106 protein-coding genes, 2 pseudogenes and 1 riboswitch (1 of these 109 cut by a window edge) are annotated in these 114,124 nt (G+C 60.7%); of the genes and pseudogenes, 62 read left to right on the top strand and 46 right to left on the bottom strand.

Going from position 1 to position 114,124, the window contains the following annotated elements:
* The 6 genes from RHSP_RS03455 to RHSP_RS03430 form a co-directional block, all read left to right on the top strand.
* Positions 1-2,258, top strand: the 3' portion of a protein-coding gene (locus RHSP_RS03455; protein WP_004109046.1) for a beta-mannosidase. Its footprint begins 205 nt before the window's first position; only the last 2,258 of its 2,463 coding nucleotides appear in the window; its start codon lies beyond the left edge, outside the window; the stop codon is at positions 2,256-2,258.
* A gap of 78 nt (positions 2,259-2,336) precedes the next feature.
* Positions 2,337-3,098: a sugar phosphate isomerase/epimerase family protein gene (locus RHSP_RS03450; protein ID WP_004109042.1), complete on the top strand. Its 762-nt coding sequence runs from the start codon at positions 2,337-2,339 to the stop codon at positions 3,096-3,098.
* Between the two features lie 11 nt (positions 3,099-3,109).
* On the top strand, positions 3,110-4,243 hold the full coding sequence (locus RHSP_RS03445; RefSeq protein ID WP_004109040.1) for a Gfo/Idh/MocA family protein: 1,134 nt from the start codon (positions 3,110-3,112) through the stop codon (positions 4,241-4,243).
* Between the two features lie 169 nt (positions 4,244-4,412).
* Entirely contained in the window at positions 4,413-5,444 is a 1,032-nt protein-coding gene (gene mgrA / locus RHSP_RS03440) for an L-glyceraldehyde 3-phosphate reductase (protein WP_004109038.1), read from the top strand.
* A gap of 81 nt (positions 5,445-5,525) precedes the next feature.
* A complete protein-coding gene (locus tag RHSP_RS03435) occupies positions 5,526-7,136 on the top strand; it encodes a glycoside hydrolase family 43 protein (RefSeq protein ID WP_037149396.1) in 1,611 nt (536 codons plus the stop codon).
* A gap of 143 nt (positions 7,137-7,279) precedes the next feature.
* Positions 7,280-7,606 (top strand): RcnB family protein, encoded by a 327-nt coding sequence (locus RHSP_RS03430; RefSeq protein WP_004109034.1) that lies wholly within the window; start codon positions 7,280-7,282, stop codon positions 7,604-7,606.
* Positions 7,607-7,703: 97 nt separating this feature from the next.
* On the opposite strand, the gene tnpA (RHSP_RS03425) is transcribed toward RHSP_RS03430, so the two are convergent.
* A complete protein-coding gene (gene tnpA / locus RHSP_RS03425) occupies positions 7,704-8,138 on the bottom strand; it encodes an IS200/IS605 family transposase (RefSeq protein WP_004109033.1) in 435 nt (144 codons plus the stop codon).
* A gap of 229 nt (positions 8,139-8,367) precedes the next feature.
* The gene (locus RHSP_RS03420) at positions 8,368-15,357 is read right to left on the bottom strand and encodes an apolipoprotein A-IV repeat region-like domain-containing protein (protein WP_037149392.1); all 6,990 of its coding nucleotides are present in this window, start codon (positions 15,355-15,357) and stop codon (positions 8,368-8,370) included.
* A 494-nt stretch (positions 15,358-15,851) separates the two neighbouring features.
* On the opposite strand from RHSP_RS03420, the gene RHSP_RS03415 reads away from it, so the two are divergent.
* Positions 15,852-16,214 (top strand): Hpt domain-containing protein, encoded by a 363-nt coding sequence (locus tag RHSP_RS03415; protein WP_004109030.1) that lies wholly within the window; start codon positions 15,852-15,854, stop codon positions 16,212-16,214.
* Between the two features lie 144 nt (positions 16,215-16,358).
* The gene (locus RHSP_RS03410) at positions 16,359-16,679 is read left to right on the top strand and encodes a 2Fe-2S iron-sulfur cluster-binding protein (protein ID WP_004109029.1); all 321 of its coding nucleotides are present in this window, start codon (positions 16,359-16,361) and stop codon (positions 16,677-16,679) included.
* Positions 16,680-17,122: 443 nt separating this feature from the next.
* Here the strand turns inward: RHSP_RS03410 and RHSP_RS03405 are convergent, their stop codons facing one another.
* Positions 17,123-17,746: a DUF922 domain-containing Zn-dependent protease gene (locus tag RHSP_RS03405; protein WP_037149389.1), complete on the bottom strand. Its 624-nt coding sequence runs from the start codon at positions 17,744-17,746 to the stop codon at positions 17,123-17,125.
* Between the two features lie 92 nt (positions 17,747-17,838).
* On the opposite strand from RHSP_RS03405, the gene folP reads away from it, so the two are divergent.
* The 3 genes from folP to folK all read left to right on the top strand — a co-directional run bounded on the left by folP (position 17,839) and on the right by folK (position 19,652).
* Entirely contained in the window at positions 17,839-18,708 is an 870-nt protein-coding gene (folP, locus tag RHSP_RS03400; RefSeq protein WP_051074035.1) for a dihydropteroate synthase, read from the top strand.
* Positions 18,709-18,769: 61 nt separating this feature from the next.
* Complete coding sequence (gene folB, locus RHSP_RS03395; protein WP_004109018.1) at positions 18,770-19,141, top strand: dihydroneopterin aldolase; 372 nt, start codon at positions 18,770-18,772, stop codon at positions 19,139-19,141.
* The gene (gene folK, locus RHSP_RS03390) at positions 19,134-19,652 is read left to right on the top strand and encodes a 2-amino-4-hydroxy-6-hydroxymethyldihydropteridine diphosphokinase (protein ID WP_004109015.1); all 519 of its coding nucleotides are present in this window, start codon (positions 19,134-19,136) and stop codon (positions 19,650-19,652) included. The genes folB and folK overlap by 8 nt, the downstream gene beginning before the upstream one ends.
* Positions 19,653-19,713: 61 nt before the next feature.
* Here folK and RHSP_RS03385 read toward each other — a convergent pair whose 3' ends face one another.
* The 4 genes from RHSP_RS03385 to RHSP_RS03370 form a co-directional block, all read right to left on the bottom strand.
* Positions 19,714-20,265 (bottom strand): hypothetical protein, encoded by a 552-nt coding sequence (locus RHSP_RS03385; RefSeq protein WP_004109012.1) that lies wholly within the window; start codon positions 20,263-20,265, stop codon positions 19,714-19,716.
* A 104-nt stretch (positions 20,266-20,369) separates the two neighbouring features.
* Positions 20,370-21,455 carry a YcjF family protein gene (locus tag RHSP_RS03380; protein ID WP_004109009.1) on the bottom strand — a complete coding sequence of 362 codons (1,086 nt, stop codon included), beginning with the start codon at positions 21,453-21,455 and terminating at the stop codon, positions 20,370-20,372.
* On the bottom strand, positions 21,452-22,927 hold the full coding sequence (locus RHSP_RS03375; protein WP_004109006.1) for a YcjX family GTP-binding protein: 1,476 nt from the start codon (positions 22,925-22,927) through the stop codon (positions 21,452-21,454). The genes RHSP_RS03380 and RHSP_RS03375 overlap by 4 nt, the downstream gene beginning before the upstream one ends.
* Before the next feature lie 111 nt (positions 22,928-23,038).
* Positions 23,039-23,530 (bottom strand): SixA phosphatase family protein, encoded by a 492-nt coding sequence (locus RHSP_RS03370; RefSeq protein WP_004109004.1) that lies wholly within the window; start codon positions 23,528-23,530, stop codon positions 23,039-23,041.
* A 280-nt stretch (positions 23,531-23,810) separates the two neighbouring features.
* Between RHSP_RS03370 and dksA the strand changes: the two genes are divergently transcribed.
* A complete protein-coding gene (gene dksA, locus RHSP_RS03365; RefSeq protein WP_004109001.1) occupies positions 23,811-24,230 on the top strand; it encodes an RNA polymerase-binding protein DksA in 420 nt (139 codons plus the stop codon).
* A gap of 183 nt (positions 24,231-24,413) precedes the next feature.
* The gene (gene tnpA, locus RHSP_RS03360) at positions 24,414-24,848 is read left to right on the top strand and encodes an IS200/IS605 family transposase (RefSeq protein WP_004109033.1); all 435 of its coding nucleotides are present in this window, start codon (positions 24,414-24,416) and stop codon (positions 24,846-24,848) included.
* A 110-nt stretch (positions 24,849-24,958) separates the two neighbouring features.
* Here the strand turns inward: tnpA (RHSP_RS03360) and RHSP_RS03355 are convergent, their stop codons facing one another.
* A complete protein-coding gene (locus RHSP_RS03355) occupies positions 24,959-25,885 on the bottom strand; it encodes a flagellar biosynthetic protein FliO (protein WP_004108998.1) in 927 nt (308 codons plus the stop codon).
* A 251-nt stretch (positions 25,886-26,136) separates the two neighbouring features.
* On the opposite strand from RHSP_RS03355, the gene cckA reads away from it, so the two are divergent.
* Positions 26,137-28,794 (top strand): cell cycle histidine kinase CckA, encoded by a 2,658-nt coding sequence (cckA, locus tag RHSP_RS03350; RefSeq protein WP_420820083.1) that lies wholly within the window; start codon positions 26,137-26,139, stop codon positions 28,792-28,794.
* 251 nt (positions 28,795-29,045) lie between these two features.
* The gene (gene trpS / locus RHSP_RS03345; protein WP_004108989.1) at positions 29,046-30,065 is read left to right on the top strand and encodes a tryptophan--tRNA ligase; all 1,020 of its coding nucleotides are present in this window, start codon (positions 29,046-29,048) and stop codon (positions 30,063-30,065) included.
* Positions 30,066-30,169: 104 nt separating this feature from the next.
* On the opposite strand, the gene RHSP_RS03340 is transcribed toward trpS, so the two are convergent.
* Together RHSP_RS03340 and RHSP_RS03335 are read right to left on the bottom strand one after the other, a co-directional pair.
* Positions 30,170-31,096: a pseudouridine-5'-phosphate glycosidase gene (locus RHSP_RS03340; protein WP_004108988.1), complete on the bottom strand. Its 927-nt coding sequence runs from the start codon at positions 31,094-31,096 to the stop codon at positions 30,170-30,172.
* Between the two features lie 46 nt (positions 31,097-31,142).
* Positions 31,143-32,087: a carbohydrate kinase family protein gene (locus RHSP_RS03335; protein ID WP_004108987.1), complete on the bottom strand. Its 945-nt coding sequence runs from the start codon at positions 32,085-32,087 to the stop codon at positions 31,143-31,145.
* Positions 32,088-32,326: 239 nt separating this feature from the next.
* Here RHSP_RS03335 and recA point away from each other — a divergent pair, with 239 nt between their 5' ends.
* The 3 genes from recA (at position 32,327) to RHSP_RS03320 (ending at position 37,237) form a co-directional block, all read left to right on the top strand.
* Positions 32,327-33,415 (top strand): recombinase RecA, encoded by a 1,089-nt coding sequence (gene recA / locus RHSP_RS03330; RefSeq protein ID WP_004108986.1) that lies wholly within the window; start codon positions 32,327-32,329, stop codon positions 33,413-33,415.
* Positions 33,416-33,587: 172 nt separating this feature from the next.
* Positions 33,588-36,248, top strand: coding sequence for an alanine--tRNA ligase (gene alaS, locus RHSP_RS03325; RefSeq protein WP_004108985.1), 2,661 nt, complete (start codon positions 33,588-33,590; stop codon positions 36,246-36,248).
* A gap of 137 nt (positions 36,249-36,385) precedes the next feature.
* Positions 36,386-37,237: an AraC family transcriptional regulator gene (locus RHSP_RS03320; protein WP_004108983.1), complete on the top strand. Its 852-nt coding sequence runs from the start codon at positions 36,386-36,388 to the stop codon at positions 37,235-37,237.
* 49 nt (positions 37,238-37,286) lie between these two features.
* On the opposite strand, the gene RHSP_RS03315 is transcribed toward RHSP_RS03320, so the two are convergent.
* A complete protein-coding gene (locus tag RHSP_RS03315; protein ID WP_004108978.1) occupies positions 37,287-37,913 on the bottom strand; it encodes a glutathione S-transferase family protein in 627 nt (208 codons plus the stop codon).
* A gap of 121 nt (positions 37,914-38,034) precedes the next feature.
* Positions 38,035-39,249, bottom strand: a complete 1,215-nt coding sequence (locus tag RHSP_RS03310) for an NADP-dependent isocitrate dehydrogenase (RefSeq protein WP_004108975.1) — start codon at positions 39,247-39,249, stop codon at positions 38,035-38,037.
* Between the two features lie 222 nt (positions 39,250-39,471).
* Here RHSP_RS03310 and RHSP_RS03305 point away from each other — a divergent pair, with 222 nt between their 5' ends.
* From RHSP_RS03305 to RHSP_RS03250, 12 genes are all read left to right on the top strand, one after another.
* Positions 39,472-40,074: a hypothetical protein gene (locus RHSP_RS03305; protein ID WP_004108972.1), complete on the top strand. Its 603-nt coding sequence runs from the start codon at positions 39,472-39,474 to the stop codon at positions 40,072-40,074.
* 227 nt (positions 40,075-40,301) lie between these two features.
* Positions 40,302-41,156, top strand: a complete 855-nt coding sequence (locus tag RHSP_RS03300) for an RNA methyltransferase (protein ID WP_004108969.1) — start codon at positions 40,302-40,304, stop codon at positions 41,154-41,156.
* A complete protein-coding gene (murI, locus tag RHSP_RS03295; protein ID WP_004108961.1) occupies positions 41,137-41,937 on the top strand; it encodes a glutamate racemase in 801 nt (266 codons plus the stop codon). The genes RHSP_RS03300 and murI overlap by 20 nt, the downstream gene beginning before the upstream one ends.
* Before the next feature lie 3 nt (positions 41,938-41,940).
* Positions 41,941-42,405, top strand: coding sequence for a GNAT family N-acetyltransferase (locus tag RHSP_RS03290; protein ID WP_004108958.1), 465 nt, complete (start codon positions 41,941-41,943; stop codon positions 42,403-42,405).
* A gap of 197 nt (positions 42,406-42,602) precedes the next feature.
* On the top strand, positions 42,603-43,748 hold the full coding sequence (locus tag RHSP_RS03285; RefSeq protein ID WP_037149385.1) for an alpha-hydroxy acid oxidase: 1,146 nt from the start codon (positions 42,603-42,605) through the stop codon (positions 43,746-43,748).
* 131 nt (positions 43,749-43,879) lie between these two features.
* Positions 43,880-45,397, top strand: coding sequence for a helicase HerA domain-containing protein (locus tag RHSP_RS03280; protein ID WP_037149382.1), 1,518 nt, complete (start codon positions 43,880-43,882; stop codon positions 45,395-45,397).
* A gap of 231 nt (positions 45,398-45,628) precedes the next feature.
* Positions 45,629-46,246 (top strand): 30S ribosomal protein S4, encoded by a 618-nt coding sequence (gene rpsD, locus RHSP_RS03275; protein WP_004108946.1) that lies wholly within the window; start codon positions 45,629-45,631, stop codon positions 46,244-46,246.
* Positions 46,247-46,317: 71 nt separating this feature from the next.
* Positions 46,318-47,247: a glutaminase gene (locus RHSP_RS03270; protein WP_004108943.1), complete on the top strand. Its 930-nt coding sequence runs from the start codon at positions 46,318-46,320 to the stop codon at positions 47,245-47,247.
* Positions 47,248-47,307: 60 nt separating this feature from the next.
* Positions 47,308-48,204 (top strand): tRNA 2-thiocytidine(32) synthetase TtcA, encoded by an 897-nt coding sequence (gene ttcA / locus RHSP_RS03265; RefSeq protein WP_037149380.1) that lies wholly within the window; start codon positions 47,308-47,310, stop codon positions 48,202-48,204.
* 68 nt (positions 48,205-48,272) lie between these two features.
* Entirely contained in the window at positions 48,273-49,100 is an 828-nt protein-coding gene (locus RHSP_RS03260; protein WP_004108939.1) for an inositol monophosphatase family protein, read from the top strand.
* A 16-nt stretch (positions 49,101-49,116) separates the two neighbouring features.
* Positions 49,117-49,941: an inositol monophosphatase family protein gene (locus RHSP_RS03255; RefSeq protein ID WP_004108937.1), complete on the top strand. Its 825-nt coding sequence runs from the start codon at positions 49,117-49,119 to the stop codon at positions 49,939-49,941.
* Between the two features lie 115 nt (positions 49,942-50,056).
* Positions 50,057-50,980: an adenylate/guanylate cyclase domain-containing protein gene (locus tag RHSP_RS03250; RefSeq protein ID WP_004108935.1), complete on the top strand. Its 924-nt coding sequence runs from the start codon at positions 50,057-50,059 to the stop codon at positions 50,978-50,980.
* 18 nt (positions 50,981-50,998) lie between these two features.
* On the opposite strand, the gene RHSP_RS03245 is transcribed toward RHSP_RS03250, so the two are convergent.
* The 3 genes from RHSP_RS03245 to grxD form a co-directional block, all read right to left on the bottom strand.
* The gene (locus tag RHSP_RS03245; RefSeq protein ID WP_004108933.1) at positions 50,999-52,279 is read right to left on the bottom strand and encodes a multidrug effflux MFS transporter; all 1,281 of its coding nucleotides are present in this window, start codon (positions 52,277-52,279) and stop codon (positions 50,999-51,001) included.
* Between the two features lie 13 nt (positions 52,280-52,292).
* On the bottom strand, positions 52,293-53,525 hold the full coding sequence (locus RHSP_RS03240; RefSeq protein WP_037149376.1) for a multidrug effflux MFS transporter: 1,233 nt from the start codon (positions 53,523-53,525) through the stop codon (positions 52,293-52,295).
* Between the two features lie 139 nt (positions 53,526-53,664).
* Positions 53,665-54,000 carry a Grx4 family monothiol glutaredoxin gene (gene grxD, locus RHSP_RS03235; protein WP_004108929.1) on the bottom strand — a complete coding sequence of 112 codons (336 nt, stop codon included), beginning with the start codon at positions 53,998-54,000 and terminating at the stop codon, positions 53,665-53,667.
* Between the two features lie 380 nt (positions 54,001-54,380).
* On the opposite strand from grxD, the gene RHSP_RS03230 reads away from it, so the two are divergent.
* Both RHSP_RS03230 and RHSP_RS03225 read left to right on the top strand, forming a co-directional pair.
* Entirely contained in the window at positions 54,381-54,683 is a 303-nt protein-coding gene (locus RHSP_RS03230) for a hypothetical protein (protein WP_004108926.1), read from the top strand.
* A 224-nt stretch (positions 54,684-54,907) separates the two neighbouring features.
* A complete protein-coding gene (locus tag RHSP_RS03225) occupies positions 54,908-56,107 on the top strand; it encodes a hypothetical protein (protein WP_004108914.1) in 1,200 nt (399 codons plus the stop codon).
* Here RHSP_RS03225 and RHSP_RS03220 read toward each other — a convergent pair.
* The 3 genes from RHSP_RS03220 to RHSP_RS03210 form a co-directional block, all read right to left on the bottom strand.
* Positions 56,093-56,326, bottom strand: coding sequence for a BolA family protein (locus RHSP_RS03220; RefSeq protein ID WP_004108912.1), 234 nt, complete (start codon positions 56,324-56,326; stop codon positions 56,093-56,095). The genes RHSP_RS03225 and RHSP_RS03220 overlap by 15 nt on opposite strands.
* Before the next feature lie 15 nt (positions 56,327-56,341).
* The gene (gene purL, locus RHSP_RS03215; protein WP_004108905.1) at positions 56,342-58,573 is read right to left on the bottom strand and encodes a phosphoribosylformylglycinamidine synthase subunit PurL; all 2,232 of its coding nucleotides are present in this window, start codon (positions 58,571-58,573) and stop codon (positions 56,342-56,344) included.
* A gap of 94 nt (positions 58,574-58,667) precedes the next feature.
* On the bottom strand, positions 58,668-59,537 hold the full coding sequence (locus RHSP_RS03210; RefSeq protein WP_004108902.1) for a LysR family transcriptional regulator: 870 nt from the start codon (positions 59,535-59,537) through the stop codon (positions 58,668-58,670).
* A gap of 107 nt (positions 59,538-59,644) precedes the next feature.
* On the opposite strand from RHSP_RS03210, the gene RHSP_RS03205 reads away from it, so the two are divergent.
* The gene (locus tag RHSP_RS03205; RefSeq protein WP_004108899.1) at positions 59,645-60,634 is read left to right on the top strand and encodes a nitrilase family protein; all 990 of its coding nucleotides are present in this window, start codon (positions 59,645-59,647) and stop codon (positions 60,632-60,634) included.
* A 54-nt stretch (positions 60,635-60,688) separates the two neighbouring features.
* Here the strand turns inward: RHSP_RS03205 and RHSP_RS03200 are convergent, their stop codons facing one another.
* Complete coding sequence (locus tag RHSP_RS03200) at positions 60,689-61,303, bottom strand: acyloxyacyl hydrolase (RefSeq protein ID WP_004108897.1); 615 nt, start codon at positions 61,301-61,303, stop codon at positions 60,689-60,691.
* 118 nt (positions 61,304-61,421) lie between these two features.
* Positions 61,422-62,840 (bottom strand): aminotransferase-like domain-containing protein, encoded by a 1,419-nt coding sequence (locus RHSP_RS03195; RefSeq protein WP_004108892.1) that lies wholly within the window; start codon positions 62,838-62,840, stop codon positions 61,422-61,424.
* Positions 62,841-62,944: 104 nt separating this feature from the next.
* Here RHSP_RS03195 and RHSP_RS03190 point away from each other — a divergent pair, with 104 nt between their 5' ends.
* The gene (locus tag RHSP_RS03190) at positions 62,945-63,190 is read left to right on the top strand and encodes a DUF1127 domain-containing protein (protein ID WP_004108889.1); all 246 of its coding nucleotides are present in this window, start codon (positions 62,945-62,947) and stop codon (positions 63,188-63,190) included.
* Between the two features lie 43 nt (positions 63,191-63,233).
* On the opposite strand, the gene RHSP_RS03185 is transcribed toward RHSP_RS03190, so the two are convergent.
* The 6 genes from RHSP_RS03185 to RHSP_RS03160 all read right to left on the bottom strand — a co-directional run bounded on the left by RHSP_RS03185 (position 63,234) and on the right by RHSP_RS03160 (position 67,003).
* On the bottom strand, positions 63,234-63,767 hold the full coding sequence (locus RHSP_RS03185) for an AAA family ATPase (protein WP_004108886.1): 534 nt from the start codon (positions 63,765-63,767) through the stop codon (positions 63,234-63,236).
* A gap of 79 nt (positions 63,768-63,846) precedes the next feature.
* Positions 63,847-64,257 carry a hypothetical protein gene (locus RHSP_RS03180; RefSeq protein ID WP_037149369.1) on the bottom strand — a complete coding sequence of 137 codons (411 nt, stop codon included), beginning with the start codon at positions 64,255-64,257 and terminating at the stop codon, positions 63,847-63,849.
* 128 nt (positions 64,258-64,385) lie between these two features.
* Positions 64,386-65,057, bottom strand: a complete 672-nt coding sequence (purQ, locus tag RHSP_RS03175) for a phosphoribosylformylglycinamidine synthase subunit PurQ (RefSeq protein ID WP_004108882.1) — start codon at positions 65,055-65,057, stop codon at positions 64,386-64,388.
* A 102-nt stretch (positions 65,058-65,159) separates the two neighbouring features.
* Complete coding sequence (purS, locus tag RHSP_RS03170) at positions 65,160-65,402, bottom strand: phosphoribosylformylglycinamidine synthase subunit PurS (protein ID WP_004108879.1); 243 nt, start codon at positions 65,400-65,402, stop codon at positions 65,160-65,162.
* Positions 65,403-65,419: 17 nt separating this feature from the next.
* Positions 65,420-66,184, bottom strand: a complete 765-nt coding sequence (gene purC, locus RHSP_RS03165; protein WP_004108877.1) for a phosphoribosylaminoimidazolesuccinocarboxamide synthase — start codon at positions 66,182-66,184, stop codon at positions 65,420-65,422.
* 264 nt (positions 66,185-66,448) lie between these two features.
* Entirely contained in the window at positions 66,449-67,003 is a 555-nt protein-coding gene (locus tag RHSP_RS03160) for an RBBP9/YdeN family alpha/beta hydrolase (protein ID WP_037149365.1), read from the bottom strand.
* Between the two features lie 166 nt (positions 67,004-67,169).
* Between RHSP_RS03160 and RHSP_RS03155 the strand changes: the two genes are divergently transcribed.
* Both RHSP_RS03155 and RHSP_RS03150 read left to right on the top strand, forming a co-directional pair.
* Positions 67,170-67,970 (top strand): DUF2189 domain-containing protein, encoded by an 801-nt coding sequence (locus tag RHSP_RS03155; RefSeq protein ID WP_004108870.1) that lies wholly within the window; start codon positions 67,170-67,172, stop codon positions 67,968-67,970.
* An 87-nt stretch (positions 67,971-68,057) separates the two neighbouring features.
* On the top strand, positions 68,058-68,558 hold the full coding sequence (locus tag RHSP_RS03150) for a low affinity iron permease family protein (protein ID WP_004108867.1): 501 nt from the start codon (positions 68,058-68,060) through the stop codon (positions 68,556-68,558).
* Here RHSP_RS03150 and purB read toward each other — a convergent pair.
* From purB to RHSP_RS03130, 4 genes are all read right to left on the bottom strand, one after another.
* A complete protein-coding gene (gene purB, locus RHSP_RS03145) occupies positions 68,555-69,856 on the bottom strand; it encodes an adenylosuccinate lyase (protein ID WP_004108864.1) in 1,302 nt (433 codons plus the stop codon). The two genes, RHSP_RS03150 and purB, sit on opposite strands and share 4 nt — an antisense overlap.
* A gap of 102 nt (positions 69,857-69,958) precedes the next feature.
* On the bottom strand, positions 69,959-70,444 hold the full coding sequence (locus tag RHSP_RS03140; protein WP_037149363.1) for a hypothetical protein: 486 nt from the start codon (positions 70,442-70,444) through the stop codon (positions 69,959-69,961).
* A gap of 22 nt (positions 70,445-70,466) precedes the next feature.
* Entirely contained in the window at positions 70,467-71,153 is a 687-nt protein-coding gene (gene rpe, locus RHSP_RS03135) for a ribulose-phosphate 3-epimerase (protein ID WP_037149509.1), read from the bottom strand.
* Positions 71,154-71,234: 81 nt separating this feature from the next.
* Positions 71,235-72,317, bottom strand: coding sequence for an ABC transporter substrate-binding protein (locus RHSP_RS03130; RefSeq protein WP_037149361.1), 1,083 nt, complete (start codon positions 72,315-72,317; stop codon positions 71,235-71,237).
* A 169-nt stretch (positions 72,318-72,486) separates the two neighbouring features.
* Between RHSP_RS03130 and RHSP_RS03125 the strand changes: the two genes are divergently transcribed.
* The 7 genes from RHSP_RS03125 to RHSP_RS03095 are packed head-to-tail and all read left to right on the top strand — an operon-like array spanning position 72,487 to position 78,183.
* Positions 72,487-72,981, top strand: coding sequence for a flavin reductase (locus RHSP_RS03125; protein WP_037149506.1), 495 nt, complete (start codon positions 72,487-72,489; stop codon positions 72,979-72,981).
* A 19-nt stretch (positions 72,982-73,000) separates the two neighbouring features.
* Positions 73,001-73,933: an AAA family ATPase gene (locus tag RHSP_RS03120; RefSeq protein WP_004108845.1), complete on the top strand. Its 933-nt coding sequence runs from the start codon at positions 73,001-73,003 to the stop codon at positions 73,931-73,933.
* A gap of 3 nt (positions 73,934-73,936) precedes the next feature.
* On the top strand, positions 73,937-75,181 hold the full coding sequence (locus RHSP_RS03115) for a vWA domain-containing protein (protein ID WP_004108843.1): 1,245 nt from the start codon (positions 73,937-73,939) through the stop codon (positions 75,179-75,181).
* A gap of 10 nt (positions 75,182-75,191) precedes the next feature.
* The gene (locus tag RHSP_RS03110) at positions 75,192-75,521 is read left to right on the top strand and encodes an XdhC family protein (protein WP_004108841.1); all 330 of its coding nucleotides are present in this window, start codon (positions 75,192-75,194) and stop codon (positions 75,519-75,521) included.
* A complete protein-coding gene (locus RHSP_RS03105; RefSeq protein ID WP_004108834.1) occupies positions 75,521-76,228 on the top strand; it encodes an XdhC family protein in 708 nt (235 codons plus the stop codon). The genes RHSP_RS03110 and RHSP_RS03105 overlap by 1 nt, the downstream gene beginning before the upstream one ends.
* Positions 76,225-77,859: an NTP transferase domain-containing protein gene (locus RHSP_RS03100; RefSeq protein WP_004108833.1), complete on the top strand. Its 1,635-nt coding sequence runs from the start codon at positions 76,225-76,227 to the stop codon at positions 77,857-77,859. The genes RHSP_RS03105 and RHSP_RS03100 overlap by 4 nt, the downstream gene beginning before the upstream one ends.
* Positions 77,860-77,862: 3 nt before the next feature.
* Positions 77,863-78,183, top strand: coding sequence for a TfoX/Sxy family protein (locus RHSP_RS03095; RefSeq protein WP_004108832.1), 321 nt, complete (start codon positions 77,863-77,865; stop codon positions 78,181-78,183).
* Between the two features lie 54 nt (positions 78,184-78,237).
* Here the strand turns inward: RHSP_RS03095 and RHSP_RS03090 are convergent, their stop codons facing one another.
* From RHSP_RS03090 to RHSP_RS03070, 6 genes and pseudogenes are all read right to left on the bottom strand, one after another.
* The gene (locus RHSP_RS03090) at positions 78,238-78,660 is read right to left on the bottom strand and encodes an NUDIX domain-containing protein (RefSeq protein WP_004108831.1); all 423 of its coding nucleotides are present in this window, start codon (positions 78,658-78,660) and stop codon (positions 78,238-78,240) included.
* Between the two features lie 36 nt (positions 78,661-78,696).
* Entirely contained in the window at positions 78,697-80,211 is a 1,515-nt protein-coding gene (locus RHSP_RS03085; RefSeq protein ID WP_004108830.1) for a DEAD/DEAH box helicase, read from the bottom strand.
* A gap of 197 nt (positions 80,212-80,408) precedes the next feature.
* Complete coding sequence (locus RHSP_RS36005; protein ID WP_420820084.1) at positions 80,409-80,885, bottom strand: M23 family metallopeptidase; 477 nt, start codon at positions 80,883-80,885, stop codon at positions 80,409-80,411.
* 164 nt (positions 80,886-81,049) lie between these two features.
* Positions 81,050-81,650 (bottom strand): annotated as a pseudogene (locus tag RHSP_RS36000) (M23 family peptidase); the annotation flags it as partial.
* 189 nt (positions 81,651-81,839) lie between these two features.
* Positions 81,840-82,670 carry a ferritin-like domain-containing protein gene (locus tag RHSP_RS03075; RefSeq protein WP_004108824.1) on the bottom strand — a complete coding sequence of 277 codons (831 nt, stop codon included), beginning with the start codon at positions 82,668-82,670 and terminating at the stop codon, positions 81,840-81,842.
* 3 nt (positions 82,671-82,673) lie between these two features.
* Positions 82,674-83,156, bottom strand: coding sequence for a peroxiredoxin (locus RHSP_RS03070; protein ID WP_004108821.1), 483 nt, complete (start codon positions 83,154-83,156; stop codon positions 82,674-82,676).
* Between the two features lie 127 nt (positions 83,157-83,283).
* Between RHSP_RS03070 and RHSP_RS03065 the strand changes: the two genes are divergently transcribed.
* Positions 83,284-86,703, top strand: a complete 3,420-nt coding sequence (locus RHSP_RS03065) for a YhdP family protein (RefSeq protein WP_037149356.1) — start codon at positions 83,284-83,286, stop codon at positions 86,701-86,703.
* A 154-nt stretch (positions 86,704-86,857) separates the two neighbouring features.
* On the opposite strand, the gene tyrS is transcribed toward RHSP_RS03065, so the two are convergent.
* A complete protein-coding gene (gene tyrS / locus RHSP_RS03060) occupies positions 86,858-88,114 on the bottom strand; it encodes a tyrosine--tRNA ligase (protein ID WP_037149353.1) in 1,257 nt (418 codons plus the stop codon).
* Positions 88,115-88,410: 296 nt separating this feature from the next.
* On the opposite strand from tyrS, the gene RHSP_RS03055 reads away from it, so the two are divergent.
* Both RHSP_RS03055 and RHSP_RS03050 read left to right on the top strand, forming a co-directional pair.
* Positions 88,411-90,978, top strand: coding sequence for a caspase family protein (locus tag RHSP_RS03055; RefSeq protein WP_004108800.1), 2,568 nt, complete (start codon positions 88,411-88,413; stop codon positions 90,976-90,978).
* Between the two features lie 180 nt (positions 90,979-91,158).
* The gene (locus RHSP_RS03050) at positions 91,159-91,674 is read left to right on the top strand and encodes a GNAT family N-acetyltransferase (RefSeq protein ID WP_004108797.1); all 516 of its coding nucleotides are present in this window, start codon (positions 91,159-91,161) and stop codon (positions 91,672-91,674) included.
* 7 nt (positions 91,675-91,681) lie between these two features.
* On the opposite strand, the gene RHSP_RS03045 is transcribed toward RHSP_RS03050, so the two are convergent.
* Positions 91,682-92,359, bottom strand: coding sequence for an alpha/beta hydrolase (locus tag RHSP_RS03045; protein ID WP_004108794.1), 678 nt, complete (start codon positions 92,357-92,359; stop codon positions 91,682-91,684).
* 233 nt (positions 92,360-92,592) lie between these two features.
* Between RHSP_RS03045 and RHSP_RS03040 the strand changes: the two genes are divergently transcribed.
* The 8 genes and pseudogenes from RHSP_RS03040 to RHSP_RS03005 all read left to right on the top strand — a co-directional run.
* On the top strand, positions 92,593-93,759 hold the full coding sequence (locus RHSP_RS03040) for a cysteine desulfurase family protein (RefSeq protein ID WP_004108791.1): 1,167 nt from the start codon (positions 92,593-92,595) through the stop codon (positions 93,757-93,759).
* A 146-nt stretch (positions 93,760-93,905) separates the two neighbouring features.
* Positions 93,906-95,375, top strand: coding sequence for a Fe-S cluster assembly protein SufB (gene sufB / locus RHSP_RS03035; protein ID WP_037149349.1), 1,470 nt, complete (start codon positions 93,906-93,908; stop codon positions 95,373-95,375).
* A gap of 71 nt (positions 95,376-95,446) precedes the next feature.
* On the top strand, positions 95,447-96,202 hold the full coding sequence (sufC, locus tag RHSP_RS03030) for a Fe-S cluster assembly ATPase SufC (protein ID WP_004108789.1): 756 nt from the start codon (positions 95,447-95,449) through the stop codon (positions 96,200-96,202).
* Between the two features lie 22 nt (positions 96,203-96,224).
* The gene (gene sufD / locus RHSP_RS03025; protein WP_037149347.1) at positions 96,225-97,499 is read left to right on the top strand and encodes a Fe-S cluster assembly protein SufD; all 1,275 of its coding nucleotides are present in this window, start codon (positions 96,225-96,227) and stop codon (positions 97,497-97,499) included.
* Positions 97,500-97,514: 15 nt separating this feature from the next.
* Positions 97,515-98,756 (top strand): cysteine desulfurase, encoded by a 1,242-nt coding sequence (locus RHSP_RS03020; RefSeq protein WP_037149503.1) that lies wholly within the window; start codon positions 97,515-97,517, stop codon positions 98,754-98,756.
* 11 nt (positions 98,757-98,767) lie between these two features.
* Positions 98,768-99,148, top strand: a complete 381-nt coding sequence (locus RHSP_RS03015) for an SUF system Fe-S cluster assembly protein (protein ID WP_004108787.1) — start codon at positions 98,768-98,770, stop codon at positions 99,146-99,148.
* A 76-nt stretch (positions 99,149-99,224) separates the two neighbouring features.
* Positions 99,225-99,614, top strand: coding sequence for a Fe-S cluster assembly scaffold SufA (gene sufA / locus RHSP_RS03010; RefSeq protein WP_004108786.1), 390 nt, complete (start codon positions 99,225-99,227; stop codon positions 99,612-99,614).
* 125 nt (positions 99,615-99,739) lie between these two features.
* Positions 99,740-99,913 (top strand): annotated as a pseudogene (locus tag RHSP_RS03005) (transporter); the annotation flags it as partial.
* A 101-nt stretch (positions 99,914-100,014) separates the two neighbouring features.
* Here the strand turns inward: RHSP_RS03005 and RHSP_RS03000 are convergent.
* The 5 genes from RHSP_RS03000 to gcvT form a co-directional block, all read right to left on the bottom strand.
* Positions 100,015-100,281, bottom strand: a complete 267-nt coding sequence (locus RHSP_RS03000; protein ID WP_004108785.1) for an addiction module antidote protein — start codon at positions 100,279-100,281, stop codon at positions 100,015-100,017.
* 1 nt (position 100,282) lies between these two features.
* Complete coding sequence (locus tag RHSP_RS02995; protein ID WP_240535348.1) at positions 100,283-100,921, bottom strand: alpha/beta hydrolase; 639 nt, start codon at positions 100,919-100,921, stop codon at positions 100,283-100,285.
* Positions 100,922-101,054: 133 nt separating this feature from the next.
* Positions 101,055-103,919 (bottom strand): aminomethyl-transferring glycine dehydrogenase, encoded by a 2,865-nt coding sequence (gene gcvP / locus RHSP_RS02990; protein ID WP_004108769.1) that lies wholly within the window; start codon positions 103,917-103,919, stop codon positions 101,055-101,057.
* Positions 103,919-104,281: a glycine cleavage system protein GcvH gene (gene gcvH / locus RHSP_RS02985; RefSeq protein ID WP_004108766.1), complete on the bottom strand. Its 363-nt coding sequence runs from the start codon at positions 104,279-104,281 to the stop codon at positions 103,919-103,921. Before gcvH ends, gcvP begins: the two co-directional genes overlap by 1 nt.
* A 25-nt stretch (positions 104,282-104,306) precedes the next feature.
* Positions 104,307-105,443, bottom strand: a complete 1,137-nt coding sequence (gcvT, locus tag RHSP_RS02980; protein WP_037149343.1) for a glycine cleavage system aminomethyltransferase GcvT — start codon at positions 105,441-105,443, stop codon at positions 104,307-104,309.
* A 149-nt stretch (positions 105,444-105,592) separates the two neighbouring features.
* Positions 105,593-105,680: riboswitch (glycine riboswitch) on the bottom strand.
* 167 nt (positions 105,681-105,847) lie between these two features.
* On the opposite strand from gcvT, the gene RHSP_RS02975 reads away from it, so the two are divergent.
* The 8 genes from RHSP_RS02975 (at position 105,848) to RHSP_RS02940 (ending at position 112,192) form a co-directional block, all read left to right on the top strand.
* On the top strand, positions 105,848-106,384 hold the full coding sequence (locus RHSP_RS02975; RefSeq protein WP_004108761.1) for a copper chaperone PCu(A)C: 537 nt from the start codon (positions 105,848-105,850) through the stop codon (positions 106,382-106,384).
* A 186-nt stretch (positions 106,385-106,570) separates the two neighbouring features.
* Entirely contained in the window at positions 106,571-107,569 is a 999-nt protein-coding gene (locus RHSP_RS02970; RefSeq protein ID WP_037149341.1) for an RluA family pseudouridine synthase, read from the top strand.
* Complete coding sequence (locus tag RHSP_RS02965) at positions 107,566-108,219, top strand: HAD-IA family hydrolase (protein WP_037149338.1); 654 nt, start codon at positions 107,566-107,568, stop codon at positions 108,217-108,219. The genes RHSP_RS02970 and RHSP_RS02965 overlap by 4 nt, the downstream gene beginning before the upstream one ends.
* A gap of 9 nt (positions 108,220-108,228) precedes the next feature.
* The gene (locus RHSP_RS02960; RefSeq protein ID WP_037149336.1) at positions 108,229-109,014 is read left to right on the top strand and encodes an ATP12 family chaperone protein; all 786 of its coding nucleotides are present in this window, start codon (positions 108,229-108,231) and stop codon (positions 109,012-109,014) included.
* A gap of 69 nt (positions 109,015-109,083) precedes the next feature.
* Positions 109,084-109,554 carry a hypothetical protein gene (locus RHSP_RS02955; RefSeq protein WP_004108755.1) on the top strand — a complete coding sequence of 157 codons (471 nt, stop codon included), beginning with the start codon at positions 109,084-109,086 and terminating at the stop codon, positions 109,552-109,554.
* 63 nt (positions 109,555-109,617) lie between these two features.
* Entirely contained in the window at positions 109,618-111,150 is a 1,533-nt protein-coding gene (locus tag RHSP_RS02950) for an acyl-CoA carboxylase subunit beta (RefSeq protein ID WP_004108752.1), read from the top strand.
* Between the two features lie 124 nt (positions 111,151-111,274).
* A complete protein-coding gene (locus tag RHSP_RS02945; RefSeq protein ID WP_004108749.1) occupies positions 111,275-111,667 on the top strand; it encodes a DoxX family protein in 393 nt (130 codons plus the stop codon).
* Between the two features lie 138 nt (positions 111,668-111,805).
* Positions 111,806-112,192, top strand: a complete 387-nt coding sequence (locus tag RHSP_RS02940; protein WP_004108741.1) for a DoxX family protein — start codon at positions 111,806-111,808, stop codon at positions 112,190-112,192.
* 11 nt (positions 112,193-112,203) lie between these two features.
* Here RHSP_RS02940 and sugE read toward each other — a convergent pair whose 3' ends face one another.
* The 3 genes from sugE to RHSP_RS02925 form a co-directional block, all read right to left on the bottom strand.
* Complete coding sequence (gene sugE, locus RHSP_RS02935; RefSeq protein WP_004108738.1) at positions 112,204-112,518, bottom strand: quaternary ammonium compound efflux SMR transporter SugE; 315 nt, start codon at positions 112,516-112,518, stop codon at positions 112,204-112,206.
* Positions 112,519-112,655: 137 nt separating this feature from the next.
* A complete protein-coding gene (gene fghA, locus RHSP_RS02930; protein ID WP_004108735.1) occupies positions 112,656-113,492 on the bottom strand; it encodes an S-formylglutathione hydrolase in 837 nt (278 codons plus the stop codon).
* 122 nt (positions 113,493-113,614) lie between these two features.
* Complete coding sequence (locus tag RHSP_RS02925) at positions 113,615-114,055, bottom strand: YaiI/YqxD family protein (RefSeq protein WP_004108732.1); 441 nt, start codon at positions 114,053-114,055, stop codon at positions 113,615-113,617.
* Between the last annotated feature and the right edge of the window lie 69 nt (positions 114,056-114,124).

Genomic DNA, 114,124 nt, shown 5'->3' with positions numbered 1-114,124 from the left:
CGCGCAGCTTTGTGCTCGATGACGTCGGCGGCGACTGGTATCTCGATATAGACTATCTCGACACGGTTGCCAGCGTCTATGTCAACGATGCGCTCGTGCTGGAGGCCAACAACTGCTTCCAGCGCTATCGCCCCGATGTCTCGAAGGCGCTGAAGACAGGCGAGAATAGCATTCGCATCGTCCTGCATTCGAGCATCGCCGCCGGGGCGGCGCTGCAGGCGAAGCAGCCTTTCTATATTCCCTACAGCACCGGCAACTCACCGATCCCGAACGGCAACATGCTGCGCAAGCCGCAATGCCATTTCGGCTGGGACTGGAACATTGCGATCGCGCCGCTCGGCCTTTACGGCACCATTGCGCTGAAGAAGCTCGAGATCGCCCGCATTGAAAATGTCGTCACACAACAGATTCACAACGATGATGGTTCGGTTGACCTCAAGGTAACGGTGGAACTGTTCGCCAAGGGAACGGGGATCGCGCAGCTCTATTTCTCGCTCGACGACGAGCAGGTGCGCCTCGATGTCGGCGTCAATGCCGGCGAAACGTCGATCACCCACTTCTTCCATATCGACAAGCCCAGGCTTTGGTGGCCAGCCGGCAATGGCGAGCAGGTGCTTTATGCTTTGTCCGTGGAGACCAATTTCGAAACCGTCACCCGGCACATCGGTCTGCGCACGGTCGAGCTGATCACCGCCGAGGATGAGGCGGGTAGCCGTTTTGCTTTGAAGGTCAACGGCCGCGAGATCTTTGCCCGCGGGGCGAACTGGATTCCGGCCGATGCGCTGTTTTCCCGCTCAAACCCGGCCGCGACCGAGGATCTGCTGCAATCGGCCGTCGACGCCAATATGAATGCGATCCGCGTCTGGGGCGGCGGCTTCTACGAGCATGACTGGTTCTATGATACCTGCGACCGCCTAGGCCTCATGGTGTGGCAGGACTTCATGTTCGCCTGCAATCTCTATCCCTCGACGGGCGATTTCCTTGAGAATGTCGAGGAGGAGGTGGATTATCAGGTTCGCAGGCTGGCGACGCATCCCTCCATCGTTCTCTGGTGCGGTGACAATGAGCTTGTGGGCGCGCTTACCTGGTTCGAGGAGTCCCGCAAAGATCGGGATCGCTATCTTGTCTCCTATGATCGTTTGAACAGGACGATCGAGACGGCGATGAAGAAGGCGCTGCCGGATGCGATCTGGTGGCCGTCGAGCCCGGCTTCGGGCTATCTCAACTTCGGTGACGCCTGGCATGCCGACGGCTCCGGCGACATGCATTACTGGTCGGTCTGGCACGAGAACAAGTCCTTCGACAATTATCGTTCCGTGCGTCCGCGCTTCTGCTCGGAATTCGGCTTTCAGTCCTATACGTCGCTGCCGGTCATCAAGACCTATGCCGAGGCGAAGGATATGAACATCGCCTCTCCGGTGATGGAGCTGCATCAGAAGAATGCCGGCGGCAACGAGCGCATCGCCGGCACGATGTTCCGTTATTTCCGCTTCCCGAAGGATTTCCCGAACTTCGTCTATTTGAGCCAGGTCCAGCAGGGCCTCGCGATCAAGACGGCGGTGGAATATTGGCGCTCGCTGAAGCCGCATTGCATGGGCACCATCTACTGGCAGCTCAATGACACCTGGCCGGTGGCCTCGTGGTCGAGCCTCGATTACGGCGGCCGGTGGAAGGTGATGCATTATCTGGTGCGGCGCTTCTTCCAGCCGGTTTCGGTCGCGGCAATTCCCTCGGAAGACAGCAAGACGATCCGCTTCTCTCTGGTCAACGACACCAATGCCGATGTCACAGCCGATATTTCCGTCTCGCTGCTGAAGCTCAACGGCGAGCGGGTGCCGCTCAGCACGGCCCACACCGTCTGCACGCCGGACGCAGCTGTCACTGCATTGTCGATCGATGCGGATCAGGTTCCGGCCGGTTGCCTGCTGGCGTGGCGTTTCACCGCATCGAATGGAATGGGCGGCGATGGGCATTACGTCCACGGCACCTACAAGGCCCTCGAGCTTCAACCCGCCGGCCTGACGGTGCTGAACGAGGAGAAGGAAGAGAACGGGACGGTGGAACTCACTGTCACCGCAAAGGGACTTGCGCTGTTCGTGATGATCGAGACCGAGGTGGAAGGGCGTTATTCCGACAACGCCTTCGATCTTGCGGCCGGCGAGAGCCGCCGCATCGTCTTTACACCGGCCAAACCGCTGGCAGGCGGTGTGCCTGAATTCCGTATCTACGATCTGCAATCCAGCCAATCGGTGGATTGAACTATCGCGCCGCAGTGGCGGCGCTTTCGGGGCCACAAGCCCAAGACAGACGGCCGGAAGGCCATTGGAGGACTATCGATGACGAAACTTGGATTTCAGCTTTATAGCGCCCGCAATTTCCAGCCCTATTCGGAGATCTTCGTCAAGCTCGGCAAGGCCGGCTATGCCGAAGTGGAAGGCTTTGGCGGCATCTATGCCGATCTCGACGAGACGGGCCTCAAGACCCTGCGCGCCGAACTCGACAAGAACGGCCTGCGGATGGCAAGCGGCCATTTCAGCCCGGATTTCCTCGACGGCGAAGTGCAGAAGTCGCTGACCATTGCCAAGACACTCGGCATGGATTCGATCTATGCGCCGCATATCGCTGCCGATCAGCGTCCGACCGACGCCGCCGGCTGGCGCGCTTTCGGCAAGCGCCTGCATGAAATGAGCAAGCCCTACAAGGATGCGGGCTTCGAGTTCGGCTGGCACAACCACGACTTCGAATTCGTCAAGCAGGCCGACGGTTCGCTGCCGATCGAGCAGATCTTCGAAGCCGCTCCGGATATTTCCTGGGAAGCCGATATCGCCTGGGTCATCCGCGGCGGCGGCGACCCCTTTGGCGTGATCGAAGCACTCGGTCCGCGCATCACCGCCGTTCACGTCAAGGACATCGCGCCAGCTGGCGAGAACAAGAACGAAGATGGCTGGGCCGATGTCGGTCACGGCACGGTTCCGTGGGCAAAGCTGCTCAAGGCGCTCGCCGGCACCAAGGCCAAGCACTTCGTGGTCGAACATGACAATCCGAGCGACGTCGATCGCCTGATCGCGCGCTCCATCGCATCCTTCAAGAGCTTTTGAGGCATTTCTACATGGCTAAGGAACTTGGCGTCGGCATCATCGGATGCGGCAACATCTCAACAACCTATTTCTCGCTCGCACCGCTCTTTAAGGGCCTGAAGGTGCTGGCCTGCGCAGATATCAACATGGATGCGGCGCGTGCGCGCGCCGAGGAATACAAGGTCAAGGCCCAGACCATCGACGAACTGCTCGCCAATGACGAGCTTGACGTCATCGTCAATCTGACGATCCCGGATGCGCATTTCCCGGTCTCCAAGCGCATCCTCGAAGCCGGCAAGCACGTCTACTCCGAAAAGCCGCTCGTGCTGACGCTGGAGCAGGGCGAAGAACTGCGCCGCATCGCCAAGGAAAAGGGGCTGGCCGTCGGCTGCGCTCCGGACACCTTCCTCGGCGGCGCCCACCAGCTCGCCCGTAAATTCATCGATGACGGCGGCATCGGCCGCGTCACCTCGGGTTCTTGCCACGTGATGAGCCCGGGCATGGAAATGTGGCATCCGAACCCGGACTTCTTCTTCCTGCCCGGCGGCGGCCCGATCCTCGATCTCGGCCCCTATTACGTGGCCAACCTGATCAACCTGATCGGTCCGGTGAAGCGCGTGGGTTCAATGACCTCCATGGCATCGCCGACCCGCACCATCACCAGCCAGCCGCGCAACGGCGAGATTATCCCGGTGAAGACGCCGACGACGATCCAGGCACTGTTGGAATTCGTCAGCGGCGCTCGGATCACGCTGACGGCGAGCTGGGATGTCTGGTCGCACCGCCATGCCAATATGGAGCTTTACGGCACCGAGGGCTCGCTTTACGTGCCCGACCCGAACTTCTTCGGCGGCACCGTCGAGGCAAGCGGCCGCGACAAGGACATCAAGCCGCTGGAAAACTGGGCGCATCCTTTCGGCATCGTCAATCAGGAAAGCCCGAACGGCTCGCGCGCCAACTATCGCACGGCTGGCCTTGCCGACATGGCGGCGTCGCTGATCGACGGGCGCGATGCGCGTTGCTCGCTCGACCGTACCCTGCACGGCGTCGACGTCATGACCTCGATCCTGAAGTCCGGCGAGGAAGGCCGCTTCATCGACCTGGCGACGACCTGCACGCAGCCGGCAGCACTCGGCATCGAAGAGGCGCAGGCGCTCTTGAAGTAAGCGCAGGAAAAACTGGAGCATTTCCGCTTTTCTTCGAATTGCGAAAACGCAACATCTTCTTGTTCTTACGCAGTTCCGGGCGGAAAACCGCTATACACTTTTCCTGGAATTGCTCTAGTTTGCGCGCGGGTAAACGACCCGCGCGTTTTTATCTCGAAGGAATTTCATCATGGCCTGGCAACCGGCATCCGATCGCTATTCGAAAATGAAGTACAACAGGACCGGCCGTTCCGGTCTGAAGCTGCCGGCCGTCTCGCTTGGGCTTTGGCACAATTTCGGCGGCGACACGCCGCATGACCGCAAGATCGACATGTGCCGCACGGCCTTCGATCTCGGTATCACTCATTTCGATCTCGCCAACAATTACGGCCCGCCTCCCGGCAGCGCCGAGACCGCGTTCGGCGAGATCCTGCGCACCGAATTCGCCGGTCTGCGCGATGAGCTCATCATCTCTTCCAAGGCAGGCTACGACATGTGGCCGGGTCCTTATGGCGAATGGGGCAGCCGCAAGTATCTGATCGCGTCGTGCGACCAGAGCCTGAAGCGCATGGGCCTCGACTATGTCGATATCTTCTATTCGCACCGCTTCGATCCCGACACCCCGCTTGAGGAAACCTGCGGCGCGCTCGATCATATCGTCCGTTCGGGCAGGGCGCTTTATGTCGGCATTTCCTCCTACAACTCGCAGCGTACGCGCGAGGCGGCCGCCATCCTCAAGGATCTCGGCACGCCCTGCCTGATCCATCAGCCGAGCTATTCCATGCTCAATCGCTGGGTCGAGGATGACGGTCTGGTGGATACGCTCGAAGATCTCGGCATCGGCTCCATCGTCTTCTCGCCGCTGGCGCAGGGCATGCTGACGACGAAGTATCTGGGCGGTATTCCGGAGGATAGTCGTGCAGCCCAGAACCACTTCCTGAAGCGCGATTTTATCCGCCCGTCGATCATCGACAATATCCGCAAGCTCAACGAGATTGCCGAGAAGCGCGGCCAGACGCTGGCACAGATGGCGATTGCCTGGGTTCTGCGCGGTGGCCGCATCACCTCGGCCCTGATCGGCGCCAGCCGCTCGTCGCAGATCGTAGACTGCGTCAAGGCGCTCGATAATCTCGACTTCACGGCTGAAGAGCTGAAGCAGATCGACGTCTACGCCAAGGAGGCTGACGTCAATCTCTGGGCCAAGTCGGCCGAGCGGGACTGATTATCTGAAGCGCCCGGAACCAGTTTCCGGGCGTTTTTGCTCATGCTGGCGCTCATCGTGGTCTCTGGAGGAGGGAGCTTCATGATCCGCAATCCAATCTTGCCGGGGTTCAATCCCGATCCGTCCATCTGCCGTGTCGGCGAGGACTACTATATCGCCACCTCGACATTCGAATGGTATCCGGGCGTGCAGATCCATCATTCCCGCGATCTGGTGAACTGGACTTTGGTCAGGCGACCGCTGGAGCGAGCGTCTCAGCTCGACCTGCGCGGCGAGCCGGACAGCTGCGGCATCTGGGCGCCTTGCCTCTCCTATGCCGAGGGACTGTTTTGGCTCGTCTACACCGACGTCAAGCGTTATGACGGCAACTTCAAGGATGCGCATAATTACATCGTGACATCGCCGACCATGGAGGGCGAATGGTCCGAGCGGATTTACGTGAATTCCTCGGGTTTCGATCCCTCGCTCTTCCATGACGATGACGGACGCAAATGGTTCGTCAACATGCAATGGAACCACCGCACGGAGAGCTACGGCGGCTCGCCGAAGACGCCGGCTTTCGATGGTATCCTGCTGCAGGAATGGGATCCGGCGACGAAATCCTTGAAGGGATCGATCAGAAACATTTTCGCCGGCACCGATCTGGGGCTGGTCGAGGGGCCGCATCTCTTCAAGCGTAACGGCTGGTACTATCTGACGACGGCCGAAGGCGGCACCGGCTATGACCATGCCGTGACCATGGCCCGCTCCCGCGACATCGCCGGTCCTTACGAATTACACCCAAACAAATATCTGATCACGTCGAAGGATCATCCGGAAGCGGCGTTGCAGCGTGCCGGTCATGGCCAGTATGTCGAGACGCATGACGGCCAGTTCTATCATACGCATCTGTGCGGGCGGCCGCTGCCACCACACCGCCGCTGCACGCTTGGCCGGGAGACGGCTCTGCAGAAATGCGTCTGGAAGGAGGATGGCTGGCTCTATTTGGAAGACGGCACCAGCGTCCCAGATGTGCATGTCCCCGGTCTGAACGGTGCCCAGCGCATCGAGAAACCGCGCCGCAGTGGCTACAATTTCGATGAGCGCGAACTGCCGTTGGATTTCCAGTGGCCGCGCACGCCGCAGCCGGAATGCATCTTCAGCCTGACGGCGCGTCCCGGTCATTTGCGGCTTTTCGCCCGCGAAAGCATCGGCTCCTGGTTTGAGCAAGCGCTTGTCGCCCGCCGGCAGGAACATCACAGTTTCCGCGCCGAAACCGTCGTCGAATTCGCGCCCGATACCTATCACCAGGTTGCCGGCCTGACGCATTACTACAATCGCTTCAAGCTGCATGCCATCGCGGTGACATTGCATGAGAAGCTCGGCCGCTGCGTCACGATCATGACATGTGCCGGAGATTATCCGAATGGCCGCCTGAGCTTTCCGGTCGGGGGCGGCGTCGCAGTGCCGGAGGGGCGGATCCAGCTCGCCATGGAAGTGCGCGACAACGATCTGCAGTTCTTCTGGCAGGCGGAAGGGATGGGCGCGTGGCAAGCCATCGGACCTATGCTCGATGCCGGCGTCATCTCGGACGAAGGCGGCCGTGGCGAGCATGGATCCTTCACCGGCGCTTTCACGGGCATGTTTGCCTTCGATACGTCGGGCCAGGCAAAAATGGCGGATTTCGACTGGTTCAATTACGATGAATTGTAAGGCTGCCAATGGCTTGCGGCGATGCAGGCACAAGGCCGAACCATCGGATCGTGTTCATTACGGAATTGTAATTCAACTGTGAGATTCGTTTCAGGCCTGTGACGATAAGAACGTGTGCAGATTCTGAAATGAGGAAACAACCAATGAGAAAAATCTTCACCGTCCTTCTTGCGGCCTCCATCCTGGCGCCGCCGCTTGCTGCGGCAGCGCAGGTCAAGCCCGCGCCGGCCGGCAGGCAGGTCGTCGTCCAGAAAGACGTGGTGAAGAAGAAGGTCGTTATCCGCAAGGGCGGCTGGGTGAAGGGGCGCCGTCTGTCGCCTTCCGACCGGCATCGCGCGGCGGAGATCGACTATCGCGCTTTCCAGCTGTCCGCGCCTCCGCGCGGCTATCATTGGGTTCGCATCAAAAACAACTTCCTGCTCGTCGGCATTACCAGCGGTCTGATCTCGAAGGTGCATGAAGCCCGGTAGTTCGGGCGCAATCATCGTCAGATAAAGTCATGACCTCCACCAGAGGTGGAGGTTTGAAACGCTGCGCTTGAACCGCTAGAAGCGGTTTTGCTATAAGTTAGTAGCTAGGATTAAAGAGGTCGGCAAAGTCGGAAGCTTTGTCGGCCTTTTCTTGATTACGGATATAACGTCTGACGACCTGCTCATCGTAGCCAGTCGTCGACACGAAGTATCCACGCGCCCAAAAGTGATAGCCCTTGTAGCGCCGCTTGCGGGCATATTTGTTGGCGACGTAAAGCGCCGTCTTCCCCTTCAAAAAGCCGACAATATGCGCAACCGAGTATTTCGGCGGGATCGAGATCAACATATGCACATGGTCGGGCATCAAATGACCCTCTTCGATCTGGCAGCCTTTTTGCTGTGCCAGCCGACGTAAGAGTTCTCCCAACTCACGCCGTACGTCCCCGTAGAGTCTTTTCGTGCGGTATTTGCTGCCAAAAACAACGTGATACTTGCAGTCCCACGTCGCATGCGAGAGCGTTTGCTCATCCATAGAACCTCCTTGTTCGAAGTCTGGGCCACGCCAGCAGTTCAAGCAGGAGGTCTCTCAACTACCGTGTAGAACTCGTCCAGTCCTCCACCGTAGGTGGAGGTTTATCTTGCTCGCAAGCAAGGGCGGCCCTCGGGACCGCCCTTTTCCATGCTGTCAGATATGGAGAACGCCCTGAATCAAAATCCCCGGCATTCGGCCGGGGATTTCAGCATTTCGTCTTTTCTCAATCTCAGTTCAGGCGGCCTGCCGCATGCGCCAGCATGGTATAGACCTTGCCGGTGTCCGAGGTGAGATAGGATTGCGTGACGGTGCGGTCGCGATCGGTGCGGGCAACGTCGGCAAGCAGCTTTTCGAAATCGGCGATGTAGCGATCGACCGCAGTGCGGAATTCCGGTTCGCGATCATACTTGCGCTTGATCTCGTCGAAGGTCTGCTGACCCTTCAGCGTGTAAAGCCGGCGGGTAAAGACATCGCGCTCGCCGCGCTGGTAACGGCGCCACAGATCCACCGAAGCGTCGTGATCGATCGCGCGGGCGATATCGACCGACAGCGAATTCAGCGACTCGACGACGTGACGCGGGTTGCGCGCCACGGGGGCGGATGCCGGTTCTGGCTGAGCACGCGGTGCTGTCTGACGAGCAGGCGGCAGGTCGGCACTCTCATCCCGTGAGGCGCCGCGCAGCAGGTCGCTGATCCAGCCACCGCCGGCCACCGTTTCCTGGCGGGCCGGAGAGGGCGTTTCGGCCGGGCGCGGCGGCTGAGCCACGGAACGTTCGGCGGAGATGGAGCCGCGCAGGCCGAGGGATTCGATCGAAGGCTGTTGTGGTTGTGGTGCCGGTTGCCGGACGATCTGCTGGGGGGCCGGCTGCGGCTGCGGAGCCGGTTGCTGCGGCCTCGGAGCGGGAGCCGCTGCAGTCGGGGCAGGTGCCGCCGGCTGCGGACGCGGGGCGGGCTGTGTGTCGGCAAGAGCGCGAGCTGCCGGCTCGGAAATCTCCAGCTGCTGGGTCGAGCGGCCGACGATCTGCGAGATGTCCTGCAAGGCCTTGATCTGCTCGGCCACTGCGCGACGCATGGCGGCCGCACTTTCCTTGGCTTCTTCCGGAAGGTCGAACGCGCCGCGCTTCAGCTCGCTGCGGGTCATATCGAGTTCCTTGCGGATATCGCCGGCCGAGCGACGGATCTCGTCGGTAGCACCGGCGAAGCGGCCGATGGCTTCATCGACGGCGACGCGCAGAGTTTCGCGCAGTTGTTCGGCGGCACCGTCAGAGGTCTTGCCGGCTTCAGCAAACATCCGCTCGACGTCCGACAGCGAAGCCGTCAGGCCGCCGCGCAGGCGGTTGGTGAGATCGGTCGAGCGGCGCTCGGCATTGGCGAAGGTGTTTTCCATCGCCTGGCTTGCCTCCTCGCCCGCCTTCTGGAGCGAGCCACGCATGCTTTCGGCAGCATCCTCGGCGCGCTTTTCGGCGTCGGAGAGGACACGACCGATATCTGCGAAGGAGGACTGAACGCTCTGGCGCAGATTGCCGGTGACCTGATTGGAACGCTGTTCGGCGCGATCGAAAGCGGTTTCTACCATCGAGCCGAGGGCACGCATGGTGTTCTCGATCTCTTCCGAGCGCTGAACGAGGCCGACGGCCAGGTTCTGCAACGCCGTCTCGCGTTCTTCCAGCGTCGACACGAGGTTCGACTGGGCAGCGCCCAGAAGCTGGGAGGCCTGCGACAGCACCTTGGAGTGATCGTCGAAACGACCGACGATGCTTCCGACCTGCGACAGGGTCTGGCCGGTGATTTCCGAAAGCTTGTCGACCTTGCCTTCGAGAAGACGGCTGGAGGCCGAAACCATCTCCCCGGCCTTTGTGGCCGAGTCGGCGAAGCGTGCAGAGGTGGCGCTGAGGCGATCGTCGACGCTTGCGAATTCGGTAGCGGCATTGTTCAGCAGGCCCGCGATCGCGGAGTTGTTTTCCGCCAGCCGAGCGATGATACCGTTGACGCTTGCCAGCAGGTTGTTTTCGAGCGCGCTGACGGTGCTGACAGCATGTTCGGTGCGCGATGCTATGGCGTTGATCAGGGCAGCGTTCTCTGCGCGCAGGCGCTCGGTGCTTTCCTGGGCTGCCGCCGAGATGAGGGCGGCGGCTTCCTGACCGGTTGCCGCATAGCGGTCGACGATCGGGCGGGCCTTTTCGTCGATCAGGCGCGACAATTCGGTCGAGCGGCCGGCCAACATGGAGTTCAGCTCGCGGGTCCGCTCGTCCAGCGAGGAGCGGATGGACGCGCCGCGCGCTTCCAGCGCCTTGTCGACATCGGTCAGCGTGGCGTCGATTTCGCGGGCGCGGTCTTCCAGCGACGTGCGGATGGCCGTGCTGCGCTCGTCAAGGGCACGCTCGACCTGTGACATGGTGGAAGCGATCTGCTCGCTGCCGCCGGCGAGCGTGTTGCGGATGGCCGCACCACGGGCTTCCAGAGACTGCTCGGCTGAGGAGAGGGTCTGAGAGATCGTATTGATCTGGTTGCTGACAAGGCCTTCCGCCTCGGCGACCTTGTTGACGATCGCGTTGCCGGCCTCCGAGAAGGTCTGCGCAACGGCGGCAGCCTGGCTCGCCAGACGGTTCTGCGTTTCAGAGACACGGTTGACCAGATCGTCGGAGCGTTCGGTCATGGCGCGTGTGAAGGCATCGCTGTGGCCGCCGAGGTTGTCGGCAAACTGCTGACCGGTGCGAGCCAGAAGGTCGGCCGTGCGGGTCGCCTCGCTGTCCATGCCCTGGGCGGCATCGGCGACTGCGGTGCGCAGCGTGGTGGCGAGATTGGCGGCCTTGCCTTCGATGGTGCGGTTGACGGCATCGAGACCGAGGTTGAGGGCGCGATCCATGGTCGATAGACGTTCATCGATGCGAGCGGCAGCTTCATTGCCGCTGACGTCGATCTTGGCGGAGCCGGTTGCCAGGGTATCGGACAGACGATTTCCTGCCGCATCGACCTGAGCGGCGACACCGGCAACACCCTCATGGATACGGTTTTCGAGAGCCGCCAGGCTAGCCTCGACGCGAGAACCGGTTTCGGCAAAGCGGCTGTGCATGCCGTCGATCGATTGATTGAGGTTGGAAGAGAAGTTCTCGGCGGAGTGGGCGATGTCGCCGGCGGCCTGCTGAATGCGGCCGGCAATGTCGCCGGCTCCGCTGGTCAGACGATCTTCCAACGTCCGTGCGCTGGCGTCGATGGTCTTGCGGAGCGAGGCCTCGCGGTCTTCGAGCGACATTTCCAGCATGCTGGCGCTGGTCGCGATGGACGTGCCGATGGCGGTCGTCTGCTCGAGCAGCGTGTTGTCGATCTGGGCATGTGCATCGCGAAGCGTCAGGCTGATGGCGTTGCTGCGATCCTCCAGCGTTGAACGCATACGCTCATAGGCCGAGGCGAGGTTCTGGTCCATTTCGGACAGGCCGGTGCCAAGCGCATTTTCGAGCTGCCGCGTCGTGCTGCCGAGGACGTTCTCCACGCGGTCGGCGCTGCTGTTGAGCAAGCCCGACAGGGATTCGGTATGGGCGGCAAGCGACCGGTCGAGGCGGTTCTGATTTTCGGTATAGGCGGCGCGAATGGCATCCGCCTTGTCGCCGAAGGCACCTGCCACACGGGACTCTGCGCCGGAGACGCTGTCGAGCAGGGCATTGGCGCGCGATTCCAGGGCGCTTTCGAAGCGGTTCTGGTTCTCGGCGAGAGAGATCGCAAAAGCCATGCTCTTGTCGTCGAGCGTATTGCTCAGCGCCTCATGGCCGTGCGTTACGGTGTGAGCGATGGCCTGGGCACCGGACGCGAGGGTTTCCTCGAGCTTTGCCTGGTTTTCCGAGAGCGCAATTGCCAGCGCCATCGTTCGATCGTCAAGGCTGTTGACGATCTTGTCGTGGGTGCCGGCCACCGTGTTGGAAAGCGCATCCAGGCGGCTGGAAAGAGTGTCTTCGAGACGCGACTGCGTGCTCGACAATGAAATGGCCAGCGCCATCGCCTTGTCGTCCAGGGCATCGGCAAGCGCAGAATGATTGTCGGTAAATGCGTTGGCGATGGCTTCTGCACGATTGGCAAGCGTTGCTTCGAGACGCGATTGGCCACCCGTCAGAACGTCGGAAAGTGCCCTGGTCTTGCCATCGAGCGTTTCGGCGACACGATCCGCGTGGCCGGAAACGGTGTCTTCGAGGCGTGCCTGGCTTTCGGAAAGAGCGATGGCGAGCGCCATCGTCCTGTCATCCAGCGTGTTGGCTACGCTTTCGGCATGACCGGAAACGGCGTTCTCCAGGCGAGCCTGGCTTTCGGAAAGGGCAAAGGCAAGTGCCCGCGTCTTGTCGTCCAACGTATTGGCAATGCCTTCCGCATGACCGGAAACGGCACTTTCCAGGCGGGCCTGGCTTTCGGAGAGGGCGATGGCAAGCGCCATCGTCTTGTCATCAAGCGTATTGGCAACGCTGTCGGCATGACCGGAGACAGTGCTTTCCAGACGCGCCTGGCTCTCGGAAAGAGCGACGGCCAGCGCCATGGTTCGGTCGTCCAGTGCATTCGCCAGGGCGGCGTGATTGCCGGCAAATGCCTTGATGATCTCTTCGGCGCGGGTGGAGAGCGTTTCCTCCAGGCGGCTTTGTCCGCTGGTCAGCGCTGCGGCCAGTGTGCCGGTTTTGCTGTCGAACGTGTCGGCGACGCGCTCGGCATGGCCGGCGACGGTCTCTTCCAGACGAGCCTGGCTTTCGGAAAGGGCAATGGCAAGCGCCATCGTCCTGTCGTCGAGCGCGTTGCTGACGCTTTCGGCGTGGCCGGAGACAGTGCTTTCGAGACGGGACTGCCCCTCGGCAAAAGCGCGAGCGATGGCCCTGGTCTTTTCATCCATGGTGCCTGCAACCTGCTCGGCATGACCGGAGACGGTATCTTCGAGGCGCGACTGGCTTTCCGAGAGGGCGATGGCAAGCGCCATCGTCTTGTCGTCGAGCGTGTCGGCGAGCTTGCCGTGCGTATCGGCAAGGGCGCCGGTGATGGCGTCGGCGCGGCTTGCCAGCGTGTTTTCAAGGCGAAGCTGGTTTTCGGCAAGCGAGATCGCCAGCATCGAGGTGCGCTCGTCCAGGGCGGCGGTCAGATGTTCGCGAGAGCTGCTGACGGCGCTGACGATGCCTTCGGAACGCTCGGCCAGCGTCTGTTCGAAACGCGACTGATTGTCGGCCAATGCGCCGAACAGGGCGCTGCTGCGCGAGGCCATGACGGCGTCGATGCGCTCATGGGCAGAGCCCAGCGCCTGCGTGATCTCGCTGGTGCGCGACGAGAGCGTGTTGTTGATCTCCGTGGCGCGGCCGGTGAAGGCCGTGGTGAGCTCTTCCGTGCCGCTCTGCAGGGCAGCTGTAACATCCCGTGTCACGCCCTGCACGGCATTGGTGAAGGTGCTCGCATGGGTCGACAGCGCGGAATGCAATTCGCCCGTACCCGAGGTGAGGGCAGACGAAATTCCGCTGGTCGCATTGTGAAGCGCGGAGGTGATCTCATCGGCCTTGGAGCCGATGGCACTTTCCAGCACTTCCTGGCCGGTTGCCAGAGCGGTTGCGAGCGCGAAGGACTGGTCCGTGAGAGAGGACCCGAGGCGTTCGATGCTGGAGGTCAGAATGCCTTCGAGTGCATCCGAGTTGCTACCCAGGGATTGATTGATCCGGGCGAGGCTTTCCGAAAGCTTGCTGTCGAGTGTGCCGGCGCGCTTGTCGAAGGCGGAGGTGAAGTCCGAGACACGCTCGTCGAAGGTGGTCGAAAGCTGCGCAATCGTCGACTGGAAGCGCTCCTCGAAGAAGCCGGAACGAAGATCGATGTCCATGATGGCGTCATCGGCCGTCGATTGCAGGCTCTGGCGGAAGCTCGCGCCCTTTTCGTCAAGCGACGAATTGAGCTTTGCAAGCACATTATCCAGCGTACCGGTGATGGACCGCTCGCCGCCGGAGAGGCTCTCGCTGATTTCCCTGGTGCGGGCGACCAGCGTTTCGTTGAGCTGGCGGGCGCGGTCGTTGAGCGCGTTGTTCAGCTTTTCGGTGTTCGCATCGAGCGTCGAAGCGCGGGTTTCGAACTGGCCGAGGAGTTCCTTACCGCGCTGGCTCAGCGCCGAGGAGAGGGCATCCATGCGGGAGTCGAATTCATGGCCGAGGGCAAGGCCCGAAGCATTCAGGTTCTGCAGGAGGCTGTCGGTCTTGGCGGAGAGCAGGGTTCCAAGCGCCTGGACGGCGGAATCCGATTTCTCCATCAGCGCTGCGGCGCGCGTGTCGATCATCGAGGCGAAGGCTTCGCCCGAGGTGGACAGACGCACGGCGATCTCTTCGGTCGCAAGCGACAGGTCTTCCTTGATCTGGTCATGCACGCCCGAGATCGAGGAACGGATACGTTCGGCGTGATTGACGATCGCATCGCGCTCGGCGCCGAGTTCGTGCACGAGGCCACGGACGCGCAGTTCGTTGTCGGCATAGCTGCGCTCGAGTGCGTTGACCTCGGTATGGACGAGGGTTTCCAGCTCGGTAGCGCGCGCGATGGTGCGCTCGATGCCCTCGTTCATCGCGGACACTTCGCGACGCACGGCCTGGCCGACCGTCATGATACGTTCCGACGCGACGGTTTCGGGCTCGACGAGGCGCAGGGCCACCTCTGCCATCGAGCGGGCGGCGTTGCGCATGTCGTGCGCACGCGAAATCATCATGCCGAAGGCATAAAACAGGAGTACCGGAACGACGATGCCGACGATGCAGGCAATGACGCCGGGAAGGGCGGCCAGATCGGCGACCGAACGGATGCCGCGGATCTGCTCGCCATAAAGAAGGAAGGCGAGGCCGACGCCGCCGATGATCCAGAACAGCGAGAAGATCGTCGCGTTGCGAACCGCATGGCTCTGGGAGCCGCCATCCAGCGCTTTCAGGATGCTGGCAGGGCTCGCCCGGTTACCGTCGTTGGCGGCGGCAAGGTTCGCACTTCTCGGAGCCTCGGCGGCGCGGGACGCGGCAGCAGCAGAGGCTGCGTTGCGCGCGGTGCCGGCATTGCGGGCTTCATCGTCCTTGGTCTGCCTAATTGGCTGTTTCGGCGGTTCAGACACTTTTCGCTCCGGGACATCAGGCGTAGGACCGCTGCGAGACTCCAAGTTCTCGTCACTGAAATCGATCTGCAAAGCTTCGTCCAATGCCTGAAAGGCCTTGTCCTCGACCGACTCGATGTACTTTTTGTTCGCCATGCGGTTACGCCTCGTTACAACTCACTCGGGCTTGCCGTGTCGTTTCCGGTAATTCCGCCGTGTCCGGAAAAGACGAACCCTGCCTCCCGTGGGGGCCTCCGCCTCCGGCCGATGCCGAGTTTGGATTTCCCATTACATTTCAGAGTGGATAACTGCTTTTTCAAACGGATGTTATGAAAACATTACCATCATCCACTTCTTGGGCAAAGGCATGTGCCATCTACCCAATTTACCAGTATCGTAGTGACACATTCCCCCTGTCATGACAATTAATTCCACCTTAAAGGCAGTGGATCATTAAGGTGTCATTAACTCTCTTTGTCTGTGCAACGCCATGAAAACCCAAGATTTTGAGCATGTTTAACGCACGTTAACCATGTCTGGAGTTTTTGCGCCCTCAATGTGCCAAAATTTAACTCGATGGCCATTCCCCGGCCGCAAGTATAGGGCGGGTCGCTAAAACAGTCATAGATAATCGACGGGAGCGTTGGCACATGGCAGCATTGAATATCGCATTTGAATCTCCGGATAATTCGCGCGGGCCGAGCCCGACACGGGCAATCGATCTCGTTCATCTCGCGAAACAGACGATGGGCGACAAGGCTCTCGAGGTCGAGGTGTTGCAGATGTTTGCCCGGCAAGCCCGCTCCTGCCTGCAGGAAATCGGCAGCGGCGATGCCAAGCGCATCCAGGCGGCGTCCCATAAGCTGACGGGTGCAGCGAGCGCCATCGGCGCCTTCCGTGTCGCCGATGCGGCGGCGGCGCTCGAAACGAATACGGGCGATGCCGCGCAGATGGCTGCGGTCACCGCATGCGTCATCGAGGCAGAGAACTTCATTCTCAAACTTTCGCGCTGAATCGGCAGATCCGGCAATCGCCAAAGTTTCTGCGCCGCCGGACGGGTCAAACCGTTTCGGCGGCGCAAATGTTGACTGCCCTGGCGAATTGTTGGAAGTAAAATTCCAGATCGTTCTTCACTCACGCATTTGGAATTCAGTTACATGACCAAACTGACCATCGTCGCCTTCGACGGCGCACGCTTTGACCTTGATGTCGACAACGGATCCACCGTTATGGAGAATGCCGTGCGGAACTCCGTCCCCGGCATCGAAGCCGAGTGTGGCGGCGCATGCGCCTGTGCCACCTGTCACGTCTATGTCGATGAGGAATGGACCGAGAAGGTCGGCAGCCCCGAGGCGATGGAAGAAGATATGCTGGACTTCGCTTTCGATGTCCGACCGAACTCGCGTCTCTCCTGTCAGATCAGGATGAAGAGCGCCTTTGATGGACTGGTTGTCCATGTGCCTGAGCGTCAGGCCTAATGCTTTTCGGGCCGCGTGCTCTTGGTTTTGTGTTATTCTGCCGGCTGTGAAGTTTCTCGCCCACACCAAAAAGATGCCCCGCTCAGCTGGTGCAGCGAGCGAGGCTAGGCGGGCGCATCACTACAGGCAAGGGAGGAAACACCTGCAGCTTCAGGACGCGCCAGGAGAACACTTAAGCGCATGCTTTGAAAACAAACCCTGACTGCGCCGAACAGCGAGTAAGCCCGACGGCGCAGGCACTCAAAATCGCTCCGTTTCGAGATACTGCCCGGTCTTATGGAATCATCCGGTGCATTTCTCTGTGTCTGATAGAGAAAACCTATTTCAGATTCTCGTAAAGTTCAAAGAGCGAAGTTAGCCGACGATTCACAGATATAGTGGCCGTTTTCACACAATTGCCCAGGTATCGGTGGTCATATTAGTGAAATAGAAGCTCCCGCTGCTCATTGTGGTCTGTTTTGCCGGGTGCGATAGTACAGTAATCTCTGCATGCGGCTCTGGAAGTTGATCGCTTCGATGCGGTCGAATCTGGCCTGATCCGCGTCGTGGCGTTCGGTCTCCTGCGCCGTGACGGCATTGGCTCTTTCCTGAAGCGTGTCGCAATTGGCGGCTGGCCGCAGAGCCAGGATCTGTCTTTCCATCTGCTCGGCGTGCTGACGGGCGATCTCGACGTGCCGGTTCTCGTGGCGGCGGATATCGGCGGCCAGCGTATCCCAGATCATGGAGATCTGCTTGCTTGCATTGCGCCGATCGCGCCAGCGGGGCAGGATGATTTCCGTAGTCACCGTCACTTTAACGCCGGAAATGTAGCATCGTCCGCCTGACTCGCTATAGGTGGCGTTGCCGCCGAAGCGAATCTTCGTTGCACCCGGGTGATGGCTGCTGGAGCCCATGGCAAGCGGTCCGCGCTCGTTCAGCGACGCATCGAGCTCGTCGGCGGTGCTGCCCTTGATGTCGAAATAGGAAATGATCTTGCGGGAAACCACCTCGGCCCTGGCCATGTTGGGCATGCAGAACGCAAGCAATAGAGCGCACGAAATACTAAACTTATGGGATGCAAGCGGCATTCGTGTTGCTACCATGTTGAACTTCGGTGAACCTTGCGGCATAGCCACTGTGAGCGCAATATCAAGCGCAAGGTTTTTTCATTTTCAATGGGATGGAACGGTTGGTGACTGAGCTTCGCAGCCAAACCTGGCATGTCGCGCATGGGCGCAGCCTCGATGTCGGCCGTCAGAGCGCCATCATGGCCATCGTCAATGTGACACCGGATTCCTTTTCCGATGGAGGGCGCTACGAGGCGGTCGATGCGGCGGTTGCGCATGCGCTGGCCTGCGTCGAGGAAGGCGCTGCCATTATCGATGTCGGTGGCGAATCGACAAAGCCCGGCGCCGATGCAGTCAGCGCAAGTGAGGAGCAGGGGCGGGTGCTGCCGGTCATCGAAGCATTGCGCGGCAAGACCGATGCGCTGATATCGGTCGATACCTACCGCGCCGATACCGCACGGATGGCGATTGGAGCCGGCGCGCATATCGTCAACGATGTCTTCGGTTTGCAACGCGAGCCGGATATAGCTGCCCTGGCGGCACAGACGGGTGCCGGGCTTTGCATCATGCATACAGGCCGCGACCGGCAGAAGCTGCCCGACGTGATCGACGATCAGCTCCTGTTCCTCAACCGCTCGCTTGACATTGCGGCTGCCGCAGGCGTCGACAGGCAGAATATCGTGCTCGATCCCGGTTTCGGCTTTGCCAAGGAGAATGCGGAGGAGAATCTCGAGTTGATGGCGCGGTTCAACGCGCTGCTCCGGTTCGATCTGCCTCTTCTGGTCGGCACCTCGCGCAAGCGCTTTGTCGGCACGGTCACCGGACGCGATGCTGCCGACCGAGACGCGGGGACAGCTGCTACGAGCGCGATCTTGCGTCTGCAGGGAGCGGCTCTATTCCGCGTGCATAATGTCGCAATCAACAGGGATGCGCTGGCGGTTGCGGATGCTATTCTCAGGACGCGCGCGAGACTTAAGGCATGATCCCGAAACATGGGGAACGGTTTTCGAACGCCGTCGTGCCTGTTCGAAACGGAGGGACGCCATGAGCGTTGTGACATACACGATTACTTTGCAGAATTGCGCATTCTTCGCCCGACACGGCGTGCATGACGAGGAGGAGTTCCTTGGTCAACGCTTCTTTGTCGATGCGGAACTCGATGTGGAGGCTGGCGACGCGCTGGAGCGCGATTCGATCGACGATACCGTCAATTACGGCATCGCCTTCACCGTCATCGAGGAGATCGTCACCGGCCGCCGTCGCTATTTGATCGAGGCGCTGGCGCTCGATGTCGCCAAGGAATTGTGCCGTCGCTTCCCGAGCATCCGGCGCGCGAAGATCACGGTGCGCAAGCCCAATGCCCCGGTTCCGGGTGTTCTCGACTACGTACAGGTGAGCGTTGAGCATTTTGCCTGAGAATAAAGCGGTGCGGGCGACGCTCGGTCTGGGCGGCAATCTGGATAATCCCGTGCGCGCCATGGCGCTTGCCTTGCGCGCGCTGGACGCGCGTGACGATTGCCAGGTGGTTTCGGTTTCGCGGCTCTATCGCACGCCCCCTTGGGGCAAGACGGATCAATCCTTCTTCTACAACTCGTGTGCCGCGGTCGATACGACCCTGGCGCCTGAGGCTCTGCTCGATGTCTGCCTCGACATAGAGCGTCAGATGAAACGGATCCGGATCGAACGCTGGGGGCCGCGGACGATCGATATTGATATCCTGACCTATAGTGATTTGGAGCAAGTGGAACCGCTGCTGTCCATCCCGCATCCACGGATGACCGAGCGTGGTTTCGTGCTGATGCCGCTGGCCGATTTTGCTGGCGACCTCATCGTCGAGGGCCGCAGCGTCAAGGACTGGTTGCACGATGTCGATATCGAAGGGATCGAGATCGCGGATACGAGCCAGGATTGGTGGCGATCCGCCTGACCTGAAATGAGAAAGGCCGGCAAATATGCCGGCCTTCGAACGTTGGGCTCCGCGCCCGAATTTACTGGATCGATCCGACCGCTATCGGATCGACATCGGCGCGCTTCAGGGTAACGCCGATGACGGGCACCATCTGTTCGCCGACCTTGACCGAAATCGTGACGTTCATCGACTTGCTGTCGGAAACGCGGGCGATCATCGCGCCGTTGAGCTTCTGGCGATTGAGGCCGAGAACGACGGTGCCGTCGTTGACTGTGCCGGAGGTCACATCAAGTCCCTTACCGGCTGCGCCATCCAGGAACTTTCCGGAATAGGAGCCGCCGCTTTGGGTGATTTCCGCCGACATCGGTTGCTGGAAGACGCCGACGCGGCAGGTGCCGTCGAGCTTCACGCCGGCGCTGCTGCCATCGACCGGCTTGCCTGTGAGGCTGCAGGTGAACTTCGTGCCCTTGTACTTGCCGGCGACGATTTCGCCCGGACCGTTCCATGAGCCGGAAACCGACTGGAAGAATGCCTTGTCGCGGGGAGCCGCGTCGGCTGATTGCACCCAAGCACCGGTGGAGAGGGTCGCGGCGGCAAGGCCGCTTACAAGAAGAAATTGACGCGAAAACATGGACATTCCCTAGCGAGGCGGAACGGTGAAACTGGTTCTCACTTTTGCCTCAGAATGGTTAATGCTTGGTTTCCGGAGCTCGGCGGCGCCGGATTTACGGGCGTTTAGGTTGCGGAGCGACCGGTGACGTTTGGCGTGAGATCGCCGGCGAAGTCGGCAATACCGGGCCGCTTGAGCGCCTTGAAGGAGAGTGGCCGGCAAAGATCCATTGCGGCAATGCCGATTCTGGCCGTCATCATGCCGTTGACCACGCCTTCTCCGAGTCGCGCCGAGAGCTTCGACGCCAAACCGTGGCCGATCAGCTGCTGGACGATGCTGTCGCCAACCGCAATCGAGCCGGTGACGGCCAGATGGGCGAGCACGTCGCGCATCAACCTGATCATGCCCAGCGTGCCGGGCCTGCCGCCATAGAGCTCCGCCATGGCGCGAACCAGCTTGGCGGCCTCATAGAGAACGTAGAGAATATCGACGAGGGCGCGGGGACTGACGGCCGTCACGACCGAGACGCGTTTCGAAGCGCCGAGAATCAGCGCCCGGGCGCGACGGTCGAGCGGGCCAAGCAGCTCACGTTCGGCGAGCTCGATCAGCTGCGGCGCGTCGATGATATCGTCCTCGGCCGCCTTCAGCGTTGCGCGTCCCTTTGCCGTTTCCGGATTGGCCTCGAGAATGGTGCAGAGGCGCGTCACAAGCGCCTTGGCCCGTGCCGGACGTGTCTCGACGATGGCGGCTTCCGCCTCCGCCTTGATGGTCTGTACCGCGGCCAGCCGCATCATGCCCGCGGTTTCCCTGACGACGATGGCAAGCACGGCTAAGATGCCGATGGCGACCGCGGCAAGGGCCGTATAGCCGAGCCAGTCGGCGCGGCTGAACAGGTTGCGGATCAGCTGGTCCGTCCAGAGCCCGAAGGCGAGTGATATCAGCACACCGAGAGCGCTTAGCGCTATCTTGCCGAAGGAGAAACTGCGGCGGCGGGGCTTCGCGCCGGCAAGTCGGCCAAGCGTCTGATCGGCGGCAGAGTTGATGAAAGGATCTTCTTCGTCCGGTGTCAGGACGATTTCCGTAGCGAAGCTCTGCGGCTTGCGGCGCAGGATTTCAGGCTCTTCCTTGGCGGTCGCATCGCTCGGCTCCACGGAAAACGCGGCCGGGCGACGGGCAGCGGTGCTGGGATGGTTTTCGGTCGGTTTCGTCATGCGAGACGGTCTCCGAACAGGAACTGCATGGCGCGATCAAGCCGGATATGCGGCACCGATAGCTTAATTCCGCCGCCGGTTTCATCGAGCTCCGGCGGGCGGAAGCGGACGACATTCACGTCCGGCAAGTGGACCTTGGCCCCATCGGATTCAAGAGCTTCGAACAGCCAGCGCGGATTTTCAGGAAGATCGCCCGGGAATACCGCCGTCTTGCGATTGCCGTCGAAGGTCTCGCCGGCAATCGTTTCCTTGTCCATCGGCGTGCCGACGATGACGGGAAGCGTCTCCCCGTCGCGCGTAACCGTCGCCTCACGGGTGGCGCGTACGGAGGCGATGGCCATGACTTCGATGCCGGCGCCGGCCATGCCGATGCGGTCGACCGCGCGCTCGACGAGGCGGCGGGTCAGCGCCTCCAGCCGGTCGTGGCTCTCGTGGTGCAGGTGGTCGGCCTTGGTGGCGGCAACCAGCACGCGGTCGATGCGCCGGCCAAGCAGCGAGGAAAAGAAGGAGTTGTTACCGGGACGGAAGCAGGCAAGCACGTCCGTCAACGCGCGTTCGAGATCCTGCACGGCTTCCGGACCGCGATTGATGGCCTGCAGGGCATCGACGAGCACGATCTGGCGGTCGAGGCGGGCGAAGTGCTCGCGAAAGAAGGGTTTGATCACGACCGATTTATAGGCCTCGTAGCGGCGCTCCATCATCGCCCATAGCGAACCCTTCGGGGCGCTGCCCTCGGCTGGAAGCTTCAGCGGCGCGAAAGTGAGGGCAGGCGAGCCATCGAGATCGCCGGGCAGCAGGAAACGCCCGGGCGGCAGCGTCGAGAGCGAGCGCTCGTCGGATTTGCAGGCCTTCAGATAATCGGCAAAAGCGGTGGCAAGATCACGCGCCTTCATTTCGTCGGCGGGCGCAGCGATATCGGCATTTTCGGTTATTGCCAGCCAGTTGCTGGACAGTTCGGCGCGAATGCCGGTTTCGGCCAGCGCCAAGGTCTCGTCGCTGAAGGCTCGGAAATCTTTTCCGAGCAGGGGGAGGTCGAGCAGCCATTCGCCCGGATAATCGACGATATCGATGGAAAGGCGGCCTGGAGAGAACAACCGGTTCCAGCCGCTGGCGCTTTGATAATCCAGCGTGATGCGCAGCTCGGAGATCGCGCGCGTCGAATCCGGCCATATGCGCTCTTTGACCAATGCGCGGATATGATCCTCATATTGAAAGCGCGGCACGGCATCGTCGGGCTGGGGCTCGAGGCGAACCGCCGAAACGCGGCCTGATTGCACCGGCTCGAACAGCGGCAGACGGCCGCCATTCAGCAGATTGTGCACCAGCGACGAGATGAAGACGGTCTTGCCGGAGCGGGAGAGGCCCGTGACGCCAAGCCGAACTGTCGGGTTGACGAGCCCGGCCGCACGATCCGCGAGATTGTCGAAGGCGATGAGGGCGTCGTCGGTGAAGGAGGTCAGGCTTGGCGGCAAGGCGGGATCCCTGGGTGACAGCGTGACCGTGAATATAGGTAGCGAATCTTGCGCGGAAAAGATGAGCGGGCCAAGCGAACGGCTGCGCTGGTTCGCTTCAGATGCTTATCCCTATTTGGTGACAAAATCCGTCAGCGACCAGCGGGGCGAAGCCGCATCGACGACGGCGAGGCCGGCTGTCGGAAAGCCGTGCGGAAGGGCCGCTGCCAGAGCCTTGCGGCCGATCAGGGCTTCCAGCGTCTGCTCGATCGTCGGATTATGCGCCACGAGCATGACGGCTCCTTGATCCTTCTGCGACGCAAGCAGGGAAAGATAGGTGTCCAGCGTTCCGTTATAGACCGCATCGACAAAGCGGAACTCGGTGGAGGGGCTGACGATGCGGCGCATGGCCTCGGCCGTCTGACGGCAGCGCAGCGCCGTCGATGAGATGATCAGATCTGGCTTGTAACCTTTCTCGATAGCCTCGTCGGCCACGATTTCCGCCGCCGCATAGCCCTTGCTGCTTAGAGGACGATCGAAATCCTTCTGTCCGGGCGCCGCCCGCTGAGCCTCGGCATGACGCAGGAGATAGATCCTTGATGGCGGCGGCGAGATTTTGGTCATGATGAAATCCGAAGCTCTATTTCATCAATGAGGTAGCGTCTCCTGGGGCGTGCCGTCAACCGCGCAGATATCCTCCGAATCGAGCGGGGAACGCCGGCTCGCGCAGAGGTTACCGACACGCCAAATTTGGGTCGTTGCCAATATATGACGAAAAAATAGACACTTAGCCGAAATTTATGACAAATTTAAAAATCAGTTGACAGCCTCTATTTGGCTTGAACCGGCACTATTGGTTGGGATATACAGCCCGCCATATGAGATGTTCTTCAGGAGAATCGCGTTGAGTGAGAAGATCGATCTTAGCAATTACGTGCCCTCGGAAGACGAGGAGTTCATGAACCTAAATCAGCGAGCTTATTTTCGAGCGAAGCTGATCGCCTGGAAAAACGATATCCTTAGAGAAGCGCGCGAAACCCTGGACCATCTGGCAGAAGAAAGCGCAAACCACCCCGATCTCGCCGATCGGGCATCCTCAGAAACAGACCGAGCCATCGAACTTCGTGCTCGCGACCGCCAGCGTAAACTTATCTCGAAAATCGACGCTGCATTGCAGCGTATCGAAGACGGCACTTACGGCTACTGTGAAGAAACCGGCGAACCGATCGGCCTCAAGCGTCTCGACGCGCGGCCGATCGCCACCTTGTCGATCGAAGCGCAGGAACGTCATGAGCGCCGCGAGAAGGTCTATCGCGACGAGTAGCGGAACGGTTGATCTCGGCCAGGACAAACACAAAAGGCACGGCGCTCTATGCGTCGTGCCTTTTTGTTTGCGAGCAAGATAAACCTCCACCTACGGTGGAGGACTGGACGAGTTCTACACGGTAGTTGAGAGACCTCCTGCTTGAACTGCTGGCGTGGCCCAGACTTCGAACAAGGAGGTTCTATGGATGAGCAAACGCTCTCGCATGCGACGTGGGACTGCAAGTATCACGTTGTTTTTGGCAGCAAATACCGCACGAAAAGACTCTACGGGGACGTACGGCGTGAGTTGGGAGAACTCTTACGTCGGCTGGCACAGCAAAAAGGCTGCCAGATCGAAGAGGGTCATTTGATGCCCGACCATGTGCATATGTTGATCTCGATCCCGCCGAAATACTCGGTTGCGCATATTGTCGGCTTTTTGAAGGGGAAGACGGCGCTTTACGTCGCCAACAAATATGCCCGCAAGCGGCGCTACAAGGGCTATCACTTTTGGGCGCGTGGATACTTCGTGTCGACGACTGGCTACGATGAGCAGGTCGTCAGACGTTATATCCGTAATCAAGAAAAGGCCGACAAAGCTTCCGACTTTGCCGACCTCTTTAATCCTAGCTACTAACTTATAGCAAAACCGCTTCTAGCGGTTCAAGCGCAGCGTTTCAAACCTCCACCTCTGGTGGAGGTCATGACTCGCGTGTCTTTTGATTCGAAAGTGTTTCGCGCCGCGCCCTATTTGTCGCGGCTAACGCTCATTTCGCCGAAGATGCGGGCGACTTCCTTCTGAAGGGCGCTGTCCGCTCCGGTCATCGGGGCGAGTTCGGGCTCGACGCGCTGCGCCGGGACCGGGCTTTGCGTGGGCGCGGTTACCGGCTGTTGCTGAACTTGCCGCGGCGGCGGAGCGTTTGGAATGATCCGTTCCGCTGTCAAATTCTTCGACATTTCCGCTTCGAGCAGGCGCTGGAAATCACTGCCGACATCGGCGGGAGCGGCAACGGGGGCAAGCGGCGTGATGGTTGGCTCGACCGCTGCCGGTCGTACAGGCTGAGGCGGCAGGACGACATGGCGAGCGGCGTCCAATATGTCGGCGGCTTCGGCTTCAGTGATTGCGGGTGCCGGCTGCGGTGCGCGCTGCGGCGACGGTGCGGCAGGCAGAGGGGCACGCTCGACCGGCTGCGGCGCGGGCCTTAGCGGCGTTGGAGTAGCCCCTTCGGCCCGCAGATAGGCTTCGATCTTTTCCCCTGTCGACTGCTGCTTTTCTGCGGGAAGCGCAACGGGCGGGCTATCGAGTTCGCCGGCCGTCTGCCGCGGCTGCAGCCGACTTTCGAACGCGATCGGACCGTCGAGCGCTGCCGCTGCTCCTGCTCGCGAGGGATCGGAGATGCCGGACTCGATGACGATATCGGTCGGGCCGCCGATCATGATGAGATGCTCGATGCCATCGCGCCGGACGAGCACCAGACGGCGGCGCGCATCGACGGCGGCGGCATCCAGCACCTGCAGGCGCGGCTGGCGGTTCTTGCCGCCGCGCACGAAGGGCGATGGCGCCCGGTTGCGCACAATCCAAAGAATGGCGATGAGTACCAGGAGGGCGAGTCCGACCCCGCCGGCTGCAAGGAAAAAGCGGCTGCCATAGGCTCCGGCGATGTCGTCCCACATGTCGAGATACTCCGTATTTGTCCCCGATGTCGCGGCCTATGCGCAACTACAGTAAGGTAGATGCCTTGACCTTGGACTTTCTATGCGGCGATCATATGGACAGGATCAAGCCCGATACAAGATGTGATTGCTGCCCCTTGGGCTCTCTTGCTTGTGAATTCAAGCCTTTCTGGCCCCGTAACGCTTTTTGCCGATGACGCAAATTGGTAAAGAAGATTCGAAAGGTCCGACTCTGGCGATCCGAAACGTCTATGACATGTCGCGAGGAGAATGGCGGAGACGAGGGGTTTATGACGAAGCAGCGTCCGTCCGACGAGTATAGCGTGCCGCTGGTGGATGGCGGGGTTCGTTCCGGAACTGCGCTGCGCATCATCCTGCTTGCGCTCGTTCTCGTGGCCGCGGCGGTTGCCTTCGTCGTCTTCAAGAGCCAGCTCGACAATGAAGCCGTGCTTGGCGGGCTTGGCATCCTTGCCATGGTCGGTATCTTCTTTCTGGTCTCCTCGATCATCGGTTTCGTCGAGGTCATGCCGCAGCCGCAGTCCGACAGCCTGGCGCGTTCGTTCCTGAACAGCCATCCGGATGGCACGCTGATTACGGACGAGAAGGGCCGCATCGTCTACGCCAATGCCGCCTACGGACGGCTGACGGGCGCCACCAAGGCGACCGAGGTGCAGTCGCTCGAGACCCTGCTCTCCCGTAACCGTGAATCAAATGAAGCTCTCTATCGTCTGGCCAACGGTTTGCGTGACGGCAAGGAGGGATCGGAGGAATTTCGGCTGCTGAAACCGCTCGGCCCCTTCAATGGAATCGGCCAGGGAGCCCATTGGTATCGATTGAAAGCACGTGTTCTGCCGCCGGAGCAGGGCGGCAACAAGACGCTGCACATCTGGCAGATCACCGACATCACCTCCGAGCGCGACGATCAGGAACGCTTCTTCAAGGAACTTCAAAACGCGATCGATTATCTCGACCACGCGCCGGCAGGGTTCTTCTCCGCCGGTCGCAAGGGCGAGATTTTCTATCTCAACGCGACGCTGGCCGAATGGCTCGGTTTCGACCTGACGAAGTTCGTGCCGGGATCGATGACGATCGGCGATCTCGTGGCCGGCGAGGGGCTGGCGCTGATCCAATCCGTCCAGGCGGAACCCGGTTTAAAGAAGACGGTGACGTTGGATCTCGATCTGCGGCGCTCCAACGGCCAGAGCCTGCCGGTACAGATCGTCCACAGCGTGACGTCGATGCGCGATGGCGCCCCGGGTGAAAGCCGCACGATCGTATTGACGCGGCAAAATGGCGGCGACACCGAGCAATCGGCTTCGGCGGCGGCGATGCGCTTCAGCCGGTTCTTCAACAATACGCCGATGGCGATCGCTTCCGTCGATGGCGCCGGCCGCATTCTGCGCACCAACGCGCCGTTCCTGAAGCTCTTTTCCGATCTGGTCTCCCGCGACGATATCGAGCGCGGTGCGGCACTTGAGACTGTCGTCAACGAGAGCGACCGGTCGCGGCTGCATCAGGCGCTCGCCGCCGCCAAGGATCGGCAAGGCGATATCCCGGCGATCGACTCCCGCAATCCTAAAGACGAGACGCGGCATTTCCGCTTCTATATCAACGCCGTCATCGACCAGACCGACGAGGCACCGGAAGAGGCCGCCATCGTCTACGCCGTCGAGGTGACCGAGCAGAAGGCGCTCGAGACCCAGATGGCGCAAACGCAGAAGCTGAATGCCGTCGGCACGCTTGCAGGCGGCATCGCGCACGACTTTAACAACGTGCTGACCGCCATCCTTTTGTCTTCCGACCATCTGCTGCTGCAGGCGCGGCCCTCCGATGCCAGCTTTGCTGACCTGATGGAAATCAAGCGGAACGCCAATCGCGCGGCCGTGCTGGTGCGGCAGCTGCTCGCCTTCTCGCGCAAGCAGACCATGCGGCCGACCGTTCTCAACCTGACCGACGTGATCGGCGATCTGCGCATGCTGGTGGACAGGCTGCTATCTGGCACGCACGTCAAGCTCGACGTCGATTACGGCCGGGATCTCTGGCCGGTGAAGACCGATCTGTCGCAGTTCGAGCAGGTGCTCATCAATCTTTGCGTCAATGCGCGCGATGCCATGCCCGGCGGCGGCACGCTGACGCTGCGCACGCGCAATCTGCTGGCGGCCGATGTCAGCGCCTTCAATTATCCCTATCTGCCGCATGAGGACATGGTGCTCATCGAGGTCAGCGACACCGGCACCGGTATCGCGCCTGAAATCATGGACAAGATTTTCGAGCCCTTCTTCACGACGAAGGAAGTGGGCAAGGGCACCGGTCTCGGCCTTGCGATGGTCTACGGCATCATCAAGCAGTCGGGAGGCTATATCCAGCCGGAATCGGAGGTCGGCAAGGGAACGACCTTCCGCATCTTCCTGCCGCGGCACATTGTCGAAATGCCTGCGGTGACGGAGGCGAAAATGCCGGAAAGCCGCGATGTCGCGGCCATGGATCAGAGCGTTGCGGCGGTCGTTCCGGCAGAGGAGCCGGCCGACCTGACCGGCAAGTCCGCGGTCGTGCTGCTCGTCGAGGATGAAGAGGCGGTGCGTCGCGGCGGCAAGCGCATGCTCGAGACCCGTGGCTATACCGTCTATGAGGCCGGCTCGGGCGTCGAGGCGCTCGATATCATGGACGAGCTCGACGGGCAGGTCGATGTCGTCGTGTCCGACGTCGTCATGCCTGAGATGGACGGTCCGTCGCTGCTGCGCGAGCTGCGCAAAAAATATCCGGATATGAAGTTCATCTTCGTCTCGGGCTATGCCGAGGACGCCTTTGCCCGCAATTTGCCGGCCGATGCGCAATTCGGCTTCCTGCCGAAGCCGTTCTCGCTGAAGCAGCTTGCCGTCGTTGTGCGCGAGACGCTGGACAAGAACTGACTTATGTCGCACAAGAGGTTTGCGGGTGAGGGGCGATGTTCGCGCCTCCTGTTGCCGAGAGTAGCGCAAAGATGCTATCAGCTTGCGCATGATCGACCTTGCCAAGCCTATTTGCCGTTTCTGGTGGCGCTCCTTTTAGGAGCGGCAGTCGTCATATCTTGAAATCGACCCTGCCGCCGTGATCCGGCAGGCATAGGTTTGTTTCCGTTTTTCCTTCCCGATTGCGGCGGCTCCTTTTGCGGAGCAACGAAATGTTTTCCCCCACCGATACCCGCCCCGTCATCCTGACGGGCGATCGGACCACAGGTCCGCTTCATCTCGGCCATTATGTCGGTTCGCTGAAAAGCCGCGTCGCGCTTCAGCATAGCCACCAGCAATTCCTGTTGCTGGCGGACACTCAGGCACTGACCGACAATGCCAGTGATCCCGGGAAGGTTCGCCGAAATGTCCTCGAAGTCGCCACCGACTATCTCGCCGTCGGCATCGATCCCGCGCTGACGACGATCTGCGTTCAATCCGCCTTGCCGGCGCTGGCGGAACTGACGCTGCTCTACCTGAACTTCGTCACGGTCAGTCGTCTTGAGCGCAATCCGACGATCAAGACGGAGATCCAGCTGCGCGGCTTCGAACGCGATGTGCCGGCCGGCTTTCTTTGCTATCCGGTTTCACAGGCGGCCGATATCACCGCTTTCAAGGCATCGGTCGTACCGGTCGGCGAAGATCAGGCGCCATTGATCGAGCAGACCAATGAGATCGTTCGCCGTCTCAACCGGCAAATCGGCCGCGATATCCTTGTCGAGGCCGCGGCCATGGTGCCGAACGTTGGGCGTTTGCCCGGTGTCGACGGCAAGGCGAAGATGAGCAAGTCCCAGGGAAACGCCATTCCGCTTTCCGCCTCGCCCGATGAAATCAGCGATGCGGTGCGGCGTATGTATACCGATCCGGATCATCTGCGCGTCAGCGATGCTGGAAAAGTCGAAGGCAATGTCGTCTTCACCTATCTCGATGCCTTCTGCGAGGACCGGCAGTCGGTCGATGACATGAGGGCGCATTATCGGCGCGGCGGGCTCGGCGACGTCACCCTCAAGAGACATCTGGAGGACATTCTTCAGGCGCTGCTTGCACCGATCCGCGAGCGCCGGGCACGCTATGCCGCCGAGCCGGACTATGTCATGGGGATCGTGCGCGAGGGGACGCGAAAGGCGAGGGAGCGGACGGAGGCGACGCTCAAAGAGCTGCGGTCAGCCCTGGGTCTGTTTACTTTGGCCTAAGCAATGCCGGGAGAGGCGCGCAATGCTTTCCCGCTCGGACCTGAAAAGAAGACGGCCTGCCGTTTCGGTGAAACGCCAGGCCGCGCTATAGCTTAGGGCTCTAATTATTCCGCAAGCGCGACAGCGATTTCAGCGGCCAGGCGCGCATTGTTTTCGACAAGCGCGATGTTGGTCTTGAGGCTGCGGCCTTCGGTGATATCGAAGATCGTGCTGAGCAGGTAGGGCGTAACGGCCTTGCCGGAAATTTCGTCGCGCTCGGCGCTGTCGAGGGCGCGTTCGATATAGATTTCCATCTCCTCGCGCGGGATCTCGTCGGCTTCCGGAACGGGGTTGGCGATCAGCATGCCGCCATCGATGCCGAGCTGTTCGCGAGTCGATTGGAAGTTGGCGATTGCGGCCGGGCTGTTGAGCGTCAGCGGGCTTGCCAGACCGGAAGAGCGCGACCAGAAGGCTGGGAATTCGGTGCTGTCGTAGGTGACGACCGGAACGCCGCGGGTTTCGAGCACTTCGAGCGTCTTCGGAATGTCGAGGATCGCCTTGGCGCCGGCGCAGACGACGATGACGCCGGTGCGGGACAATTCTTCAAGGTCGGCCGAAATATCGAAGCTCTCTTCTGCGCCGCGGTGCACGCCGCCGATGCCGCCGGTGGCGAAAACCTTGATGCCGGCGCGTGCGGCCGCGATCATGGTGGCGGCAACGGTGGTTGCGCCGGTGCGGCGCTCGGCGATCGCAAAAGCGAGGTCGGCGCGCGAAACTTTCATTGCGCCCTCCGTCTTGGCGAGGGCTTCCAGCTCTTCCGGCTCAAGTCCGATATGCAGGGTGCCGTGAATGACGGCGATGGTTGCAGGCACCGCGCCTTCCTGCCGGATGATCGCCTCGACGCTGCGAGCCATCTCGATATTGCCGGGATAGGGCATGCCGTGAGTGATGATGGTCGATTCCAGGGCCACGAGCGGCGCGCCGCGCAGCTTGGCGGCGGCAACTTCCTTCGAATAGGAGATCGGAAGCAGCGGCGAGATAGGTTGAGTCATTGTCGTTTCCAATTCACTGAAACAATTTACGCGTCTTGAAGAGGCTTCATGACAGAATTTCGGCCTTGGGAACAAGGGCCAAGGTGGTCTTTAGCAGCTCGGGGGAGAGATTTTCCGCGGTCGCATAGGGCGACTGCACGGTGATCGCCGCGGCGGCTGCGCCATGGCGGACGGCTTCGCCGAGATCGTGGCCGGCAAGCAGGGCCGAGAGCACGCCCGAAGCAAGCGAATCTCCCGCTCCGGTGACATCGGCGACATTATCGACGATGGGCGGCTGCAGGCTGACGATCGCATCATGGGAGAAAGCGACCAGCGCGCGCTTGCCGCGGGTGATCACCCCATTGCGCAGGCCGAGGGCACGCAGCGCCTCCACCCATTCGCGCGGATCTTCCGGGCGGCTTTCGGTCAGCGCGGCGGCCTCCGCCTCGTTCAGGAACAGATAGTCGATGCCCGGGAGGCTTGGCTTCAATCGCACGACCTTTGCCGGCGAGATTGCAATGGCTGCGACGGGCTTGCCGCTGAGGAAGGCCTTTGTCGCAATCGTCGCCAAAGTCTCGGCCGGCAGATTGGCGTCGCAGAGAATGAGGTCGGCCTCATCGAAAGCCTCGCGAACGGCGCGAATAGCCAGACGGCGCGGGCTGAACAGCTTGTAGAGTTCCATGTCCGCAAGGGCGATGACCAGATTTCCGTCGTGTTCGAGGATTGCGGTGTAGCTCGGCGTTTTGCGGTCAAGGAAAACGAAGGGCCTGTCATCGATGCCGGCATGGCTGGCGGCCTCCGCAACCATCTCGCCCGAGGGATCGCCGCCGCGCGGCGAGATCATCCGCACGTCGAAGCCGAGGCGGGCGAGATTGCGCGCGGCATTGAAGCCGCCGCCGCCGGGCTCCTCGAACCAGGCTCCCGGATTGCTGGCGCCCGGCGCGGTCTCGCCGAAGATGCGTCCGCGCCGATCGATATGGGCACCGCCGAGAACGAGAATCTTCTTCGCCATATGGTTTTCCTCAGCAATCAAAAAAGCGAATCGAGCGGCGCGCCGACATGATGGAACCTATCGTTCCGCATATGTAAGTATCTGGTAAGAAACGACAAAACAAAAGTAGAACGGAATTCATTTTGCCTTTTTCTTTCAATTGCTTGTTGTGCTCTTGCGACAAGAGAACAAATAGAGTACAGAATTCTCATCAGCGGCGACATTGCTAGAGCGGCTTCAATAACCTAAAGGTGGATCGAATGTCTCAGAATTCTTTGCGGCTTGTAGAGGACAAATCGGTGGATAAAAGCAAGGCACTTGAAGCGGCACTCTCTCAAATTGAGCGGTCGTTCGGCAAGGGCTCGATCATGAAGCTCGGCTCAAACGAGAACGTGGTCGAAATCGAAACGGTTTCCACGGGTTCTCTGAGCCTCGATATCGCGCTTGGCATTGGCGGCTTGCCGAAGGGGCGCATCATCGAAATCTATGGGCCGGAAAGCTCGGGTAAGACGACGCTGGCGCTGCAGACCATTGCAGAGGCACAGAAGAAGGGCGGCATCTGCGCCTTCGTGGATGCGGAACATGCGCTCGATCCGGTCTATGCCCGCAAGCTCGGCGTCGACCTGCAGAACCTGCTGATCTCGCAGCCGGATACCGGCGAGCAGGCGCTTGAAATCACCGACACGCTGGTGCGCTCCGGCGCGATCGACGTTCTCGTCGTCGACTCCGTCGCGGCCTTGACGCCGCGTGCGGAAATCGAAGGCGAGATGGGTGACAACCTGCCGGGCCTGCAGGCTCGTCTGATGAGCCAGGCGCTACGCAAGCTCACGGCTTCGATCTCGAAGTCGAATACCATGGTGATCTTCATCAACCAGATCCGCATGAAGATCGGCGTCATGTTCGGCTCGCCGGAAACGACGACGGGCGGCAACGCGCTGAAGTTCTATGCCTCGGTTCGTCTCGATATCCGCCGCATCGGCGCGGTCAAGGAACGCGAAGAAGTGATCGGCAACCAGACGCGCGTCAAGGTCGTCAAGAACAAGATGGCGCCTCCCTTCAAGCAGGTCGAGTTCGACATCATGTATGGCGAGGGCGTTTCCAAGACGGGCGAGCTGGTCGATCTCGGCGTGAAGGCCGGCATCGTCGAAAAGTCCGGCGCTTGGTTCTCCTACAACAGCCAGCGCCTCGGTCAGGGCCGCGAAAATGCGAAGCTCTTCCTGCGCGACAATCCGGATCTTGCACGCGAGATCGAATTGTCGCTGCGCCAGAATGCCGGCCTGATCGCCGACCGCTTCTTGCAGAATGGCGGTCCGGATTCCGGCGATGAAGGCGACGCCGCCGGCGAGTGACGGTTTTCGGGAGCAATTCCCGGCTTGATTTGAGATTAAATGCTGGAACCGGCCGCATTGTCCAAGAGATGTGCGGCCGGTTTTGTTCGTGCGGCTGGACAGCGCCGGGAGCGAACGATAAAAGCCACTGACTTTGAAGCAAGTTGTTGACGGCAGTACTGAAGGGCCCCCTATGAGCGGTGTAAATGAAATCCGGTCGACCTTCCTCGACTATTTTAAGAAAAACGGCCACGAGATCGTGCCGTCGAGCCCGCTCGTACCACGCAACGATCCGACATTGATGTTCACCAATGCCGGCATGGTGCAGTTCAAGAACGTGTTCACCGGCCTGGAGCCGCGTCCCTACACGACGGCCTCGACGGCGCAGAAATGCGTACGCGCCGGCGGCAAGCACAACGACCTCGATAATGTCGGCTACACTGCGCGCCACCACACCTTCTTCGAGATGCTCGGCAACTTCTCCTTCGGCGACTACTTCAAGGAGCGCGCCATCGAGCTTGCCTGGAACCTGATCACCAAGGAATTCGGCCTCGATGCCAAGCGCCTGCTGGTCACGGTCTATCACACCGACGACGACGCCTATAATCTGTGGAAGAAGATCGCCGGCCTTTCCGACGACAAGATCATCCGCATCGCCACCAGCGACAATTTCTGGGCGATGGGCGATACCGGCCCCTGCGGTCCCTGTTCGGAAATCTTCTACGACCATGGCGATCACATCTGGGGCGGCCCCCCAGGTTCTCCCGAGGAAGACGGCGACCGCTTCATCGAGATCTGGAACCTCGTCTTCATGCAGTTCGAGCAGGTTACCAAGGAACAGCGCATCGACCTGCCGCGCCCGTCGATCGACACCGGCATGGGTCTCGAGCGCGTTGCCGCCGTCCTGCAGGGCAAGCATGACAACTACGATATCGACCTGTTCCGCGCGCTGATCGAAGCCTCGGAAGAGGCAACCGGCGTCAAGGCCGAGGGCGAGCATCGCGCCAGCCATCGCGTCATCGCCGACCATCTGCGCTCCTCCGCCTTCCTGGTTGCTGACGGCGTGCTGCCGTCGAACGAAGGCCGTGGCTATGTTCTGCGCCGTATCATGCGCCGCGCCATGCGCCACGCGCAGCTGCTCGGTGCCAAGGAGCCGCTCGTCTGGAAGCTGCTGCCGACGCTGGTTCAGCAGATGGGCCGCGCCTATCCCGAGCTGGTGCGTGCCGAAGCGCTCACATCCGAGACGCTGAAGCTGGAAGAGACCCGTTTCCGCAAGACGCTGGAGCGCGGCCTGTCGCTGCTCAACGATGCAACCGCGACACTGCACAAGGGCGACAGCCTGGATGGCGAGACCGCCTTCAAGCTCTACGACACCTACGGCTTCCCGCTCGATCTGACGCAGGACGCATTGCGCGCTCGCGGCATCGGCGTCGATATCTCCAGCTTCACGGATGCCATGGAGCGCCAGAAGGCCGAAGCGCGCTCGCATTGGGCCGGCTCCGGCGACAAGGCGACCGAGACCATCTGGTTCGAGCTCAAGGAAAAGTTCGGCGCATCCGAATTCCTGGGCTACGACACGGAAACGGCCGAAGGCGTCATCCAGGCGATCGTCAAGGATGGTGTCGCCGTCGATAGCGCCTCTGCCGGCGACAAGGTGCAGATCGTCGTCAACCAGACGCCGTTCTACGGCGAATCCGGTGGACAGATGGGCGATACCGGCGTGATTGCGAGCGACCACGGCAAGCTCGCCGTCGGCGATACCCAGAAGAAGGGCGAGGGCCTTTTCGTTCACAGCTCGGAAGTGTCCGAAGGCAAGATCAACGTCGGCGACGCCGTCGTCCTGATGGTCGATCACAACAGGCGCTCGCGCCTCAGAGCCAACCACTCCGCCACCCATCTGCTGCACGAGGCGCTCCGCGAAGTGCTGGGAACGCATGTGGCGCAGAAAGGTTCGCTGGTTGCGCCCGAGCGCCTGCGCTTCGACGTTTCCCATCCGAAGCCGATGTCGGCCGAGGAGCTGAAGGTCGTCGAGGATATGGCCAACGAGATCGTGCTGCAGAATTCGCCCGTCACGACCCGCCTGATGAGCGTCGACGATGCGATCGCGGAGGGCGCGATGGCGCTGTTCGGCGAAAAATACGGCGACGAAGTTCGCGTCGTGTCGATGGGGCAGGGTGTTCGCGGCGCCAAGGCCGGCAAGGCCTATTCCGTCGAGCTTTGCGGCGGTACGCATGTCTCCGCCACCGGCCAGATCGGTCTCGTGCGCATTCTCGGTGAAAGTGCCGTCGGTGCCGGCGTGCGCCGCATCGAAGCGGTTACCGGCGAATCCGCGCGCGACTATCTCTCCGAGCAGGACGAGCGCGTGAAGAGCCTGGCCTCGACGCTGAAGGTCCAGCCGGGCGACGTCGTTTCGCGCGTCGAATCCCTGATGGATGAGCGTCGCAAGCTGGAGCGCGAATTGGCCGATGCCAAGCGCAAGCTTGCCATGGGTGGCGGCCAGGGCGGCTCCGCCGACGCGGTGCGCGACGTCAATGGTGTCAAGTTCCTTGGCAAGGCGATCTCCGGCGTCGATCCGAAGGATCTGAAGGGTCTGGCGGATGAGGCCAAGGCAGGTCTCGGCTCAGGCGTCGTGGCGCTGATCGGCGTCTCGGAAGATGGCAAGGCCAGCGCCGTCGTTGCCGTCACCGAAGACCTGATCGGCCGTGCGAGCGCCGTCGATCTCGTCCGTATCGCCTCGGCCGCTCTCGGCGGCAAGGGCGGCGGCGGCCGTGCTGACATGGCCCAGGCCGGCGGCCCGGATGGCGCCAAGGCCGACGAAGCCATCGAGGCGATTGCTGCGGCACTCGTCGGCTAAGAGCCTGCAATTTACGATGATGATAAAAGTGGCGGATGCTTCGGCATTCGCCACTTTTGTTTGTGCAGGCAACTCCGCAGGATTTGTCAAATCAGGTTATGGTCTTGTCGGGCCGATCGATTTGCAAAGGGTTTGACATGAATGGTGGAACGGCGTGGACGCTTTACGAAACCCGGTTGCGGCGGGTTTCGGCCTATATCCACGAGCATCTGGATGATGAGCTCGATATGGAAAAGCTCGCCGAGATCGCCTGCATGTCCAGCTATCACTGGCACAGGATCTATCGGGCGATCTATGGCGAGACGGCGGCGGCAACGGTCAAGCGACTGCGGCTGCATCGTGCCGCCGGCGATCTCGTCAACACCCGTCTATCCGTCAGCGACATTGCAAAGCGGTCGGGCTATCCCAACCTCCAGTCGTTCAACCGCATCTTTGGATCCGTCTACGGCATGCCGCCGGCGCGATATCGGAATGAGGGAAGCCACACGATCTTCGAACCTAGCACCCAAGGAAGGATTACTGTCTTGTTCGACGTTACGCTTCGCACCATCTCCCCGATGTCACTCGTCGGTGTCGCCCATCGCGGCTCCTATATGCAGATCGGCCAGGCTTTCGAGACACTTTTCGGCACTATTTTTGCCCGTGGCCTTGCCGGGCCGGACATGCGCATGATCGGCATCTACCTCGATGATCCCGATGTCGTGGATGCGGATAAGCTGCGCTCCTATGCCTGCGTCACCGCAGGAGAGGCCGTCGCCGCCGACGCTCCGCTGGAGCGGCGCTCGCTCGAGGGCGGCGAATATGCCGTGCTGCGCCACAAGGGGCCATACGCAAACATGCACAAGGCCTATCAATGGCTCTATGCGCAATGGCTGCCAGCCTCCGGTCGACAGTTGCGCGATACGGTCATGTTCGAGGAATACATCAACAATCCGCGCGACGTGCCCCCGACGGAACTTTTGACCGATATCTATATGCCGCTGAAATAGCGGCATATAACGCCGTCGATTGAGGATTCTTCCTCAATGCCTTGTATTTTCAGGCGTTTGTCTGTTTGGGCATGGCCGCGTTGTCGATATCGCTGGCGCGGCGATAGGCGTCGCGGTCGCTGACGCGGCTCCAATAGTCGATGAAGGCCGGCCGCTTTTCGATCGTCCCGAAATTGAGGCCGTAGCCGATATGCGAGCCGACATAGACGTCGGCTGCGGTAAAGCGATCACCGGCGATGCAAGGAGAGATCGAGACCGCGTACTCGATCGTATCCAGCACGCTTGCGAAGCTGCCGCAGCCGGCCATTCGCACGCGCTCCGGCGGAATCTCGAAACCGAGGGCGCGATTGGTGACGACCATTTCAAATGGCCCCGCGGCGAAGAACATCCAGCGGAAATAACGGCCGCGCTCTGCAGCTGTGGGCGCGAGACCCGCCTGAGGAAAGGTCTCCGCCAGATAGGCGCAGATGGCCGCGCCTTCGGTGACCACTGTATCGCCATGCTTGATCGCCGGCACCTTGCCCATGGGATTGATCGAGAGGTATTCGGGCGCCTTCATCGTGGTCGCATAGTCGAGATACTCGGTGCGATAGGGCTGACCGATCTCCTCGAGCATCCAGCGGGCGATGCGTCCGCGCGACATGGGGTTGGTATAGAAAACGAGTTCTTCCGCCATCTGTCTCTCCCTTTTTTGTCGGGCGCATTGTTGCCACCGGTTGGCGGCGACGGCAAGATTTTCCGCAAAAGAAAACCCGGCATGGAGGCCGGGTTTTCGCATATTCCGTTGTCGGTAAGGCTTAGGCAGCCATGGCCTTCTTGAGGTTTTCGTCGATCTTGTCGAGGAAAGCGGTGGTCGAGAGCCACGGCTGATCGGGGCCGATCAGCAGCGCCAGATCCTTGGTCATGTAGCCGGCTTCGACGGTATCGACGCAGACCTTTTCCAGCGTGGACGCGAACTTCGCGAGTTCGGCGTTGTCGTCGAGCTTGGCGCGATGAGCGAGACCGCGGGTCCAGGCGAAGATCGAAGCGATCGAGTTCGTCGAGGTTTCCTGGCCCTTCTGGTGCTGGCGGTAGTGGCGGGTAACCGTGCCGTGTGCGGCCTCGGCTTCGACCGTCTTGCCGTCCGGCGTCAAGAGAACCGAGGTCATCAGGCCGAGCGAGCCGAAGCCCTGGGCAACCGTGTCGGACTGGACGTCGCCGTCGTAGTTCTTGCACGCCCAGACGTAGCCGCCGGACCACTTGAGAGCCGAGGCAACCATGTCGTCGATCAGGCGATGTTCGTAGGTGATGCCGGCTTCGTCGAACTGAGCCTTGAACTCGTTCTGGTAGACTTCTTCGAAGATGTCCTTGAAGCGGCCGTCATAGGCCTTGAGGATGGTGTTCTTGGTCGAGAGGTAGACCGGCCACTTGCGCATCAGGCCGTACATCATCGAGGCGCGGGCGAATTCGCGGATCGACTCGTCGAGGTTGTACATGGCCATGGCAACGCCGGCACCCGGAGCGTTGAAGACTTCCTTCTCGATGACCGTGCCGTCTTCGCCGACGAACTTGATGGTCAGCTTGCCCTTGCCGGGGAATTTGAAGTCCGTGGCGCGATACTGGTCGCCGAAAGCGTGACGGCCGACGACGATCGGCTGCGTCCAGCCCGGAACGAGGCGCGGAACGTTCTTGCAGATGATCGGCTCGCGGAAGATGACGCCGCCGAGGATGTTGCGGATGGTGCCGTTCGGGCTTTTCCACATTTCCTTGAGGTTGAATTCCTTCACGCGGGCTTCGTCCGGCGTGATCGTGGCGCACTTGATGCCGACGCCGTACTTCTTGATGGCGTTGGCGGCGTCGACGGTGACCTGGTCGTTGGTGGCGTCGCGGTTCTCGACCGAGAGGTCGTAGTAGTCGATATCGATGTCGAGGTAGGGGAAGATCAGTTTTTCTTTGATGAGCTGCCAGATGATGCGAGTCATTTCGTCGCCATCGAGATCGGCAACGGGATTTGCGACCTTGATCTTCTTCATGCTTCTGCCTCGTTTAAGCTGATGGGACCGGATGGTCCTGTGAGTAATGGGAAGTCCCGTGCGCTATAGCACCGCAAGTGCGGAACGCAAAGCCGATAGAGCCTCTCGCATGGCGTTTTTGATCGTTCGTGACATCACCTGCTTTTTACGCTCGGGCCATTGCCAAAGCGGTCGATGGGTCTAATGTCGCGCATGTTTTGCCGATCGCAACGGAATCATATCATGCAGAAATTTGCCGTATCCGCGCTTGCCTTCACACTCTTTCAGTTTTCGCTCGGTGCGCATATGGCGCTCGCCGCCGATGCGACGACGCCGGTCAAGGTCATCATGGATGCGACCGTCTCGAACTGGGCGGGCGGCGACAGCGACTGGCAGGACATTTTCGGCGAGGACAAACTCAAGGATGTCTACAGCAAGGATTTCACCGCCAAATACCAGGCGGCAGCGCAATTTCCCGCAGCGGACGAAGACGGGATTTCGCCGTTCGACTATGACGTTATCGTCAATGCGCAGGATGCCTGTCCGCTGGAGGACGTGAAGATCACCGCCCAGCCGCCCAAGAACAATGCCACTGAGGTGCTGGCGACCTTCAAGAAGTCTACCTGCATGGGCTCCGATGCCGATTATCAGAAGACGACCACTGTGCGTTTCGAGGTCATCGAAGAGGGTGGACGGCCCGTCGTCGACGATATCGTCACGAATGACGACAATGGCAATCCCAGCTCGCTGAAGAGCGTGATGCAGGATCTCGTCAAACAGCAGCAGCAACAGCCTGCCGATCAGAAGCAACAATCCACTGATCAGCAACAGCCGGCCAAGCAGTGATAAATCCGGCGCGGTTTGCCGACCTATAATATGTAAAAACCTTGCCGATCCGCGCCTGTCTCGCTATTGCGACCCCAGAGCCGGATGATTTCAGGTCGAACAGACCTGAAATCATCCGGCTCTGGGGTCAGGAAAATAGAGCGTGATGTCGTCCGAAAACTGCTAGCACTTTTCGGCTTCATGCTCGAATTGGCGCGAGCGGGCTCGCGCGCGGAGATTTAGGCATCATGGCAGGCACGAACAGCGATCGTCAACTTCTGGCCGAAGGGCCGGCCGTCATTCTGGTCGAGCCGCAGATGGGCGAGAATATCGGCATGGTGGCCCGCGCCATGGCGAATTTCGGCCTTGCAGAACTGCGTCTCGTCAATCCGCGCGACGGCTGGCCGAACGAAAGGGCGCAGGCCACGGCTTCCAAGGCGGATCACATCATCGAGGCGACGAAGGTCTATGATACGCTGGAACAGGCGATCGCTGATCTCAATTTCGTCTATGCGACGACGGCGCGGGAACGGGACGGCTACAAGCCGGTGCGTTCGCCCGTCGTTGCTGCCGAAACCCTTCGCGCGAAGTTCAAGGCGGGCGAGGGCACCGGCATCCTCTTCGGGCGCGAGCGGTGGGGACTGACGAACGAGGAAGTGGCGCTGGCCGACGAGATCGTCACCTTCCCCGTCAACCCGGCCTTTGCGTCCTTGAATATCGCCCAGGCCGTGCTGCTGATGTCCTATGAGTGGATGAAGTCCGGCATGGGGGATCTGGGTGCAGTGCCATTCCAGGCGCTCGAACAGCGGCCCTCGACGAAGGATCAGCTTTTCGGCCTTTTCGACCAACTCGAAGAGGCGCTGGATGCGCGCAATTATTTCCATCCCGCCGGGAAAAAGCCGAAAATGGTCGACAATCTCCGGGCCGTCCTCTCGCGCCGGGCGTTCACCGAACAGGAAATCAGCGTTCTTCGCGGGGTGATCTCGTCTCTCGATCGCTTCACGCGGAAATCTCCGCGCGGCAGCGGCTCGCTTCCCCGGCCCAGCAAGACGCCCTCCAAAGCGCCCAAGGAAACCTCAAGCGATGACAGCAACGGCGAATGAGTTGAAACCGGTCCTTGTCTTCGATTCAGGGATCGGTGGTCTGACCGTGCTGCGGGAAGCGCGGGTGCTGATGCCGGAGCGCGGCTTCATCTATGTCGCCGACGACGCTGGCTTTCCCTATGGCGGCTGGGAAGAGCCAGCGCTGAAGGAGCGCATCGTCGATCTCTTCGCCAAGCTGCTGGCGCAATATGATCCGGAAGTCTGCATCATCGCCTGCAATACGGCTTTTACGCTTGTCGGCGCCGATCTGCGCGCGGCTTTTCCGCAGATGACCTTCGTCGGCACCGTGCCGGCGATCAAGCCGGCCGCGGAGCGGACGCGTTCGGGCCTGGTTTCGGTTCTGGCAACGCCGGGCACAGTCAAGCGAGCCTATACGCGCGACCTGATCCAGTCTTTCGCCACGCAATGTCACGTCCGGCTTGTCGGATCGGAGAATCTGGCCCGGCTGGCGGAGAGCTATATTCGCGGCGATGCGATTGCCGACGATGCTGTCATGACGGAGATCGAACAGTGCTTCGTCGAGATGGATGGCCGGAAAACCGACATCGTCGTGCTCGCCTGCACACATTATCCGTTCATGGCCAATATCTTCCGCAGGCTTTCGCCCTGGCCGGTCGACTGGCTTGATCCGGCCGAGGCGATCGCAAGGCGCGCCCGCAGCCTGGTGCCGCAGGCAGCCGATGCGGTTCATCCCGACAATTTCGACTTTGCGGTCTTCACCTCCGGTGCGCCGGATTTCCCCACCCGGCGGCTGATGCAAGGTTTTGGGCTCAAGGCTTGATAGATGACTGACAAGATTTCATTGCGTAAACTCGATTTCGCCGACATGCCGGCGGCTGCGGCGGTTCATCGTGCGTCCTTTAACGAACGGCTGCCGACGCTTGCCGGGCTTCATACTCCGGAAGAAGACGTTGGCTTCTGGGGCGCCGTTGTCTTTAAGGATTGCCAGATCTGGGGTGCGGAAGAGGGCGGGCGCCTCGTCGGCGTCATCGCTTTTCTCGAGGATTGGATTGACCAGCTTTACGTTCTGCCCGAGGCACAAGGCCGCGGCATCGGCAGCCGCCTGCTCGATATCGCCAAGTCGGCCTATCCCGTACTTTCGCTCTGGACATTCCAGAGAAATGAGCCTGCCCGCCGCTTTTACGAAAAGCATGGCTTCTTCGTGGTTGACGAGTCGGACGGGGCAGGCAATGAGGAAAAGGAGCCGGATGTGCTCTACAAATGGGAAGCACGCTTGCACCGGATGTAATGCAGGATCTGACCAGAGTGGATAATTCCAGGTCAAATCGACCTGGAATTATCCACTCTGGAAACAAAGAAGTGGAGCATGATGTTGTCCGAAAACCGCTCACACTTTTCGGCATCATGCTCTGTGCGGCGGGATATTGGGAGATCGATACTTGATGTCTTTTGAGAATGATTACTGTGTCGTCGTCGAGGCAAGCCATGCGTCTGCGTGAGTGCCACAACTTCCATGATTTTCGCCTTCTCGCGAAAAAGCGTCTTCCCGGGCCGATCTTCAACTATATCGACGGCGCAGCCGACGATGAGGTGACGCTGCGGCGAAACACGTCGAGCTTCGAAAGCTGCGATCTCGTGCCGAACGTTTTGCGCGGGGTCAGCGAGATCGACATGTCTGTCACCGTCATGGGACAAAAGCTCGCGACGCCCTTCTACTGCTCGCCGACGGCGCTGCAACGGCTGTTCCACCATCAGGGCGAGAATGCGGTTGCCGCTGCCGCGTCTTCACTCGGCACGATGTTCGGCGTCTCATCGCTCGGCACCGTCAGCCTTGAGGAAATACGCAGGAAGTATCAGGGCCCGCAGGTCTATCAGTTCTATTTCCACAAGGATCGCGGGCTGAACCGGGCGATGATGGAGCGCGCCAAGGAGGCCGGCGTCAACGTCATGATGCTGACGGTTGACAGCATTACCGGCGGCAATCGCGAGCGCGACCTTCGCACCGGCTTCTCCATTCCGTTCAAGCTCAACCTTGCGGGTCTTACCCAGTTCGCCATCAAGCCGGCCTGGGCGCTCAACTATGTGACGCACGAGAAATTCCGTCTGCCGCAGCTCGACGAGCATGTGGACATGAGCGGTGGCGCTATGTCGATCGGCAAGTATTTCACCGAGATGCTCGATCCGTCGATGAACTGGAATGACGTCGCAGAGATGGTGAAGCACTGGGACGGACAATTCTGCCTCAAGGGCATCATGTCGGTCGAGGACGCCAAGCGCGCCGTCGATATCGGATGCACTGGCATCGTGCTGTCTAACCATGGCGGTCGCCAGCTCGACGGCTCGCGCTCGGCATTCGATCAGCTTGCCGAGATCGTCGATGCCGTCGGCCACCGCATCGACGTGATGATGGATGGCGGTATCCAGCGTGGCACGCATGTGCTGAAGGCCCTGTCGCTCGGCGCCAAGGCGGTTGGCCTCGGTCGCTTCTATCTCTATCCTCTGGCCGCTGCCGGTCAGGCGGGGGTAGAGCGCGCGCTACGGCATCTGCGCACCGAGGTCGAACGCGACATGAAGCTTATGGGCTGCACCTCGGTCAGTGAGCTGTCGCGGGCAAACTTGCGGTTCCGGTGACATCGCAATCGCCTGTGGGTTTTCTCAATCCGCGGGCGCGAAGCTTGGAAATCTTTGCTAGACGGAGGCGCGTCCTTTCAGAAAGATGGGACGCAGCCGCGTTTGATTCTTGATCATATAGGGGAAGTGCATTGCAGGTCGGCATCGACATGGGAACGGCGTCCGGCGGGACCAGCGCCCAGCTCGATATCGAGGAGCTGCTGGCGACGCGTCTCCTGGTACAAGGCAATTCCGGCTCGGGAAAATCGCATCTCTTACGGCGTTTGCTCGAACAGTCGGCGCAATGGGTGCAGCAGGTCATCATCGATCCCGAAGGCGATTTCGTCACGCTGGCCGACAAGTTCGGACATGTCGTCGTCGATGGCGAGCGCACGGAAGCGGAGCTTGCCGGTATCGCCAATCGCATACGCCAGCATCGCGTCTCCTGCGTGCTGACGCTGGAGGGGCTCGATATCGAGCAACAGATGCGCGCTGCCGCCGCCTTTCTGAACGGTATGTTCGATGCCGATCGCGAATTCTGGTATCCGGTGCTTGTCGTGGTCGATGAGGCGCAGATGTTCGCGCCTTCTGTTGGCGGCGACGTTTCGGAAGATGCGCGCAAGATGTCGCTCGGCGCCATGACCAATCTGATGTGCCGTGGCCGAAAGCGCGGGCTTGCCGGCGTCATCGCCACGCAGCGCCTGGCAAAGCTCGCCAAGAACGTTGCGGCCGAGGCCTCCAACTTCCTGATGGGCCGCACCTTCCTCGATATCGACATGGCGCGTGCCGCCGATCTTCTCGGCATGGACCGCCGGCAGGCGGAAATGTTCCGCGATCTGAAGCGCGGCAATTTCGTCGCGCTCGGACCGGCACTTTCGCGTCGGCCGCTGCCGATCGCGATCGGCACGGTGGAAACCTCGGCGCGCTCCTCCAGCCCGAAGCTGATGCCGCTGCCGGATGCGCCGCAGGATGTGGAAGATCTGATCTTCACGCCGGATCCGGAAGAGTTCACGCGCCCCGTCGTTCGCCGCGCCACGCCGGCGCCGCGGCCTACGACCGATATTCTGGCCGAGCTTTCCCGATCCGTGCCAGCAGCAGGCCCGGCACCCTCGGAGCCAAAGGTCAGCCAGCCGGAAATATCGAGTGAGGATCGCGAGGCGAGGGTCGGCGCCGTGCTCTCCGAGATCCTTGACGATCCGGCCTCCGGCTTCCGCACGGATTCGGTGCTCTATCAGGAGTTTCTGGTGCGGCTGCGCATGCGCCGCGTTCCCGGCTCGCCGATGAGCCTCTCGGAATTCCGCCGCCGCGTGGCGATTACGCGTTCCGGCGCCGACGAAGAGATCATGGCAACCGAGCAATGGGCGACGGCGCTCTCGCTTTCCTCCAGCGTTACCGACGATCTTCAGGGCGTATTCCTGATGCTGGCAAAGGCCGCCATTAGCGGCGAGCCGTGTCCGTCCGATGCCCGTATCGCCCGCGCCTACGGCACCCATTCGGCGCGGCGCGCCCGCCGTCTTCTCAGCTATTTCGAGGAACAGGGCAGCGTCGTCGTCCACACGGATTTCTCCGGCAAGCGTATCGTCGCCTTCCCGGATATGGGATGCCAGACCGCTCCGGGCGATGCCAATGCGCCTGATCTGGATAGCGGCGAGCAGGCAGCTGCGGAATAGCTGCCCTATTCTCGTTGAAGAGCGCTTGGCGCTGTTGACATTTTCATGACGACCGCTTAGAGACCGCCCAACGCCGGGCAGAAATGTCCGGTGTTTCATTTGACATGTCCCGTGGCTTTCTCCGTTCGCTAATGTGAGAAGCCTGTCAGAGCTCGAAAACGGAGTTCAGAGGAGGGCGTGTTTCCTTCGCGGTTCGGCAACGAGCCGCCATAACACTTGAAAGGAAATGCGATGAGCAAGCGCGAATCGTCCAAGTATAAAATTGACCGCCGTATGGGCGAAAACATCTGGGGCCGTCCGAAGTCCCCGGTTAACCGTCGCGAATACGGCCCGGGCCAGCACGGCCAGCGCCGCAAGGGCAAGCTCTCGGACTTCGGTGTGCAGCTGCGCGCCAAGCAGAAGCTGAAGGGCTACTACGGCGACCTGCGCGAGAAGCAGTTCCGCGCCATCTTCGCTGAAGCTGACCGCCGCAAGGGCGATACCTCGGAAAACCTGATCGGCCTGCTCGAATCGCGCCTCGACGCGATCGTCTACCGCGCCAAGTTCGTACCGACCGTCTTTGCTGCACGTCAGTTCGTCAACCATGGCCACGTCACCGTGAACGGCGTTCGCGTCAACATCGGTTCCTACCGCTGCAAGGCTGGCGACGTTATCGAAGTTCGCGAAAAGTCCAAGCAGCTCGTAACCGTCCTCGAGTCGGTTGCTCTGGCTGAGCGCGACGTTCCGGACTATGTCGAAGTCGACCACAACAAGATGGTTGCGACCTTCGCTCGCGTTCCGGCGCTCAGCGACGTACCGTACGCCGTCGTCATGGAACCGCATCTGGTCGTCGAATTCTATTCGCGTTAATAAGCGGATAACTTTCTTGATGAATGAAAAGCCGCTCGGTTCGAGCGGCTTTTTTGTCTTTGGAGCGCCTCATGACAGATTTGCAGGCTATTCTCGACGGCATTCATGCAGAGCTTTCGCCACGCATCGGCGAAGGCAAGGTTGCCGATTACATTCCTGAACTGGCCAAGGTCGATCCAAACCAGTTCGGTATGGCGATCGCCACGGTCAATGGCGATGTCTACAGCATCGGCGATGCCGCAGTTCCCTTCTCCATCCAGAGTATATCCAAAGTCTTCATGCTGACGCTTGCGCTCGGCAAGGTCGGAGAAAGCCTCTGGAAGCGGGTAGGGCGCGAACCCTCCGGTACGTCTTTCAACTCCATCGTCCAGCTGGAAAAGGAGGAGGGTATTCCCCGCAATCCCTTTATCAATGCGGGTGCTATCGCCATCAGCGACGTCGTATTGGCGGGGCACGAGCCGCGCGAGGCGATCGGCGAGCTGCTGCGCTTCGTGCGCTATGTGGCCGACGACGAGACGATCAGCATCGACGATAGGGTTGCCCGTTCGGAGACGCAGACGGGTTATCGCAATTTCGCGCTTGCCAATTTCATGCGCGCTTACGGCAATATCCATCACCCTGTCGAGCACGTGCTCGGCGTCTATTTCCATCAATGTGCGCTTGCGATGAGCTGCCAGCAGCTGGCCAAGGCGGGGCTCTATCTCGCTGCGCGCGGCAGCAACCCGATCACCGGACATTCCGTCGTCTCGCCGAAACGGGCGCGACGCATCAATGCGCTGATGCTGACCTGCGGCCATTATGATGGCTCGGGCGATTTCGCCTATCATGTCGGACTGCCGGGCAAGAGCGGTGTTGGCGGCGGCATCCTGGCTGTGGCGCCGGGCATCGGCTCGATCGCCGCCTGGTCGCCGGGCTTGAACAAGGTCGGCAATTCGCAGCTCGGTGCGGTTGCGCTGGAGATGCTGGCGGCGCGCACGGGCTGGTCGGTGTTCGGCGATTGATACGGTGTCTTCTTGCCCTGCTTTCTGCTATCAGCGTGACGACATGCAAGGAATGACGGAATGAATATCGCGACGACGGTGAAAGATGAAATCGATATCGAGGCTGAAGATGGTGGCTCTGCCGCGCATCCGATGTTTTCCGATGCGCCGCGATCCGTCTCCTTCAACAAGCTTCGCAAGCGCCTGCTGCGGCAGGTGCGCCAGGCAATGGACGATTTCCAGATGCTGAAGGGCCAGAAGCGCTGGCTCGTCGGGCTCTCCGGCGGCAAGGATTCCTATGGTTTGCTGGCGCTGCTGCTCGATCTCAAATGGCGCGGGCTGCTGCCCGTCGAACTGGTTGCCTGCAATCTCGATCAGGGCCAGCCGAATTTTCCGAAGCATATTCTGCCTGAATATCTGACGAAGATTGGTGTCACGCATCGTATTGAGTATCGCGATACCTATTCGATCGTGAAGGAGAAAGTGCCGGAGGGGGCAACCTATTGCTCGCTCTGTTCGCGCCTGCGCCGCGGCAATCTCTATCGCATCGCCCGCGAAGAAGGCTGCGACGCGCTGGTGCTCGGCCATCATCGCGAGGATATTCTCGAAACCTTCTTCATGAACTTCTTCCATGGCGGCCGGCTGGCTTCCATGCCGGCGAAGCTTCTCAATGACGAGGGCGACCTGATGCTGCTGCGTCCGCTCGCCTATGCGGCGGAAGACGATCTTGCCAAATTCGCTACCGCCATGCAGTTTCCGATCATTCCCTGCGATCTCTGTGGCTCGCAGGACGGGTTGCAGCGCAATGCCATGAAGGACATGCTTGCGGATATCGAGCGGCGCATGCCAGGCCGCAAGGATACGATGCTGCGCGCGCTGGCGCATGTGAATCCATCGCATCTGCTTGACCCGAAACTGTTCGATTTTGCAGGCCTGATGGCCCAGGAACCCTCGGCCAAGAGAATGGACGTCGAATAGGCGGTTTCGCCATACGACTGTCATCGAATCGGGCATAAGAGGAGGCCCTTCCAAATCAAAGGCTTCCGATGACTTTCTCCGATACTGATCTCGACTACCTGATGACGATTGTTGCCGAGGCGGCGGCGCAGGAAATCCTGCCTCGGTTCCGCAATCTGGGCGCTGGCGACATATCGGAAAAGACCTCGGTCATCGATCTGGTGACGGAGGCCGACCTGCTGGCTGAAAAATACATTACCGCGGCGCTGAAGGCGCGCTTCCCAACCGCTCTGATCGTCGGCGAGGAGGCCTACGACGCCGACAGGTCCGTCGTGCCGGCACTGGCGCATGCGGAACTCGCCTTCACCATCGATCCGGTGGACGGAACATTCAATTTCGCGGCCGGACTGCCGGTGTTCGGCACGATTATCGCTGTCATCGCCAATGGTCAGACCATCGCCAGCGTCATCTATGATCCCGTTCTCGGAGATACAGTTACCGCCATGCGCGGTGCCGGCAGCTTTCTGCGTCGGCGAACGGGCCAGGCGCGGCGACTTTCCGTCGCTCGCGCGGCTCCGTTAAGCGCAATGACGGGCGCGATATCCTGGGGACATATGGACGAGCCCGACCGGTCCCGCATCGGCGCGAACATGAAGAAGGCACGCATGGCTTTCGCGCTGAATTGCTCGGCTTACGAATACTGGATGGTGGCGTCGGGCAAATGGCATTTCATCGGCCATTCCAAGCTGATGCCCTGGGATCATCTTGCCGGGGTACTGGTGCATCAGGAGGCCGGGGGCTATACGGCAAAGTTCGACGGCACGCCCTACCGGCCCGGCGAGACGGGCGGTGGCATTATCTCAGCGCCGGATGAGGATAGCTGGCACATAATTCGCCGGGAAATCATCGGCGCCTGACAGGAAAGGACCAATCATGACTTCGCTCGTTGACGTTACCACGCTTGCCCATGTTCTGCGTCGCGCCGCACAGACCGAGATCCTGCCGCGTTTCCGTAGGCTCGGCAGTGACGACGTCCGCGCCAAGAGCGAAGCCACCGACCTGGTAACGGAGGCCGACGAGCGTGCCGAGAGCATGGTCAAGGCCGAGGTGTCGCGGCTTTGGCCGGAGGCGCTGTTCATCGGCGAGGAATCCGTCGCCGCCGATCCGGCGCTCCTCGACAAGTTGCAGGATGCGGACCTCGCCATCATCGTCGACCCGGTCGACGGCACCTTCAATTTTGCGGCCGGCATCCCGGCTTTCGGCGTCATGGCTTCGGTCGTCTCGAAGGGTGAGACGGTCGCCGGCATCATCTTCGATCCGATGGGCGACGACTGGGTGCTGGCGGAGCGTGGCAGCGGAGCATGGCTGCGCCGTCCGGACGGCGAGACGCTGCGCCTGAAGGTTTCTCAGCCTGTCGCATTGGACGAATTGGTCGGCATGGCCGCCACCGGCTATCTGCCCAAGGAGAAGCGCGCCGAGATCATGGGCAATCTCGCCAAGGTACGTTACGCGACCAGCTATCGATGCGCAGCACATGAATATCGCACGCTTGCCGGCGGTCATGTGCATTACCTGATGTACAACAAGCTGATGCCCTGGGACCATCTGGCAGGATCGCTGATTTCGCAGGAAGCGGGTGCCTATGTGCGCCGATTCGACGGGTCGCCTTATCTGCCGCGTCATCTCGATGGCGGGCTGCTGGTTGCAGTGGACAAGGATACCTGGGAGTTGCTGCGGCGTGAGGTCTTCACCATTTAAGGCGAGCGGACCGACCTGATAATCGCCGCTGCTACTTGGAAAGTGGCATCTGGAAAGCTATCTTTTTGGCAACAGGCGGGAGCCTTGGTGGGCGCCTGCTGCGGGGATGAGGTCCATGTCCGAAACGAGCCGCAAGCTGACTACCATCTTCTGCGCCGATGTGCAGGATTACACTCGTCTCATGGGGAAGGATGAGGAGGGCACGCTTGAAACTCTCCGGCGTTACCGCGATGCGATGAGCCGGCTGATAGAGGCGCATGGCGGCCGGGTGATCAATACCTGGGGCGATGGCGTCTTTGCCGAGTTTCCGAGCGTCGTCGAAGCGGTACGGGCGGCAATCGACGTCCAGAATGAATTGGCCGGCTACAACGCCGTCATGGATCCAGAAAAGCAGATGCTCTTCCGCATCGGTCTCAACCTCGGCGATGTCATCGCCGATGGCAACGATCTCTATGGCGACGGCGTCAATATCGCCGCCCGTCTGCAATCGCGCGCCGCTCCTGGCGGAATCGTCATTTCCAACACGGTCTACGACCAGGTCCGCAACAAGGTCGCAGTCGGTTTCGATTTTCTCGGTCAGCTGGACGTCAAGAATATCGAGGGCGGCGTACCGAGCTATGCGGTTCGAGTCGGTGGTGTACAGGTCGTCAATACCGCTGCGGACTACCGGCCGGCGCCTGAACCCGTTCGGGCACCTGACGTTGCCGCCAGTGAACCTGCGCTGCAAGACTGGCGGCGCAGCTACGGCGTGCCATTTGTCCTTGCCATCGGCCTTGCGGCATTCAATGGGCTCAACTGGCATGGAGAGTTCTGGGCAAAGTGGCCGATACTCGCGCTTGTCTGGGTGGCTGCAATTCGCGTCGTTCGAAGCAACAAGCAGATCGATATGGCCATTGCCGGTCTTGCCATTACCGGCGTCGGCCTCGTCGTGATCAATCTTTTCACCTGGCACGGAACGCCATGGGCGATCTGGCCCTTGTTCGGCATCGCAATCGCGGCCGCGGTGCGTTGGATCAGACGCCCACGCAGCCGCGTGTAATCACCGGGGTCACGCCGTTCAGACGTGACCCATGCCTGGTTCCAGCGCCGGCGTATCGCCGGGATGGGTGAAGAGCTTGCCGCGTTCGGCCCATAGCGTCGCCAGGATCGATAATACGCCGAATATGGTGAAGCCGGCGATCATCGGCTGGGCCGTACCATCGAACATCTGACCGACAATACCGCCGAGAACGACGCCGCCGGTGGTGGAGATCGAACTGGTGATGGCGGCTGCCGTGCCTGCGAGGTGTCCCATCGGCTCCAGGCTGATCGCCATGCAGTTGGTGGTGATGACTGCAAACATCATCAGCATGATCGAGATCAGCACATAGATGAATGTAAAGCTCGGCTGGCCGAACATGCCGACGACGTAGCCGACAACGCCCAGAAAGGTAAAGAGGATCATGGCGGCATGGGAGATGCGCCGCATGCCGAAGCTGCGGACGAAATAGCCGTTGGCGAACTGAGCCACCGCCGTCCCGGCTGCCGTCGCCGCGAAGGCGATCGGGAACCAGTCGCCCAAGCCATAGACCTCGCCGAAGACCTGCTGGACGGAGACGATGTAGGCGCAGATGACGCCAGTATAGAGCGTCAGGCCGATCATGTAGCCGCAGGTGATGCGGTTGGTCAGCACGGTCTTGAAACCGGAAAGGACGGATGCGACCGAAAGCGGCAGGCGCTCTTCGACCGGAAGCGTTTCCTTCATGCGGAAGACGGCGACCAAGAACAGGCCGGCGCAGACGATCCCGAGAAGGATGAAGATCCACTGCCAGTTGGAATAGGCAACGATCACCTGACCGACGAAAGGCGCTACCATCGGCATGATCATGAAGACGATCATGACATAGGACATCACGCGCGCCATCTCACGGCCGCCGAAGCAATCGCGGACGATCGCAAGGGTCGTGATGCGCACGGCTGCGGCGCCGACCCCCTGCGCGAAACGCAAGGCGAGCAAGGCAAAGAGACTGCCGCTCCAGGCGGCTGCAAACAGGGTCACGGTGTAGAAGGCCAGGCCACCGAGCAGAATGCGCCGCCGGCCATAGGTGTCCGACAGGCTGCCGAAGAAGAGCTGGCAGATGCCGAAGCCGAGGAAATAGACGCCGATGACCAGCTGCGTGTCATTGGGGTTGGCGACTTGAAGTGACTGGCCGATGTTCGGAAGCGCCGGCAGCATGCTGTCGATGCCCAGCGAGATGCTCGCCGTCATCAGCGCGATCATGATGATGAATTCGACGATGCCGAGGCCGATGCGGCTTGCGCCGGTTTTCGCCGATGTTTGGTCTTGAGGCGGGGTCATTTGATTTTGCCTGTCAATGCAAAGCGAGGGATTGATCGGCCGGCGGCGGCGCATTGTGCGGACGGAACAGCTTGCCCTTTTCGGCGATCAACACGAAGATGACGCCGATGAGGGACACGGTGAAATAGCCGATGACCATCGGCGTTGCCGTGCCGTCGTAGAACTGACCGATGCAAGCACCGATCGATGCGCCGCCGACCGTGCTCATGAAGCCGAGCACCGAAGAAGCCGTGCCGGCAACGTGGCCGAGAGGCTCCATCGCGAGTGAGTTGAAGTTGGAACCGATCCAGCCGAACTGGAACATGGCCAATGCGAAAAAGACCATGAACAGCGGGAAGGGCATCGGCGCCGGTCCATAAAGCTGCACCAGCAGCCAGCAGAAGGTGATGGCGACAAAGCCGAGCAGAGCCGTGTGCGACAGCCTGCGCATGCCGAATCGGCCGACGAACTGCGAGTTGACGAAGGACGACAGGGCCATGAACAGGGCCACGCCGCCGAAGGCCAGCGGCGTGTAGACGCCGAGGCCATAGATATTGTTGTAGATCTGCTGCGCCGAATTGATGAAGCCGAACAGCGCGCCGAACAGGAACGTGCTGGCAATGGTGTAACAGAGGGCGACGCGGTTCGTCAGAACTATCCTGAAACCGGCTGCAACGGATTTGATCGTGAGCGGTCGCACATTTTCCGGCTTCAGCGTTTCGGGAAGCCGGAAATACATCCAGGCTCCGACGAGCATGGCCATGACGCCGATGAAGACGAAGATCATGTGCCAGGTGCTGACCAGCAGGATGATCTGGCCGCTTCCCGGCGCAATGACCGGGACGATCATGAACACCATCATGATCAGCGACATCACCTCGGCCATCAGGCGACCGCCGAAGACGTCGCGGACGATGGAAATGGTGATGACGCGCGTTGCCGCCGAACCCAGGCCCTGAATGAAGCGAAGGGCCAATAGACCGGCAAAGGACGGTATCAGCGCGATGCCGAAGGCGGAAATAACATAGATCGTAAGACCGATCAGCAAGGGCATGCGGCGGCCGAAGCGATCCGACAACGGCCCGTAAATGAGCTGCGCTCCACCGAAGCCTATCAGGTAGGCCGTCACCACAAACTGGCGGTGATTCTCGTTCAAAACGCCAAGACTGGAGCCGATCTGCTGTAACGCAGGGAGCATGATGTCGATTGCAAGCGAATTGGTCGCCATCAGGAAGGCCGCGAGTGCGATGAACTCGCGCTTGCCCATGGGCAATTGCCCATGGGACAGAGCCTGGGATGAAGTCGTCACGGTTTTATTCCCATAAACATATCAAGGCGCCGCTCGGTGGCAGCGCCTTATCGATCGAATTGGACTATGGAAACCGGACGAAAAGCCCGGTGACCGGTCAGGCGGCGCCGCGAACGCTGATGCCGTTTTCCTGGAAGTGCTGCTGCAATTCGCCCGCCTGGAACATTTCGCGCACGATATCGCAACCGCCGATGAATTCGCCCTTGATGTAAAGCTGCGGGATGGTCGGCCAGTTGGAGTAGTCCTTGATGCCCTGACGGATCTCGGCGTCTGCCAGGACATTGATGCCCTTATAGTCGACGCCGATATAGTCGAGGATCTGAACCACCTGGCCAGAGAAGCCGCACTGCGGGAACTGGGGCGTGCCCTTCATGAAAAGAACGACGTCGTTGTTCTTTACCTCGTTGGCGATGAATTCCTGAATGCCGCTCATTGTCCAGTTCCTTTCACATGCAGAGTCAAGGTCCGCAGCGTTAAATCCGTTCCTTAAATAGCAAGTGACTGGCGCGATTTCCAGCCGCAAAACATAGGCATCGTCTTTTTCATCGCATGAATGATTCCAAGACCTGTCATTGAGGATGATGACAAAATTCGGTCATTAGCGACTTTTCTTGAACAGTGCGTTTTTGAAATGCCCCTTCAACTGGATTGCTGAACAACGCATATGAGCAAAAGACAAGGGTCGAATAATATTAGGCTGCTATGTAATTTACATACGGCCGGTTTGTTTGTTAGATTGGGTCGATTGATGCGACTTGGCACGTATTGGTCCCTTGCGAGCATAGCACTGGTATTTTCTAGGGAGCGGACACCATGAGCCACCATCATTATTCCGAAGGGCAGGTTGGTGAGGAGCGAGACTTTTACAGCTCCGAGGATACGAGCGAGGGCGAGCGGGAATATTACGAGCACGTCCGTACGCCGAGAGCTTCAGTCCTGAGCAGCACGGTGACGGTGAGTGCGATCGTGCTCATTCTCAGCATCGCCTTCGGCTATCGAGCCTCGATCGCCACGCCTTCGCCGCCGGCTGCGCCTGCAATCGTCGAGAAGATCATGACCGCGCCGCCGACGGACCCTTGTGCGGAGGTTTCCCCATATCCGCGCCGGGAATGCTGAGGCCTTACACTCGAACCTTGTCGTCGACCGGTGTGATGGCAAGGCCGGGCGCCGTAAGCCACGCATTTTCAAGTGCCGATCGGTAACCCCGCGAGAGTTCTATCCTATCTTTTTGTTTTTGGATGCTTTACGGCGGCTTGCCATGAAAAAGCCAGCAGCCCATGGTGTTGGCGATTTTCGGTATTGATCGATGTACTGACGCGCCCCCGGGAACCGACGACAATATGCATAATATCAAGAAGAGGGTGGTTCTCCACTTCCCTGGATTCGAGCCGCTGGATGCTGCCGCCCATCGCGCCCGCTACGAGCGCTCGGCACGGCAGAGTGCGGCCGTGTGGGATTTTTCCGCCTCGGTCGGCGAATTGAAGAATTTCGGCCGGGCGCCGTATTTCGACGTCAACGCGGCGGCGGCGGAATGGAATACGCAAAGCCGCATTCATATCGTCGATCATAATGATCTGGTCGCTGCGTTGAACGGCAAGCCGTTCTTCGCGCGGCTGCTGCGGGGCTATCTGGCCGCCGCAAAGGTTGTTTTGACCGGCGGTATGGTCGGCTATTTTCGCCATGCATGGCGTTTCGGCCTGTTTTTCATCTTTCCGTTTCTGCTGATGCTGGCCGGGCTGTTGATCAGCCTCTCGATCGCCCTTGCGCCATTCCTGCTTGGGCTGCCGGCCTGGAGCTACATCGGCAGCATCGCGCTGGCAGTCGCCTTTTTCGTCTATGTCTTTCTGCCGCAGGCCGAGAAGCTGCATACTCTGCATCTCTTTTCCGACTGGGAGATGGCTGTGGCGATGGCGGACCTGAACGGACTCGGCGCCGAACAATGGCTGGAGGCGAGCGCAATCAGCGTGCGCCAGGCCTTGGAAGAGCCCGACATCGATGAATTCGTCATTTCCTCGCATAGTATGGGCTCGTCCGTCGCGACCCATGTCATCGGCCTGCTGCTCGAGCGCGAGCCGGATTTGCTGCAGGGCAAGCGCGTGGTGTTCACGACGCTCGGCAGCGCCATCCTGCAATGCGCCTTGATGCGCCCGGCATCGGCGCTGCGCTCGCGTGTCGGGCTGATCGCGCGCTGCAAGGAGATCGTCTGGCTCGACGTTCACTGTCTGACCGATGCGATCCATTTCTATAAGGCGAAGGTTGCCGCCATTTGCGGGCATTCGGATGCCGCGCAGGCTTCGATCCTGTTCGTGCGCTTCAAGCACATGCTGACGTCGCAGCATTATGCCAAGATCAAGCGCGATTTCCTGCGGGTTCACCGGCAATATGTGCTCGGCCCGGATATTAGAGCTTCCTTTGACTTCACGCTGCTGACGGCTGGGCCGCTGCCAGCAGCGCATTTCGCGGAGTTCTCATCGAAGAAGCTGCCGGAGCTGACATTCAACTCCGGCGAAGAGGCGCAGGCGCTCTCAATCGGGCGCTGAGGTCTGCAGCGCAAGGGCGTGCAACACGCCGCCCATATTGCCCTTCAGGGCATCATAGACCATCTGGTGCTGCTGCACGCGGCTCTTGCCGCGGAAGGCTTCCGCGACAACTTCTGCGGCATAGTGATCGCCATCCCCGGCCAGGTCGCGAATCGTCACCTTGGCACCGGGAATGCCGGCCTTGATCATGTCTTCGATATCGCCGGGGTTCATGGGCATGAGTGGTACCTCGATCTATTCAGCGGCAGCGAGAGCGCTGCCATCCATGAAGGCAGGAAACCACGATTCATGCGCTTCGCGCAACTGTTCAACCGGAAGCGTTAACAGGCCGTCGATGGCGAGCGCATCGCCTCCGACCGTGCCGAGGCGGCGGAAGGGCACACCGGCGCTTTCGGCATTGATGCAGACGAAATCGGCGACGTCGGCCGGAACCGTAATGACGTAGCGAGCCTGATCCTCACCGAAAAGTGCTGCATGTGGCTGCGTCCGGCCTTCGCTGAGATCGATGCGCAGGCCCTTGCGAGATGCCATCGCCATTTCGGCAAGGGCAAGCGCCAGACCGCCTGACGAGATGTCGTGGCAGGCCGTGACCTGGCCATGACGAATGGCGGAGCGAACGAAATCGCCGTTGCGGCGCTCGGCGAAGAGATCGACCTCCGGAGCGGGGCCATCGGTCGAGCCGAGGATGTCGCGAAGATAGATCGAGGAGCCGAGATGGCTGCCGTCGACGCCGATCATCACGACATGGTCGCCTTCGGAAGCAGAGCCGATGCGAGCCATCGTCTTCCAGTCCGGCAGCAGACCGACGCCGGCGATGGTGGGGGTCGGCAGGATCGCGATGCCATTGGTTTCGTTGTACAGCGAGACGTTGCCCGAGACGATCGGGAAATCGAGCGCGCGGCAGGCTTCGCCGATGCCTTTGACCGCGCCGACGAACTGGCCCATGATCTCGGGCTTTTCCGGATTGCCGAAGTTCAGATTGTCGGTGGCGGCCAGCGGCTCGGCGCCCGTCGCCGTGATGTTGCGCCAGCACTCGGCGACTGCCTGCTTGCCGCCTTCGAACGGATCGGCTTCGACATAACGCGGGGTGACGTCCGACGAGAAGGCCAGCGCCTTGGTCGGATGGCCCTCGACGCGCACGACGCCGGCGTCACCGCCGGGAAGCTGCAGCGAATTACCCTGGATCAGCGTGTCATATTGTTCGTAGACCCAGCGGCGGCTGGACTGATTGGCGGAGCCGATCAGCGTCAGCAGAGCCTGGCCGTAGTCTTCCGGCGCTGCCACGAGACTGGCGGGCAGGGCGGCGCGCTTGTCGGATTCCCGCCACGGGCGGTCATATTCTGGAGCCTGATCGCCCAGATCCTTGATCGGCAGGTTGGCGACTTCTTCGCCCTGATGGATGACGCGGAAGCGCAGATCGTCGGTCGTCTTGCCGACGATGGCGAAATCCAGGCCCCACTTGACGAAGATCGCCTTGGCGATGGCTTCCTTCTCAGGCTGCAGCACCATGAGCATGCGCTCCTGGCTTTCCGACAGCATCATTTCGTAAGCCGTCATGTGTTCTTCGCGCACCGGCACCTTGTCGAGATCGAGCTCGATGCCGAGATCGCCCTTGGCGCCCATTTCGACGGCGGAGCAGGTGAGGCCGGCGGCGCCCATGTCCTGGATGGCGATGACGGCGCCCGTCTGCATCAGTTCGAGGCAGGCTTCCAGCAGGCACTTTTCGGTGAAGGGGTCTCCGACCTGAACGGTCGGGCGCTTTTCCTCGATCGATTCGTCGAATTCGGCCGAAGCCATCGTTGCGCCGCCGACGCCGTCACGGCCGGTCTTGGCGCCGAGATAGACGACCGGCAGGCCGACGCCCTTGGCTTCCGACAGGAAGATCGCGTTGGACTTGGCAAGTCCGGCCGCAAAGGCGTTGACCAGGATATTGCCGTTATAGCGCGCATCGAACTCGACTTCGCCGCCGACCGTCGGAACGCCGAAGGAGTTGCCGTAACCGCCGACGCCGGCAACGACGCCGGAGACAAGATGGCGGGTCTTCGGATGATCCGGCTCGCCGAAGCGCAGCGCATTCATGGCCGCGACCGGGCGGGCGCCCATGGTGAAGACGTCGCGCAGAATGCCGCCGACGCCTGTGGCAGCGCCCTGATAGGGCTCGATGTAGGAGGGGTGGTTGTGGCTTTCCATCTTGAAGACGACGCAATCGCCATCATCGATGTCGACGACGCCGGCGTTCTCGCCCGGGCCCTGGATGACGCGGGGGCCTTTGGTCGGCAGCGTGCGGAGCCACTTCTTGGAAGACTTGTACGAGCAGTGCTCGTTCCACATGGCCGAGAAGATGCCGAGCTCGGTGAAAGACGGCTCGCGACCGATCAGATCCAGAATGCGCTGATATTCATCCGGCTTCAGGCCGTGGGCGGCAATCAGTTCGGGGGTGATCTGGATCGAATTGGAAATGGTCATGGGCGCTCGGGTGTCCTTGCCTGTAAAGGGTTTGAAGGCCGGTCGGGGATCGGGGTCTCTTTAGCGCAAGTCTCCCTGTCGTGCGACAGGAAAATCACCGATGTTTCGATACATAATCGATAAATCGGCCCAAGAGAGGCGTTGCTTGCTTCCTGTGCCAGCAAAGCCCGACAGGCCAGGTGGATTCCATGCCGGAAAGAGGCTGCTGATGGGTGCGGCCGGCCAGAGCATTGACGCCGTGCCAGGGTAAAAATGCCGCTCCCAGCCCGGCGGCCACTACGGCATGTACGGTCAGAATATCTTCGGCATGTTGAACGATACGCGGCTTGAAGCCGTTCGCCGCACACCAACGGTTGACCTGGTCATCCAATCCCGGCCCACTGGACGGCGAAAGCGCCACGAAGCCGAGGTGGTTCAACGTCGACATTCGATCCGGAACAGGAAATTCCACCGCGCGGGGAAGCACCAATGCCAGTTGCTCCTCGACGAGCGGCATGAAAGACAAGTCCTCGCTTTCCTCCGGCGCACGGCAAAAGCCGACGTCGAGACGGCCGCTCAGCAGGCGCTGGTGCTGTTCTCGCGACGGCAAGTCATTGAGCGTAATCTGGCTGTCCGGCGTCACCGCGCGAAATCCGGCGATGAGTTCAGGCGCGATGATAAGTGTCGAAATGCCAAATCCGATATCCAGTTGCCCGGTCAGCCCGGCATTGGCGCGACGCATCTTGACGTCGACATCCTCGCTGAGGCGCAGGAGCGCCCGTGCTTCCCGCTTCAGCAGCATGCCCAACGGCGTCAGTAACGCGCCATGCCGCCCGCGCTCGAACAGCGCTCCTCCGACGTTCTCTTCCAATGCCTGTATCTGCTTGGTTAGCGTCGATTGCGTAATGAACAGCTTTGCCGCTGTCCTGCCATAGTGACCCGCATCGGCAAGCTCGACGAACGATCGTAGCAGCTTAAGTTCCATTCGACTTCCGAATATTTTTAATCCAAAGTTTCATTTTACAAAAGGGAACCGGCGCAGTCAAATCATGCCACGCACTCAATCGCCACAGGTCATCGGAGGCATCGGTCATGACATTCAAAGTTTCTTCCGTACAGTTTCAGCACAAGGCCAGCGACAAAGCCTACAATCTCTCGCGGGTCGCGCATTTCACCCATGAGGCCATTCTCGAGGGCAGCCAATTCGTCGCCTTCCCCGAGATGTGCATCACCGGATATTGGCATGTCCCCAAACTGGATCGGGATGGCCTATATGCGCTCGCCGAACCGCTTTCCGGCCCATCGATTTCCCATGTCGCTGCCTTGGCGCGCGAGAAGGGAATTGCGATCGGCGCGGGATTCCTGGAGCTGGACGAGGATCAATCCTTGTACAACAGCTACGCCGTCTGCATGCCGGACGGGCAAATTCATTGCCATCGCAAGCTGCATGCCTGGGAGCATCGCCTCATTTCCAGCGGCAATAGTTACACGGTTTTCGATACGCCTTGGGGCGTCCGCGCCGGCATTCTGATTTGCTGGGACAATAATCTCGTCGAAAACGCGCGAGCAAACGCCCTGCTTGGTGCGGAAATGCTGATCGCGCCTCATCAGGCGGGCGGCGGCTATTCCGTCAGTCCGCATGGAATGAAGCGAATTCCGGTCGAAAAATGGACCCGCCGTCACGAAGACCCGGAAGCGATCGAAGCCGAAATTCGCGGTCCCAACGGTCGGGAGTGGTTTATGCGCTGGCTGCCGTCTCGCGCGCATGACAATGGGATGTTTCTGGTCTTCAGCAATGGCGTCGGTCAGGACGAGGATGAGGTGCGCACAGGCAATGCCATGATCCTAGATCCCTATGGCCGCATTCTGGTCGAGACCTGGCAGGCGGCCGACGCAATGGTGACTACTGAGATCGATCTTGGTCTGCTGGACAAATGCACGGGGCAGCGCTGGATTCGCGGCCGCCGCCCGGAGCTCTACGGCTGTCTGACAGAGCCTAATCCGCAGGGCCTTTCGCCGATGGAGGCGCGGTTCTCCGATACCTCTACCCGCAAGCTCCCGCGCGCAGACGAGGCCTTGTGAGCGTCATCATGGATGCCGGGGAAGACGCGGCCATTGGCGGCCGCTCTCCGCTCGTCAGAACTTGTAGCCGACCATGAGGCCTACGCGCGTCATGCCGCCATTCGGGCCGTCGCAAAGATTGGCGTGCGACGAATGGGCAACCTGCGCCATCATGTTCCAGTGATTGTCGAAATTATATCCGAGGCCTGCATATTCGTGGAAGAGCAGCCGACAGCCGAGCATCGGGCCGTGGTCCTGCCAATCGTCGAGATTGCCGGTATGGACTGTTCCGCCGAAGCCGAGTTCCGTGAAAATGCCGTTGCTGTTCGTCAGCGTCCAGGAGAGACCGCCATAAACCTGCGTGGCGGAGCCTGCGGTGCCGATCGACGTTCCCAAATGGATACGTGGATGCGTCAGCTGATCTTTCCAGTTGTCGGTCGGATTGTAGCCGAACGGATTGAAGAGCACCTGGACATCAGGGAACACGCCCTTTTCGTGGTCACGGCCACCCTGGATGGAGGCGCTTGCTCCGAAACGCAGTTCGTCAAAGACTTTCGGGCCGGAGGCGACCGCTACCTGATCGGCGGCGGTTGCGGCGGATGCCTCCGCAGCAAATATGGAGCTGATTGCTAGAAAACTCGCTACTAAACTCTTACGCGAAACGCATGCTGAAACACTGTCGATAGCCATGCACTCCCCCTGAATGGCGGGCGAATCCCTAAATATCCATAGAATGGTGGGGGGCTAGGTGTCGAGACGGCAGGGCCGGAATTTCGCAAGATCGCTGTCGATAAACTAAGAGTCTTGCTTAAATGTGACTATCGTAGCCTGACGAGCCGTTTTCCAGTAGTCGGCGCAGGGTCATGAAGCCGGCTTCGACGTCCTCGCGCCGTCGGGGCGAGGAGAAGGCGACGCGAACGCGGTGATAGACCTTTTCCATGCGCGCGGCCTTGAACTCGTCCTCATCGTCAACGAGTACGCCGTCGGCGATGGCCGCATTCTTGAAGGTGCCGGACAGCCAAGGCTCCGGCAGCTTCAGCCAGAGGAACGGCAGGTGCGGATGCGAATTGAACTCGAATCCCGATAGCGCCTGCTGAGCGATCTGTTCTCGCGCCCTGATTTCCTCGATCGACTTGCGGCGCAGGTCCAGCGCATGGCCTTCCAGCACGAGTCGCGCGCAGGTTTCTGCCAAAATGAACGGCAGGCCGCCGGTGGTCATCTTGTGCGTGACCTTGATGCGCTGCGCGAAATGCGGCGGGCAGGCGACCCAGCCGCCGCGCACGCCGGCCGTGACCGCCTTCGCCAGGCTGCTGACCACGAAAGTCCGTTCCGGCGCGATGGCGGCCATCAGCGGGTTCTGGTCGCCCGTCATGCCGCCATAGAGATCGTCCTCGATCAGCCAGACGCTGTGACGACGTGCGATGGCGGCGATGGCGCGGCGCCGCGCCTCCGGCATTGTCACCAGAGTGGGATTATGCGCCGTCGGCATCAGGAAAGCGAGGCGAGGGTGCTGCTGCTGGCACAGGCGCTCGAAATCGTCCGGAATCATGCCGTGTTCGTCGGAGTCGACCAGGATCGAGCGGCGCCCAAGGAGGCGGGTTGCACGGCTGATCTGGGTGTAGGTCAGATTTTCGAAGACGATCTTGTCACCTGGAGACGTTACGGCCGAAATGACGGCGATCGCGCCGGCGTGGGCGCCCAGCGTCGGTACGACCGTCTCGATTGCCGGCTTCCAGCCATTGCGGGCGAGCCAGATCTGCCCCGCCTCGAACCAGCTTACCGGGAAATTCCGCGAGTATGACGAGATTTCTGACCGGTGATCGATGCTGATGTCAGCAAAGAGCTTTCCGATAATTTCTCCCTGGCCGATATCGGGGGCGGCTGTCGTATCGAAACGTATTTTCGCATCCGGCGTATTCAGGCCGCGCGTGCCGGCGAGCGCCTGCGTGATCGGATCCACCTGCTCGATCTGCTTCCCATTCGAACGCTCCAGCACATAGGTGCCGCGACCGACTTCGCCGGCGACGAGACCGCGCTCGTGCACCAGAGCATAGGCGCGGCTCACCGTGCCGATGGTCACGCCAATATCATAGGCGAGATTGCGTTGCGGCGGCAGCTTCGTGCCGGGCGGCAGGACGCCATGCGTGATCGCGTTTTCGATGCTGTCGGCAACGCGGATATAGACCGGTCCGTTGCCACTGGAAATGTCAGGGAGCCAATTTGTCATAATGACAATTTCCTAGATTGTCTCCGTGTTGGAGTCAATACTATGAGTCAATTGCATCGTTTGGCTCGGTGCGCCTGGATTGTCACGACAAAACGGATATGAAAATGAGTACAATTGATGCAATGCGCGCGTCTGAAGCGGTTGATGCCCGCGTGGCGCGCCCGGAGAGCAGGGCGACGCAGCCAAAGTCGCATCCTATGCGTCGTCTATGGCTGCCCATTCTTCGCTGGATGGAGAAGCGCGAGAGCCGCTGGGTCCTGCGAGAACTTACGGACGAACAATTGCGCGATATCGGCCTCACACGTCGCGAAGCGAATGCCGAAGCCAAGAAGTCGTTTTTCTGGGACTGAACGGCGACGCTGCGCTCCTGCCCTTACAGCGGCTGTGCGGCGATCAAGGCAAGCCCAGCGTCGAGACTACGAAATCGGCGCGGGCCTCGACTCCGACCTTGGGCAGAATGTGAACCTCATAGCCGAGCGCGGGATAATCGACGATCAGCCGTTCGTATTCGGCGATCGCCTCCGACAAATCATGTCTCCGCTCATGGTCCCCGACATATATTTCCGGCCAGGGAGGTGTGAGAAAGACATGGCTGTTGTAGCGATGCTGTTGACCGTACGACGTCAATGCGCGTTCGCCAGTCATGTGCTGAAGCGCTGACGCTGCGTCTATCAACCCCCTGTCGAAAAAGACGATCCCCGAAAGCGCCGCCGCTGCTTCGCGGTCGGAGAGCGACATGTCGATCGCCCGGCGTATGAAGGCGGTCAGATCCGCCCAGGGCAGCGCCGAGCCGCCGGTATCCAGTTCTTGCGCAACGATGCGTCGACCCGGTTCTTCGACGACATGGTGTCCGCGAAGCCGGAGCGCTTCGAGCAAGGTCGATTTACCGCCGCCCGAGCAGCCTGAGAGAATGACAAATCTATCCATGACAATGATCCCTGTGACTGAGGGCACGTCATGCGTCGGCTCGGTCTTGCAAAAAGCGGCTGGGTTCAGGCCATCGGCCTTAACTGCAGTTCTTCGAACCCGCAGCCCAACGATTGACATCGCCCGTGATACGGCCGCCGGAGGCGCCGTTCATCATCGGACCGAAGGCCTGCAATTGGGCCGGACTGCCTTCCGCCTGGACAACGAGCGACGGCCGGCCGGTCGGATGCTTCTTGTCGACCACGAGAATGCGCGGGCGACCGGTAAAGGAATTGAGCTCCGGAGAAAGCTGATAGCCCGCGAAAGCCGGGTCGGACGACTTGAACCAGCAGGCGCTGGCATTGAGCATCACGCGTTCCATCGTCGACAAGGCGCTGTGATCGGTAGCGCTGATGCTCGGAGGGCGCGGACCGCCGCAAGAGGTGACCAGAAGCCCAAGCATTGCGATGGCAGCGGCGGAATGAAGTCCTGTCGGGAGGCGAGGGCGCATTAATCTCATTTCCAATGAAGCGGTTAGATCTGGCTTGCAGATATGCCGAACTGATTATTTTTCGACGCCCTGCTGTTTTGCGCAAAGACGTCGATTTTATGATGTCGGCGCCAGGCCTTGGCGATCTATCAAGCGGCGATAACGCCGAGGGCGGAGGCGAAGAGGCCGCGGCCGTCATTGCCGCCATGCGCCGCCTCGATCAGATTTTCCGGGTGCGGCATCATGCCAAGCACATTGCCCTTGGCATTGATGACGCCGGCGATGTCGTTGACCGAGCCGTTGGGATTGGTGCCTTCGGCATAGCGGAAGACCACCTCGCCGTTGCCTTCGATCGCCTTCAGCGTCTCGGAATCGGCAAAATAGTTGCCGTCGTGATGTGCGACGGGGCTGCGGATGACCTGGCCCTTGGCATAGGCGCTGGTGAATTCCGTCTCAGCATTCACGACTTCGAGCTTCACTTCACGGCAGACGAATTTCAGCGAGGCATTGCGCATCAGCGCGCCGGGCAGCATGCCTGCTTCCAGCAGGATCTGGAAACCGTTGCAGACGCCGAGAACCTTGACGCCCTTGTCGGCCTTGTCCTTGATTGCCTGCATGATCGGCATGCGGGCGGCGATCGCGCCGCAGCGCAGATAGTCGCCATAGGAGAAACCGCCGGGAATGACGATCAGGTCGACATCCGGGATCTCGGTCTCTGTCTGCCAGACGGTCACCGGCGCATGGCCGGAAATCTTGGTCAGTGCCGCGATCATGTCGCGATCGCGATTGAGGCCGGGGAGTTGGACGACTGCTGATTTCATGGTGCTGTTCCCGCAAAAGGCTAGGGATGATCGCTGGAAGTGCTTCGTGAGCCATACTCCATTGCCTCAAGCAAAGGAAGAATGGCTCGCGAAAGAGGACAATCAGTCGATCGAAATGGCGAAGTTCTCGATCACCGTGTTGGCGAGGAGCTTTTCGCACATGGCCTTCAGATCGGCTTCGGCCTTGGCCTTGTCGGTGCCTTCCAGCTCGAGATCGAAGACCTTGCCCTGGCGGACCTGATGAACGCCGTCAAAGCCGAGTGCGCCGAGCGCACCTTCGATTGCCTTGCCCTGCGGATCGAGAACGCCGTTCTTCAGCGTGACGGTTACACGAGCCTTGATCACGATTGTCCTTCCTGAACTTACTTGACGAGAACCGGCCCCGTGCCGCGCACGGGTTCGTTTTCATTGATGATGCCGAGGCGGCGCGCCACTTCGGAATAGGCTTCGAGCAGACCGCCCATGTCACGGCGGAATCGATCCTTGTCCATCTTCTCGTGGGTTTCGATGTCCCAGAGACGGCAGCTGTCCGGCGAGATTTCGTCGGCGAGGATGATGCGCATCATGTCGCCTTCGAACAGGCGTCCGCATTCGATCTTGAAATCGACGAGCTGGATGCCGACGCCAAGGAACAGGCCGGTCATGAAGTCGTTGACGCGGATGGCGAGCGCCATGATGTCATCAAGTTCGGCCGGATTGGCCCAGCCGAAGGCGGTGATGTGCTCTTCGGAAACCATCGGGTCTTCGAGCGCGTCGGACTTGTAGTAGAATTCGATGATCGAACGCGGCAGCACCACGCCTTCCTCGATGCCGAGGCGCTTGGAGAGCGAGCCGGCGGCAACGTTGCGCACGACGATCTCGAGCGGAATCATCTCCACTTCCTTGATCAGCTGCTCGCGCATGTTGAGGCGGCGGATGAAATGGGTGGGAATGCCGATCTTGTTCAGATGGCTGAAGATATACTCGCAGATGCGATTGTTCAGAACACCCTTGCCATCGATGACTTCATGCTTCTTCTTGTTGAAGGCGGTGGCGTCGTCCTTGAAGAACTGGATCAGCGTGCCCGGCTCAGGCCCTTCGTAAAGGATCTTGGCCTTGCCTTCGTAGATACGGCGGCGACGGTTCATTGGTATTGTTCTCTGTCTTTGGCGCTCCTGGGAAAGCGCAAGTGGATCGTATGTGGGCGTCCCCATAACGGATAAGAAGCGAATTCACAATCCGCCTGCGCCTCCTTCCTTGGAATTCCAGCTTTGGCGGGGCGCCAATGCTAGGAATCAGGATCCTGTCTGGGCCTGTTTTACAGGCTTTTATCCGACGATGGAATGAAGGTGGCCGGTACTTCACAGGCTAGTGAGGCCGGCCGTATCCATTATACACCTGTTTCCCGGCAATCACGGCTTCAACTGGCTCAGGAACTTGGCGAATACCATCGTGCCTTCCGGCCAGGGGCCGTGCCCGGATTCGCTGTTGATATGGCCGGATTCTCCGGCGTCGATCAGCAGAGAGCCCCAGCTGCTCGCGATGTCGTCGGCATGCTCATAGGTGCCGAAGGGGTCGTTGCGGCTTGCAATCGTCATCGACGGAAACGGCAGCGGATCGCGGGGATAGGGGCCGAACGTCATCAGATGCTTGGGCCGGATGCCGGGGTTGGCGACATCGGGCGGTGCCACGAAGAAAGCGCCTGCGACCTTGTTGCGAAAATGCGGGATCGCATGGATCACCGAGGGGACGCCGAGCGAGTGCGCCACGAGCACGACGGGCTTGTCCGAAGCGTTCACCTCTTCGGCAATGCGGGCAACCCAATCATCGCGCACGGGCTTGGACCATTCGGCCTGCTCCACGCGCCGCGCCGTCGAGAGCTTCTGCTCCCAGCGCGTTTGCCAGTGGTCGGGGCCGGAATTCGTATAGCCGGGGATGATGAGGATATTTGCGTCGGAAGCTCTCATGATACCGCGATGTGGAAAAGGTGAACCCAAGTGTCAAGGGAAAAGGCGACAATTGCGGCAAAATTTGCTAGGATCGCTCTTGCCGGTAGCGAAGGACGATGTCGGCGACCAAGTTTGCCGCCATCTTTCGCCGCAACCGAGCGCCATGGTTGAGGAGGAGAGCATTATGACGGCCTTTCACGTCATGGGGGGAGCGGACCATTCGTTTACCCGTCCCGCCATCCGTAAAATTGGTATTGCAGACCTTGTCGACGCCCTGAAGCTTGGGCTGGACGATTTCAGCGAGAAGCCATCGCATTATGTCTTTCTGTGCCTGATGTATCCGATAGCGGGCATTGCGCTCGCGATCTGGAGCACGGACCAGAACCTTCTGCCGCTGCTGTTCCCGCTGATGTCGGGATTTGCCCTGCTAGGTCCGATGGCCGCAATCGGTCTATACGAGATTAGCCGACGGCGGGAGAAGGGGCTGGATACGTCATGGAGCCATGCCTTCGAGGTGCGCCATTCGCCGGCACTGCCCTCGATCATCGTTGCGGGCCTGATGCTGTTCGGCGTCTTTATCGTCTGGCTCCTGGTGGCGCAGAACATTTACTTCATCTTCTTCGGCGATGGCGTGCAGCCCACGCTTTTGTCCTTCGTATCGAGTGTTCTGACGACGCGTGCAGGCATGGCGATGATATTCTGGGGCGATCTGGCCGGCTTCGTCTTCGCGCTCGTCGTGCTGGCGACGACGGTCGTCACGTTTCCGCTGCTGCTCGACCGTGACGTCGGTGTCGTCGCGGCAATCGATGCCAGCATACGGGCGACGCTGATCAATCCGGTGCCGGTCGCAGTCTGGGGTCTCATCGTTGCAGCGCTTCTCGTCATTGGCACGATCCCGGTCTTCGTGGGCCTAGCTGTCGTCATGCCGATACTTGGTCATGCGTCGTGGCATCTCTACCGCAAATTGGTCGTGGCTCAGGACTAGGCCTTCAAGCTTTCAGCGGTTTTAGGCCATCGTTGGAACCGCAACAGGATTTCTACGTTGATCCGCATCATCATGGAGATGCGGATCATGCCTTCGCTCACGCATATTTTCACCCGTTTTGCGGTGACGGTCTCGGATTGGACGGGCAAACCGGCCATCTTCGTGCTGGCGCTGCTCTCCGTCATTCTGTGGGGTACGACAGGGCCGATCTTCGATTATTCGGACACCTGGCAGCTGGTCATCAATACCAGCACGACGATCGTCACGTTTCTGATGGTTTTTCTGCTTCAGAGCGCGCAGACGCGCGACACGCGGGCCATTCAGGCGAAGCTCAATGAGCTGATTCTGACCAGCGGGGCCGAGAATCGCTTCGTTGGGATCGAAAATCTCGATGAAGAGGATCTGAAGCACCTCGACATGCTCGTCGAAAAGGCTGCAAAGCGGCACCAGGAGCGACACAAGGGCAAGGCCGGCGAAAGTGTCGAGCTCGATGCCGTGGTCGTTGCCAAGCCAGCGAATAAAAGAAAAAGGCGGCGCGTCAACCGCACCGCCTCACCGTCAAATCAGACCAGCCACAGCAAATCCTAGCCGAAGACCCGCTTGAAGATCGTGTCGACATGCTTGGTGTGATAGCCGAGGTCGAATTTCTCGCGGATATCCTCTTCGGAAAGTGCGGCGCGCACTTCCTGGTCGGCCAGGAGTTCCTCAAGGAAGTCCTTGCCCTGTTCCCAGACCTTCATCGCGTTGCGCTGGACGAGGCGGTAGGAATCCTCGCGGGAAACGCCGGCCTGGGTCAGCGCCAGCAGCACGCGCTGCGAATGAACAAGTCCGCGGAACTTGTTCAGATTCTTCATCATATTGTCCGGGTAGACCAGCAGCTTGTCGATGACGCTCGTGATACGGGCGAGAGCGAAATCGAGCGTGACGGTCGCATCCGGGCCGATCATGCGCTCGACGGAGGAGTGCGAAATATCGCGTTCGTGCCAGAGGGCGACGTTCTCCATGGCCGGCATGGCGTAGGAGCGGACCATACGGGCAAGACCGGTCAGGTTTTCGGTCAGTACCGGGTTGCGCTTGTGCGGCATGGCCGACGAACCCTTCTGGCCCGGCGAGAAATATTCCTCGGCCTCCAGCACTTCGGTGCGCTGCAGATGGCGGATTTCGGTCGCCAGACGCTCGATCGAGGAAGCGACGACGCCGAGAGTGGCGAAGAACATGGCATGACGGTCGCGCGGGATGACCTGTGTGGAGACCGGCTCCGGCTTCAGGCCGAGCGCGGCAGCGACATGTTCTTCAACGCGCGGATCGATATTGGCGAAGGTGCCGACGGCGCCGGAGATGGCACAGGTGGCGACTTCTTCGCGGGCTGCGATCAGGCGCTGCTTGCAGCGCTCGAATTCGGCGTAGGCGAGCGCCAGCTTGACGCCGAAAGTCGTAGGCTCGGCATGAATGCCGTGCGAACGGCCGATGGTGACGGTGTCCTTATGCTCGAAGGCGCGGCGTTTCAGCGCTTCCAGCAGCTTGTCGATATCGGCGAGCAGCAGGTCGCTCGCGCGAACGAGCTGGACGTTGAAGCAGGTGTCGAGCACGTCGGAGGAGGTCATGCCCTGGTGCACGAAGCGGGCATCCGGACCGACGATTTCGGCGAGATGCGTCAGGAATGCGATGACGTCGTGCTTGGTTACGGCCTCGATCTCATCGATGCGGGCGACGTCGAAAGTCGCCTTGCCGCCCTTTTCCCAGATGGTATCGGCTGCCGACTTCGGAATGACGCCGAGAGCGGCCAACGCGTCGCAGGCATGGGCCTCGATCTCGAACCAGATGCGGAACTTGGTTTCGGGCGACCAGATGGCGACCATTTCCGGTCGGGAGTAGCGCGGGATCATGGGCTCAAAGCTTTCTTGGCTGATAGGAAAGGAAACCTCGGCGCCCCCATAACAAAGACGGGCGGCAATCACAATGTTTGACGGATCAATCTTTGATCCGTCTCAACGCATATGTCGGGTAAGATAGACGGACGCGGCGATCAGGCAAAGCAAACCGAGAGGCAGAAACAGCGTAAAGCCGAGAACGGCGAACTGATAAACGGCGCTGGCGCTGGTGAACAGGAATTGAAATATCCAGACGAGCGTGCCGAAGGGAGCATGCCAGCGCGCATAGAACCAGCGATAGTCCATGGCGAAGAGGAATGCCGTCATGACTGCGGTGCCGATGGATAGCGCCAGGAAGAACGCGGCAAAGCGCGCCGTTGGCGGCCGATGTCCGGCATAGCGTCTGGCAAATGGCACCATGACGAGCCAGGACAGGGCGCCGCCCAGGAAGTAGACGAGGACGAGCGCGGCTAGATGGCTCGTCAGAAGGCCATTGCGCAGGTAGAGCGCCACCAGCGCCGAGACCGTCATCCCCAAGCCCCAGCAGACTGCGTCGCGCACCAGTCCAAGGCAATAGAAGACGGCGGCCCGAATTCGGTCCACCGTCTGGTTAATGCTGGTTGGTCTAGTTTGCTCCAAGGCGACCTCGTTCCGCCGCGGCCCTCAGATCGGCGACCGTCTGCTTGTAGGCATCGACCGACCCTCCCTTGAAGATGGCCGAGCCGGCAACGAGGACATTGGCGCCGGCGGCGGCGATGAGACCTGCCGTTTCCGTGGAAACGCCGCCGTCGACTTCGAGTTCGATCGGCCGGTCACCGATCAGTGACTTGGCGTTGCGGATCTTGTCCGCCATGGCCGGGATGAACTTCTGGCCGCCGAAGCCCGGATTGACCGACATGATCAGGATCAGGTCGATATCGTCGAGCACGTTTTCCAGTATCGACAGCGGGGTGGCCGGGTTGAGGGTGACGCCGACCTTCTTGCCGAGATGACGGATCGTCTGCAGCGAGCGATGCAGATGCACGCCGGCTTCGGCGTGAACGGTGATGCGGTCGCAGCCGGCTTTGGCGAAGGCCTCGAGATAGGGATCGGCCGGCGAGATCATCAGATGGCAGTCGAAGGTGGCGGTCGTATAGGGCCGCAGGGATTTGATGACATCGGGGCCGAAGGAAATGTTCGGCACGAAATGCCCGTCCATGACATCCAGATGGATCCAGTCGGCTCCGGCTTCGCTCACATCCTTCACTTCCTGGCCGAGCTTGGCGAAATCGGCTGCGAGAATGGAAGGGGCAATGCGGATCGGCAGGGTCATGGGATAGCTGAGCTCCATCTGAATTTTTCGGTCTGAATTAGCACCGACGTCGCTGGCAAACAACCGCCCGAAAGGATCGCCTCAGTTCGACGGCGTCGTCATCGGCACGAAGGCGTTGCCGCGCCATTCCTGCCGCCGATAGAAGTTCTCGGTCAATTCGTGGTTCTGCCCGAATGTGATCGGGCCTATGGCGGTCTGGAAGGTTGTGCCGACGAGCTTGTCGGCTATCGGCTTGTTTTCCGCCTTGGCGCTCTCGGCCGACTGGCTGGCGATCTGGGCCGCGGCTGCGGCCGGCAACATATATCCGTCCGGTTCGATGCCGCCGGCGCGCATCGCTTGCACGGTCGGCTGCGCTGCCGGCAGACCGGTAAAATCGGGGAGCGCGATTGCCTGCACGCCTTCGAGCAGAGGCACCGGCTGATCGGCGGCGCGCATGGCGTCGCCCCCCATGACCGTCAACGGTATGTTTTCGCTCCTGGCGTCACGCGCAATCACGGCGACGTCGCTGCGATCGCCGCCGACGAAGACGCGCGTGGCGCCGGCCTTCTTAAGGCGGCGGACGAGGGCGATCTGCTGTTCCTGGCCCGGCCGGTAAGTATCGGTGAAGACGGGTTTCAGCCCCTTTTCCTCAAGCGCATTGCGGATGGCGCCGACCAGTTCGCGACCGTGGATCGTACCGTCGTCGATCAGGGCCATCGGCTCGGCGGCCCAGTTTTTCAGGATGGTGCTGATGGCCATGGCAGCTTCTGCACCGTCCACAGGAGCGAGGCGGAACAGCGGCCAGCCGTTCTTGAGGGCATCTTCCATCAAGATGCGGGAACGCACCGAAACGGTGATAGCCGGAATGCCGGCGTCCTTGAGGCGGGGCAAGGCGCCTTCCAGCGTTTCCGTGCAGAGAAAGCCGATAGCGATCTGCGCCTTCGCAGCGATCAACGCTTCGGCAGCGGCGCGGCCACCGTCTTCCGTGCAAGGTTCGTCGACAACAGTCGCCGTGTCCTTCTGTGCCTGGATCTCGAAATTGGCGCCGGCCGTGATCTCGGCGCCCAGCATCGCGAAGTTACCATTCTGCGGTGCCACGACGCCGATGTGGATTCCTGCGGCGTAGCTGCTGCCGGCCGCTGAAAGCAGCGTAAACAGAAGCGGAAGGCGACGCAGAACGTTCATCGATCGATTATCCCGGACAATTTTTCTGCTCTATTTATCCGTATGAAGGGGATCGTCAAAGAAAAAGCAGCAAAATCCCTCTGCTTTCAATGAAACTATTGTAGAAAAGCTAACATCCGCCCGCCATATTCAAGGAAAGACGGGGTGTCACAGAACAAAGGAGATGATGGTGTTAGACAGGCAGCGTATGGATCCGGCGCTTTATCGCGATGCCATGAGCCGCTATGCGGGGCATGTGCAATTGGTGACGACGGCGCTCGGCGACGAGCGGCGCGGCGTGACGATCACGGCTGCATGCTCGGTGTCGGACAATCCGGCGACGGTTCTGATCTGCCTCAATAACAGCAACGAGAAGAATGAGATTTTCTTCAACAGCGGTATCTTCGCGCTGAATACGCTCGGCGCGCACCATCAGTCGCTCGCCGATGCCTTTTCCGGTAAGACGCAGCTGACGACAAACGAGCGCTTCGCCTTCGGCAAGTTTGAAACGCTGGCAACGGGCGCGCCGGTGCTGTCGGACGCGCTTGCGGCTTTCGATTGCCGTGTGATCGAGATCAAGCAGGCCTCGACGCACAACATCATTTTCGGCGAGGTCATGGCCGTGCGCTACAGCGAGGCGAAGCCGGCACTGCTTTACATGAACCGGGGCTATCACACGCTATAACCCCTTCAGGGGAGTTGTCATGTCGGATCAAATATCATCAACTTCGTTGCCGGGCTCGATCGAGGAGACGATGGCTCTGCTCGCAGCTCATGATTATCTGGCCGGCCGTGCGCTTGGCACGGTCCTGTTTCTGGCGCTGAAAATGAAGCGGCCACTTTTTCTGGAAGGCGAGGCCGGCGTCGGCAAGACCGAGATCGCCAAGGTCCTGTCCAAGGCGCTCGACCGGCCACTCATCCGACTGCAATGCTATGAAGGGCTTGATGTTTCCTCGGCTGTCTATGAGTGGAACTATCCGGCGCAGATGCTGGAAATCCGGCTCGCTGAAGCATCGGGCCTGACGGATCGCGACCGCATCGAAGCTGACATTTTCTCCGAGCGCTATCTCATCCGACGGCCAGTGCTGCAGGCGCTTTCGGGTGTCGGTGGCCGGGCACCAGTGTTCCTGATCGATGAGCTGGATCGTACCGATGAAGCTTTCGAAGCGTTCCTTCTTGAGGTGTTGTCCGATTTTCAGGTCACTGTGCCGGAACTCGGGACGATCCGCGCCGCAGAGCCGCCCATCGTCATCATCACCACGAACCGCACGCGTGAAGTGCATGACGCGCTGAAACGGCGCTGTCTCTATCATTGGGTCGACTATCCGCAGGCGGAGCAGGAGCTGGAGATCATCCGGCGCAAGGTGCCTGATAGCAACGAGGCCCTGTCGCGCCAGATCGTCGCCTATGTGCAGAAGCTGCGCACGCTCGATCTCTACAAGAATCCCGGCGTTGCCGAGACGATCGACTGGGCGACAGCTTTGACCGAACTCGACCGGCTCGCGCTCGACCCCGAGACGATCTCCGACACGCTGGGGACGCTGCTGAAATATCAGGACGACATCGCTCGTATCCAGGGCGGCGAGGGCAAGCGCGTGCTGGACGAGGTCAAGTCCGAACTGCTTGCGGCGGGATGATCCATGGAACCGGGCGCGCAAGATGGCATCATTCTTGCGCCGTCACCGCCCGGTGACGGGCGCCTTGCCGATAATATCGTGCTGTTCGGCCGCGCCCTTCGCAAGGCAGGGCTGAAGATCGGTCCCGGGGCCATTGCCGACGCGATCGAGGCGGTCGAGGCGATCGGCATCGGCTCCCGCGAGGAGTTCCACGCCGCTCTTTGTTCGGTCTTCGTCAAGCGTCATGAGGATCTTGCCGTGTTCGACGAGGCGTTCCGGCTGTTCTGGCGCTCTCGCGATCTTGTTTCGAAGATGATCGCCATGATGTCGCCGGTCGCGCCCGATAATCGCGAGAAGGAAAAACCGAAGCCCGGCGAAACCAGAGCCGGAGATGCCTTGCTGGGCGATCGCGACGACCGGCGGCCGCAGCGCGAGACGCCTGATATCGAGATCGATGCCCGTTTCACCACATCGGGCAGCGAAGTTCTGCGCCGATTGGATTTTGCCCAGATGTCGGCGGCCGAGATCGCCGTCGCGAAGAAGGAGCTTGCCAAGCTGCAATTGCCGCTGGATCGCGTGCGGACCCGCCGTTTTGCGCCGTCGCATGCATCAGCCAAGGTCGATCCCCGTGCGACCATGCGGTCTGCCTTGCGCACCGGTGGCGCTTTGATCCTGCCGCGCTTCCGGCAGCCGAGGGAAATACAGCCGCCGCTCGTGGTGCTCGCCGATATCTCGGGCTCGATGAGCCAGTACACGCGTATCTTCCTACATTTTCTGCATGTGTTGACCGAACGGCGCCGGCGCGTGCATACGTTTCTGTTCGGCACGCGGCTGACCAATGTCACCAGGGCAATGCGCCACAAGGATCCCGATCAGGCGCTGGACGAATGCGCCGCAGCTGTGCGCGACTGGTCCGGAGGAACGCGGATCGGCGAGACGCTGAAGGAATTCAACCGGCTATGGGCGCGCCGGGTGCTGGGGCAGGGCGCGATCGTGCTTTTGATCACCGATGGGCTGGAGCGTGAAGGCGTGGAATTGCTCGGCGAGGAGATGGATCGCCTGCATCGCTCCTGCCGGCGGCTGATCTGGCTCAATCCGCTCTTGCGCTTCGATGGCTTCGAGGCACGTGCCCGCGGCGTAAAAGCGATGCTGCCGCATGTTGACGAATTCCGTCCGGTTCACAATCTATTATCTCTGGCCGATCTCGTATCGGCTCTCACCGCCGGCCGCGCGGATGCTTACGATCCGCGGCGGTTTGTTGGCAAGTAATGAGGCTCCGATGTCAGATATATCCGAAAGTCTGGATCCGCTCGTAATTGCGGAGGAATGGGTGTCGGCAGGCCGCAGCGTGGCCATGGCGACCGTTGTCGATACCTGGGGTTCGGCGCCGCGCCCGGCCGGCAGTCATCTCGTGATCGACGGCGAGGGCAATTTCCACGGCTCGGTTTCGGGTGGCTGTGTGGAAGGCGCCGTCATCACCGAGGCGCTTGACGTCATCGAGACCGGCAAGTCCCGGATGCTGGAATTCGGCGTTGCCGACGAAACCGCCTGGCGGGTCGGCCTCTCCTGCGGCGGGCGAATCCGCGTCTATGTGGAAAGGCTCGCCTGATGGATCGTCAGATACTGGCGAAGCTGAATGCGTTGCGGCAGGGGCGGCAGGCGGCAATCCTTGTGACGGACCTGTCGGGCGGGCCGGACAGGCTGGTCGTTGAGGGCGACGTGCTGGAAGGCACTCTGGCCGATGCGGCCGCTTCGGCATTCCGTTCGGGCAAGTCGTCGGCCGTGGACTTCGAGGGGCGGAGCTTCTTCCTGAATGTGCACCTGCCGCCGCCGCGCATCGTTGTCATCGGCGCCGTTCACATCAGCCAGGTTCTGGCGCGCATGGCGGCGCATGCCGGCTTTGATATCACCATCATCGATCCGCGCACCGCCTTTGCGACACCGGAGCGCTTCGAGGGCGTCGACCTGATCGCCGATTGGCCGGTTGATGCACTCAAGGAACGCCCGCTCGATAGCTACATGGCATTGGTCGCCGTTACGCACGATCCGAAGATCGACGACGAGCCAATTTTGCAGGCATTGCTAACGGGCTGTTTTTACGTCGGCGCCCTCGGCAGCCGCAAGACGCATGCCGGACGTCTGGAGCGCTTGAGGCGGGAAGGATTGACGGAGGCAGATTTGGCTCGCATCCACGCCCCCATCGGTCTTGCCATCGGCGCAGCGAGCCCGGCGGAGATCGCCGTCGCCATTCTGGCAGAGATCATCTCCTCGCTGCGCGGGCGTGACGTGTCCTTGCCCAAGGGCGCAAAGCCATGATCTTCGGGGAGTTTCAAACGGTTGAGGCGGAGGGGACGGTTCTCGCCCATTCCGTTCGATTGTCCGACGGCAGCTTCTCCAAAGGGCATAAGCTTGACCGCAGCGATATCGACCGTCTGACCGCCGCTGGCATCGACCGCGTCATCGCGGCTCGTATCGAGGCGGGCGATCTCATGGAGGACGAGGCGGCCGAGCAATTGGCGCGGGCGATTGCCCCCGATCACCTGACCTTTTCGGAAGCGGCGACAGGGCGCGTCAATATCCATAGCGCGGTCGACGGTCTATTTGTTGCAAATCGAGCCGCTGTCGACCGGCTGAACAGCGTCGATCCCGCGATCACGCTCGCCTGTCTGGCCGATCACGTGCCGGTGCGATCGGGCGACATGGTTGCGACCTTCAAGATCATTCCGTTAGCTGTCTCTGGGGCGAAGGTGGCAGCCGGCGTCGATGTCCTGCGGCAGTCGACGGTCTTCGAAGTCAAGCCGTTCCAGCCGCATGCCGTGTCGCTCGTCGCTACGGAGCTGCCGTCCTTGAAGACGACCGTCATGGACAAGACGGCGCGTATCCTCTCGCAGCGGCTGCAGGTGGCGGGCAGCGCGCTTCAGAGGGAAGAGCGCGTCGCTCACGAGGCGAATGCGGTGGCAGAGGCGATCTGTCGGGCGCTGGAGGTGCGTGACCGGCTTCCGAAGCTGGTGATCGTTTTCGGCGCGTCTGCCGTCATCGACGCCGGCGATGTTATTCCAGCCGCGATCCGGCTTGCCGGCGGTGAGGTTATTCAGGTCGGCATGCCCGTCGATCCCGGCAACCTGCTGGTGCTTGGAAGAGTGGGCGATGTGCATGTCGTCGGGGCGCCTGGATGCGCGCGCAGCCCGAAGGAAAACGGTTTCGACTGGGTTCTTGATCGCATCTTAGCCGGCGAACAGCCGACGCCGCGGGATATCAGCGGCATGGGGGTCGGAGGCTTGCTCATGGAAATTCAGTCACGGCCGCGGCCGCGCGATGTCGTGGTCAAGCCGGCCGCAGAAATATCGGTTGCCGTCGTGCTGCTGGCGGCCGGCAAAGCCAGCCGCATGGGCGAGGGTGGCGCGCACAAGCTGCTGGCCGAGTTCGACGGCATACCGCTGGTGCGTCGCTCCGCATCGATCGCAATTGCAAGCGGAGCCTCCGTCGTTGTCACTGTGACGGGACATCGTCGCGAAGATATCGAGCGAGCGCTGGGCGATCTTGCCGTCGAGCGGGTGCATAACGCCGACTACGCATCCGGCATGGCAAGTTCGCTGGCGGCTGGTGTCGGCACCCGCGCAGCGCAAAAGGCGGATGGCGTTCTCGTCATGCTCGCCGATATGCCCGGCATTACCAGTGATGACCTGAAAGCCTTGATTGCCGCCTTCCGCGATGCAGGCGGTCAGGTGATCGTGCGAGCGGTGTCCGGCGGCAAGCGCGGCAACCCCGTCATCCTGCCCCGATCGGTGTTGAATGCCGTGATGCGGCTGGAGGGCGATGTAGGCGCCCGACATATTATTGAAACTTCCGGGTTTTCGGTTATTGACGTCGAGATCGGCGAGGCGGCACATCTCGATGTGGATACGCCCGAGGCCGTCGTAGCAGCCGGTGGAATCTTGAGGGGATAGGGAATGGACAATAGCGATATCGAAGACATGTTTCAGTCGCTTGGGCCGGTGACGATCAAGCGGATGTTTGGCGGCAAGGGGATCTACCACATGGGCCGGATTCTGGCGCTCGAGGTGGATGACGAAATACTGTTGAAGGCCGATGACGTGAGTGCTGCGGAATTCGAGGCGGCGGGTGCGCGGCGCTGGGCTTACGAGGGAAAGAAGGGCAAGGCCGTCAACATGCCCTACTGGTCGATTCCTGACGATGCCTTCGACGATCCGGACATCATGGCGCGGTGGGTGGGGCTGGCTTATGCAGCGGCCCTGCGCTCGGACAAATAGTGCATGCTGAGCAAACGTGCGCAGCCGTCTTGCAATAGCAATGCGCTATCGGCGTCAGCGAAAGTCCTCTTCGCTCAGATGGGCGATGGTTGCCTTGGCGAACTCTGAAAGCTGAACGGGGAGATCGTCACGGCCGAACCAGCCAAAATCAGAGAGCTTGTCTGGTTCCATCAGGCGAGGTTCGCCGGAAAAGTCCCTGCAGACATAGATTAGCGAGATCCAGTGCTGGCGGTCGGCCTCGACGATGACCTCTTCCGTGCAGAGATGGTCGATTTTGCCGATGGAGAGGCCGCTTTCTTCTTCCGCCTCGCGGACGGCAGCCTGGGCGGCAGGCTCCATATGGTCGACCTTGCCGCCAACGATGCTCCAGAATCCGGCTTCCGGCGCCTTGAGACGCCGGTAAAGCAGAATCTTCCCGTCTCGCAATATTGCGAGACCGGTTCCTAATCCTGGGAAATCGATGCCGGGCTTGCCCATGCGTACATCCCGAGATGTGCGTCTAAATGGGGCTTATCAGCCCTTTGCGTTCGCAACGATCAGCATGAAAGCCGGAATGTCGTCGCCGAAGCCGACCGGCGTCGGGCCGTCATCATGGTCGCGATAGCGGTTACGGCGCTCGCGATTGTCGTCGTTGGCAGCGGGGAAGGGCCGGTTGTTGTTGCGAGAACCGTTATGGGACTTGTTGTTCTCAGACTTGCGCTCGTTTCTCACGCTTTCGGCCTTTGCTGGTGCTGCTTCGATCGCTACGACGCCATTATCCTCGACGTCGATATCAGATTTATGACTCGAGGCGCTCCGGCCTCCGCGGCTACGATCCCGATCGCGGCCCTTGCTCTTCTGGTCACGGCGGCGGGAAGAACGATTGTCGTCGCTGCTCTCGTCAGCCGGCGGCAGCGCCGACAGGTCGCCGTTCAGCCACTGGACATCCTCACCGATCAGTTTCTCGATCGCGTCGACATGCTTGGTATCGCGCTTCGTCACGATGGTGAATGCGGCGCCCGAGCGGCCGGCACGGCCGGTGCGGCCTATGCGGTGGACGTAATCTTCCGAATGGATCGGAACATCGAAGTTAAAGACGTGGCTGACATCGGGGATATCGAGGCCGCGGGCCGCGACGTCGGAGGCGACGAGCAGCTGCAGGTTACCGTCCTTGAAGTTCTGCAGCATGGCCATACGCGAGCGCTGATCCATGTCACCATGCAGTGCACCGGCGGAGAAGCCATGGCGATCCAGCGAACGGAAGAGATCGGAAACATCCTTCTTGCGATTGCAGAAGATGATCGCGTTCTTGAGGTCCGTCTGCTCGCGGATCAGATCGCGCAGCGTCGCGCGCTTCTCGTAATCCTTGCCATGCGAGGCGACGAAACGCTGCGTCACGGTCTTGGCGGTCGATGCGGGCTTGGCGACTTCGACGCGTTCCGGGTTCTGCAGGAAGCGGTCGGCGAGTTTCTGAATTTCGGTCGGCATCGTTGCCGAGAAGAACAGCGTCTGGCGCGTAAAGGGGATGAGCTTGGCGATGCGCTCGATATCAGGAATGAAGCCCATGTCGAGCATGCGGTCGGCCTCGTCGATGACGAAGATCTCGACACCGCTCATCAAGAGCTTGCCACGCTCGAAATGATCCAGCAGGCGGCCAGGCGTGCAGATCAGCACATCGGCGCCGCGCTCGAGCTTGCGGTCCTGCTCTTCGAAGGAAACGCCGCCGATCAGCAGGGCGATGTTCAGACGATGGTTCTTGCCGTACTTTTCGAAGTTTTCGGCGACCTGGGCCGCCAGTTCGCGTGTCGGCTCCAGGATCAGCGTGCGCGGCATGCGAGCGCGTGCGCGGCCCTTTTCGAGCAGCGTCAGCATCGGCAGCACGAAAGAGGCCGTCTTGCCGGTTCCCGTCTGGGCGATGCCGCAGATATCACGGCGCTGAAGCGCAAAGGGGATGGCACCGGCCTGGATCGGAGTCGGTGTGGTGTAACCCGCGTCTGTCACCGCGGAAAGGACTTTTTGGCTCAGGCCAAGGTCAGCAAATGTTGTCAAAGGGAAAACTGGTTCCGTCTTGGTTCGGTCGAACACCATGAATCGACACGCCACAACGTGCCGGAATGCAGCGCGACATAGAACCAAATACCTGCGAAGTCAAGGAAAGCGGGCGCATCTATAGGCCTGAAGTTCATTCAGGGCGCAATTTTTAGATTAGTGTCATCTTTGTTGCGCGTTTGTCACAATTTCAGCAGCTAAATTGCGCCCAATCCGCTGATGTAACTTGCAAGCCTGGTGCCGGCATTGATGAAATACATCGGGTCCACAGGATGTCCGTTTTCGCGGACTTCGTAGTGCAGGTGCGTCCCCGTCGAACGACCGGTGCTGCCGGCGAGACCGACTACGCCGCCCCGGGCGATTTTATCGCCGACTTTGACAAGTATCTGTTCCATATGGCCGTAACGTGTGGATATGCCATCGCCATGATCGATCTCGACCATGTTGCCATAGCCGCCCGTCCAGCCGGCCGACACGACCTTGCCCGGAGCAGTCGCCTTGATCTTTTCGCCGGGGCTGAAATGGAAATCGGTGCCGGTGTGGAGGGCCAGCGTGCCGAAGAACGGGTCCTTGCGATTGCCGAACGGGCTGGTGACGAGCTTGCCCGGTGCCGGATTGCGGAAGGGCAGGTCCTCAGCCGCACTCCGCGCCGTCTCCAGGCGCGTCAGCGCCATGTCGAGATCGGCCATGGACTGCTCGAACTGATCGACATTTTCCGGCGCGACATAAGGTCCGCCCACGCCGCTATCGGTGTCTTCGCCGGCATTGCCCGCGATCGCATTCGGGACCTTGACGCCGACATTGTGCATGATCGACTGAATCTCGTTCGCGGTGCCGGAAGCATCGGCGGTGAGATTGCGGATGCGGGTCAGTTGATCCTGTTCGATGTGTTTCAGCGACAGCGTCACTTTGGAAAACACGCGATCGGCGCGATCGGCGACGGTTTCCGGAGCCGGCACATAGGCGAGGGTGGAATTGTCGGGAGTCGCGTCCGCAGGCTTGCCGGTGGAAAGAAGCTTCTCGATCGCCTTCGGTGCCGTCAGCTGCGCGTGCTCGTTCTTGCCGGCTGGCGTACTGGTATCTGTATGAGGGCTCTTGTCAGTGAGGCCGGAGCTCTCTGCCCTGTCGAGCAGTGCGTTGAGCTTGCCGCCGCGCGAGGAGAGCTGCTGTTGCTGCTCGATGAGCTTGTCGACCTTCTCTTCGACGACCTGCTGATCGAGAAGCTGGCGCGAGGTGACGCGATCGACCTGCGCGCGCAGTGCGGCGATGCGGTCTTCATAGTCGTATTGCATGCGGGCCTGCCGCGCCATCGTTGCGCCGATCAGATCGTCGCGCAGGACGAGATAGGAGGTCGCCAGGAGGTAACCGATCGAAAAGATACCGACCATGCAGACGGCAAGAGCTGCCATCCATGGGCGCACGGTCATATGACGCACCATATCGCCGCTCGCGAGAATGATGGTGTGATGCCGCTTCTGTTTGCCGAAAACCCGGTTTTGAGGCCTTGCTGTCACCGAGACTCTCCCAATCGATGCCTTTTGGAACCCGTTGGAAGTACACGGTATTATGGTTAATGAATGCTTTCCGTTTCAGTATTAGTTGCCGGAAAATTGAGTTTTGTCAGTATATCATGCGTTGCTTGTGGAGGTCAGGGCGCGATAGAACGAGGGTGTTAGCCCGGCCTCAGCGCGCGCTATGTCATTGAACGGCGCCTTCAGCGAGCCGCGGAAGTTTGCGCGAACCAGTTCCTGGAATGTGCGGGCCGGATCGCGCTTCTCCCGAGCGCACAGGAAGCGGAACCATTTGGCGCCCACCGCGACGTGACCCTTTTCGTCATTGTAGATGACATCGAGCACGGCAGCACTTTCCATGTCGCCGGTCTCGCGCATCTTCGCCTGCAGCGCTGGCGTGACGTCCAGGCCTCTCGCCTCGAGGATCAGCGGCACGACCGCGAGGCGGGCGGTCAGATCCGTGCGGGTCGCATGCGCCGCCTGCCAGAGACCGTCATGGGCCGGTAGATCGCCATAATCGGCGCCGAGTTCGCGCAGTCTTTCGCGGACCATGCGGAAATGCTTGGCCTCCTCGAAGGCCACCTGCATCCAGCCGTCAAAGAAGGAGTTTGGAACCGGTTCGGTCGCAAAGCGGGCGACGATATCGAGCGCAAGATCGACGGCGTTCAGCTCGATATGGGCAATGGCATGCAGCAAGGCGATGCGCCCTTTGAGCGTATGCAGCGAGCGCTTTTCCATGTGCTTGGGCGGCACCAGCTCCGGGCGTTCCGGCCGACCGGGCCGATCGGCCAGCGGCGAATCGAGCGGCGAGCGCAGAGATAGGGTGCGGGCAAACCAGCGTGCTGCCGATTCCTGCGCCAACGCGGTCTTGCGATCGAGATCGGCCGACCGGATGGCGTCGATAGCGCCACCGCGCAGCGATGTGATCGCGCTGGGATTGCCTGCCATGCGTCAAAGCTCCTTCGCCGCGGCCAGAACATCCTCCGCATGTCCAGCGACCTTGACCTTGTCCCAGATTCTGGCGATCAGGCCGTCGGCGCCGATCAGGAAGGTCGAGCGGACGACGCCCATATAGGTGCGGCCATACATGCTTTTTTCGCGCCAGACGCCATAGGCGATCGCCATGGTCTTTTCTTCATCCGAGGCGAGCGGGATGGACAGCGCATGTTTCCTGACGAATTTATCATGGCTTTTCACGGAATCCGGCGAGACGCCGAGGATGGCAATGCCCGCCTTATGAAATTCGGGGGCAAGCGCCGTGAAGGAAATCGATTCCGTCGTACAGGCTGTCGTGTCGTCCTTGGGGTAGAAGTAGACGACCAGCGGTTTCCCCGCAAAATCCGCAAGGCGCACATCGCCGCCACCATCGCGGGGGAGATGAAAATCCGGCGCCTTGTCGCCGAGGTTCAGCTGAATTGTGGAGACTTCCGTCACGATAAAACCTTTCTTTTGCCGGTTTTTTAGATGACACACCGGGTGAGCCATATATACTGATCGGGTATGGCGTCCACATGGGACGCGGCGTCACCAACAAAATTGAGAATGAAAGGGACGCACAGGAGTGATCCGAGGCGAAAAGGTAATATTCCGCAAAAAGGATCTCGTGTCACTCGACCATCTGCCGTCCGCTCAGGTCGAAGACCCCCTCATCGTGCATGTGCCGGAACGCGGCGGCCGACGCCGTTCGCATGTCTGGCACGTCTGCCGCATGACGATGGTTTTCTTCGCGTTTCTGGCCATCCTGCTCGGAGCGGCGATCTTTGCCATTGAAAGCGGTATCTTCGATCAGCCGCTGTCGCAGAAGGCGCAAACGGCCCTCGATAAGGCAATCGGCCCTCGCTACAAGGCGGAGGTCGGCGCAACCGTGGTTCGCTTCACCTCCGGTCTGCGACTGGCGCTGGAGGCGCGCAACGTTAATGTCGTCGATCAGGAGAGCGGCAAGCACCTGTCGACCATGTCCGCGGTCAATATGCAGCTCGATCCGCTCGCCCTCATCGAAGGGCGCGTGGAGGTGGCGAGCGTCGCGGCGGAAGGCATCGCGCTCGATACTTCGCTTCTTCCTCAGGGGGATCCCGTCGACCTCTCGCAATTGCGCGTGAATGCGTTGCCGCAGGCTTTGACCGAAGCTTTCGACAATCTCGATTTTCTGCAACGTTTCGTGCAGCGCGGCGGTACGAATTCGGTGCGGATTTCCGGCTTCTCGGTCAAGCTGGCACGCGCGGAAGGCCCTCCGATCTCTCTTGTGGTGGACAATCTCACCTTCGAGCGGGCGGAGCCGAACTTGCTGCATCTTTATGGGCAGGTCGCCGTCAACGGCTCCGTGGCGACACTGGATATCAGAGCCCAGCAGGAGGAAGTCGGCCATAGCTCCTCCTTGATCGCGAAAATCTCCAACCTCGATCTCAAGCCGTTGTCGATGACTTATGATCCGAGCGGCGCTCCGCGCCAGGGGCTCATGAGTTTTGCCGATGTGACGCTTTCGGCTGCCAAAGCAGATTCGGGCGTCGCTCCAAAGCTCGAGGCGTCCGTCAGCATACAGCCCGGCACGCTTTACATGGATCGCGACCCGCAGGAGCTGACGCAGGCCAATATCAACCTCGGCTACAATTTCGATCGCCAGACGCTCGAGATCGCGCCTTCCACGGCGCAGTTCGCGCGTACCGTCGTGCCGTTTTCGGGAGCGCTGATCGATCTCGATCGTATCGACGCCAATGCGGGCAAGGGCTTCGGTATCGACTTCCTGATCAGGAACGGCACGGCTGCCTCCTCCATATCGGGAGAAAAGCCCATCAGCTTTGACGGTCAGGCGAAAGGGCGATTTTTGTCCGCGACGAAGGAATTTCAGTTCGAGAACCTCGGCGTATCGACACCGCAAGGCGCGCTGTTCGGCTCGCTGCACATAAAGCTCGGCGACAGCTCGCCGGAAATCAGCTTCGGCGGCCGCGCGGATAAACTCGATACGACCGCCGTGAAGCAGCTATGGCCCTTCTGGATGGCTTCTAAGCCGCGAATATGGGTCGAGAACAATCTTTTTGGCGGCTCGGTGACGAACGCGGTCATATCCGTCTTCATTCCGGCCGGACGGCTGAGGGAGGCTTCGCAGACCGGCAAGCTGCAGCTCGGCCAGAACGAGCTGCATATCGCCTTCGACATTGACGGAGTGCGCCTCAATGTCCCCGGTGAAATTCCACCACTGCGCGACGCGAAAGCGCATTTCGACCTGACAGGCCCGAAGATGGCCGTCGATATTGCGACCGCGACCTCCTATTTCCCGACGGGACGCACGATTACGCTGAACGACAGCAACTTCTCGATACCGGCCACATACGACAAGCCCTTGATGGCCGACCTGGACCTGTCGATCTCCGGCGCCGGCGACGCCATAGCGGAGTTGCTGACATATAAGCCGGTGCAGGCGCTGCAGCGCACCGAATTCAAGCCGGAGGATTTCAACGGCAAGATCGTCGCCAAGGTCGATGCCCGGATCGGCCTGATCAGCGACCAGAAGCCGCCACCGCCGGATTGGATAGCGAAACTGACGCTTAACGATGTCGACCTGTTGAAGCCGATGAGCAATCGCAAGATCGACAATCTGACCGGCGAGATCAATGCCGATCCGCAGTCGGTGCATCTGCAGGCTCAGGCGCAGATCGATGGTATTCCCGCGCAGATCGACATGGTCGAGCCGACCGACAGCAAGTCGGCTGTCAAGCGCGGTCGCGTAGTGACGGCAACGCTCACCGACGCCCAACGCAATGCCGTCCTGCCCGGCCTGCGCGATATGATCGACGGGCCCGTGAAGATAGAGCTGACGCGCATCGATGACGATCATCAGGGTGTCAAGGTCGATCTCGGTAAGGCGGCGCTGACCGTTCCCTGGATCGGCTGGTCGAAAGGCAGCGGTATTCCGGCAAGCGCGCAATTCGAAGCGTCCGGCTCCGACAGCCAGATGACGCTCAAGAACTTCATGCTCAAGGGCGACGGCTTCGGTGCCGGCGGTGATCTCGTCATCAGCAAGGGGAGCCTGTCGTCTGCGAACTTCGACAACGTGAAGCTCTCCGCGCTCGACGATTTCGGATTGTCGCTGAAGCATAGCAAGGCCGGTGCCTATGACGTCACGATATCAGGAAGTTCGGCCGATATCCGTCCGATCCTGGCGCGTGTGAAGGCGTCATCCTCCGGCGGACGGAAGAACACGGATGATCCGGCAAGCGCGAGCGCGACAGTTCGCGTCGATCTCGCGAAGGTCGTCGGTTTCAACGACGAATCGATCGGCAATCTCAAGGGCGTCTATTCCTTCGCGGGCGGCAAGACGACGGCTGTGGACTTCTCCGGCGTTACCCGTAGCGGCGAGGCATTCGTCACCCAGATGAGCAAGGGTAGCAACGGCGTGATCCGCGTCACAAGCGGTGATGCTGGTGCGGTGGCGCGCTTCACTGATCTCTACAAGCATCTGAAGGGGGGCCTGCTCAATCTGTCGCTGCGCTCGATCGGACAGGACGACTGGGACGGTTCGCTGGATATCCGCAATTTCTCCATCGTCGATGAAAACAAGCTGTCGACCATCGTTTCAACACCGAGCGGCAAGAACGGCAAGAGCCTGAATTCCGCGGTGAAGGATAATATCGACACGCGCGCGCAGAGCTTTGAGCGTGGTTTTGCGCGGCTGGTGCTGCGCGACCGAACACTATCGGTCGAGAATGGCGTCGTGCGCGGCGTGCAAGTCGGAGCGACCTTCCAGGGAACGGTCAAGGACGCCAACAACAAGATGGATCTAACCGGAACCTTCATGCCTGCCTATGGCTTGAACCGGCTGTTCGCGGAGGTGCCGCTCGTGGGCTTCCTTCTGGGCAATGGCAGCGATCGCGGCCTTATCGGCATTACCTTCAGATTGACCGGCAGCTTCGACAAGCCGACGATGCAGATCAATCCCCTGTCGATCATCGCGCCTGGTGTTTTCAGACAGATATTTGAATTTTGATCAGGTGCAGCGCGTTGGGATGAATGGTCGGTCGGGATCGGCGACGTGTCAAAACGGAGCGATGCCGTGATAACACCACGCGCCTGTGCGAACTGAAAACAAAAAAGCCGGCGGGAGATCGCCGGCTTTGTTCGTTCGTGAGCTGTCAGGCCGCTCAAGCGGCCGGACGGATCAGGATGTGCTTCTTCTTGCCGAGCGACAGCTTGATAATGCCATCGGCGGTGACTTCACCGCTGCCGATGATCTTGCGTTCGTCGTTGACGGCCTCGTCGTTGACGCGCACCGCGCCGCCCTGAACGTGACGGCGAGCTTCGCCGTTCGAACCGGCAAGACCGGCGCGAACGATGAGCGACAGGAGCCCGATACCGGCGTCCAGCTCAGAGGCGGGGACATCGACGGTCGGCAGATTTTCGGACAGGCCGCCTTCCTCGAATGTCTTGCGCGCGGTCTCGGCGGCCTGCTCGGCTGCTGCGCGGCCGTGCAGAATTGCGGTGACCTCGGTCGCGAGGATCTTCTTGACCTCGTTGATCTCCGAGCCGGCAAGCGCGGAGAGGCGGGCGATCTCGTCCATCGACAGCGTCGTGTAGAGCTTCAGGAAGCGCGAAACGTCGGCATCCTCGGTGTTGCGCCAGTACTGCCAGAAGTCGTAGGCCGAGAGCAGGTCGGCATTCAGCCAGACGGCACCGGTGGCGGACTTGCCCATCTTGGCGCCGGATGCGGTCGTCAGCAGCGGCGAGGTCAAAGCGAAGAGCTGCTTGGTCCCCATGCGGTGGCCAAGGTCGATGCCGTTGACGATATTGCCCCACTGATCCGAACCGCCCATCTGCAGGCGGCAATCGTAGCGCTTGGCCAGCTCGACGAAGTCGTAGGCCTGCAGGATCATGTAGTTGAATTCGAGGAAGGACAGCGACTGCTCGCGGTCAAGTCTCGTCTTGACGCTGTCGAAGGACAGCATGCGATTGACCGAGAAGTGCCGGCCGACGTCGCGCAGGAACTCAAGATAGTTCAGCGAGCGCAGCCATTCGGCGTTGTTGACCATCAACGCATCCTTCGGACCTTCACCATAGGTGAGGTAGTTGGCGAAGCAGCGCTTGATCGAAGCGATGTTGTTTTCGATCGTATCGATGGTCATCAGCTGGCGGGCTTCGTCCTTGAAGGAGGGATCGCCGACCATGCCGGTGCCGCCGCCCATCAGTGACAGAGGCCGATGGCCGGTCGCCTGCATCCAGTGCAGCATCATGATCTGGATCAGCGAGCCGGCATGCAGGCTCGATGCCGTTGGATCGAAGCCGATATAGGCCGTCACGGTTTCCTTGGCGAAAAGCTCGTCGAGGCCGGTTTCATCGGAAATCTGATGAATGAAGCCACGCTCTTGCAGGGTGCGCAGGAAATCGGATTTGAACTCAGCCATGATCTTCGTCTCTCCAAGCCGCATCGACGGAGGACGCGGCGAAGTCGCTGTTGTTGAATGTCGCCGGGCGCGTTTAGCATCGATTTGCCGGTTCGTCATCATTTTGGTGGGGCCGATATCAAGTTTCGGCGGCGGCGCTGACCGGGCGGTGTTTGTAACACAACGCCTCTTAATGTGAACGGATCGTGACATGATCCCGAAGCCGCCCGGAATATGCCGCGTATTCGCCCGAATCGAAGCCTATTATTTTCGTTGCTAGTCCCGCGTGCAACATATGTTTCGTGAAAGAAATCGGTATGTCATCTTTGCTTTCGATGCTGGGATTGTCGTTCAAGAAGACGATTTATGCATTCTTCGCCCTGATGTTGGTTTTAGGCGGTATTGCCGCCGTAAGCCCGGCCCAGGCGCAAGGTTCCCCCGAAAAGAGAATAGCGTTTGTCGTCGGCAACGCTGCCTATAAGACGGGTGCTTTGCCGACGCCGGCCAATGATGCCGGTCTGATCGCGCAAACGCTGCAAGCCGCCGGTTTCGACGTCATCGGCGCGCGCGACCTCGACCAGAACGGGTTGCGCGACGCGATGCGGGATTTTCTGACGAAAGCGAATGCGTCAGGTCCCGATACCGTCGTTTTCGTCTATATGGCGGGCTATGGGGTGCAGTATCAGGGCGATAATTATTTCGTGCCTGTGGATGCTCAGATGGCCAATGCCACGGATGTTCCGGTCGAGGCCCTGCGGATTGCCGATTTCACCAAGTCGCTGGCATCGCTCAACAATCGCGGCAGCATCGTCGTGCTTGATGCGGCGAGAGCCAATCCGTTCGTGCAGTCCAATCAGCCGCTCGCCGGCGGCCTTGCGCTGGTCGATCCAGACGCCAATCAGCTGATCGCCTTCAATGCGGCGCCCGGTACGGTCGCACCGCAGGAGGCCGGTCCGTACGGCTCCTATGCACATGCATTGGCGGAGATGATCCGCGTCGGCGGTCTGCCGCTCGACGATGTGTTCGATCGCACGCGGTTGCGGGTCAGCGATCTGACCAAGGGCGCGCAGATTTCCTGGGATGGCTCCAAGTTCAAGAACGCCTTCACTTTCTTCGATCGCGGACCCGATGCGCCAGCCGCTCAGGTTTCCAGCTACAACAATGCCGCAATCCGAACCAAGGCGATCCGCGATTTCGACGAGCGGGATGCCTATTTTGCCGCGCTCGATCGCGACACGATGCAGGGCTACGAGGACTTCCTGGCTGCCTATCCGCACGACGCCATGGCAAAGCGCGTGCGTGCCATCATCGCCGCACGGCGCGAGGCGATCACCTGGCGCCAGACCTGGCGTGCCGATACGCCCGAGGCCTATTGGTCCTATCTGAGACGTTATCCGCGTGGTCCGCATGTGTGGGATGCCCGCCGCCGCCTCGAGCATTTCGAGGCAGCGCTCGAGCCGCCGCCGTCGTTTACCGTGATCGAGTATGACGTCCCGCCGCCACCGCCGCCGGAAATCGTCTATATCGACCGTCCCGTGCTTTATTTCGATGATGCCGACTTCGGCTATGCGCCGCCGCCGCCCGTCGTCTTCCTGGCCCCGCCGCCGCCGGATTTCGTCGTGCTCGCGCCGCCGGAGCCTTCGGTCGATCTCTATGTGTTGCCGGAGCCGACCTACGTTCCGGTCCCGGAGTGGGTCGAGCCGCCGCGCGATGTCGCGCCGCCGGAAAACAACGTCATCTTCAACAACATCCACAATACGGTCGTGAACAATACGGTCGTCAACAACAACACGACGACTACCAACGAGAACGGAGCGGCACCGGCGGCTCCGGGATTGACGACCGGGCAGAAGATCGCCGGCGCCGCCGTCCTTGCCGGCGCGGGCGCTGCGGCGCTGCATGTTGCCTTGCCGCCCTCGGTGCAGAAGAAAGCTGCCGTTCAACAACAGCAGAATCCGGCGGCTGTGATCAAAACCCCGACTGGAGCCGCTCCGGCGGTTGCACCTTCGGCTCAGCCGCAAGCACAGCCGCAGACGGGGAACGCCGTTCACGCGCTTCCCGGCGCCAATGGACAGCCTCTGCCGGCGACCGGCAAGGCACCGGCCACTCCGGGTGCAGCTCCGACGAAACAGGCTCAGCAGCCACAGGCAGCGCCGAACGCCATTCAGAATCCGGCTGTTGCTCCTCAACCTGCCCAACCGGGCACGAATACCAACGCCCACGCGCTCCCCGGTGTCAACGGTCAGCCTCTGCCGGCAACCGGCAAGCTGCCGAAGGTTCCGGGCGCGGCTCCGACGAAGCAGGCTCAACAGCCACAGGCAGCGCCGAACGCTACGCATAATCCGGCTGTCGCTACCCAACCTGCTCAGCCGGGCACGAATGCCAAAGCCCCTGCGCTTCCAGGTGCCAAGGGGCAGCCCTTGCCGCCGGCCGGCAACACGCCTGCCGTGAAGGGGCAAAATCAGATTGCCAAGACCCCGCCACCCCAGACAGCTCCGAGCGCGAAGCCGAATGCTGTTGTCGCCGCGCCAAAACCCAATGCTCATGTTCAGGCGATGAAGCCGGCAGCGCCCGCCGTTGTCGCCAAGCCCCCGGCGAAGCCTAATGTGGTCAACAATGCTCGGCCGCCGGTCAGCAGCCAGCCTCGCGTCGTGACCGCACCGCCGCGGCAAGTCAACCCGGCCGCGTCTCAGCCCAAGCCCGTGCCGCCTGCTCCGAAAGTGCAGGCTCAACCCAGACCGCAGCCGCAACCTCAGCCGAAGATTGCGCAACCCCAGCCTCAGCCGAAGATCGCGCAGCCGCAGGTGAAGGCGCCTCCGCCTGCGCCGCAGAAGCCTCCGGCAAAGAAGACATGCGGTGCTCCGGGCCTGCCTGCATGTCCCTGAGCGGTGATGCCTGGCGATGCTTTGAAGGCCCGCTTCGGCGGGCCTTCGGATTCAGAATTGTTGCTTGATCGCCTTGTTGAAACCATGCCGTGCGTTTAGCACTGACCAGACAGTTTGTAGTCGATGCGATAGTGTGCGTTAAGGCGGGCTTCAAATCCACCACGAAAACAGGGCAGGCAGATGAGCGATACCATCATCCTCGAGACCCCGAGGCTTGTTCTGACGATGTGGAACAGGGGCGATGCCGAGCTGATTCGGCAGCTGCATTCGACGATCGAGACAACGCGTTATCTCTCAGGTGCTGCTCCATGGACCTTGGAGAAGGCCGAGGAGCGGCTTGGGGGCTGGTTCAGGGAGCAGGCTCGCGACGGCACGACCAAGTACAAGATGCTGCGGCGTGACGACGGCCGCTTTATCGGCCGCGCCGGCTTTTCGCGTTTTGAGGAGAGCGGTCGGGGCGACTTCGAACTCGGCTATTCGATTCGGCGGGATGCCTGGGGCAACGGCTATGCGACGGAGATCGCCGATGCACTTGCGCAATGGTTCTTTACGCGTGGCTTTGCCAGGCGATTCATCGCCTTCACGCACCCGGAGAATTCCGCATCGCAACGCGTTTTGCGGAAAATCGGCATGCAGGACCACCCGCCGATGACAATCGACGGGATTTTGTGTCCGACTTTCAGTATGGCTCGCTAAAAGCTTCTTAGCGGATGCGCTTGGCAGCGGGCTCCGGCACCAATTCGCCATTCAGGCGACGGTCGAGGTAGTCTTCGCATTCGCCGAGAAGCGTCTCGACCTGGCCGTTGAAGAAGTGGTTGGCGCCCGGCACGACCTTATGCGTGATCAGGATGCCTTTCTGCGTCTTCAGCTTCTCGACGAGGCCGTTGACGTCCTTTTCCGGGGCGACCTTGTCGGCATCGCCATTGATGATCAGGCCGGATGACGGGCAGGGGGCGAGGAAGGAGAAGTCGTAGATGTTCGGCTGCGGCGCGATCGACATGAAGCCTTCGATCTCCGGGCGGCGCATCAGGAGCTGCATACCGATCCAGGCTCCGAAGGAGTAACCGGCAACCCAGCAGCTCTTGGAATCGGGATGGAGGCTCTGGACCCAGTCGAGCGCCGATGCGGCATCGGAAAGCTCGCCTGCGCCGTGATCGAATTCGCCCTGGCTGCGGCCGATGCCGCGGAAATTGAAGCGGAGCGTGGTGAAGCCGCGCTTCTGGAACATATAGAAGAGCTGGTAGACCACCTGATTGTTCATCGTGCCGCCAAATTGCGGGTGCGGATGAAGAATGATCGCGATCGGGGCGCTTTTTTCCTTCGAGGGCTGATAGCGGCCTTCAAGGCGGCCTGCGGGGCCGTTGAAAATAACTTCGGGCATCGATACTCCGGCTCTTCTTTTTCTGCGTTCAAACCCAACGGCACGCAGCAAGTTGACTTGACGAATGCGCTCAAGTTTTCTAGAACGCAGTTTAGAACAATTCGAAACTTGATGCGGTGTTCCGCGCGTTGCCTGTTCAACGCTGTGTGGAACGTGTCATAAGGCATGCCCGGCTGAAATTTCAAGGAAAATGAGCCAGGCAGACAAAGCAACGTGCAGGCAGGAAGACGATCATGGCGGCAACGCGCCTTTATCTCGACTGGAATGCCACTGCGCCCCTTCATCCGGCGGCGCGGGATGCGATGCTACGTGCGATGGATATCCACGGCAACCCCAATTCCGTGCATGGCGAAGGTAGGGCGGCTCGCGCTGCCGTCGAGGCCGCGCGCCGGCAGATTGCGAGCCTGACGGGTGCAGAACCGGCTCACGTCGTTTTCACCAGCGGTGCCACCGAGGCGGCCAATATGGTGTTGACTCCTGAATTTCGAATGGGGCGGACGCCGCTTACCGTCAGCCATCTCTATATATCGGCGGTCGAGCACCCTGCCGTGCGTGAGGGCGGCCGGTTTGCGAAGGATAGAATCAGCGAGATCCCGGTGACGTCGGATGGCGTTGTCGATCTCGCCACTCTGGAAGCGATGCTGTCGGCCCATGACAAGGCGGCCGGATTGCCGATGGTTGCGATCATGCTGGCCAACAACGAGACCGGCATTCTGCAGCCTGTCGCCGAGGCGGCGCAGATCGTTCATGCCGTGGGCGGCCTGTTCGTTGTCGATGCCGTTCAGGCGGCCGGCCGGGTGCCGCTGGACATCAACGCGATCGGCGCGGATTTCCTCATCGCATCCTCGCATAAGCTTGGAGGCCCCAAGGGCGCTGGCGCGCTTATGTCGCGCGGCGAGGTGTTGATGCCGAAGCCGCTGATCCATGGCGGCGGCCAGGAAAAAGGCCATCGTTCCGGCACGGAAAACACTTTGGCGATCGTCGGCTTCGGTGCGGCGGCGGAAGCAGCCCTCGCGGACCTTGATGATCTCAATGCCGGGATTGCGGAGCTGCGTGATCGGCTGGAAGACGGCATGCGGCTTGCCGCGCCCGATGTCATCATTCATGGCAAGGGCGGAGCACGGGTGCCGAACACAAGTTTCTTCACTTTGCCGGGATTGAAATCCGAGACCGGACAGATCGCCTTCGATCTCGAGGGGGTCGCCATTTCGGCTGGATCTGCCTGCTCGTCGGGCAAAGTCGGCGAGAGCCATGTGCTTGCGGCGATGGGGTGTGATCCCAAGCTTGGAGCGCTTCGCATTTCGCTGGGGCCGACCACCAGCGAGGCGGATATTGATCGCGCAATCGCTGCTTTCGCCCGCATCGCAGGGCGGCGCAAACTGGCGGGTGCCGCGGCCTGAGGGCCACAAATTTGCGGAAATGGAAATTTCCGCTTGCCAAGCGGGATGAAAAGTCCCTTTTGGCCGACTACATAGGGGGCAGACACAAGTCTGCCGCAACGTTGACAAGCTGCCGGACCTTGGATCCGGCGAGATTGGAGAACGAAATGCCTGCAGTCCAGGAGACGGTCGATCAGGTTCGCCAGATCGACGTGGACCAGTATAAGTATGGTTTCGAGACCACCATCGAGGTGGAAAAGGCTCCCAAGGGCCTTTCCGAAGACATCATCCGCTTCATCTCCGCCAAGAAGCAGGAGCCGGAATGGATGCTGGAATGGCGCCTCGAAGCATATCGTCGTTGGTTGACGCTTGAAGAGCCCACATGGGCGCGCGTCGATTATCCGAAGATCGATTTCAACGACATTCACTATTACGCCGCCCCGAAGAAGTTCGCCGGTCCGAAGTCGCTCGACGAAGTCGATCCGGAACTCTTGAAGACCTATGAGAAGCTCGGCATTCCGCTGCGCGAGCAGGAGATCCTTGCCGGTGTCGAAAAGCCGAAGATCGCCGTCGACGCGGTGTTCGATTCCGTCTCGGTCGTCACCACCTTCAAGGACGAGCTGAAGAAGGCCGGCGTGATTTTCATGTCGATCTCGGAAGCCATCCGCGAGCATCCGGATCTGGTGCGCAAGTATCTCGGCTCAGTCGTGCCGACGACCGACAATTTCTACGCGACGCTGAATTCGGCCGTCTTCACCGACGGTTCCTTCGTCTTCGTGCCGAAGGGCGTTCGTTGCCCGATGGAGCTGTCGACCTACTTCCGCATCAACGAGAAGAACACCGGCCAGTTCGAGCGCACGCTGATCATCGCCGAAGAGGGAGCCTACGTCTCCTATCTCGAAGGCTGCACGGCGCCGCAGCGCGACGAAAACCAGCTGCACGCAGCTGTCGTCGAATTGGTTGCGCTCGATGACGCCGAAATCAAGTATTCGACCGTCCAGAACTGGTATCCGGGCGACAAGCATGGCAAGGGCGGCATCTACAACTTCGTCACCAAGCGTGGCGATTGCCGCGGCCATCGCTCCAAGATCTCCTGGACGCAGGTCGAGACCGGCTCTGCTATCACCTGGAAATATCCGTCCTGCATCCTGCGCGGCGACGACAGCCGTGGCGAATTCTACTCGATCGCGGTTTCGAACGGCCATCAGCAGGTCGACAGCGGCACCAAGATGATCCATCTCGGCAGGAACACGTCGAGCCGCATCATCTCGAAGGGTATCGCCGCCGGCGTCTCCCAGAATACCTATCGCGGTCAAGTCTCCGCGCATCGCCGCGCGACCAACGCCCGCAACTTCACGCAGTGCGACTCGCTGCTGATCGGCGACAAGTGCGGTGCGCACACGGTGCCTTATATCGAGGCGAAGAACTCGTCCGCGCAGTTCGAGCATGAAGCCACGACGTCGAAGATTTCCGAAGACCAGCTGTTCTACTGCCTGCAGCGCGGCATTCCGGAGGAAGCGGCGATCGCGCTGATCGTCAACGGCTTCGTCAAGGAAGTGCTGCAGGAGCTGCCGATGGAATTCGCCGTCGAAGCGCAGAAGCTGATCGGCATCTCGCTCGAAGGCAGTGTCGGCTGACGCACACGAACCAGAATTAGCTTTGGCGCGCCACGCGCGCCGCACCTTCATTCCTGCGATAGGATTCTATTATGCTTGAGATCAAGAACCTGCATGCCCGCATCGCCGAAGACGGCACCGAGATCATCCGTGGCCTGAACCTGACGGTGAAGGCAGGCGAAGTTGCCGCTATCATGGGCCCGAACGGCTCGGGCAAGTCGACGCTGTCCTATATTCTTGCCGGCCGCGACGACTACGAAGTCACCGAGGGTGACATCCTTTATAATGGCGAGAGCATCCTGGAGCTCGACGCCGCCGAGCGTGCCGCCAAGGGCATCTTCCTGGCTTTCCAGTATCCGGTGGAAATCCCCGGCGTTGCCACCATGCAGTTTCTGAAGGTGGCCCTGAACGAGCAGCGCAAGGCGCGCGGCGAAGACGAGCTGACGACGCCGGATTTCCTGCGCCGCGTCAAGGATGCCGCTGCCAAGCTGCAGATCAACATGGATATGCTGAAGCGCCCGCTGAACGTCGGCTTCTCCGGCGGTGAAAAGAAGCGCGCCGAAATCCTGCAGATGGCGCTGCTGGAGCCGCAGCTTTGCGTTCTTGACGAAACCGACTCCGGCCTCGACATCGATGCGCTGAAGATCGTTGCCGATGGCGTCAACGCACTGCGCTCTCCGGATCGCGCCGTCATCGTCATCACCCACTACCAGCGCCTGCTCGACTACATCGTTCCGGACACCGTTCATGTCCTCTACAAGGGCCAGGTGATCAAGTCCGGCGACAAGACGCTGGCGCACGAGCTCGAAGCCAACGGCTATGCCGACATCATTGGAGCTGCAGCCTGATCGGGGCGGAAAGGACACGTCGATGAACATTCAGACGACGAACCGCCTGACCGCCGCGGAGACGGCGCTGATCGAGGCGTATAACGACCAGATGGGCGATCTGCCTGGCGATGGCGAAGTTTTCGCCGTCCGCGATCGCCTGCTGGACGAGCTGAAGACCGCCGGCCTGCCGACGCGCCGGGTCGAGGCATGGCACTATACCGATTTCAAGAACCTGCTGCGGCTGGTGCCGAGCGACATCGGCAAGGGCCTGGTAGAGGCTCTGCCTGCGACGGTCGAAGGCTCTTCCGTTCTCGCCGTTCTTCAGGGAAAGGCAAGCGAGAAGGCTGCCGTCAAGAACCTGTCGGTCGGACGTTATGCCGACAGCCTGATCGATGGCACGGCTGCCGCCGGGCTGGAAGCGCTCGGCAAGGATGACGCTATCGGGCGCATCAATGCCAGCTTCGTGCGCGATGGCTATGCTATCGATTTTCCGGATGGCGCAGAACTCGACACGCCGCTCGAAGTGCAGTTCATCCATGCAGGCGGGCAGATTCACAGCCGTCTTCCGGTGACCTTCGGAGCTGATGTCAAGGCGACGGTCATCGAGCGTCATCAGGCTGTCGAAGGTGCTGCCGCACTCGTCACGTCGGTGAGCGAGATCAAGATCGGCAAGGGTGCAGAAGTCATCTGGATCGTCCTGCAGGAGCAAGGATCCGAGGATACGCATCTCGGCCAGATCCGCGTCGATCTCGGTGCGGACGCGAAGCTGAAACTCTTCGTCATCAACGCCGGTGGCAAGCTGGTGCGCCAGGAATTGCATGTGAAGGTGAGCGGCGAGGGCGCCGATCTGAAGATTCGCGGCGTCAATCTGCTGGGTGGCGATACGCATACGGATGTGACGCTGGTGCTCGGTCATGACGTTCCGCACACCGGTTCGACCGAGATCGTCCGCAACGTGGTGTTCGACCGTGCCCGTGGTGTCTTCCAGGGCATGATCCGTGTTGCGCCCGATGCGCAGAAGACGGATGCGCGCATGGCCTGCAACACGCTGCTGATGTCCGACGATGCCGAGTTCTCGGTCAAGCCGGAGCTTGAGATCTTCGCCGACGACGTTCAATGCGGCCATGGCGCAACGGTTGCCGATATCGACTCGAACCATCTCTACTATCTGATGGCTCGCGGCATTCCGAGGAACAAGGCCCGCGCCATGCTGGTCAATGCCTTCGTAGCCGAGATCGTCGAGGAACTGGAAGACGAAGCCCTGGTCGAGGCGCTGGAAGGCGTTATCTCCGCCTGGCTGGAAAAGCACGCCTGATTGGAGGCAAAGCTCGTGGACAAGATCGTGCCGGCAACGGCCTATGATGTCGAAGCCATTCGCCGGGATTTCCCGATCCTGGCGAAAATGGTGCACGGCAAGCCGCTGGTCTATCTCGACAACGGCGCATCCGCGCAGAAGCCGCAGGTCGTCATCGATGCCATTTCGCATGCCTATTCCAGCGAATATGCGAATGTGCATCGCGGCCTGCACTTCCTGTCCAATGCTGCCACGGAAGCCTATGAAGCGGCTCGCGAAAAGGTGCGCCGCTTCCTGAATGCTCCGTCGGTGGACGATATCGTCTTTACCAAGAACTCGACGGAAGCGATCAACACGGTCGCCTACGGCTGGGGCATGCCGAAGCTTGGCGAGAGCGACGAGATTGTCGTCTCGATCATGGAGCATCACTCCAACATCGTCCCCTGGCACTTCATCCGCGAGCGGCAGGGTGCCAAGCTCGTCTGGGTGCCCGTCGACGACGAGGGCGCGTTCCATATCGAGGATTTCGAGAAGAGCCTGACGGAGCGGACCAAGCTCGTCGCCATCACCCATATGTCGAATGCGCTCGGAACCGTTGTTCCGGTGAAGGACGTCTGCCGCATCGCGCATGAGCGCGGCATTCCCGTCCTGATCGATGGCTCGCAGGGTGCGGTGCATATGCCTGTCGACGTGCAGGATATCGATTGCGACTGGTACGTCATGACCGGTCACAAGCTTTATGGCCCATCGGGCATTGGCGTTCTCTACGGCAAGAAGGAGCGGCTCGCCGAGATGCGGCCCTTCCAGGGCGGCGGCGAGATGATCTTCGACGTCACCGAGGAAAACGTCACCTATAACGAGCCGCCGCATCGCTTCGAGGCGGGAACCCCGCCGATCGTGCAGGCGATCGGCCTTGGCTACGCGCTTGATTATATGGACAGCATCGGCCGCGAGGCGATCGCCCGCCACGAAGCTGATCTCGCCGCTTATGCGGCGGAGCGGCTGCGGGATATCAATTCGCTGCGCGTCATCGGTATGGCGCCCGGTAAGGGCGGCATCTTCTCCTTCGAGCTTGCGGGTATCCACTCTCACGACGTCTCGATGGTGATCGACCGCCAAGGTGTGGCGGTTCGCGCCGGAACCCATTGCGCCCAGCCGCTCTTGAAACGCTTCGGCGTCACCTCCACATGCCGTGCATCGTTCGGCCTGTACAATACGCGCGCCGAGGTGGATGCTTTGGCGGATGCGCTGGAATATGCGCGGAAATTCTTTGCCTAAGGAGGCAAGCGATGTCACTCGACGAAAGCGAACAGAAGATCGACGTACGCGAAGGGATCGTGCATTCCAGCATTCCCGAGGATGAGCTGGCTCGCCTTAGCGACGACGTTATCGCTGCGCTTAAGACTGTCTACGATCCGGAAATTCCGGCTGATATTTTCGAGCTCGGTCTGGTCTACAAGATCGACATCGAAGACGACCGCATGGTGAAGATCGTCATGACGCTGACGGCACCGGGTTGCCCGGTGGCAGGCGAAATGCCGGGCTGGGTCGAGAATGCCGTCGGCGCCGTCGAAGGCGTTTCCGGTGTCGAGGTCAGCATGACCTTCGATCCGCCGTGGACGCCGGATCGCATGTCGGAAGAAGCGCAGGTCGCGGTCGGCTGGTATTGAAGCTTTAAGCCGCCGGCTTTACATTAAGACTCGAAGCACCGGATCTTGACCCCGGTTGTGGAAGGAGAATGAGCCCATGGGCTTTGCAGTCATGAGCATGACGGATGCGGCGGCCAACCGCGTCAAGGCAATTGTCGAGAATTCCGGTCCTGCTGCCAAAGGCGTTCGCGTCGGCATCAAGAAGGGCGGCTGCGCCGGCATGGAATATACCATTGATCTGGTGACCGAGCCGAATCCCAAGGATGACCTGATCGAGCGCGATGGGGCGAGCGTTTGGGTTGAGCCGTCGGCCGTACTTTATCTGCTTGGCACGGAAATGGGCTTTGAGACCACGACACTGCGCTCGGGTTTCATCTTCACCAATCCGAACCAGACATCGGCCTGCGGCTGCGGCGAGTCCGTCGAATTGAAGCCCGCCGATCTCGCCGCTTTGGCAGCTCAACGTCAGGCTGCGCAACCCGCTTAAAGCAGGTTCCTCGATATTTCACCGCAATGCGTTTCGTGCTTTGATCGTGGCACGCCTGGGTTTCTCCGCGCCTCCCTGGCAGCCGGCTTGGCCGGGTAACGTCGAAGGCGAGCGACGGGGATCTTATGGTGGCATCGGCATGGGTTTACACATTGATCCCGGCGACGGCCGCCATTGCGGGTGCAGCCGTTGCGGTGAACACGCGGCCGGGGCCTAATCTTGTCAGCGCCATCCAGCATTTTGCCGCCGCCGGCGTCGTCTTCGCAGCGGCGGCCGGCGAAATCCTGCCCGATATGCGGTTTTCCGTCCGGAATTGCTAAAAAACAAAGAGATAGAGCGGTTCAGAGTTTCCGTGAAAAGCTGAACCGCTCCAGGCGACTAACGGCGGGTTTGCCAATCCTCAATTTGCGGCGGGGACGGGCATCAGTTTGAGACCAAGCGCCTTGACGACCTTCAGGATCGTCGCAAATTCCGGATTTCCGTCGCCGCTGAGCGCGCGATAAAGCGCCGAGCGGTTCATCCCGACGTCCTTGGCGAGCTTGCTCATGTTGCGGGTGCGCGCCACTTCGCCCAATGCCTTGGCGATCGACGCCGGATTATCCGTTTCGAAGGCGGCGGCGATGTAGCTGTCGGGATTGTCCACGTCGAAGGAATTCTCCTCGTTCATTTCATATGCCTTTCCGTATAAGCCAATCACGGACGATCTTGGGTTCGTCCGGATGGAGGTCGTGGCCGGTGGGCAATTGATGGGCGCTGACGTCAGCACCAGCCTTTGTAAATTGTCGGCTGACAAGATCCGCGTCGCCGGGCTCCCGGCGTTGATCGTGTTCGCCTGAGATGATCAGGATCGGCAGTCCTGGCATCGACGGGAGATCCGCATCGGGGGCCGGCGAAAGGGGGCGCAGCAGAATGGCGGCCGAAGCGATTGAGGGCATCTGCCGAAGGAGCGATGCGGCCATGATGGCTCCGTTGGAGAAGCCAAGCAGAACAGGCGGCCGGGCAAGCAACGTTCGCTCCATCGCCATCCCGATGAAACGACAGAGCCGCTCCGTCTGCCTGTCGAGGTCTGCATGATCCAGGCTGCGATCGGGATTGCGGCGAAAGAAGGCGAATCCTTCCTCCCATTCGACCGCACCGCGCAAGGCCATATGTGAGCGCTGCGGCGCGATCGCGTCCGCAAGCGGGATAAGCGAAGTTTCATCCCTGCCGCTGCCGTGCAGCAGAAGCAGCGGCGGCGACGAAACGTCGGCATGCCGCTCGTTGACGAAATGAAATTCCGGCTGTTCCGGCATAAATCTGAATTCCAAGGCCCCGTTGCCGCGTCATGAAAAACGCCGCGCATCCCAGGGGACACGCGGCGTTTTCTTAGACAAGTTTCGCAATAGATTTATGTCGGTATCAGGCGAAGCGACTGAACCGCTTCGCTTTTTCGCGAAAATCCTATTCGGCGGCCTCAGCGTAGGATTCAACCGGCGGGCAGGAGCAAATCAGGTTCCTGTCGCCATAGACGTTGTCGACGCGATTGACCGGCGACCAGTATTTGTCCACGCGGAAGGCGCCGGGCGGATAGCAGGCCTGTTCGCGGGAATAGGGACGATCCCATTCACCGACGAGGTCTTCCACCGTATGCGGTGCGTTCTTCAGCGGGTTGTTGGCCTTGTCCATCCGGCCTTCCTCGATGTCGCGGGCTTCCTCGCGGATCGCCAGCATCGCCTCGCAGAAGCGGTCGAGCTCAGCCTTGGTTTCCGATTCGGTCGGCTCGATCATCAGCGTGCCGGCAACTGGCCAGCTCATGGTCGGGGCGTGGAAGCCGCAATCGATGAGGCGCTTGGCGACATCGTCGACCGTCACGCCGGCGCTTGCGACCAGCGGGCGGGTATCGATGATGCATTCGTGCGCGACGCGTCCGGCCTCGGACTTGTAGAGCACGTCATAGGCGCCCTTGAGCCGGGCAGCGATGTAGTTGGCGTTGAGGATCGCCACCTTCGTCGCCTGCGTCAGGCCTTCGCCGCCCATCATCAGGCAGTAGCTCCAGGAGATCGGCAGGATGGAAGCCGAACCGAAGGCTGCCGCCGAGACCGCACCGCCGCGCCCGTCCGTTTCCGGATGGCCGGGCAGGTGAGGCGCCAGATGTGCCTTGACGCCGATCGGGCCCATGCCGGGACCGCCGCCGCCATGCGGGATGCAGAACGTCTTGTGCAGGTTCAGGTGGCTGACATCGGAGCCGATATCGCCGGGACGCGAGAGGCCGACCATGGCGTTCATGTTGGCGCCATCGAGATAGACCTGACCGCCATGCTTGTGCACGAGATCGCAGATCTCCTTTACCGTCTCTTCGAAAACGCCGTGCGTCGAAGGATAGGTGATCATGCAGCAGGAGAGGTTGTTGGCATATTGCTCGGTCTTGGCGCGGAAATCGGCCATATCGATATCGCCGTTGTCGCTGACCTTGACGACCACGACCTTCATGCCCGCCATCTGCGCCGAGGCAGGGTTGGTGCCATGCGCGGAGGTCGGGATAAGGCAGATGTCGCGATGACCCTGGCCGTTGGCAATGTGGTAATTGCGGATGGTCAGGAGGCCGGCATATTCGCCCTGCGCGCCGGAGTTCGGCTGCATGGAGAAGGCATCGTAACCGGTCACGGCGCAGAGCTTGTCCGTCAGGTCATCGATCATTTCGCGGTAGCCCAGCGCCTGATCGGCCGGCACGAAAGGATGGATGTCGGAGAATTCCGGCCAGGTGATCGGCAGCATTTCCGCCGTAGCGTTCAGCTTCATGGTGCAGGAGCCGAGCGGGATCATCGAACGGTCGAGCGCCAGGTCGCGGTCGGAGAGACGGCGGATATACCGCGTCATCTCGCTTTCGGCACGGTTCATGTGGAAGATCGGATGCGTCAGATATTCGCTGGCGCGCAGCAGGTTCTTCGGCAGGCGGTAGGAGGGCTCGAAATCGGCAATACGGAAATTGCCGCCGAATGCGCGCCATACCGCTTCCAGCGTCGCCGGGCGGGTACGCTCGTCGAGGCTGATGCCGATCTTGGTTTCGCCGACCTTGCGCAGGTTCACGCCTTCGGCAACGGCCGCGCGCAGGATGAGGCCCTGCATATGGCCGACCTCGACAGTGATCGTGTCGAAGAAGTTTTTCGGCTCGACGGTGTAGCCGAGCTTTTCCAGCCCCTTGGCCATCAAGACAGCCTTCTGGTGAACCTGCTGGGCGATGGCCTTCAGACCCTGTGGACCGTGGAAGACCGCATACATGGAGGCCATGACGGCAAGCAGCACCTGGGCGGTGCAGATGTTCGACGTCGCCTTTTCGCGGCGGATATGCTGTTCGCGGGTCTGCAGCGACAGGCGATAGGCGCGATTGCCGCGCGCATCGACGGAAACGCCGACGAGACGGCCGGGCATGGAGCGCTTGTAGTCGTCTTTGACGGCCATGTAGGCTGCATGCGGACCACCATAGCCCACCGGAACGCCGAAGCGCTGCGAAGAGCCAATGGCGATATCCGCGCCCATCTCGCCCGGAGATTTCAGCAAGGTCAGCGCCAGAAGATCGGCCGCCATGACGGCGATGGCGCCGGTCTGGTGCAATCTTGCGATCAGGCCGCTGAAGTCGTTGATATGGCCGTGCGTGCCCGGATACTGGAAGATCGCGCCGAAGACATCGACCGGATCAAGATCGGTAAAGGGATTGCCGACGATGACGGTCCAGCCGAGCGGCTCGGCACGGGTCCTGATCAGCGCGATGGTCTGCGGGTGGCAGGCGGCATCGACGAAGAAGGCCTTCGCCTTGGACTTGGCGACGCGTTCCGCCATCGCCATGCCTTCGGCTGCGGCCGTCGCTTCGTCGAGCAGCGAGGCGTTGGCGACGTCGAGACCGGTGAGGTCGCTGATCATCGTCTGGTAGTTCAGCAGCGCCTCGAGGCGGCCCTGGCTGATTTCCGGCTGGTAGGGCGTATAGGCCGTGTACCAGGCCGGGTTTTCCAGAATGTTGCGCTGGATGACCGGCGGCGTGATCGTGCCGTAATAGCCCTGACCGATGAGCGAGACGAGAACCTTGTTTTTGTTGGCGGTCTCGCGCAGCCGGTCGAGCGCCTCGCGCTCCGTCATCGGCGCACCCCAGGAGAGCGGCGTTTTCTGGCGGATAGCGGGCGGCAGCGTCGCGTCGATCAGGCCATCGAGGCTGTTGTAGCCGATCACGCCAAGCATTGCGGCCATCTCAGACGGAGATGGGCCGATATGCCGGCGATTGGCGAAGTCGTATGGCTGGTAGTCGGTAAACGTGAATTCCGTAGGCGTCGTCATTATCCGATCAGCTCCTTGTAACCGGATTCATCAAGAAGACCATCAAGATCGCTGATATTCTTCAGCTTGAGCTTGAAGAACCAACCCGCACCCATCGGGTCGGAGTTGACGAGTGCCGGATCGGCCGTGATGGCTTCGTTGACCTCGGTGATCTCTCCGTCGAGCGGACAATAGACTTCCGAAGCTGCCTTGACGGATTCGACGGTTGCTGCGTCGCCGCCCTTCGAGAAGCTGGCGCCGACTTCGGGCAATTCCACGAAAACCAGATCGCCGAGCTGTTCGGCGGCATGCGCCGTAATGCCGACGGTCGCGACATCGCCTTCAACCTTCAGCCACTCGTGTTCTTCGGTGAATTTCAGCATGGGTAATCCTCTCTGGAAAAGACGTTCAACGTTTGTAGGTAGGCTTGATGAAAGGCAGGGCGCTGACGGTGACAGCCAAGTACTTGCCGCGCACTTCGGCGTAAACGGTGGTGCCGGGAGCCGTGAAGTCGGTCGGCACGTAGCCCATGGCGACCGGAGACTCGACGCTCGGGCCGAAGCCGCCCGAGGTGACTTCGCCGATTTCGGTCTTGCCTTCAGCGTCGGCATAGAGCTTGGCATGACTGCGCACCGGCGCCTTGCCCTCGGGCTTCAGGCCGACGCGGCGGCGCGTGGTGCCGCCATCGAGTTCGCCGAGAATGCGGGTTGCACCGGGGAATCCGCCAGTGCGCGCGCCACCGGTCTTGCGGGCCTTCTGGATGGCCCATTCGAGCGCGCCTTCGATCGGCGTCGTCGTCTGGTCGATATCGTTGCCGTAAAGGCAGAGACCGGCCTCTAGGCGCAGCGAGTCGCGGGCGCCGAGGCCGATCGGCTGTACGTCCGGGTGCTCCAGCAGGCGCTTGGCGATATCCTCGGCCTTGTCCGATGGTACGGAGATTTCGAAACCGTCTTCGCCGCTATAGCCGGAGCGCGACACGAGGCAGGAGACGTCGTGGAGGCGACAATGGCGCACATCCATGAACTTCATGTAGGCGATGTCAGCCCAGAGCTCGGCAAGAACGTCGACGGCGCGCGGTCCCTGCAGCGCGATGAGGGCGCGATCAAGCAGGGTAACTTCGCAGCTATCGCCGATATGATCCTGCAGATGCTTGAGATCCTGCTCCTTGCAGGCGGCGTTGACGACGACGAAGAGATAACCGTCCGTGTGGGTGATCATCAGGTCGTCCAGGATGCCGCCCTTGTCGTCGGTGAAGAAGCCGTAGCGCTGGCGATCTTCCGCGAGACCGAGGATATCGACCGGCACGAGACTTTCCAGCGCGAGTGCCGCATCCTCATATTTGCCGGAGCGGGCGCGGATCGTCACCTGGCCCATATGGGAGACGTCGAACAAGCCGGCCGAAGCGCGGGTCCAAAGATGCTCCTTCATGACGCCGGCAGGATACTGCACGGGCATGTCGTATCCGGCAAACGGCACCATGCGGGCGCCGAGCGATACATGCAGGTCGTGAAGCGGTGTTTTCTTGAGGGCAGCGGTCTCGTCCAAATGACGCCTCCGGGTTTCGCGCTTGTTCTGAAGCGCAGAGCTCACAATTTCGGCGCGGTTGCGCCTGACGATGAGCCCCCTCTGTCTGTTTTGCCTGAGATTGTTATCCCTTCGGCGAACGCTTTCGCGCTTCTCTCCAGAGTTCCGTCTGCCCCTTGCTGGTCCTTTGGCCTGAGAGTTTCCGGGGCGGTTGCTCCTTCGGCACCGGCTTGCGCCGGATTCTCCCAACAAGGTCGCTGTCATTATCTGGCAGTCATGGAAGATGGCAAGGGGCAAATGTCGCCGTAGAACAAATTTTTGTCGCGCGATTCGAAGATAGATCGAGCAGCGGTTGCAGGGCTTTGCAACGACGTTGCGAAAGGCTATCCCTTCGAACCGATGAAGGAGCCGGGCAGGAGGGAATGATGAACCGTTATCACGTCGTCGCAGCGTTGCTGCTTTCGGCAGCCGCAGTTTCGCTTTCGACAGGCGGTGCTCTGGCGCAGCAGAGCGGCGACATGAAGGGCATGCCCGGAATGCACATGGCCGCCGAGCCGGCTCCGGCAGGTTCTGCCGCCAGCAAGCTCGGCGATCTCGTTATCAGCGGCGGTTATGTCCGCGCCATGCTGCCGGGTCAGCCGGTCGGCGGCGGCTACATTACCATCCACAATGGTGGCAAGGTCGCTGACAAGCTGACCTCCGTCACCTCATCGGCTGCCGGCAAGGTGGAGCTGCACGAGATGAAGATGGACGGCGAGATCATGAAGATGCGCGAGATCAAGGACGGCATCGCCATTCCCGCCGGCGCCACCGTGACGCTTGCGCCGAACACCATGCATATGATGTTCAAGCAGGTCAAAGCGCCCTTCAAGAAGGGTGGCGCGGTGCCTGTGATGCTGATGTTCGAGAAGGCGGGGATGATCGATCTCAACCTCCCGGTCACGTCGGCCAACGGAAACTGAGCCAGAAAAATATCCGGCCCGGATAATTCCAGTTTCCACTTTTCCTCGAAATGCTCTAAAGCCACGTCGAAAGGCCGGTTATAGCCGGCCGCGGGACTGATTGTCCTGTTGTTTGAATTGGCATGATCCTGTCCAACGAGCGTTTGGCATTTGTCGGAACATGCTGCGGCGTTTGAAAGAAGAAGAATGGCCGGGATTGAGCATATACAGGTCGAGCCCGACGAAGCCGGCATGCGCCTCGACCGCTGGTTCAAGGTGCATTTCCCCGGGCTTGGGTTCGGTCAACTGCAGAAGCTGATGCGCTCCGGCCAGGTGCGTGTCGATGGCGGCCGCGTCAAGACCGATGCGCGCGTGCAGCCGGGGCAGATGGTGCGCGTACCGCCGCTCGATGTCGACGCCAAGGGCGCGAAGAATGGCCCGATCGCCGGTAAGGATCTCAAGCATTCCGGCGACGCGGAACTGCTCTCCCGCATGCTGCTGCATGAGGACGAGAAGGTCTTTGTGCTCAACAAGCCGGCAGGGCTTGCGGTGCAGGGCGGCTCCGGCCTTACCCGCCATATAGACCAGATGCTGGAGGCATGGACGAGCAAAAAGGGCGAAAAGCCGCGCCTCGTGCATCGTCTCGACCGTGACACGTCCGGCGTCCTGGTGATTGCCCGCACGCGCGGCGCGGCACAGAAGCTGACGGCTGCTTTCCGCGAACGTGACACCAAGAAGACCTACTGGTCGCTGGTCAAAGGCGTGCCGCGCAAGCACGAGGACAAGATTTCGACCTGGCTGGTGAAAGAAGCAACGGCCGATGGCGACCGTATGCGCATTGCCAAGCATGGCGAAGAGGGCGCTGATCACGCCATCTCCTATTATCGCGTGCTTGAGACTGCCGCGCAGAGCCTCGCCTGGCTGGAAATGGAGCCGTATACTGGCCGGACGCACCAGCTGCGTGTCCATGCGCTGCATATCGGCCACCCGATCATCGGCGACCCCAAATATTTCGACGACGATCCGAACTGGGATTTTCCCGGCGGCGTCCAGAAGCGCCTGCATCTGCATGCGCGCCACATCGATATTCCGCATCCAAGCGGCGGACGCCTGCGCGTCACCGCTCCTCTGCCGCCGCATATGGTGCAGACGTGGAATCTCCTCGGTTTTGACGAGGCATCGGCAGGGGAGCCGGACGACGAATGAAGCTGGTCCTTTTCGATTGCGACGGCACGCTGGTCGACAGCGTGCGGCTGATCCATGAAGTCATGGCGCGGACTTTCGTTGACTTCGGCTACAAGCGCCCGGATGTTTCGTCCACAAAATCCATCATCGGTCTCTCCCTCGATATCGCCATCGCCCGGATGCAAGGCAAGCCGCATGTCGATGACGAAGCGATTGCCATGACCGCGCATTACAAATCGATCTTCCCGGGCGTACGGGACGAGGCGGATATGCAGACGCCGCTCTTCGACGGCATCAAGTCGCTGATCGAGACGCTTGCAGCCCGCGAAGAGCTTCTGCTCGGCGCCGTGACAGGCAAATCCCGTCGTGGCCTGACGCATATTCTTGAAGTCAACGGCTTCACGCCCCATTTCGTGGTTTCGCGCACCGCCGACGACTGCCCGTCGAAGCCGCATCCGGCCATGGTGACGGAGTGCTGCAGCGAAACCGGCATGGACCCGCATGACACCATCGTCATCGGCGACGCGATCTACGACATGCAGATGGCGAAGGCAGCGGGTGCGACCGCGATCGGCGTATCCTGGGGTTATGCGTCCGTGGAAGAGCTTCTGGCCGCCGGCGCCGATGCGATTGCGCATCATCCGAACGATTTGTTGAGCCACATTCTCTGAGGTGACGCCATGCGCGACCTGTTGAACGATCTTTCCGAAGGTTTGAGCCATCCCGATCCGATCCGCCGTGCGCAGATCCAGATGAAGAAGCCGCTGCCCAAGCGCTTCTACAAGGATGTGACGATCAGCAAGGATGAGGTTGGTCATGCCATCGCGCTCGACGGCAAGGTGGTCAAGACCCCGGCGCGCCATTCCCTCTCTCTGCCGACCGAAGCGCTCGCCAAACTCGTGGCTGCCGAATGGGCGCGACAGACCGAGGTCATCGATCCTGCGACCATGCCCGTAACCCGTCTGGTGAACACTGCTATCGATGGCGTGACAGCCGAAAGTGGGGCTGTGTTCGACGAAATCGTCCGCTTCTCCGGCAGCGATCTGCTCTGCTATCGTGCCGATGGCCCGGAGCGGTTGGTGGAGCGTCAATCCGCTCGCTGGAACCCGGTGATCGAATGGGCGGCCCACGACATCGGCGCTCGCTTCATTCTCGCCGAGGGCGTGATGCATCAGGAGCAGCCGCAAGAGGCTATCGCCGCCTTCGCTGCGGCCCTGCGCAAATATGATACGCCCATGGAACTCGCCAGCCTGCATACGATCACGACCCTGACGGGCTCTGCGATCCTGGCGCTCGCTTTCGCCTCCGGTCAGCTGCCGCTCGCCGAAGTCTGGTCGCTCGCCCATCTCGATGAGGACTGGACGATCGAACACTGGGGCAGCGATGAGGAAGCGGAGCGGCGGCGCGCGCAGCGTTTCGAGGAATTTCAGGCGGCAACCGACGTTTTTTCTGCTCTTCACAGTTGAATATTGTTGATTTCCAGTCCTTTATAGCAAGGTTCGTATCTTGCGGGTTCGGAAGTCGGGACAGGTATCATGTTGTTGTTGAGGTCGGGTGTCACATCGGCGCTCGTGGGATGTTTAGTACTGACGGCATGCGCGAGCTGGTCCGTCGATCCTCCTCCGCCAGCCTATGATGTTCGCAGTGCAACCGTTGTGGCCGATCATGCCTTGCCGCCGGTTTCTCCGGTGCTGATCGGGGCCGTCAACGATCGCGTCAATGCCGCGATCGCTGCCACGAACCACAATGCGGCGCTGCCGCAGGTTACGTTGACTATCCGCCTGTCGGACGTGCGCAAGGGGCGCAGTTTCAACCAGGATCGCAACAGTGCCAAGGTCGATATCGACGCTGCGTCGCTCGATGGTGGTGCGGTGATTGCCATGGCATCGTTCGATATGGCGACAACCGCGCCCGATCATGCAACGGCCGATGAGCTGATGGCCGAAGACATTGCCGCCCGCATCCGCGCCATCTTCTCGCTGAACACGCCGCGGTTGGCAAACTGAGCCGATAGCTTCAAAGGAGGCTCGCGCCGTGCTAAGCCCGAGCAGCGAAGGAGAGAGGGCCGCATGAAGGAAATCCTTTTGGAACTGGAGCGTCGTCGTGAAGTCGCAAGGCTTGGCGGCGGGCAGGCGCGGATCGATGCGCAACATGCGCGCGGCAAGCTGACGGCCCGCGAGCGCATCGACATCTTCCTGGACGAAGGTTCCTTCGAGGAATTCGACATGTTCGTCGAGCACCGCTCGACCGATTTCGGCATGGAAAAGAGCAAGATCGCCGGTGATGGCGTCGTGACTGGCTGGGGCACCGTCAACGGACGTACCGTTTTCATTTTTGCCAAGGATTTCACAGTCTTTGGCGGGTCTCTTTCAGAAGCACATGCGGAAAAGATCACCAAGGTCCAGGATATGGCGCTGAAGAACCGGGCGCCGATCATCGGGATCTATGATGCCGGCGGCGCCCGCATTCAGGAAGGTGTGGCCGCACTCGGCGGCTATGCCGAAGTGTTCCAGCGCAACGTGCTGGCCTCCGGCGTCATCCCGCAGATTTCCGTCATCATGGGGCCTTGCGCGGGCGGTGACGTCTATTCGCCCGCGATGACCGATTTCATCTTCATGGTCCGCGATACCTCCTACATGTTCGTGACCGGGCCGGATGTGGTGAAGACGGTCACCAACGAGACGGTGACCTCAGAGCAACTCGGCGGCGCTTCGGTGCATACGACGAAATCCTCCATTGCCGACGCTGCCTACGACAATGATATCGATACGCTGATGCAGGTGCGCCGCCTCATCGATTTCCTGCCGCAGTCGAACACGGCGGCGTTGCCCGAGATCGAGTGCTATCAATCCGTCACCGAGCCGGATAGCTCGCTCGATACGCTGATCCCGGCCAATGCCAACAAGCCTTACGACATCAAGGAACTGATCCTGAAGGTGGCGGACGAGGGCGACTTCCTCGAGATTCAGGAAAGCTTCGCCAAGAATATCGTCTGCGGCTTCGGTCGCATTGAGGGCGCTACGGTCGGCTTCGTCGCCAATCAGCCGATGGTGCTGGCAGGCGTGCTTGACAGCGATGCGTCGCGGAAAGCCGCGCGCTTCGTGCGCTTCTGCGATTGCTTCAATATCCCGATCGTCACCTTCGTCGATGTACCCGGCTTCCTGCCGGGGACGGCGCAGGAATATGGCGGCTTGATCAAGCATGGCGCGAAATTGCTCTTCGCCTATGCGGAGGCGACCGTGCCGAAACTGACCGTCATCACTCGCAAGGCTTTCGGCGGCGCCTATGACGTCATGGCCTCGAAGCACCTGCGCGGCGACCTTAATTATGCCTGGCCGACGGCGCAGATTGCCGTCATGGGCGCCAAGGGCGCGGTCGAGATCATCTTCCGCAAGGACATTGCCGAGCCGGAGAAGATCGCAGCGCATACGAAGATGTATGAGGATCGGTTCCTGTCGCCGTTCGTCGCGGCCGAGCGCGGCTATATCGACGAAGTGATCATGCCACGCTCGACCCGGCGGCGCCTCGCGCAGGGGCTCCGGATGCTGCGCAACAAGGATCTGACCAATCCCTGGAAAAAACACGACAACATTCCTCTGTAATCTGTGACAACAAGCCACGGATTACACACGGAAAATTGATTGGACGTCAGAATCCTTGTTTTCCCGTTCAAGGCAGGTCGCTCTATTGCTTCCTGCAGGGGGAATCGAAACTGGAGTTCAAAAAATGGCGCTTTCCGAACGGCTGAATCAATATCAGCCCTATGCTCTTACCGTACTGCGTATCGTTATTGGCCTGTTGTTCATCGAACACGGCACACAGAAGCTTTTCGGCTTTCCGGCCGGCGGTCACTTCACTGGCTCGCTGCCGCCTCTGATGCTGTTTCAGGGTATTCTTGAAGCATTCGGCGGTCTGGCAATCGTTCTGGGTCTGTTTACCCGCCCCGTCGCCTTCATTCTTTGCGGCAACATGGCGGTCGCCTATTTCATGGCGCACATGCCGCAGAATTTCTTCCCGGTGAACAACCAAGGCGATGCGGCCATTCTGTATTGCTTCGCTTTCCTGTTCCTGATCTTCGCCGGGCCGGGTCTCCTGGCGATCGACGGCCGGAAGAAGTAAGTCATCTCGAAACCGGGCCTGGTATTCTCTAGGCCCGGTGAATAATTTCGTCTCTCGCGTGTTCGTTCTGTATCGGCGAAACGGGAGGGTCTTTTCGACAGTATCCCGTTCGCATTGCCAATTCGCACGGAGATCTTCATGTCACTTGCCGAGCGCTTATCACCTTACCAGCCCGCAGCACTCGCAATTTTGCGAATAGTGACTTCCGTGTTGTTCATCGAACATGGCACGCAAAAGCTCTTCGGCTTTCCGCCAGCGCCTTTCGAGGTCACGACGTTGTTCTTCGTCGCGGGCATAATCGAGCTTGTCGGCGGCATTCTCATTCTGTTCGGGCTCTTCACCCGGCCCGTCGCCTTTCTCCTCAGCGGCGAAATGGCGATTGCCTATTTCATGGTGCACACGCAGATCGACTTCTTCCCGGCCAACAACCAGGGCGACGGTCCGATAATGTTCTGCTTCGTCTTTCTGTTTCTGGTGTTTTCCGGCCCAGGAGCGTGGGCACTGGACAACCGCCAGCGCCCTTGACTTGAGGTCCGTCAGGCGGCGAGCTTGAGGCCGGCGATGCCTGCCACGATCAGGCTTATGCAGAGCAGCCGAACGAAGGTTGCTGGATCGCCGAGCAACCAAATCCCGAGCAGAACGGTGCCGACAGTGCCGATACCGGTCCAGACGGCATAGGCGGTGCCCATCGGCAGCGTTTTTACCGCGAGACCGAGCAGTACGACGCTGGTCACCATAGAAATGACTGTGAGAATCGTCGGCATCGGCCGTGTGAAGCCATCGGTATATTTCAGGCCGACTGCCCAGCCGATTTCAAACAAGCCTGCAAGGAAAAGCAGGAACCAAGCCATGTTACGCTCCGTTGTTAAGAGCGAGGCCGTCCCCGCGATGTCTACGGCCGGCTATGAGTACCGGCCGCCGCAGTCGTCTGCGCGTTTTCTATATGCCTTTACCACAGGCACTTTTCAAGGCGGCGGTCATGCCACCTTTACTTTCTCAGCCGTTCGGCATGCCACTTCAGGTGATCGTCCATGAAGGTGGAGATGAAGTAGTAGGAATGATCGTAGCGCTCATGCATGCGTAGCGTCAGACCGATGCCGGTGCCTTTGATCGCCTCTTCGAAGAGCCATGGGCGCAGTCCGTTTTCGAGGAAACTGTCGGCCTTGCCCTGGTCGATCAGGAATTCGGAGAAGCGGGCGCCGTCTTCAACGAGAGAGCAGGCGTCGTATCGTCTCCACGTGGCCTTATCGCTGCCGAGATACTTGTCGAGGGCAGGCGCCGACCAATCGGCCGTCGACGGCTGGACGATGGGGGCGAAAGCGGAGCAGCTCTTGAAGCGATCGGGATGCTTGAGAGCTATGGACATGGCGCCGTGGCCGCCCATGGAGTGGCCGAAGATGCCCTGCCGGCTCATGTCGGCGCGGAACTGCTTGGCGATGAGCGCAGGCAGCTCCTCCGTGATGTAGGTATACATCTGATAGTTCTCGGCCCAAGGCGCTTCGGTAGCATCGAGATAGAAGCCGGCGCCTTTGCCCATCTGCCAATTGGTCAGCTCGTCGGGCACGTCGTTGCCGCGCGGGCTGGTGTCCGGGCAGACGATGATCAGGCCGAGCTCGGCGGCCATGCGGCGATACTCGCCCTTTTCCATGACATTGGCGTGGGTGCAGGTGAGGCCGGAAAGATACCAGAGGACCGGCCGCGGCTCTGTGATCGCCTGCGGCGGCACGAAGACGGCAAAGGTCATCTCGCCTTTGCAAGCCTCGGACTGATGCGAAAAGACACCCTGCATGCCGCCAAAGGCGGTGTTCTGGGAAATGATGTTCACGGCTGGTCTCCAGGCGTTTGATGGGTTTGGGAGCACAATGGCTGTTCCTTGAACCGCCATTGTGCTCCAGCATTTCGATTTTGCATGATCTTGCTCCAAAACCGCTGCGCACTTTTTGGGGATCATGCTTTTGCCCACCGGCAAAGCCGGTCGAAGGTTTCGAGGAAGGCGGAGCGATCACGCGGCGAGAAGGCGGCATTGTACCCCTTGCTTTCGCCGGTTTCGCGAAGATGAGCGCCGAGATCGCGCATGGCGGTCGCCATGCCGATATTCGTCTTGTCGAAGATGCGGCCGGTCGGTCCCGTCACGAAGGCTCCGGCTGCCACGCAGCGACCGGCAAGCGGAACGTCAGCGGTCACGACGATATCGCCGGCACCCGCATGTTCGGCGATCCAGTTGTCGGCGGCATCGAAGGCGCTGGAGACGATGACATTGTGCACCATCGGATCCCGCGACGGCCGCAGCCCCGAATTGGCGACGAAGGTCACCTCGATGCCGTGGCGTTCGGCAACCTTCAAGATCTCCGGCTTGACCGGACAGGCATCGGCATCGACATAAATCATAAAATTCGATCTTTTCAGTTATATGCGGCACGTTTCTCACGCACCGCATACGTTTTTCTGTAGTTGGAG

The organism is Rhizobium freirei PRF 81 (assembly GCF_000359745.1).
GTDB classification, from domain to species: Bacteria; Pseudomonadota; Alphaproteobacteria; order Rhizobiales; family Rhizobiaceae; genus Rhizobium; species Rhizobium freirei.
This window is presented reverse-complemented; position numbering and strand designations above follow the sequence as displayed.

Coding starts and splice junctions, on each gene's coding strand:
- RHSP_RS03225 (WP_004108914.1), top strand. CDS start 54,908: ATGCATAATATCAAGAAGAGGGTGGTTCTCCACTTCCCTGGATTCGAG.
- RHSP_RS03255 (WP_004108937.1), top strand. CDS start 49,117: ATGACTTCGCTCGTTGACGTTACCACGCTTGCCCATGTTCTGCGTCGC.
- RHSP_RS03160 (WP_037149365.1), bottom strand. CDS start 67,003: ATGAGAGCTTCCGACGCAAATATCCTCATCATCCCCGGCTATACGAAT.
- RHSP_RS03015 (WP_004108787.1), top strand. CDS start 98,768: ATGTCACTCGACGAAAGCGAACAGAAGATCGACGTACGCGAAGGGATC.
- rpsD (WP_004108946.1), top strand. CDS start 45,629: ATGAGCAAGCGCGAATCGTCCAAGTATAAAATTGACCGCCGTATGGGC.
- RHSP_RS03120 (WP_004108845.1), top strand. CDS start 73,001: ATGTCGGATCAAATATCATCAACTTCGTTGCCGGGCTCGATCGAGGAG.
- RHSP_RS03355 (WP_004108998.1), bottom strand. CDS start 25,885: ATGTGGGACGACATCGCCGGAGCCTATGGCAGCCGCTTTTTCCTTGCA.
- tyrS (WP_037149353.1), bottom strand. CDS start 88,114: ATGGCTGAGTTCAAATCCGATTTCCTGCGCACCCTGCAAGAGCGTGGC.
- RHSP_RS03095 (WP_004108832.1), top strand. CDS start 77,863: ATGGACAATAGCGATATCGAAGACATGTTTCAGTCGCTTGGGCCGGTG.
- RHSP_RS03100 (WP_004108833.1), top strand. CDS start 76,225: ATGATCTTCGGGGAGTTTCAAACGGTTGAGGCGGAGGGGACGGTTCTC.
- tnpA (WP_004109033.1), top strand. CDS start 24,414: ATGGATGAGCAAACGCTCTCGCATGCGACGTGGGACTGCAAGTATCAC.
- RHSP_RS03445 (WP_004109040.1), top strand. CDS start 3,110: ATGGCTAAGGAACTTGGCGTCGGCATCATCGGATGCGGCAACATCTCA.
- RHSP_RS03210 (WP_004108902.1), bottom strand. CDS start 59,537: ATGGAACTTAAGCTGCTACGATCGTTCGTCGAGCTTGCCGATGCGGGT.
- gcvP (WP_004108769.1), bottom strand. CDS start 103,919: ATGACGACGCCTACGGAATTCACGTTTACCGACTACCAGCCATACGAC.
- RHSP_RS03245 (WP_004108933.1), bottom strand. CDS start 52,279: ATGACCCCGCCTCAAGACCAAACATCGGCGAAAACCGGCGCAAGCCGC.
- RHSP_RS03405 (WP_037149389.1), bottom strand. CDS start 17,746: ATGCCGCTTGCATCCCATAAGTTTAGTATTTCGTGCGCTCTATTGCTT.
- purQ (WP_004108882.1), bottom strand. CDS start 65,057: ATGAAATCAGCAGTCGTCCAACTCCCCGGCCTCAATCGCGATCGCGAC.
- RHSP_RS03090 (WP_004108831.1), bottom strand. CDS start 78,660: ATGGGCAAGCCCGGCATCGATTTCCCAGGATTAGGAACCGGTCTCGCA.
- RHSP_RS03190 (WP_004108889.1), top strand. CDS start 62,945: ATGAGTACAATTGATGCAATGCGCGCGTCTGAAGCGGTTGATGCCCGC.
- RHSP_RS03270 (WP_004108943.1), top strand. CDS start 46,318: ATGACAGATTTGCAGGCTATTCTCGACGGCATTCATGCAGAGCTTTCG.
- RHSP_RS03155 (WP_004108870.1), top strand. CDS start 67,170: ATGACGGCCTTTCACGTCATGGGGGGAGCGGACCATTCGTTTACCCGT.
- RHSP_RS03370 (WP_004109004.1), bottom strand. CDS start 23,530: ATGACCAAAATCTCGCCGCCGCCATCAAGGATCTATCTCCTGCGTCAT.
- RHSP_RS03315 (WP_004108978.1), bottom strand. CDS start 37,913: ATGGCGGAAGAACTCGTTTTCTATACCAACCCCATGTCGCGCGGACGC.
- purB (WP_004108864.1), bottom strand. CDS start 69,856: ATGATCCCGCGCTACTCCCGACCGGAAATGGTCGCCATCTGGTCGCCC.
- RHSP_RS03305 (WP_004108972.1), top strand. CDS start 39,472: ATGCAGAAATTTGCCGTATCCGCGCTTGCCTTCACACTCTTTCAGTTT.
- RHSP_RS02955 (WP_004108755.1), top strand. CDS start 109,084: ATGTTGTTGTTGAGGTCGGGTGTCACATCGGCGCTCGTGGGATGTTTA.
- RHSP_RS03230 (WP_004108926.1), top strand. CDS start 54,381: ATGAGCCACCATCATTATTCCGAAGGGCAGGTTGGTGAGGAGCGAGAC.
- RHSP_RS03250 (WP_004108935.1), top strand. CDS start 50,057: ATGTCCGAAACGAGCCGCAAGCTGACTACCATCTTCTGCGCCGATGTG.
- RHSP_RS02970 (WP_037149341.1), top strand. CDS start 106,571: ATGGCCGGGATTGAGCATATACAGGTCGAGCCCGACGAAGCCGGCATG.
- RHSP_RS03410 (WP_004109029.1), top strand. CDS start 16,359: ATGACCAAACTGACCATCGTCGCCTTCGACGGCGCACGCTTTGACCTT.
- RHSP_RS03240 (WP_037149376.1), bottom strand. CDS start 53,525: ATGGGCAAGCGCGAGTTCATCGCACTCGCGGCCTTCCTGATGGCGACC.
- sufC (WP_004108789.1), top strand. CDS start 95,447: ATGCTTGAGATCAAGAACCTGCATGCCCGCATCGCCGAAGACGGCACC.
- RHSP_RS03340 (WP_004108988.1), bottom strand. CDS start 31,096: ATGACTCAACCTATCTCGCCGCTGCTTCCGATCTCCTATTCGAAGGAA.
- RHSP_RS03380 (WP_004109009.1), bottom strand. CDS start 21,455: ATGACGAAACCGACCGAAAACCATCCCAGCACCGCTGCCCGTCGCCCG.
- RHSP_RS03150 (WP_004108867.1), top strand. CDS start 68,058: ATGCCTTCGCTCACGCATATTTTCACCCGTTTTGCGGTGACGGTCTCG.
- rpe (WP_037149509.1), bottom strand. CDS start 71,153: ATGACCCTGCCGATCCGCATTGCCCCTTCCATTCTCGCAGCCGATTTC.
- sufA (WP_004108786.1), top strand. CDS start 99,225: ATGGGCTTTGCAGTCATGAGCATGACGGATGCGGCGGCCAACCGCGTC.
- sugE (WP_004108738.1), bottom strand. CDS start 112,518: ATGGCTTGGTTCCTGCTTTTCCTTGCAGGCTTGTTTGAAATCGGCTGG.
- ttcA (WP_037149380.1), top strand. CDS start 47,308: ATGAATATCGCGACGACGGTGAAAGATGAAATCGATATCGAGGCTGAA.
- RHSP_RS02975 (WP_004108761.1), top strand. CDS start 105,848: ATGAACCGTTATCACGTCGTCGCAGCGTTGCTGCTTTCGGCAGCCGCA.
- RHSP_RS03415 (WP_004109030.1), top strand. CDS start 15,852: ATGGCAGCATTGAATATCGCATTTGAATCTCCGGATAATTCGCGCGGG.
- RHSP_RS03180 (WP_037149369.1), bottom strand. CDS start 64,257: ATGCGCCCTCGCCTCCCGACAGGACTTCATTCCGCCGCTGCCATCGCA.
- RHSP_RS02940 (WP_004108741.1), top strand. CDS start 111,806: ATGTCACTTGCCGAGCGCTTATCACCTTACCAGCCCGCAGCACTCGCA.
- RHSP_RS02960 (WP_037149336.1), top strand. CDS start 108,229: ATGCGCGACCTGTTGAACGATCTTTCCGAAGGTTTGAGCCATCCCGAT.
- alaS (WP_004108985.1), top strand. CDS start 33,588: ATGAGCGGTGTAAATGAAATCCGGTCGACCTTCCTCGACTATTTTAAG.
- trpS (WP_004108989.1), top strand. CDS start 29,046: ATGTTTTCCCCCACCGATACCCGCCCCGTCATCCTGACGGGCGATCGG.
- RHSP_RS03205 (WP_004108899.1), top strand. CDS start 59,645: ATGACATTCAAAGTTTCTTCCGTACAGTTTCAGCACAAGGCCAGCGAC.
- RHSP_RS03220 (WP_004108912.1), bottom strand. CDS start 56,326: ATGCCCATGAACCCCGGCGATATCGAAGACATGATCAAGGCCGGCATT.
- sufD (WP_037149347.1), top strand. CDS start 96,225: ATGAACATTCAGACGACGAACCGCCTGACCGCCGCGGAGACGGCGCTG.
- RHSP_RS03450 (WP_004109042.1), top strand. CDS start 2,337: ATGACGAAACTTGGATTTCAGCTTTATAGCGCCCGCAATTTCCAGCCC.
- RHSP_RS03290 (WP_004108958.1), top strand. CDS start 41,941: ATGACTGACAAGATTTCATTGCGTAAACTCGATTTCGCCGACATGCCG.
- grxD (WP_004108929.1), bottom strand. CDS start 54,000: ATGAGCGGCATTCAGGAATTCATCGCCAACGAGGTAAAGAACAACGAC.
- RHSP_RS02950 (WP_004108752.1), top strand. CDS start 109,618: ATGAAGGAAATCCTTTTGGAACTGGAGCGTCGTCGTGAAGTCGCAAGG.
- RHSP_RS03075 (WP_004108824.1), bottom strand. CDS start 82,670: ATGGCAGGCAATCCCAGCGCGATCACATCGCTGCGCGGTGGCGCTATC.
- RHSP_RS03045 (WP_004108794.1), bottom strand. CDS start 92,359: ATGCCCGAAGTTATTTTCAACGGCCCCGCAGGCCGCCTTGAAGGCCGC.
- RHSP_RS03260 (WP_004108939.1), top strand. CDS start 48,273: ATGACTTTCTCCGATACTGATCTCGACTACCTGATGACGATTGTTGCC.
- RHSP_RS03185 (WP_004108886.1), bottom strand. CDS start 63,767: ATGGATAGATTTGTCATTCTCTCAGGCTGCTCGGGCGGCGGTAAATCG.
- RHSP_RS03430 (WP_004109034.1), top strand. CDS start 7,280: ATGAGAAAAATCTTCACCGTCCTTCTTGCGGCCTCCATCCTGGCGCCG.
- RHSP_RS03000 (WP_004108785.1), bottom strand. CDS start 100,281: ATGAACGAGGAGAATTCCTTCGACGTGGACAATCCCGACAGCTACATC.
- RHSP_RS02965 (WP_037149338.1), top strand. CDS start 107,566: ATGAAGCTGGTCCTTTTCGATTGCGACGGCACGCTGGTCGACAGCGTG.
- RHSP_RS03320 (WP_004108983.1), top strand. CDS start 36,386: ATGAATGGTGGAACGGCGTGGACGCTTTACGAAACCCGGTTGCGGCGG.
- folP (WP_051074035.1), top strand. CDS start 17,839: ATGGAACGGTTGGTGACTGAGCTTCGCAGCCAAACCTGGCATGTCGCG.
- RHSP_RS03300 (WP_004108969.1), top strand. CDS start 40,302: ATGGCAGGCACGAACAGCGATCGTCAACTTCTGGCCGAAGGGCCGGCC.
- cckA (WP_420820083.1), top strand. CDS start 26,137: ATGACATGTCGCGAGGAGAATGGCGGAGACGAGGGGTTTATGACGAAG.
- RHSP_RS02925 (WP_004108732.1), bottom strand. CDS start 114,055: ATGATTTATGTCGATGCCGATGCCTGTCCGGTCAAGCCGGAGATCTTG.
- RHSP_RS03195 (WP_004108892.1), bottom strand. CDS start 62,840: ATGACAAATTGGCTCCCTGACATTTCCAGTGGCAACGGACCGGTCTAT.
- RHSP_RS03105 (WP_004108834.1), top strand. CDS start 75,521: ATGGATCGTCAGATACTGGCGAAGCTGAATGCGTTGCGGCAGGGGCGG.
- RHSP_RS36005 (WP_420820084.1), bottom strand. CDS start 80,885: ATGGCGCTGACGCGCCTGGAGACGGCGCGGAGTGCGGCTGAGGACCTG.
- RHSP_RS03435 (WP_037149396.1), top strand. CDS start 5,526: ATGATCCGCAATCCAATCTTGCCGGGGTTCAATCCCGATCCGTCCATC.
- RHSP_RS03040 (WP_004108791.1), top strand. CDS start 92,593: ATGGCGGCAACGCGCCTTTATCTCGACTGGAATGCCACTGCGCCCCTT.
- RHSP_RS03335 (WP_004108987.1), bottom strand. CDS start 32,087: ATGGCGAAGAAGATTCTCGTTCTCGGCGGTGCCCATATCGATCGGCGC.
- RHSP_RS03200 (WP_004108897.1), bottom strand. CDS start 61,303: ATGGCTATCGACAGTGTTTCAGCATGCGTTTCGCGTAAGAGTTTAGTA.
- murI (WP_004108961.1), top strand. CDS start 41,137: ATGACAGCAACGGCGAATGAGTTGAAACCGGTCCTTGTCTTCGATTCA.
- sufB (WP_037149349.1), top strand. CDS start 93,906: ATGCCTGCAGTCCAGGAGACGGTCGATCAGGTTCGCCAGATCGACGTG.
- RHSP_RS03310 (WP_004108975.1), bottom strand. CDS start 39,249: ATGAAGAAGATCAAGGTCGCAAATCCCGTTGCCGATCTCGATGGCGAC.
- recA (WP_004108986.1), top strand. CDS start 32,327: ATGTCTCAGAATTCTTTGCGGCTTGTAGAGGACAAATCGGTGGATAAA.
- RHSP_RS03055 (WP_004108800.1), top strand. CDS start 88,411: ATGTCATCTTTGCTTTCGATGCTGGGATTGTCGTTCAAGAAGACGATT.
- mgrA (WP_004109038.1), top strand. CDS start 4,413: ATGGCCTGGCAACCGGCATCCGATCGCTATTCGAAAATGAAGTACAAC.
- gcvH (WP_004108766.1), bottom strand. CDS start 104,281: ATGCTGAAATTCACCGAAGAACACGAGTGGCTGAAGGTTGAAGGCGAT.
- RHSP_RS03050 (WP_004108797.1), top strand. CDS start 91,159: ATGAGCGATACCATCATCCTCGAGACCCCGAGGCTTGTTCTGACGATG.
- RHSP_RS03285 (WP_037149385.1), top strand. CDS start 42,603: ATGCGTCTGCGTGAGTGCCACAACTTCCATGATTTTCGCCTTCTCGCG.
- folB (WP_004109018.1), top strand. CDS start 18,770: ATGAGCGTTGTGACATACACGATTACTTTGCAGAATTGCGCATTCTTC.
- RHSP_RS03420 (WP_037149392.1), bottom strand. CDS start 15,357: ATGGCGAACAAAAAGTACATCGAGTCGGTCGAGGACAAGGCCTTTCAG.
- tnpA (WP_004109033.1), bottom strand. CDS start 8,138: ATGGATGAGCAAACGCTCTCGCATGCGACGTGGGACTGCAAGTATCAC.
- purC (WP_004108877.1), bottom strand. CDS start 66,184: ATGAACCGTCGCCGCCGTATCTACGAAGGCAAGGCCAAGATCCTTTAC.
- RHSP_RS03385 (WP_004109012.1), bottom strand. CDS start 20,265: ATGTTTTCGCGTCAATTTCTTCTTGTAAGCGGCCTTGCCGCCGCGACC.
- purL (WP_004108905.1), bottom strand. CDS start 58,573: ATGACCATTTCCAATTCGATCCAGATCACCCCCGAACTGATTGCCGCC.
- RHSP_RS03130 (WP_037149361.1), bottom strand. CDS start 72,317: ATGAACGTTCTGCGTCGCCTTCCGCTTCTGTTTACGCTGCTTTCAGCG.
- RHSP_RS02945 (WP_004108749.1), top strand. CDS start 111,275: ATGGCGCTTTCCGAACGGCTGAATCAATATCAGCCCTATGCTCTTACC.
- RHSP_RS03110 (WP_004108841.1), top strand. CDS start 75,192: ATGTCAGATATATCCGAAAGTCTGGATCCGCTCGTAATTGCGGAGGAA.
- RHSP_RS03115 (WP_004108843.1), top strand. CDS start 73,937: ATGGAACCGGGCGCGCAAGATGGCATCATTCTTGCGCCGTCACCGCCC.